The organism is Chthoniobacterales bacterium (assembly GCA_039930045.1).
Taxonomy (GTDB): Bacteria; Verrucomicrobiota; Verrucomicrobiia; order Chthoniobacterales; family DASVRZ01; genus DASVRZ01.
In genome coordinates this window covers 115,344-230,686 of record JBDSQB010000003.1, presented here as the reverse complement: position 1 = coordinate 230,686, position 115,343 = coordinate 115,344, and the positions used below count along the sequence as shown (strand labels likewise).

Here is a 115,343-nt window from a genome sequence, read left to right as displayed (position 1 = left end):
ATTTCGGCGGCAGCATGACCAATTTTCTTTCCCCGCTGAAAGGTTGGAAATCCTGGGCATGGGCCGTTTTTTGGAGCGGCCTGGCGGTGCTGCTAACCTATCTTTTCTGGGGCCAAGTCTTTCGCTCCACTCCCTTCATGCTATTTTTCGCGGCGGTCGCGATCACTGCCTCCCGCAGCGGAGTGTGGCCGGGAATGCTCGTCGCCGCGACTGGCGTGACGGTGGTGTTATCGCATCCGGGAACCGATTTTGGCCGGTTGTGGCTGCCCTCGATCAGCATGCTTTTCAATGCCGGGATCATTGTCTTTCTCAGCTCGGCCGTGCGCCGTGGATTGGAGGCAGGACAGGAAGCCGAGGCGTTTCGGGCGAGCATTGGCGATGCGGTGGCAGATTTTTTATGGTCGTGCAGTCCCGATGGACAGCCGCTGTATATCAACGACCGGTTGGCATCGTTTGCCGGGATCACTATTAAGGAAACATTCGATGAAGGTTGGAGAAAATATGTCCACCCCGACGACATTGCCGAACTCACGCCCCACTTCAAACGTCTGAGTGCGACCGGTCAGAAATTCACCTGGTCATTGCGTTTTCGGAGAAAGGCCCAGTTCTACCGCTGGTTCCAATGCCGCGCGGTCTCCATCAAAAACAAGGAAGGCAAAATCGTCCGCTGGATGGGCACAGGCACCGATATTCACGAGCAATATCTCGCGGAGCAGCAGCGCGAGGAAGCCCTCAAGCGCGAGAAAGAGGCTCGCATCGAGGCGGAAAATGCCAACCGAATGAAAGACGAATTTCTGGCCATGATTTCCCATGAATTGCGGACGCCGCTCAACGCGGTTTTTGGCTGGCTCACTCTTCTAAAAGATCCCGTTACCACACCGGAGGAAATGCAGGAGGGGCTGGAAATCATCGACCGCAACGCGCACGCGCAAGGCCAGCTCATCAACGATTTGCTCGATATGAGCGGGATGATCCAGGGCAAGATTCGACTGGAACTCGAATCCATCGATTTGTCGAAAATCGTCGGCATGGCCATCGAATCGGCCCTGCCCACCGCGTTGACCAAGGGAATTGCCCTCGACGAGAAGATTGAGCCCAATCTGGGTCAGGTCCGCGGCGATCCCGCCCGGCTCCAGCAAGTCGTCTGGAACCTGCTAACCAATGCACTCAAATTCACCCCGAAAGGTGGTGGCGTGAAAGTCAGTCTGACTCGCTCCAGTTCCTCGGTGGAACTGACGGTGACCGACACGGGCGAGGGGATCGCCCCCGACTTTCTCGCTTACGTCTTTGATCGTTTTCGCCAGGGCAATACCACAGGCACCCGCACCCACGGCGGCCTCGGCCTCGGCTTGGCCATTACCCGCCAGCTCGTGGAATTGCATGGCGGCACGATACGAGCCGAGAGCTCGGGACTGGGCCACGGCGCGACTTTTCGAGTGCTCCTGCCCCTCGCGGAAACTCTGGCCGCCCCGGGTGTTAGTTCGCCTTGAAGCTGGCGCGGATTTGCTGCGCGACCAATTCATGCGCCTCATTCGGACGATTGCAGAGGACGGCGGCGACGACTTTTTCGCCTTGCAGACAACTGAGGGTGAATTGCTTTTTGCTGTATTCGCCCTCTAGTTTGGTGCGAACGATGGGTTTGGAAAAGTCGCCGAGAAAACGCAGTTTGAGGTCGAAGAAATCCAATCCAAACTCCGGTAGATATTCAAATTTCTGGCGCTTCCGTCCGGTGATGTTTGCCCCTGCAGTCTGGCCTTGGAGTTCGGCGCAACTCGCATAATCCCAGCGACGCACGCTGCCGAAAATGCGATCTGGGAAGAGCGCGACCGGACCCGCCGCGTAGATGCCTTTTTCGTCTGTCTCGAGGTATTCGTTGACCGGGCAGCCGTTCGGGCTGCTCAGCGGTGTGCCGGTAACGAGTCGCAAATCCGGCTCGCTGCCGAGCGCGACGACGGCCATTCCCGCGGCGAAACGCGTGCCGCTTTTGAGCTGCACGTTTTTCAGGACAGTCTTGCCTTCGAAGCCGTTGAGATTTTCTTCGAGAGTCAGTTTGATCCCGTGGGCGAGGGCGTATTCGTTGAGGAATTGGCCGGTCGGCGCATCCACCAGACCATCGAGGAGAAACTTGTCGCCGGTAAGCAGAATGACGTTGTGATTGCTCGATTTCAGCGCCGCGGCGTAGTGCAAACCAGCCAGGCCAGAGCCAATGACGACGCAGCCTTTTTCGTGACTGGAAATTTCCCGAATCGCCCCCAAGTCATGCGCGGTCCGTGGGTAAATGATGTTGCCGAGGTTAAACCCCGCGATCTGTGGACGCCGAGGGCGCGATCCGGTGGCGATGAGGGCTTTTTTGAACTCGATCGTTTGGCCGGTATTCAGCACAGCGAGGCGGCGTTCGATGTTGAACTGCGTCACCAGCGTGCTCGGGCGGTAATCGATTTTGTTCTCCTGAAACCAGCCATCCGGGGCCACGGTGATGCTGGCGGGATTGGTAAGGCCTTCCTTAAACCATTGTTTGTCAAGAACGGGGAGGCGATGCGGCGGAAGATGGTCGTCACCCACGAGGAGAACACTTCCCTTGTGATCGTATTGACGGAGGGCTTGGCAGGCATGGAAGGCGGTGAGGCCGGCTCCGACAAAAAGGTAATCGCGGTGGATCATTGGAGGAAGCTAAATGGCCCGCACGAAAAGTGGCGAGTAAATTCCGACACGAGCGGAAAGCCGTGGCTAGTAACCGTCCTTTTGCACCGGGCGGCGCAGGCCGAGAGTGAGATACGGATCGGGAGAAAATTGGTAGCCGAGCAGGGGCGGCGCGGGCTCGATGAACTTCTGGAGCGTGAGGTATTTGAATTGTGAACCCATGCTCTCGGGGTGGGTGAGGGTCTGCAATTCCTTCAGACGCTGCGCGGTGGCCTCGCTCAACTGCCCCGCCAGGGATTCGGCTTCGATGGCGGAGAATTCACTCTGACCCACGCCCACGAGGAAATGATTCTGGTCCGCAAAACCGGTGACTTCCATTTCACCCTCCAGAGCGACTTCGGCAATGCTGGTGAAGTCCACGTGGGCCGTGATGTCGGTCTCGCCCAGCTTCTCAAAGGGATTGTAATGCCGCTCGTGCTTACGATAGCACGTGAGTGTTCCCTCAGTCCGCTCGGGGGAATAAAATTGCCGCCGTGGATAGCCGTAATCGATGACCATGATGTAGCCGCAGCGCAAGGCGCGGGCAGCGTCTTCCATCCAGGTCATGGCGCGGAGATTCACCTCGGTCCGGTATTGGTCTGGCAAGGCTGTGGGCAGTTTGGTGAGGTATTTGGCGAGGATCTGAGTCGAGGGCTCGGCTGTGGTGAAATGGAAGTTGCCGCTGTCGTAGTCCACGTAATTTTCCACCCATTCATTCTGGATCAGGGAAACGAGATGCACCGGCATGGCGTCGAGGAGTTCGTTGCAAAAATACACGCCAAAGATCGAGCCGTCGCCCAGCGCGTCGATCTCCTCCGCCCAGCCTGTGCGTTGTTTGCCGAAACGGGCCAGACGTTTTTTTTGCTCATTGGCCAGCACCGGCGAGGGCTCGATGATCCAGTAGCGCAAGGCTTGAAAAAAATCCGGGAACAATATCCCCGCCGTCTCCAGGATGTCGCTTGCGAGCTGGCCGCGATCCGCCGCCTGCTCGACAATCGTAAACTCGTCCGGACTGCCCAGGCGCGTCCACATTTCGTGAAACTGGCGCGTGAGCAATTCCCCAAAAGTCCGACCCACACTCACACTGGTATAGAAGTCGCCCAACCGCCCGATCGTGGCCTGGCCAGACGAATAGTAGCCCCACTCTGGATGATAAAGCGCCTGCTGCATAAACCACCGGAACGTGACGGGACCATGCCGCAAAATCTGGTCGCGAAAATGTCGCGTCAATGCTTCCGTGGGGGACATCACGGGCTAAATTTGGAGTTGGAGTCGCTGCATGACAAGTGCAAATCCGAGTCGCAAACATCGGAAAATGTTTTTGCGATCAGTTTGGCATCTGACATACCATGAGCGAATGCTGCCCAAGGAAAAGTTTCGCCTCTTGCCTGAGATCGTGGAGTTTGAGCGTCTTCTCAACAAACCCAATTCCGATTCGACTGGTTTTTCTGGTTTCTTTAACTCCGGGGGGATCGTTCTCACCCGCGTTCCAGCCCGGCTCGACATCATGGGCGGCATCGCCGATTACTCGGGCGCCAACGTCTGCGAGGGAGTGCTTGGCAGTGGAATTGTCATCGCGCTCCAACCCCGCACCGACCGCACTTTGCGCATTCGCACCGTGCAGGCCGGACGCAAGGCGCTGCCGGTCGAGACGCGCATTCCCCTCGAATATTTTGAGGAAGGCGACCAGCTCGGCAGCTACGCCCAGGTGCGTGAACTGGCCCGTGCCAACCCACTTTCCTCGTGGGCAGCCTATATTGGCGGCAGCATTTTTACCCTGCTAAAAGAGGAAGGCATCCGGCTTTCCTACGGATTTAGCCTGCTCCTTCTGAGCAACGTCCCAATGAATGTCGGCATCGGCAGCTCGGCTGCGACCGAGATCGCCGTGTTGAGCTGCCTGCGCGCCTATCTAGCATTGCCCATCAGTGAAACGCGGCTCGCCCGTCTCGGCCAGCTCGCCGAAAACCAAGTTGTCGGCGCGCCTTGCGGCATCATGGATCAGATCGCCGTCACCAGCGGACGGGCTGGAAATCTTACCCACATTCTTTGCCGGCCGGGCCAGGTCCAGGGCACGGTGAAAATCCCCGAGGGCACGGGCTTTGTCGGGATTAATTCCATGGTCAAACACTCCGTCGGCGGCAGTGCTTACGGCGACGTCCGCATCGGAGCGTTCATGGGGCGAAAAATCATTAATTCCGAGCGGAGTCGCATGGGAATGGAGCCGATTCTTTACCTCAGTGAGATCACCAGCGAAGAACTGGAGCGCGACTATCGCCAGCACTTGCCCGAGACCATGCGCGGGTCCGAATTTCTCAAGAAATATCAAACTCACGATGACCCGGTGACCACTGTCCAGCCAGACGCGGATTACCGGATTCTCGGGCCAACGACGCATCCGATTCAAGAAAACGAGCGCGTGCTGGCCTTCATGGCCGCGCTCCAGGACGGCGGCGAGTCGGGTTGCATTCGAGCCGGCGAGCAGATGTTTGCCGCGCACGAGAGCTACCAAAGCAACTGCCATCTTTCTGTCGATGAAGTGGATTTCCTCGTCGAAGCCGTTCGCCGACGCGGGACTTCCAGTGGACTCTACGGAGCGAAAATCACCGGCGGAGGCTCGGGTGGCGCGGTTGCTATTTTCGGAACCAAGGACGCGCTCGCCGCCGAGATTCCGGCCATCGCCAGCGAATACCAGCGGCGCATCGGCCTGTATCCGGATATTTTCGAGGGCACTTCGCCCGGCGCAGCCGAATTCGGTGCGATGCACTACGAATTCAGCTCCCACGGCTGGCAGCGGCTCTAAGTCCAATGACCCCCGGCGAACAAATCACCAAGGCGAGCCGGTCGAATCTTGCGCTGGCCTTCTTGTCTTTGCCGGAGCAGAAACGCCGCGACATCAGTAATTTCTACGCCTTCTGCCGGATCGTCGATGATCTGGCGGATGAACCGGGGATGCCCGTTGCGGAGCGTCAGGCGCAGCTCGATCTCTGGCGCTCGGCCATTCTCGAAACGACCCCGGGCGAACACCCGCTCGCGTCCGACATTCGACTCACACTCGACCGTCACCCAGCCATCGACCGCAGTTTGCTCGGCGAGATTATTTCCGGCATGGAGATGGATCTTCGCGGCACGCGCTACGAGACGCTGGCCGACTTGCAATTGTATTGCTACCGGGTCGCTGGAGCGGTCGGATTGGTCAGCATCGAGATGTTTGGCTACCAGAATCCTTCGGCTCGCGACCACGCCCGTGCGCTTGGCGAAGCACTGCAGCTCACCAATATCCTGCGCGATGTCGCCGACGATTATCGCAATGGCCAGCGCATTTACCTGCCTCTCGAACTGCTGCGCGAACACGGCTACAGCGAGGATGATCTCCGTGCCGAGCGCCACAACGACGCCTTTCTGCGCCTCATGCAAACTCTCGCCGCCGTCGCGGAAAAAGATTACGCCGCCTCCGATGCCGCCATCGCGCCCGAGGACCGGCGCAACCTCCGGCCCGGTCTCATCATGGGCGACATCTACCACCGCGTGCTTCGGAAAATGGAGCGAAACAAATTTCGAGTATTTTCCACGCATTACCGTCTGACTCACATGGAAAAGCTCCTGCACGTCCTTCGCCGGATGTGTTTCCCCTAAGTTTTTCCTAACAAACACACCTCAAACGCTGTCACAAACGAATACACATTATGAATAAATTCACCACCCTCGCCGTAACCCTCGCCCTCGGCTCCTCCAGTTTGCTCACTTCCTGCGAATCCGCCGCTGGCACCGGAGCCCTCGTCGGCGCGGGCATCGGTGGAATCATCGGGCACAATACCAATAACGGAGGCGGCACCCGCACCGCAGTCGGAGCTGGACTCGGAGCACTGGCCGGAGCTCTCGCAGGAGCCGCCTACGACGAGCATAAACGCGAGAAATATGCCCGCGAGGACGGCTATTATCGCGACGGCGAAGTCCGTGGTTACGAACGCCGCGAGCGCAGCTATCCCTACGGCGAACCCACCCGATATGCGGGCTACGTCCGCAGCCCGTATCGTCCGTATAACATCATCGACGTCCGCGGCATTCCGAGCGGTGCGCTGGTGGTCGATCCCTCGGTGGATCGTCCGTTCCGCAATCCGTGATTCGTATCTAAACTCCACTCTAAAATTCCGAAGCCGCGTTTGAAAGAACGCGGCTTCTTTTTTTGGTGGGAGAATTTTTTCTGAACGGGACAAAATCACTTGCCGACACATGCGTTGATCCGTTACCTGTTTGGCCATGAGCTATATTGAACGATGAGTTCTTTGCCCACGAGATAGTAGGCTCACTTGTTACACACCCCCATGATGAAGCGAGCCACCCACCTCTATTTGCTGATAGGATTTCTGGTGGCGCTCCTTCTCCTCAGCGGAGTGGCTTTGGTTAACTGGCGGCACATCGCCGACATGCAGGATTCGGCGGAATGGGTGCGCCACACGGAGAAAGTGCGCGAGGCCATTCACCAGTTGCAGATCGAGATGCAGGAAGTGGAAACCGGGATGCGCGGGTTTGTCATCACTGGCGACGAGACATTTCTCGAACCCTATGAAAAAGCGCGGGGCCAGATCTCCGGCCAGTATCGGCTGCTGCGCGAACTCACGCGTGACAACCCGGCCCAGCAGAAACATTGCGCGATGATCGAGCCCACTTTGTTTATGCGGGTGGCGGCGGCAGAGACAGCGGTGACGCTGCGCAAAATGAACAATTTCGAGTCGGCCCGCGATGAGGTGGCGACCGGTCCGGGGAACGGACTCATGAGGCAAATCTATAACGTGATGGAACAGATGGATCACGAGGAGGAGGTGTTGCTGGTGAAGCGTTCGGCCACTGCGCAGGAGGCCACTGACCGGGCGCGGCATCTGATGCTGACCGGCACAGGGTTGAGTTTCATTCTTCTCATTGCCGTCTCCGCCGTGGTGGTGCGCGAAAACCGGATGCGCCAGCGCTCGGAGCTGGCCCTGAAGGCGAGCCATGCGGAGTTGGAGTCGAGTGTGCGGGCGAACCGGTTGATCATGAAGCATTCGCTCGACGTCATCTGCACCGTGGACAAGAACGGGAAATTTATCTTTGTCAGCGAGGCTGCCGAGCGTCTCTGGGGCTACAAACCGCAGGAAATGGCCGGGCGCAGTTACAGCGATTTCGTTCACCCGGAGGACCGGGAGAAAACAAGGGCCATGGCGTCGGAAATCATGGCCGGAAAGCCCGTGCAGGATTTTGAAAACCGCTATACGCGCAAAGATGGCAGCCTGATTTCTGTGGTCTGGTCGGCCACTTGGTCAAATGAGGATCACACGATGTTTTGCGTGGCCCGCGACCTCACCGCCCGCAAGGAATCGGAGGCCGCCATCGCACAACTCAATGAGGAACTCATTCACCGTGCCACGCAACTCGAGGAGACCAATAAGGAACTTGAGGCTTTTTCCTACTCGGTCTCGCACGACTTGCGTTCGCCTCTGCGTGGCATCGACGGCTTCAGCCAGGCGCTGGAGGAAGATTACGCGGCCACTTTCGACGATGAGGGCCGCGGTTATCTCGCCCGCATCCGCGGGGCGGCCCGACGCATGGGCGAATTGATCGACGATCTCCTAAAGCTCTCGCAAATCACCCGGGCCGGCATGTATCCGGGCCGGGTGGATCTCACTCACCTCGCCGAAACGATCCGCGACGACTGGCAGCGCCGCGAGCCGGATCGCCAGGTGCAATGGGATATTTCTCCGGGCATGGTGGTGGAGGGCGACCTGCAACTCCTCCGTGTGGCCTTGGAAAATCTCATCGGCAACGCTTGGAAATTCACCAGCAAACAGCCCGCAGCTCGCATCGAATGCGGCTCGGAGCTGCACGATGGACGCCGGGTCTATTACGTCCGCGACAACGGAGCCGGGTTTGACATGACTTACGCAAAGAAGCTCTTCGGAGCCTTTCAGCGGCTGCATTCGCTGGCCGAGTTTGAGGGGACTGGCATAGGACTTGCAACAGTTCAGCGGATCATGCACCGACACAGCGGACGCGTCTGGGCCGAGGGTGCCGTCGGCCAGGGGGCCACCTTTTATTTCTGCCTATAAATAACGCCTATGAATGAGAAAGACATCCTGCTGGTCGAGGACAACCCCGACGACGAACAACTGGCGGTCCGCGCCCTCAAACGCAACAACATCGTGAATGAAATCATCGTTGTTCGCGACGGCCAGGAGGCATTGGAATATCTTCTCGACGAGAATATTCCGCTGCCGGCCTTGGTCCTTCTCGATCTGAAACTACCCAAGGTGAGTGGACTCGAAGTCCTCCAAAAGCTGCGCAGCGTCGAGCGCACGCAAATCCTGCCGGTGGTCGTGCTCACGACGTCGAAGGAGGAGCAGGATTTGCTGGGCAGCTATCGTTTTGGCTGCAACAGCTACATTCGCAAGCCGGTCGATTTTATTCAATTCACCGAGGCCATGCGTAACTTAAAAATCTACTGGTTGATGCTCAACGAACCTCCACCCATGAACCGGGGCCACCAATGAGTCGGCCCCTGAATGTGTTGCTGGTGGAGGATGTGGAGGACGACGCCCTCCTGGTGCGCCGTGCGTTGCGGGCCGGTGGTTTCGAGCCGGAAATCCAGCGCGTGGAGACGAGAGAGGCGATGACCCAGGCGCTGACGAAAAAAAACTGGGACGTGGTGATCAGCGATTTTTCGATGCCGAAATTCAGCGGCCCGGAAGCGTTGGAAGTCCTCCGGGAAACGGCGCTGGACGTGCCGTTCATCGTCGTCTCCGGAACCATTGGTGAGGACATTGCCGTGTCGATGATGAAAAACGGCGTGCAGGATTACATGGTCAAAGGCCAGCTCGCGCGCCTGACGCCCGCAGTGGAGCGGGAATTAAAAGAGGCGGAGTTGCGTCGGCAAAAACGGCAGGCCGAGAGCGAATTGCACGAGAGGGAGTTGTTGTTCCGAAGCGCGTTTGATTCGTCCGCTTTGGGGATGTCGCTAGTCGGTAAAAATGGGCGTTTTCTCCAGGTCAACCAGAAGCTTTGCCAGATTACCGGCTACAATGAGGCGGAACTTTTGGAGCGGAGTTTCATTGATATCACGCACCCCGACGACCAGGAGGCGAGTTGGAAGGCATTCAACGACGGATTAGCCGCTCGAAGTTCTGGTCTGCACATAGAAAAACGCTACCTGCATAAAAGTGGCCGCGTCGTCTGGATCGCTCTCGCTGCCGCCGTGGTGCCGGATGATCAAACGTATCCCCTTTATTTTATCATTCAGGTTCAGGACATTACCGAACGAAAAGAGGCGGAAAGGAAGATCAGTGAACAGGCGGCGCTCCTCGAGCACGCGCGCGACGCAATCCTCGTGATGGATATGAATCAGCAGATTGTTTATTGGAACAAGGGTGCGGAGCGGCTCTACGGCTGGTCTGCCGAGGAGGCCCTGGGCAAGCGGGCCGGGGAACTCTTTGCCAGTGATAACTCCCCAAGTCACGAGACGAGCCAGCGACGGATGTTGGAGACCGGAGAATGGACAGGCGAGCTTCAGCAGAGAACGAAGAACGGACGCGAAATCATTGTGGAGAGCCGGCGCACGCTGATGCGTGACGAAAAGGACCAGGGCAAATCCATTCTCATCATCAACACCGACATCTCTGAGCGAAAGCGGGTTGCGCTGGCCTTGGCCGAGAGCGAGGAACGTTTCCGGCAGCTCGCCGAACAGAGCAGCGACGGCTTCTGGTTTGTGCAACGCGAGCCGGAGCGCATCCTCTACGTCAGCCCGGCGATCGAGCGTCTGTGGGGTGTTGCAGCGGAGAAAATTTACGAGAATGCCAGCGTGTGGTGGTCAGCGATTCACGTCGAGGATCAGGCGCGCGCCCGGGAGGCGTTTGCCGCCTGCCTGAAAGGAAACGCCGCACGATTCGAGTCGGAATTTCGTGTCGTCCGGCCCGATGGGAGCATCGGCTGGGTGCATAGCAGCGGCACGCCGATACGCGATGCCGCCGGCGACATTCTCCGAATCGGCGGGCTCTGTCGCGACATCACAGAACGCAAGGAAACGGAGGGACAGATGCTGCGCGCGCAACGCATGGAAAGCATCGGCACGCTCGCTGGCGGAGTTGCGCACGACTTAAACAACGCGCTGGCACCGATCCTGATGGTTTGTGAATTAATGCAAACTCGCTACCCAGATTCGACCGACATGATCGACACGATCGAAGCTAGCGCACAACGCGGAGCCGACATGGTGAAGCAGTTGCTCACATTCGCGAAAGGCATCGACGGCAAGCGTCTGCTCATTCAGCCCGAGCAATTGCTGGAGGAAATCGCAAAATTCGTCAGCACCACATTTCCAAAAAACATCGTCCTCAAGACCGACTTCGCCGAAAAACTGCAACCCGTCACTGGCGACGCGACTCAGTTGCATCAGGTTCTGCTCAATCTCTGCGTTAACGCCCGCGACTCCATGCCCGATGGCGGCACCCTTACCATTCGTGCTGAAACCGTGGAAGTCGATACGCTCTACGCGCAAGCCGTGCCCGAGGCCAAACCCGGCAGCTACACCGTGTGGCGCATTCAAGACACCGGCACCGGCATTCCACCGGACGTGCTGGACAGAATTTTTGAGCCATTTTTTAGCACCAAAGGCCCGGACAAAGGCACCGGTCTCGGCCTTTCAACGACCATCGGCATCGTCCAGAGCCATGGCGGATTTGTGCGGGTTTATTCCATCGTGGGCACGGGAACGACCTTCGCCGTTTACCTGCCTGTCTCACGCGATGCCGATGAGACGTCCGAAACTCCAACGAAAAACAACTACCGCGACTTCCATGGCAACAACCAGACGATCCTCGTCGTGGACGATGATGTCGGGGTGCGTGAATGTCTGCGAGCGGTGCTGACCGCGCTCCAATTTAAAGTGGTCTGCGCGAGCGATGGCACTGCCGCCCTGCTACTCATTACGGAGTGCTGGACGGAACTTTGCGGAGTGATCACCGACCTGCACATGCCGGGGATGGACGGGCTAGCCTTTGTGCGTTTGCTGCGCGAGAAACTTCCGCAGGCAAACGTTCTCGTCACTAGCGGACGCCTCGACGACGACGCGATCCGGGAGTTTCATAGCCTCGGCGTCAAAGCCATGCTGGACAAGCCGTTCACTCACGCAAAACTGGTGGAGAAACTGAAGGCGACCTTCATGGTTTGACTACATCAACCGCGCACATTCAGGTGCGATAAAGCTTCTCCTGAATGCTATCTAACTCGACCGCAGGCCGATTATGCAGCCGCGTTTCTTTTTGCCTCCCAGCGGGCTTTCATCGCTGCGGAGATTTTGGCTTTGGCTTCAGGAGTCATGCCGCCTTTTTTGCGGGTCTTTGCTTTTTTTACCGGCTCGCTTTTAGGTGCGATGGCAGCCTTCGCCTTCCGACCGCCTGTTTTTCTCCGTTTGGTTTTTGTTGGAGTGATTGCTTCCACAGTTCCATCGACCAGCTTGCTGAGCTTGGCTTGGAGAAGATCGATTTGTTTGCGGAGATGGAGAACTTCCTCGATTTTTTCGACAGAATGATTCCAGAAGGATGATGATGTAGATTTGGCCATAGAAGCCAATTAATAACTACAGTTCGACTTGGGGACAACAATAAATACCACATCGCACCAAACTATTATCCAGTAGTTCAGCTTTCTGTTTGCCGTAGCGTTGGGCCGGTGCATAATAGACGCCTTCGTTTGATGTGGGAGTAGTTGCAAAAGCTACCTTCTTGAAACGGACAGGACGCGCAGTTAGCTCAGCGGTAGAGCGGCTCGTTTACACCGAGTTGGTCGGGGGTTCGATCCCCTCACTGCGCATTTTTCCCTAAGTCGGATGGGAGTGAAACGGTTGGAAGAGCCGCGCAGTTTTTCTGAATGAAATCCGCCACGGGAGGTCTAACTTCCTATATGAAACTACCATTGCTTCCAAAACTCTTGCTGGCGGGAGCGCTCTTGACGCTTTTCTCGTCAGCGGCACACGCAGACTCCAAACATGGCAGCAGCCACCGTCGGCCCGACCGGTTTGACGTCCACGTTTCCAATGACAGCGACCGCAATCGCAACATCCGCAATGAGCGCATCGCCGACTATCAACGCGCCCAGTCATCGCGCCGCGACTACCATCGGGGTGATCGGCGCTACTACGGCGGCGGGGGTTACTATCGCGGCGGCTACTACGGCTACGCTCCATATTATTACAGCTATCCCCGGACTTCGGTCGCCATCGGAGTCGGCACCGGTTACTACGACACCGAATATATCGGCACCTATCGCAGTGACGATGACCGCCCAATCTATCGTGGCCGCCAAATCTCTGAGAGCACCAGTTCTTCACTGGAAATCTCTGTGCAGCGAAAACTGGCCAAGCTGGGTTACTACTCCGGTGAAATTGATGGAGACATCGGCCCTGCGACACGACGTGCGATTACGCGTTTTCAGCGCGATAACGATCTGGCACAGACTGGACGGATCGACCGCAATCTCGTTAGTGCGCTCGGCGTTTCCTAACTAAATCAAGGATCGTAAGCAAGATTGGGTGAGAGCCAGCGCTCCACCCAATCTTTTTTTTGCCCTTTGCGCTCGGCGTAATCCGCGACTTGGTCGTCTTCGATTTTGCCCACGGCGAAATACTTGGCCTCCGGATGCGAAAAGTAGAGTCCGCTCACTGCGGCGCCGGGGTGCATCGCCATGCTTTCGGTGAGAATAACCCCCGCATTTTTAGGTGCCTGCAATAACTCAAACAAAGTCGTCTTCTCCGTGTGATCGGGGCAGGCGGGATAGCCCGGAGCCGGACGAATGCCTTGGTATTTTTCGCGAATGAGATCCTCGCTGGTCAGGTTCTCCGTCTTTCCAAAACCCCAATCGCGTCTCGCTTGCGCGTGGAGATATTCGGCAAACGCCTCCGCCAGACGATCGGCCAGAGCCTTGACTATGATCGCGTTGTAGTCGTCGAGCTCGGCCTTGTAGATGTCGGCAACTTCATCCGCGCCATGAATGGAAACGCCAAAGCCTCCGATGTAGTCCACTCCGTTTGGCGCGACGTAATCGGCCAGAGAATGATTTTTCTGACCTGCCGGCTTCTGCATTTGCTGACGCAGACAATGCAAGGTCGCCAAAGTTTCCAGTCGAGTTTCATCCGTATGGAGCACGATGTCCTCGCCGGTCGAGTTCGCGGGCCAGAAGCCGTAAACGGCACGCGCGGTGAAAAGTTTCTCCTTCACAATCCGCTTTAGAAGCTTCTGCGCGTCGGCGAAAAGCGTCTTGCATTCCTCGCCCACCACCGGGTCGTCGAAGATCGCCGGGTAACGCCCGCGCAATTCCCACGTGTGGAAAAATGGCGACCAATCGATGAACGGCACGAGGTCTTCCAGCGAGATCAGCCCATCGTGATGATGCGGCACGCCACAATCGCATCGTCCTCCTTCCGGCAAAAACTGCGGGTCGGTGCTCAGCACGCGCAGCCCGAGAAACGCTGGCTTCGGCGGCACATAATTTTTCCAGTCGAGTTCCAGTCGATTCTGTTTTGCCTGCGGCCAAGTGAGCGACTTGCGGTCCTTGCTCTTGTTCGCGTGCTCGCTGCGCAGCGTCTGATATTCGGCCAGCACGTTGGTTTTGTAAGCCGCCGATTGCTGGTCGTTGAGCAGACTGCTGACCACGCCGACCGCGCGAGAAGCGTCTAAAACATGGATCACGTTTCCTGGATAATGAGCCGCGATTTTCACCGCCGTGTGCGCCTTGCTCGTCGTCGCGCCACCGATCAAAAGCGGCTGCGTAAACCCCTGGCGCTGCATCTCTTGCGCGACATGAATCATCTCGTCCAGCGACGGCGTGATCAATCCGCTCAAGCCCACAATGTCCGCCCCGATCTCCTTCGCCTTTGCCAAAATCTGGTCGCAGGGCACCATCACGCCCATGTCGATCACCTCGTAATTGTTACAAGCCAGCACGACTCCGACGATGTTTTTGCCAATGTCGTGGACATCGCCCTTGACCGTGGCCATGAGCACTTTTCCTTGGGCGCGATCGCCCGGACGCTTCTCGGCTTCCATAAACGGCAGCAAATACGCCACGGCTTTTTTCATCACGCGGGCCGATTTCATTATTTGCGGGAGAAACATTTTCCCGGCTCCGAAGAGGTCGCCGACGATGCTCATTCCGGCCATGAGCGGACCTTCAATGATATGCAGCGGACGCTCGTATTTCCCGCGCGCCTCCTCCACATCGGCGTCGATAAATTCCACGATTCCCTTCACCAGCGCGTGACTCAGCCGGTCCTCGACGGGGCCGTTGCGCCATTCGCTGACCACCGCCTCTACCTTGCCCTTGGCCTTCACCGTTTCGGCAAAATTGACCAGCCGCTCGGTCGCATCGGGGCGGCGATTCAGGATCACGTCCTCGACGAGTTCCAGCAAATCGGCGGGAATGTCGCTGTAAACTTCCAGCATCCCGGCGTTGACGATTCCCATGTCGAGTCCGGCTCGAATCGCGTGGTAGAGAAACGCTGAATGCATCGCCTCGCGCACCGGATTGTTGCCGCGAAACGAGAACGAAATATTGGAAATGCCGCCGCTGATTCGCGCGTGGGGAAGGTTCGCCTTGATCCACCGACAGGTCTCAATGAAATCGACCGCGTAATTGTTGTGCTCCTCCAGCCCGGTCGCGACCGTTAGAATGTTTGGGTCAAAAATGATGTCTTCGGGCGGGAATCCGACCTTGTCCACGAGTAGCCTGTAACTTCGCTCACAAATTTCGATCTTCCGCGCAAACGAGTCCGCCTGACCCTGTTCGTCAAAGGCCATCACGACGGTCGCCGCCCCGTATCGGCGAATCAGACGAGCTGATTGGAGGAACTTTTCCTCGCCCTCTTTTAGCGAGATCGAGTTAACGATTCCCTTGCCCTGAATGCACTTCAACCCGGCCTCAATCACGCTCCATTTCGACGAATCGACCATCACCGGCACGCGCGCGATCTCGGGCTCGGTCATGATGTAATTGAGAAACTTCGTCATCGCCGCCGCGCCATCGAGCATCCCTTCGTCCATGTTGACGTCGATAATCTGCGCACCGTTTTCGACTTGATGACGCGCCACCGCGACGGCGTCTTCGTATTTCTCGTTGAGGATGAGTTTGGCAAACTTCGGGGAACCCGTGACGTTGGCGCGCTCGCCGATGTTCACGAAATTGGTCGAGCCATCAATGGTCAATGCGTCGATGCCGGACAAACGAAGTGGGCGAGGGGACTCTTCTCTCGGGAGCGCACGCGTCTCGCGTGCAGTCTCCGGCGTCTCGCCGGAGACATTTTCAGAGCTTCCCGGCGAGACGCCGGCAAGAACACGCGAGACGCGTGCGCTCCCGGGGATTTGCCTCGGAGCGATGCCCTTCACCGCAGTCGCGATTTTTTCGATATGCGGTGGAGTCGTCCCGCAGCAGCCGCCCACTATATTATAGAGGCCGGTGCGACCCCACTCGGCGAGTTGTGGCGCAAGGGATTCTGGCGTCTCGGGAAAGCCCGTCGGCAGCAATGGGTTCGGCAGGCCGGCATTCGGATAAACGCTCACATAAATCGGCGCCACGGCAGCCAATTCCTCAATCAGCGGCCTCATCTCCTCGGGTCCGAGCGCACAATTCATCCCGACGCTCAGCAGCGGCACGTGGGAAATCGAGTTCCAAAACGCCTCGACCGTCTGCCCCGTGACCCCACGCGTGCCGCCTTTTTGGATGAAGGTCACCGACGCCATCAGCGGGATCGCATTTTCCGCGTGCTTCGTGGTTCCAAACGGAACCGGACTTAGCCCTCGCTCATCCAAGATCTGCTGGATCGCAAAAAACGCCGCCTTGGCGTTCAACGTGTCGAAAATCGTTTCCACCAGCAGGATGTCCACGCCGCCATCGAGTAGCGCGCGAGTCTGCTCGCCATACGCGGCCACGAGTTCATCCCAATTCGTGCCGCGCGCCGAGGCGTCGTTCACGTCCGTCGAAATGGAACTCGTCTTCGTCGTCGGCCCGAGCGCGCCTGCCACAAAACACAGGCGACCGGGTTGCGCGGCCATCACAGCATCGGCGGCGCGGCGGGCGCATTGGGCACCGGCAAACGCCAGTTCGTAAGCCAGCGATTCCATTCCATAATCGGCCAGCGAAATGAACTGCCCGTTAAAGGTATTCGTCTCCGCGATGTCCGCTCCGGCCTCGAAATAACGCCGGTGAATCTCCTCAATGATCTGCGGCTGGGTGAGGTTGAGCAGCTCGTTGTTGCCTTTGACGAAGCGAATTTCCTTCCCATGTTGGTCCTTGCCAACCCAATTCTTAAACCGCTCGCCGCGAAATTGCTCCTCGGTCAGCCCGTATTGCTGAATGGTCGTCCCCATCGCGCCATCGATGATGACGACACGTTCTTGGAGAAGGTGGGCGAGTGGATGCATGGCGGAAATATGGACGATTTCATCGCGATTTCAAACAACGAATTAACGTATCATGATTCGATGATGCGTAGCGTTTCGGCGAAGTTGCGTTCGAGGGTGAAGCGACTTCCATGCGACTGGCGGATCGCTGTGTTTTGATCTGGCAGCCAGCGTTTTAAGGCGGCGGCCAAGGCGGAAACGTCGCCGGGAGACGTGACGGCAGTTCCATCCGACTCTGGATCGAGGATTTCGGAAACGCCGTTCGCGGTGGTCGTGATGATTGGCAATCCGGCGGCCAATGCTTCCAAAGTCGCATTGGAAAACGGATCATAAATCGTCGGCAAAATGAACGCGTCCGCTGCGTGCAGCACGTCGGCAACTTGATCGGTAGGCCCGAGAAAACGGACTTGCGGCGCGTGGAAACTTTCCGCGTGTCCTTTTCCGCTCACTAATAGAATGCAGCCCGCTTCACGCGCCGCAGCGATGGCGAAACGCAGGCCTTTGCGTTCCCAGCCCGAGCCGACGAAGACGGCGACGCGATCATTCGGCTGCAACTCGAATCGTTTCCGCAACGCTTCCCGACACTCCGACGGCACGGCCCATTTCAGCGGATCGATGCCGTTGCGGACGACTTCCACTCGAATGGAACTCCCGTAGTTTTCGGCGATTTCGCGGCGGACCATTTCGGAGTTTGCGATCACACAACGAGCGCCGGTGATGCTTTCTTTTTCCAGTCGCAGAAGTGCGCGATGCTTTGGATTGAACGCAAACGTGAGTCGGCGCAGAGGCGACTCAAACTCCGCCCGGCGCTTCAGCCAGGCCGCGTGCACGCCATCGCCGGCGCGGTAAAAGTCGCATTGCGAGACGCGTTCCAGGCTGAAAAGCACGTCGCATTTTTCCTTCGGACGCAGCGCGGCGAGTTGATCGGAGAAGGCGCGCGGCGATTTCCCCGCGACTCGAATCATTTCTCCAAACGCCCAATCCTGCCACTCGGGCGAGCAAAAAAAGACCGTCTCGTGTCCCGCCGCGAGCGCCGCCTGGGCGAAGCCGCGCAGGTAACTTTCCGCTCCGCCCGCCGGTGAATAGCCGCGACGGACGAGTCCTATGCGCATGGCAAAATGGAGCGGGGCTTGCTTAGGGTCACGTTTGACCTTAGAAAATGCGCGGGCTCCGACCAGCCCAAAAACAGGTAGATGCCCGATTTTCAGCCAAAAAACGTTTTTTACGCCACGAGCGCGCGGCTGGGCGGGGTCGGTCTGGACACCGTGGCGCTGGAAAGTGTCGCCGGTTTGTATGAGGCTGGCGTGCTCGGGAAGGCGCTCGCTTACGAAAACCGCCAGATGCGTGTGCCGGCCGACAAAATCCAGACGATGCGCGGCGCGCCAGTGAAATTGCTCTCGGGTCTGCGGCGCGACTATTACTATGGCGCGAAGAAACATTACGCCGACTGGGTGGCGAGCCGGACGCTGGCACGAGGGGAGTTTGATGCGTTTCACGGCTGGTCGGGCGACGCATTGCGGACGTTGCGCGTGGCGAAGGGGAGGGGAGTGCCATCGTTATTGGAGATTCCGACCTGGCATCGCAACAAGGGAAAAATCAAACCCGCCATTACCAAATCCGAGCGCGAACGCGACCGGGCCGCCTGGCCGCAAAGCTGGTTGAATCAGTTACTCATCACCCGCCAACACGTCATGGAGGAATACGAATTGGCCGACCTGATCCTCGTTTTATCCGAAAAAGCCGCCGAGACGTTTCTGGTCCAGGGCGTGCCGGAGGAGAAACTTTTTCGCTTCTCGCGCGGGGTCGATCCGGTGCGATTCGCGCCGCCCGAGCAGCGTCCGGAAAAGCTGCGCTTCCTCTTTGTCGGCGCACTGATCCAGCGGAAAGGCGTCCACGTTTTGCTGGAAGCTTGGAAAAAACTCGCGCTGCCGAACGCCGAACTCGTCCTCGTCGGCTCGCTCCATGCCGAGATCGAACCCTATCTCCAGCAGTTCAAAACGGACTCCGTGCGGCTCGCAGGATTCGCCGGCAGCGTGGAAGAAAGCTACCGCTCGGCGCACATCCACGTCTTCCCGTCCGAATGCGAGGGCAGCGCCAAAGTCACCTACGAAGCCGCCGCCTGCGGGCTGGCGCAAATCACCACGCGCGAGTCGGGCGATGTCGTGATCGACGGCTTGAATGGCCTCATCATTCCTCCAAACAACGTCGATGCGCTCGTCGCCGCGATGGGAAAACTGGCTGCCGACCCCGATCTCGTCGCCCGCATGGGAGCCGCCGGGCGCGAGCGCATTTTGGAGAATTTCACCTGGCGCCACTTCCGCCAGCGGCTTCTGGAAGCCCATCGCGTGGCCTGGCAGCGCGTCCACGGATGAAATCCATCGTCGCCATTCAGCTCAAGCGGATCGGGGATTTGATCCTCACGCTTCCTGCTTTGGAGGCACTCCGAAAAGCCTATCCGGCAGCGCGTATTTCACTCGTCATCGACGGCGACACCGCTGGACTCGCCCCCGCAATTCGCTGCGTGGACGAGGTGCTGGTTTACAAAAAGAACGCGCTCAACCTGCGGACTTTCAGTGCGCTGATCTTCGCCCGGCACGATGCCGCGCTCGATTTCACGGGGACAGATCGCTCGGCCTTGCTCACGTTGCTGACGCAGGCGACGAGGCGAGTTGCATTCCAATGGGCGGAGAAAAACGCTTTTCGCTCCCGTTCTTATACGCGATTCATCGACTCGCCGGTGCGCGACCAGCATACGGTCGATCATTATCTGGACCTCCTCGCTGGCGTCGATGTCGCTCCGGCTCCAGCGGAGTTGCATCTCGATCTGCCCGATTCCGCCCGGAGTCATGTCCTGGATTCAAGTTACATCGTTATTCACGCCGGAGCTGCGCGGGCGGAGAAATACTGGCAACCCGAGAGATGGGCGGCGGTGATCGATTATTGCCAGAATGAAATGAAACTCCCTTGTGTTTTGATTGGTGGCCGCTCGGAAATGGAGCAGCAGGCGATCCGCGAGATTCGCGAAAAAACTGAGTCGAGTTTCATCGATATGTCCGGGAAATTGAGCCTGCTCGAATCTGCGGCGCTAATCGCAGATGCCCAGCTTTTCATCGGCATCGACTCGGGCCCGAGTCATCTCGCCGCCGCTGCGCAGACGCCGCAGATCACGCTTTTCGGTTCGACCAACCCGTTTCACTGGCGGGCGCGCCATGCGAAGTCCATCGTATTGCAGGGCGGAAAGCCGAATCCGCTCACGATATTCGACTCCCATTCGACTCCGGGGGACCTCAATGCCTTATCGACGCAGGAAGTGATTCATGCGATAAATCTCCTCCTGCCAATTCCCTAAAAATAGCATGTCCGACCTCAAGAAACCGAAGGCCAAGAAACCGAAGCCCACTTTTGCCCAGACCCTCCGCTCCAGCGCGAAACCCGTTCGCCAGCTTCTGCCTTATCTGCGGCCTTATCGCGGACGCTTCATACTCGGTTTGCTCCTCGGCGCGGCGTTTGGTGTGGTCAATGGCCTCCTGCCCTTGGTCATGCGCGAAGTGATGACAATCGTGCCGGGCGGTAAGGGGCAAAAATCTGAAATGGTTGCGTCGGCCACTATTGCGCCACCGAAAGATAAACTTCCGAAAGGAAGCACGCTCTATGAAAAGGCCCGCACGGCCATGGTCAACAAATACGAAAAACTCAAGGTTAAGGACACTACCGGCCCGAAGATTGATTCGGCCCTGACTCTTTGCGCCGCCATCCCCTTCATTATGATTCTGCGGGGTCTGCTCTCGTATTTCTCCTCGTATTTTATGGCGTGGGTCAGTCTTCGCGTTCTCTCGGATTTGCGCGACGACGTTTACAAACACGTCATGAAACAATCGCTGGATTTCTTTCACAAAAACAAAAGTGGCGATCTCATTTCGCGTGTTTACAACGATCCGCGCATGGCGCAGATGGCGCTCTCGACGATCAGCAGCGACCTCGTGACGCAGCCTATCGCCATCCTCATGGCCGTGTCTGTGCTGGTCTTCATCGACTGGAAATTCACACTCATCAGCTTGTGTTTGTTCCCGCTTTGTCTGTTGCCGGTGTTGCATTACGGTCGGCGGGTGCGAAAGGGTGGTGGCACCGAGGAGGACAGCGCATCGGGCATGATGGTGATCCTGCAAGAGTCGTTTGCCGGCATCCGGGTGATCAAGTCGCTCGCTCGTGAACGACATCAAATCGAAAAATTCGCCGAAAGTAATCTCGAGCAATTTCATCAATCCTTCAGAATCCGCCAAACAGTCGAAGCGGTTGGCCCGATGGTCGAGTCTGTCTCGGCTATTGGTGCAGGCGTAACGATTTTTTACGTTTGGTATTCCGGCATTTCAGTGGCGACCTTCATCTCGATGCTGATGGGGCTTTTCCTGCTCTACGATCCGATGAAAAAGCTCAGCCGCATCCACGTCACGATGCAGCGCACCTTTGGCGCAACGGCGAAAATCTTCGACATTCTCGACTCCAAACCTCTCGTTCTTGATCGGCCTAATGCAGTCGCCATCAGCCATGCCAAGGGTCATTTGAGTTTTAATGATATTACGTTTGCCTATCGCAAGGACCGTAATGCTGTGGTCGATATCCAGTTTGATTTCGAGGCGGGGAAATACTACGCCTTGGTCGGCGAGAGCGGCGCGGGGAAGAGCACGATGATGGCTCTGATCCTTCGCTTTTACGAGCCGAACTCGGGTTTCATTCAACTCGACGGCCGCGACATTCGCGACATCACGCAGACGTCGTTGCGCGAGCAAATCGGCGTCGTCACGCAGGAGACATTTCTCTTCCACGACACCATCGCTAACAACATCCGCTACGGACGCTTCGAGGCCACGGACGAGGAAGTCATTCAGGCGGCGAAACTGGCGCACGCGGATGAGTTCATCATCGAGCAGCCCAATGGCTACCAGACCGTCATCGGCGACAAAGGCTGCATGATTTCCGGTGGCCAGCAGCAACGCCTCGCCATCGCCCGCGCCCTGCTGAAAAACGCCCCGATTCTCCTCCTCGACGAGGCCACGTCCGCGCTCGATTCCGAGTCCGAGCTGGCCATTCAGTCCGCGCTCGAATTGCTCGCCTCGGGCCGCACCGTTATCGCTATCGCGCACCGGCTTTCCACGATTTTGAAAGCCGACAAAATTATCGTCATGAAAGACGGACGCATCGCCGAAGTCGGTAGCCACGAGGAATTGCTCACCGAATCCACCATCTATCGCCGCCTCTACAACATTCAGTTCCGCAACAGCGACATGCCCGCCGATCTGGAGATGGCGAGCTGAGTCCGATTCCAATCTCGCATACGCAACGGGTTCATCAGGGAGAGATCAAACATCCCTTCCGCGATCGGACTTGGCTGCGGTTAGGCAGACAGGGCGGCCAGAAAGAATTTCCGGGTTACTGACCGCGTAGTTCTACAAAGTGCCGATGCTGCGGACCTTGCTCTCCCAGCGAGTCAGCAAATGGATGACGACATTGGTACCGAAGCGGAAAGAGTTTGCCAGTTTGTCGGGCTCCATGCCCCGAAAATAGTCGCCGCGATGATTCCAGAGGGTGATATTCAAGGCTACGTAGCGGTAGCCTTTATCGCGCCGGGTATCGACCTGCCAGCGAGAATCCATTCCGATTTGCCACATGTCGCCATAGTCGTTAGCGGTGTAAAGCACGGCGATCTCGCCATTGTATTTCAAGGCATAAACCGGCTCCTGATAGCCGTTGATGCCTGGCGGAACCGAGATGATTTCCTTGTAATAGCCCTTCGTAAAAATATCGTGATCCCTCGGCAGCGGCTCGAATTGCTTATCCAGATCGGGGATGACACGCTTCATTTCGCGGCGAAAGGCGATGTCGAAACGAGAACGCTGCCCAGGCAGGGAACTATCGCCCCACACGCACCCTCCGAGGCGTATGTAGCGCTGGAGATTCTCCACTTCCTTGTCCGTGAGCACGAAATCGCGATGGCCGGTAAAGAAGATGAAAGGCGGTTTGACGGTGAAAATCTTATCGCTGGCGAGATCGATGGCCTCGGGGTCGGGCGTGGCGTCGATCTTGTCCTGCGACTGTGTTTTCATGACGTAGAGCAGATTGGGAAGGCTGCCGCCGTAAATTCTGGTGCCGTCTCTCCAGACGGTCGAGGCCCAGTCGCCGCCGCTGTATTTCGCAACGTAAGCGGTGAATTTGAATTTCCGGTTCTTCAACGATCCGCCGCCTCCACCGCTGGCACCTTGGGACCAGCCGCCGGTAAAGGATGCAATCGCGGCCTTGGCTTCCTTGCTCAAGGCAGACGCATTCGCAGGCGAGGGCATGCTGGGGGCGACAGTCTCGATAGAGGTGATCGTGTTTGAGCGGGACGGGGCCATCGTCATCGTGGTCGGCATGGAAAAACTCGTGGCCGCCGAGGTAGCGGTAGTGATCGCCGTCAAACCAGCGGGAGCCGCTGCTGTTTGCGTGGGAGTCACATTGAATTGTGGCTTCGTCTGCTGTGGTTGCGCAGGCGGTGCGGGCGGGGCTGGATTCGGATCGGACGAGACAAATTGCCCGGCCTCGCTCGCGATCATGTCGGGTTCGTCCTTGATGTTGTCGAAAATAGCCTTGCCTCCGAAGAAGATCACCAGCAGCAGGTGAAACAGCAAAGAGGCGACGAAAAACTGCGATTTGCTGAGACGATACCAGAATTCTCGAAGCGCGTTATTTTGGGTGATGGCAGCCATGGGGGAAGATACTAGAAGTGGTGTAGCACGAAGGAAGAGCTTTTTCAGCAGTTTTTTTAGCTCTGTCTGTGATACGTCCGCTGCGGCTGCTTTCTTAGAAAAATATTTTCAACCAGCCCGGGTGCCGCCGCTGCGTTGCTGGAGATATTGCAGAAAGACTTCCTTCACCTGTGGATTCCGCTCGTTCTTCAACAACGCCTCCAGACGCGCCGGATCGGCGTGCAACCGGATCAGAGCCTGCGCCAGTTGCAGCCTCTCGGGGCCATCCTTGTCCTTGAGCAAATCGATCAGCGCAGGCACCGCCTCCGCTCGATGAATCTTTGCCAGCGCGAGGGCGGCGGCGGTCTTTTTGTGAATCTCATCCGAGTCCAGTGCATTCAAATAGAAGTCGGTTTGCGACGGATCGGCCAGGTCGAGCACCGCGTTGAGAATTTGCATCCGCGCATAATCATCCGGGTCGGCCACCACTCGAAACAACTGGCTCGTCACCGCCGGGTCTTTCGATTTCGCCAGCGCTGCTGCCGCCTCCGCGCGCACTTTCCAATAACCGTCGCGCAGACGGATCATCAGCAATTTCTTCGCGTCCGGCGCATTCAACTTCGCCAGGGCATGAACCGCCTCCGCGCGCACCTCGTCATTTTCATCCTCAGCCAGACCCTTCAACGCCGATAGTCCATCGGGCTCCCGCAACACACCCAGTAGGTAGGCCGTCTGCTGGCGAACCTGGGGCAGGCGACTTTGAGCCTGTTCGAGGAGAATAAACCTTCCGCCGCCCGCCGCATCGAGCCGGGCCTGGGTCTTGAGCACATCCTCGCGAGCCTGTGGATTCCCATTCCCGAGCAAAAGAATCAGCCGGTCCTCCAGCAGAACGATCTTGTTCGGGTCCTTTTCCAGTCCCCGGTTCACATCCTTCAGAGCCTGTTCGTAGTCGGCCGTCTTCAACATCTCCATCACCCGATAATGTGCCTCCGACGAAGGTGGCCTTTCGCAGCTCGTGGTCGTAAATACAAGAGATACGATCAATAAACGTGCGATTCTGGAGGACATGCCGGTAAAATTTAACCCTCGCTCCGGCAGACGACAATGACTCTTTCGCCCGCCCTGCGTTGACTTTCCCCGTCATCAACCCTAAATCAACTTCGTGAAAAATTTCACAACTCCACGCGCCCGCATCTCCGCCGCTTCCCGCGCCGGCCTCAAGCAAACCTTCGAGCTGATCAACCCGCATCTCTACACGGTCGATCAGCGCATCAAAGAGCAGGCCAAAGCCTTCGACCCCGCCATCGAGGGCTACGTCTCCTACGCGCTCGACAACGGCGGCAAACACCTGCGCCCCGCCCTCGCCATTCTTGCTGGGGGAGCCACCGGAAAAATCACCTCCGCCCACATCGATCTCGCCATTATTTTGGAACTCATCCACATGGCCACACTCGTCCACGACGACATCATCGACGGCGCGGACCGGCGGCGCGACCAACCCACGCCCAACGCCAAATGGGGCAACACCATCAGCGTTCTCCTCGGCGACTGCCTCTTCTCGCACGCGCTCAAACTCGCCACGAATTTCTCCAACACCGAGATCAGCCGCCGCATCGCCGACGCCGCAACCGAAGTCTGCTCGGGTGAAATCATCCAGACCCAGCGCCGCTTCGACCTCAAACTCAGCACCGCCGATTACTTCCGCATCATCGAAATGAAAACCGGCGCGCTCTTTGCCGCCGCCGCCGAACTCGGGGCCTTCATCAGCGAGGCCAGCCCCGCCAGCATCTCTGCGCTCAAGCAATACGGCATGAAAATCGGCACCGCCTACCAGGTCTATGACGACCTCCTCGACATCGTCGGAAACGAAAAGGAAGCCGGCAAAACCCTCGGCACCGACCTCCGCAAGGGCAAGCTCACGCTCCCGCTTCTCTACCTGCTGCAATCCACCCGTGGACAAGAAAACGAGCACCTCAGCACCCAGCTTCTGCGTGGCGAGGACGCCGACATCGACTCCATCATCGAGGCCGTTTACCGGCACGGCGCGCTCAAAGCCGCCGCCAAAGTCGCCCAGCGCATGGTCCGCGAGGCCAATGATGGACTCTCCGTCGTTCCTGAAAACCGCTACACCAGCGGGCTGAAAAGCGTCGGCAACTACGTCGATGAAATTATCGCCCCTTACGCGGAGTAAAATCGCCCTTACTCGGGCCGCCAGCCCTGCCGCAGAGCGGCCATCGACTCGCGGCTGATCCTCTGTGTTTGCTTCGTGGTTTCCCGGCTTTCAATGATCGATGCCTTTGCCCTGCGGATCACTTTTTGAGAATCAGCAATCATGCGAGCCGTGTCTTCCACAACGGAATCCTTGCCAGATATGTAGGGCGACTTCTCCATTACTGTTAGTGAACCTGATAAACAAACGCGCACAGTGGCCAGCCGGATGTATCAGGCCACTGTGGCGGCCCTGCACACGCGTCTGAGAGACAGGCTCTCTCCACAGAGGCTGGTGGTTGCAAGGCCCGGTGTCCTCTATTATAAGAGGGGCTTGCGCATGAAAATTCCCGCCTGCATTTTTGCGGCTTTCCTCACGTCGTCCAGCGTTTACGCTCAGGATGCCAGCGGCACGAAAAGCCTTTTCGACCTCGTGCGAACCGGCGGCTGGGTCATGATTCCCCTCGCGGCCGCCTCTATTTTAACCGTCACCCTCGTGCTGGTTTACCTCATCACCTTGCGGCGCGGGGCGGTCGTCAGCCGCGAATACATGGAAACCGCCGCCGCCCTTCTGCGGAAACGCGATTACCTCGGTCTGCTCGCCGTCTCGAATCGTCACAATGAAGCCATCGCCCGCATCGCCGGTCGGATGCTCGATTTTACCAACAACCACCCCACCGCGTCGCTGGAAGCCATCCGCGAAGTCGCGGAGACCGAGGGCGGACGCGTCGCCAATTCGTTGAGCCATCGCATCACTTATCTGGCCGACGTCGGGACTTTGGCTCCCATGCTGGGCCTGCTCGGCACCGTATCGGGCATCATTCAATCCTTCGGCGAACTAGGCAAAAAAGCGGGCGACGCCAGCCAGCCGATTCTCCTCGCGCAAGGCGTCGGGCAGGCGCTCGTGACCACCGCCGCCGGCATTCTCATCGGCATCGTGGCGATGACGTTTTATGCGTTCTTCCGGGGCAAGGTGCAAAATCTCATCTCCGATCTGGAGGGGGCCTCGACGCATTTGCTGACTCTTTTTGCGATCAGTTTCGACAAGAAAAGCCGCGAGACTGCGACCAGCCGCCGCTCGGTGCTGGACGACGACGAGTACTAAGATTTCGTTGGAACTCGCATGAATTTCCGCAGAACCCAGACGCTGCCCACGCCGACGTTTCAATTGGCACCGATGATCGATGTCCTGCTCGTGGTTCTTTGTTTTTTCATCCTTACGTGGAATTCCGCGCTGCACGAAAACGAACTGGATGTCCGCGTTCCCTCGGCCAAAAGCGCCAAGGAAGCGCAGCCGTATCTGGGCCAGGTCGTCATAAATATCCGCGGCGACGGCACGTTTGTAATGAATAAGAACCCGCTGAATCGCGACGAATTGCTCGCCCGCCTCAAGAAACTCTCCGGCCTGTATCCCGACCAGGCGGTGATCGTTCGTGGCGACGAAAAGGTGGAATACAAATACATCGCGACTGTCCTCGATATCTGCCGTGGTGCGGACATTTGGAATGTGGCTTTCGCGACGGCCAGCGAGAAGAAATAGAATGAGACGCCGTATTTTAGCCGTCGTGGTCCTCGGCACCTCCCCATTATTCGCCCAAGACCCGACTCCCGAGGTGCGCCAGGCCATTCCCTTGAGAACGCCGCCGCGCGCACAGCCGGTCAATCCCGCAGATGCCACTGAAACTCCCGTGGAAGTGCGTCGCGCCGAGCCGCTGAACCAGCCGACTCCCATTCCATTGGATGCGGGTCCGGCGGTGCTCGGGGCCAACTCGAATGCCTATCCCAAGGCGACTCCGAATCTGATCGTGCCGCCCAAGCCGATGTCGGCCCGTGAGGACGATCAAACTCCGGCCACGCCGCCCACGGTCGAGACGAATCAAGGCCGCGAAATCCGCATCGCGCCGTCGAATGGAGCCGGAGTCGGCAGCGCGGCGGCGGATTTATTGGAAGTCGCGAACGGCTTTTACTCACGGAAACTTTACGATCTGGCGGTGCCGGAGTACGAGAAATATCTCTCGAACTACCCCGGCGCACCGGGTCGTCAGTCGGCCATTTTCCGTCTCGGCGAATGCTATCGCGCCTTGGGAAATCCCGGAGTCGCCGTGGGTTATTACCAGAAATTGCTGACCGAGTTTGCCAGCGGAGAATTCCTCGGGGCCGCGTCGTATCGGCTGGCGGAAATTTATTACGGGCAGAAGCGTTTCGACGAGGCGATCACGCTCTATCGCAAGGCTGCCGCCAATGCGAAGAACGCCGATCTGACCCTTTCTGCCCGCTATTTCGAGGCGCGCGGGTTGGAGGAAACCGGTCGCCGCGCCGAGGCCCGGCTCGTTTTTCAGGACATCATTTCGATCAAGGAGCGGAATCCTTATAAAACTGCTGCCCGGCTCGCGCTCGCCCGTTACGCCGAGGAGACCGGCGCGAAGGAGGAGGCTCTTGGGCATTATGCGCAACTCGCCAATGAAACCGAGCGCAACGAATTGCGCGGCGAGGCATTGATTCATGCGGGCAGCCTTTCCGGCGCGCTCGGGAAACTGCCGCAGGCCAAGGCGTATTTTCAGAAAGCGATCGACGCGCCGGGCACGGGCAACTGGCGTCCGCTCGCGCGGCTGGGTTTGATGAAACTCAGCTACGACGCCGGCGATTACGCGGGTGCGGTGAGCATGTATGAATCCGGCGCCGCTAACCAGGGCGGGGTCGCTCCGGCGGATGTGATGATTCTCGCAGCAAACGCCTACCGGCAACTCAACCGCAACTCGGATGCGTCGGCGCTTTACGAGCAAGTCATCACCGGTTACCCCGATACGCCGGAGTCGCGCGAGGCGGGTTATCAGCGTTTGCTTGCGCTCGCCTCGGCGAACGATGCGGGGGTCATCACGGCGATCAACGATTATCTCAGCCAGAATCCGTCGGGCGAGCGTCCGGACAAGGCGCGCTTGTTGAAAGCGGAATATTTTTACAAAAACAAACGCTACCCCGAGGCGGCGAAGGTTTATCAGGATGTCGGAAAAATCCTCACCGACCGCAAACTCCAGGCCGAGTGCCTTTATCGGGCCGGCTGGTGCTATTCGCAGGCAAACGACTGGCCGAAAACCATCGACGCGATGGGTGAGTTCATCGAGGCATTTCCCCAGCACGAAAACGCCCCGAAAGCGCTGGTGCAACGCGGTTTCGCCTCGCTCAAGTTGCGGGCTTACACCGATGCGCTGCGCGATTTCGACAAGCTGATCCAGAACTACCCGAAGGCTCCCGAGCGTGAATTGGCCCTGACTCAAAAGGCGCTCGCCGAAGGTCAGCAGGATGACAACGTCGCCATGGCCGCCACCTTCCGTCAGCTTCTCAAGGAATATCCCAAGACCGAGTCGAAGGCGCAGGCCAGCTACTATATTGGCTGGGCGACTTTCGAGGCAAAAAACTTCGCCGACGCCATCGATCCACTAACCACGGCCCGCGATCTCGATCCGAAAAGTTACTTCGACGACGCCAGCGTTCGCATCATTCTCGCCAACTATTATCTGGAAAAACTCGAACCGCTTTCCCGCGAGATCGACTTCTACAAAGCGAAGGACGGCAAGCGCGGACTCCCCGGGGAAATCTATAGCTGGCTGGGCACGAAGTATTATCACGACGGCAATTTCGCCAAGGCCGCCCGCTATTTGGAACTCCACATTGCCAACATTCCGGGCGATCCCGACACGGAGATTTACTACCTTCTCGGCGACGCAGCCCGCCAGCAGCAGGACTGGGACAAGGCTCGCAAAAACCTCGATCTTTACCTCACCAAAGCCGACGGACCCGCCCTCAAGGCGCGCGGCCTGATCGCTTATTCCAAGCTCGAGCTCACCCAGAAAAACTTCGCTGCCGCCCGCACCCGTTGCAGCGACGCGCTCAATCTCCAGCCCGAGGGACGCCTCAATGCCGAGGGCCGAATGCAGGCCGGCGACATCGATTTCGCCGAGGGAAAATTCGAGAACGCCGCGAAAAACTACCTCAGCATCAGCGTGCTTTACGAGGACGCCGAACTGACTCCGCTCGCGCTGGAAAAAGCCGCTCTCTCTTACAGCAAATCGGGCAACACCGCCGAATCGCAGAAGGCGAATCTCGAGCTAAAAGACCGCTACCCCGACTACAAGCCGACTCTGGCGAAGCTAAAATAAGGTAGAACAAGCTTCCAGCTTGTGTCCTCGCTCTCGTTCCCAAACTCCGTTTGGGAACGCCTTGTCCCCGAAACTCCGTTTCCGTCTGGAGACATGGCTACGGAAACAGCCCGCGGTCGATCTTCGCTTTCGCGACGCGTTCGACTCCGATTGCCATCGCCGCCATGCGCTGGGTGATTTTCTGCTCGCGCGCCCGCTTCGTTACCTGCACGAAAGCGCCCTCTAGAATGCGAAACAACTTGTCCATCACCTCCGTCTCGTTCCAGAAAAACTGCTGGAGCCCCTGCACCCATTCGAAGTAGGAAACGATCACGCCGCCCGCGTTGCAAAGAATGTCCGGGATCACAAAAATCTCGGGCCGCTCCGCCAGCACCAAGTCCGCTTCGGGAGTCGTCGGGCCATTCGCCGCCTCGGCCAAAATCCGACAGCGAAGTCGCGGTGCATTCTCGCCGGTAATCACGCTGCTGACCGCCGCCGGAATCAACACATCGCACTCCAACTCCAGCATCACCGCCGGGTCCATCGCATCGGCCCCGGTGAAGCCGCGCAAGTCGCCCTTCGCCGCCACATGCGCATCCGCCGCCAGAATATCGATGCCATCCGCCTTGTGAAACGCCGCATAGGCATCGCTGATCCCGATCACTTTCATGCCCGCCTTCAAGGCCAGGGATTGAGCCGCCACCGCGCCCACATTGCCATAACCCTGCACCACCACCGTGCGATCCTGCGGCTCGAGTTTGAGCATATTCAGGGCGCGCTCCACCAGATACGCCACACCGCGCCCGGTCGATTCGCGGCGGCCCGACGTTCCGCCTATCGACACCGGTTTGCCCGTCACGATCTCCGGCACCGCGTGGCCCACATGCACCGAATACGTGTCCATAAACCACGCCATCACCTGCTCATTCGTCCCCATGTCGGGCCCAATAATGTCCGTGTGCGGCCCCACAAACGACGTCATCTCCTGCATGTAACGCCGCGAGAGCGCCTCGAGTTCCCTCACACTCAACTGCCTCGGGTCCACCGCCACGCCGCCCTTCGCGCCGCCATAGGGCAGGCCCGTCAACGCGCATTTCCAGCTCATCCACATCGAGAGCGCGGCCACCTCGCCGAGCGTCACCGACGGATGAAACCGCACGCCGCCCTTCGTGGGCCCGAGCGAGAGATGATGCTGACAGCGATACCCCTCAAACACCTCCGTGCGCCCGTCGTCCATATGAATCGGCAGGGTCACAATCAGACTCCGCTTCGGGTAAATCATCCGCGCCCGCGCCTCCGCGTCGAGATTCAGAAAATCGGCAATGATGCGAAACTGCTCCGCCGCCATGTCAAACGTGGGGTCTTGATAGATGTTTTTCATAAATCTTTCGGATGCCTCGCCGCGAAACCCTTCACCCCCTCCGTCACACGCACCGCCTCGCGCCAGCCGGGGCCGATGTTTTCATGGTCCGTCGTATCGAAACGCGCGTCGCCGATCACCAGAAACACATGACCCGGCCGCACAAACACCGTGATCCATTTCCCCGGCCCCGGCTCGCCGTATTCCAGGTAATCCCCCGACGCCCGCGCCTCCTCCAGCAGCCCGGCCCCATGCAACACATACGACACCGACCCCGAGCAATCGTAGCCATCGTCCTCCCACTCGCCGTGGCCGCCTGCGGGTTTGTAAGGTTTGCCCACGATCCGATTGGCCGCATCCACCGCCCGCTTCACCGCCTCCGGCGCGTCATCGATGAGCAGCGTCGCCTGACCTGTGACCACCGTCACCCGGGGCGTCAGAAACGTCTCCGCGAGCGCCGAACCAATCAAGATGATCGCCAAAAAACCACCAGCGAGTTGGAGGGGAATCATCATGCCTGCCGCCAATAGAACGCAATCCACGCCAGCCCGCATGGATTTTTGTTCCGGATGTGGCATCGGCAACTCATCAGGTGTTGCTCCTTCCAGTCTCGATTCGCAAATTAGTCACATGAGTTTTTTGTAGTTCGGCACGCAATGTCAGTGACACACTGACCATAATCAATGATTGCGCTCACGTTTCAAAAGCCCCACCGCTCGATAAAAGAACTGCCGCCTATCGAGTTAAACGACTTCGCGCTTATAACTGGCGTCAATGGCGCTGGCAAAAGTCACCTATTGGAAGCGATCGAAAAAGGGCTGGTACAAGTTGCTGGCATAAATGCAGTTGAGGGCATCAAGCGGTACGATTGGACGAATCTCACTGTGAAACTTGATGAAGTGGGCGATCCGCTGGAAACCCGCAAACGGAAGGAGCAAGCAATTGCGGCAGGCCAAAAAGCCATCGAGGAATTGCGCCAGGCGCTGGTCCGCTGGTTTACTACTCATGCTGTGAAGACGGGTCAAGATTTAGCAGATTGCGACTGGCTGCTTTTAGCCGACGATGCGGCAATAACAGACATTATCATTCGTGATAAGTCGGCTACATTTTCTCAAAGCCACATTGCGAAAGTAGTCGAAGGATTTGTCAAACTCCGCGACCAAATTCCATCGGATTTATCTAAAAAACTGAAACAATTCGGCGAGTTTGCCTCGGAGTTGATTCAACGCGCGAAAGAAAAAGAGTGTTCACTGTTGAAACTCGATGCAACTGATCTGCGAGGTTGTGTCCCACTTTCATGGGCGCAGGCGCCTCTCTTGGATTTTCGTTTTGCTGAGTTGTTTACGGCTTACCACGCGACCTTTGAACGCAATCGCATAAATCGCTACTACGCGGAGCATGAAGGGAATACTGATTTGCCATGGCTTGACGAAGAGGCGTTCGTTCGCCGCTACGGTCCTAAGCCATGGGATCTCGCCAACAGGGTTCTGGAGAAAGCCAGCCTTCGTTACAAATTCAATCAACCTACCGCCAGTTTGGAGGAGGGTTCCAAATTTACTCTTCGCCTAACGGATCGTTCTGACCCTCAGATCGAACTCAAAGTCGCCGACCTTTCTTCAGGCGAACGAATTCTGTTATCCATTACCCTACTGCTTTATCAGGTCACCACGAATCAGCAACTGGCAGCTCTGCCGCAAATGCTGGTATTGGACGAAGTAGATGCCCCCCTGCACCCGAGCTTTACCAAATTGTTGTTGGAGGTATTGAAGGATACATTGGTGGATCAATATGGCCTCAAAATCCTGCTAACAACTCACTCTCCCAGCACGGTCGCTCTCGCACCGGAAAACTCGCTATATGAGTTAGATCGTCACCCGCGACATCTCAAACCCGTAACACGAGCGCATGCAGTGCAAGTGCTAACTTCTGGCTTTGTCACAGTAATGCCTACGAGTAGGGTTGTTGTTGTCGAATCCAGCTTTGACTCGCTTTGTCACGCAGAATTATGTGAAAGCATAACTGGAGCTGGGTTTCTTGCCTCCACTCCACCTCTGAGTTTTCTCCAAGCATCAAAAGAAGGCGATGACGGTTCAAACGGTGGAGTCGCGCAAGTTAATAACTGGGCTCCAAAGCTCGATTCATTGTTCCAAGAAATAGGATTTCGTGGACTTATCGACCGCGATGAGAGTCGAAGTTCGGTTGGTGTAGTCAAAGTCCTAAACCGCTACAGCATCGAAAACTATCTCTTAGATCCTCTAACGATTGCCGCACTTTTTATCAAGGACGGCGTCGTAAGTGGATTCAACAATTGTTCTATTACTGATATGAACTTCCACAGGATCACATCACTCAACCAAGAGTCACTGCAGCATTTGGCCAACGATGTTGTCGCTTGGCTGGAAAAAGATCATGCGATTCTCGTTGCACAGCACCCAGGCCGTTTTGACGTAAAATATTTATTCGGTCCTACGTTGAGTCTTCCGGTTTGGGTTCGCGACTTCCGTGGTCACGACCTAAAAACAATCTGCAAACAAACGCTCAACCCGATGTGCGATAAGATGAAGCGCCCAATAATTCTTCCGGCACGAGATTCCCTTGCTCGTGTGCTAGAGATGCAAACCAAGTGCCTTCCCTCGATCATTCCTGAAGACCTTCGCGATATCTATACCGCTCTTAAGTCCTGACTTAGGAAGCGGATTGGAAATTTGTAGGTAAGTTTGCAAGGCTGCACAACAGTTTTCGGTTTTTTGCAACGGCACTAGCAGCCCTGCACAGAGCCTCGCAGATTTTTGCAATGAGGTTTGCAGGAGTGCGCGGAGCCTTGTGAGTTTTTGCAACGAGGTTTGCAGCGCTGCACGACGGTTTGTGAGTTTTTGCAAGGCACTTGGCAGGACTGCGCGGGGCATTACGGGTTTTTGCAATGGACTTGGCGGCAGAGTGGATCGTCAAAGCCGGTTCCGACGCTGCGCAAACGCGCAGGTGTATTAAGTAGAACAAATTAGCTTGTCACTGCCATGAAAACCGTTCATATCCGACTCGGATGCTGCGGGCATGAAGTCCGGCTGGCACCGCAAACTTAAACCTACAGGAGAAAAATTAGTTATGATGAATCTCAGTCGTGTGTTTGAAAACCAGTTCGATAAACCGCAGATCAGCTCCGAGGAGTTGCGGAGTTTTGCGGAGGATCATATCGGGAAACTCACCGGGCGGGCGCCTTACGCGGCGATGCTGGCGGCGACGGAGGCGGTGTTTGGGCCATTCGACGACGCGCTCTCGGCTCGCGCGGCCACCATCGGTTCGCAGATGGGCCAGACGATGACGAAGAATGAGGTGGTGCAGCTTTTCCGGACGAAGATCCGCCAGCGGCGCGGGCGGGTGGTGGATGTCTTGAGCGAGACGAGCGCGGAGTATCTGGAGATTTTCCCGCAGGGGCTGTCGTATTACACGCGGGCCACGATGCAGACGCTGAAGACGCGGCTGGATTATCTGGTGGAGAAATTAACGAAGTATCAGGCGCAACTCGGCGCGCCGTTGCTGGCGGAATTTGTGGCGTTGCAGGCGAGTTTCAACGAGGCGCGCAGCAGTCAGGTGGAGGAAAAAGGCGGGGTGAGCCAGGCGCGGGGCACGGTGAAGACGACGCGGACGGCGCTGGAGCTGCAATTGACGGATAATCTGCTGACGCTGGCCAAGGAATACAAAGGCCAGCCGGAGAAGGCAGCGGAGTTTTTCGATCAATCGAAGCTGGAAGACCCGACGCAGAGCCAGGCCACGGACGCCACGCCGCCGCCGGTGTAGGGGAAATGACTAAATCCTAATGACTATGAGGGTGCGCAGCGGTGTCCCGAGACCCGTTAGGGTCAGCCTATTTATAGCCAATCGAGTTTCAGTCGAATCAGGTCCGTAGGACCGGCATCGCTCCCGACAGCGATGCCGCACCTCCGGCGCTCACACCGTTTTCTCGAGCGTTCTTCTATAGATATTTGGCTCCGACGGAGCCTTTCACGGCGATTCGGAGTAAGTGGATCACAGACTTTCGCTACGCCCTCTTCGTCATTTGCCTGCGGCGATCTCGTCGGACCGGCAATTTCCGGTAAAGCGAAAAATACATTGGCCACTTTGGACGCAGGATGAGGTCGATTCGACGAGAGCCGCTTGAAACGCTGATTCGACTCTAACTCGCGTCTTCCTCGTCCGTGTCCTCGTCCTTGGGCAGCTCCGGCTGTGGCTCCAAGAGTTTCCGCTCGATAAACGCCAGCAACTCCGACTTCCCCGCGCGCGTCTCCGCCGAACTCACAAACGTCTCCGGCAGCGTCTCGCTCAGGCCGATGAGATGATTCTGAAACGCCTCAATGTTCCGCTGCAGCGCCATCTTTTTCATCTTGTCCGACTTCGTGAACACCAGCGCAAAGCGGATGTCGTTGTCGATCAGCCACTGCACAAACTCCAGGTCGATCTGCTGCGGATCGAGCCGCGAATCGATCAGCACCAGCACGCAGCGCAACGTCCCGCGGTCGCCGATGTAGCTGGCCACCATCTTCTGAAACTGCTGAGGGTCCTTCTTGATCGTCTTCGCATAGCCGTAGCCGGGCAGATCCACCATCGTCCAGGCGTCGTTGATCTTAAAAAAATTGATCATCCGCGTGTGCCCCGGCGTGGCGGAGACTTTCGCGAGGTTGGCCTGCCCCGTCAGCATGTTCAGGAGCGACGATTTGCCCACATTCGAGCGGCCAATGAAGGCAAACTCCGGCAGTTTCTCCGGCGGACACGAGTCGAGTGTGAGCGCACTGGTGACGAACTGCGCGGTTTTGATTTTCATTGGGGAGGAGAGGCGAATCTACCAGGCCACCGTGCTGCGCTTCGGCGGCTCCACCTTCTTCTTGCGCGGCTTCTTCTTGCGGCCCGGAGCGGGCTGCTTCTTGACTGGCGCCACCGGCTCCTCTTCCTCCTGGGGCGTCTCCAACTCCGGTCGGGCCACTTTCGCCAGCTCCTCGTAATCGACCTTGATCTGGTCGAGTTGCTGGTCGGTTAATTCCTCGATGTCTAGCAGCGCATTGTGTGCGGAGCTGGCGCGGATCAATTCATCGAGCTTCAAATGCATCGCCTCGCTGTCGCGGTTCTGGGTGTTTTGAATCAGAAACACCATTAGAAACGTGATGATCGTCGTGCTGGTATTGATCACCAACTGCCAGGTGTCGCTAAACTTAAAGACCGGCCCGAGCACCGCCCAGAGCAGAATGATCAGGACAGCGGCGCCAAAGACCCAGGGCTTGCCCGATTGCTTGGAAGCAGAGCGGGCGAAACGGCAGAATAAATCGTTTTTCTCAGTCATGGCCGGGATATTTAAACAGAGCGCGCGGGATTTCCACATAATTCTCCCACCCTCGTAGTCTCTACCCGCAATACGGGCCCCAGCGCCCCGTGTCACGAGGGATTTTACCGTCCAGCCAGAATGGTTCGGGTGTGTGCACTAAAGGGGTTGTCATCCGGCGGAGTTTTCATTAAGCCTTACCACTCCAAAAAATTACCCACTCTTATATGTCACTCAATCTTCCCGTTCTCTCTCGCGCTGCCAATATTGCCCGTGGTCTGGCCATCGATGCCGTGCACAAGTCCAGTTCCGGTCACCTCGGGCTGCCGCTCGGCGCGGCGGAGGTGGGCGCGGTGCTTTTCGGCGAGGTGCTGAATTTTTATCCGGCCGATCCGCATTGGTTGAACCGCGATCGCTTCGTGCTTTCGGCGGGCCACGGCAGCATGTTTCTCTACTCCTGGCTGCATCTGGCGGGCTATGATTTGAGCATCCAGGACGTGGCAGACTTCCGCGTGCTCGACAGCAAGACGCCGGGACATCCGGAGTTTGGCCACACGGTGGGCGTGGAATGCACGACGGGTCCGCTCGGCCAGGGCGTGGGCAATGCGGTGGGCATGGCGGTGTCGGCGAAGATGGCTGCGGCGCGGTTCAACACCGCCGAGCACGCCATTTTCGATCATAAAATCGTGGCGCTGGCGGGCGATGGCTGCCTCCAGGAAGGCGTGGCGGCAGAGGCGTCGTCTTTCGCGGGGCACTTCAAACTCGATAATCTGATTCTGATTTATGATTCGAACGATGTGACGCTCGATGCGATGGCCTCGGCTTCGCAGAGCGAGGACACGGCGAAGCGTTACGAGGCCTACGGCTTCGACGTGCAGATCGTGGACGGGCACGACATGGAGGCGTTTCTGGTGGCGTTTGAAAAGGCGCGGGTGGCCAATGGCAAGCCGCATTTCATCATTGTCCGCACGCTCATCGCGCAGGGCATTCCCGAAGTGGCGGGCACGGCCAAGGGCCACGGCGAAGGTGGCGCGAAATTTGCCGATGCCGCCCGCAAGGGACTCGATCTTCCAGCGGAACATTTCTACGTCGATCCGGTCGTCACGGAGTTTTTCGCGGCCCGTCAGGCGGTGCAAAAGGAAAAATACGACGCCTGGCAGAAGCTGTTTCTCGCCTGGGAAAAGACCAATCCCGCGCTCTCGGCCCTGCTCGACAGCGGGATAACGAAGTCCATTCCAGCCAATCTGATCGACAAGATTCCTGCGTTCAAGCCGGACTCCAAAGTGGCCACGCGCAAGGCGGGCAGCGATGTGCTGCAGCCGCTCGCGGAGGTGTTGCCGCTGCTGGTGGGCGGAAGCGCGGATCTTTACGGTTCGACTTTGAATTATATCGACAGCAGCAAGGATTTCACCCCGGGCAACTACGGCGGACGCAACATCCGTTTCGGCATCCGCGAGCACGGCATGACGTCGATCATGAATGGCATCGCCTATCACGGCATTTTCCGCCCCTCGGGTGCGACGTTCCTGGTGTTCGCCGATTATTGCCGGGCTGCCATTCGACTCGCGGCGCTCTCGCACCTGCCGACGCTCTACATTTTCACCCACGACTCGGTCGGCGTCGGCGAGGACGGCCCGACGCACGAACCCGTGGAGACGGTCAGTTCCCTGCGAGTGATCCCAAATCTGGACGTGATTCGTCCGGCGGACCCGGAGGAAACAGCGGGTGCTTTTGCCGCTGCGCTAACCCGCACCGACGGGCCGACTTTGCTTTCGCTCTCGCGTCAGGCCGTGCCGATGTTGAACGACATTTCGGTGGAAGATCGCCGCGCTGGTGTGGAGAAGGGCGCTTACATTGCCATTCCCGAAAAGGGCGAGCTGACCACCATTCTTCTCGGTGCCGGCAGCGAGGTGCAATACGCGGTGGAAGCCGCCAAGCAACTCGGCGACGGCGTCCGCGTGGTGTCCGTGCCGTGCTTCGAGCGCTTTGATCGCCAGAGCGACGAATACCGCGAATCGGTGCTGCCCAAGGCCATTCGCCGCCGTGTCGCCATAGAAGCCGGAGTCTCCGATCTGTGGTTCAAATACGTGGGTCTCGACGGCAAGGTCGTTGGTATCGACCGCTTCGGTCTGAGCGCTCCCGGCGCGCAGGTTTTCAAGGTCCTCGGCATCACCACCGAGAACCTGGTGAAGACCGTGCAGAGCTTGGAATAATCTCGAGCGACTGTGCATCGTTTCCCTTTACCGGGGTGACGAATGCTGCTACACCCAGTGTCGTGAACGAAGACACCCCAGACAGCGTTGACATCCAGCAAGTGGAGCAAGGGCTCCGCACGCTCACGCACGACTGGCGAAACGTCCTGAATGGCATCAATCTGCGCATCAGCTCGGCGAAATATGCCGAGACGGATGCGGAGTGGGAATCCGATCTGGAGGAGGCGCATCAGTTGATCGTCGCCGCCACCGCCCAGCTCGGCGCTCTCAGTCGTAGAATCGCCACGCCGACCGTGACGGCGATCCCGTATCCGGTGGATTTTTTCCTGGAGGATCTGGCCGGCTACCTCTCCCAGCATCTGGGCGAGAATGCACTCAAACTCGAATGGGAAAAAAGTGCCGCATCGGGAAAAGTGGTGTTGGATTTCGGTCTCATTGCACAGGCCGTGAGTGAATTGATCGAGAACAGCCTGCGCCGCCTGTCGGCCGATGCGAAACTTTCGATTGCCGCGCGCGAGGCTGGGGGATTTCTCGCCCTCTGCTGGAGCGAAAGATACGAGGGTGACTCCGATCCAGAAACGTGGGGACGCCAGCCTTTTTCCAGCAGCGAGCGCGGTCGCATGGGACTGGGACTTTACTTTGCCCGCCGCGTGCTGGCCGCTCATGGTGGCGACATTCAGTTTGAGCAAAATGCATTGAATGGAATGCTCCAGACGACCGTCTGCATCCCGATGAAACTCCCATGAACACGCCCGCTGCCACCTTGGGAAAGATCGTTGTCATCGACGACGACCGGCCCGTGCTGATGACGCTCGACGGGTTGCTCACACGCAAGGGTTACGTCGTCCATCTCGCCAACACCGCCGCCTCCGGACGCAGTCTGGTCGAGCGCGAAAAGCCCGATGTTGTGCTGCTCGATCTGGGTTTGCCCGACGGCGACGGCATGGAGTTGCTCCGCGAAATGAAGCTCACGTGGCCCGATCTCCAGATCATTATTTTGACGGGCCAGGACTCGCTCCATAACGCCATCGAATGCATCAAGCTGGGAGCCTTCCATTTCATCAGCAAGCCGTATGCGCCGGAGGAGGTGATCAGTCTGCTCGGACGGGCCCTCGAAGCGCACAACATGCAGGAGGAAACGGCTCATCTGCGCGAGGAAACGCTGGAGCTGAAAAAGAAATTGAAGCGTGCAGAGGCGTATTTCTCCCCAAAGGCGCGCAGCCGGAAGATGCAGGAAATTTACGACCTCGTCCGCCGGCTCGCGTCGAGTGATGCCAGCGTGCTGATTCTGGGCGAGAGCGGCGTCGGCAAGGAAGTCCTGGCGAATCACATTCATCAATCGAGCCGCCGGGCTTCCGGTCCGCTGGTGAAACTAAATTGCGCGGCGTTCCCGGCGAACATGATCGAGGCCGAGTTGTTTGGTTATGTAAAAGGCGCGTTCACCGGAGCCGTCGCCGATTTCCCGGGCATGATTCAGGAGTCCGCAGGTGGCACGCTTTTCCTCGATGAGCTGGCCGAGATGCCGCCCGAACTCCAGACGCGGCTGCTGCGCGTCTTGCAGGAGCGCGAGTATCGTCCGCTCGGCAGCACGAAGACGAAACCGGTCGATTTCCGGCTGATCGCGGCGACGAACCGGGCCATCGAGGAGGCGCTGGAAAGCGGTCGTCTGCGCGAGGATCTTTATTATCGGCTGAATACGTTCCAACTCGAGTTGCCGCCGTTGCGGGAGCGCCGCGAGGACATTCCGACGCTGGCCAATCTTTTCGTGGAAACTTTTGCCGGGCAAATGGGCAAGGACGGCATGGCGCTCACGGCGAATGCGCTGGAAAAAATCACCGCCTTCCACTGGCCGGGGAATGTGCGCCAGCTCCGCAACGCCATTGAATACGCCGTCGTTCTGGCGGAGGGACACACGATTGAGGAGGCGCATCTGCCGGCGGAAATCCGGCTGCCCGCTGGCTTGCAAACCCGACGCAAGGCGACGACATCGAGCGTGCAAAGTCTGGTGGAAAGCGAAAAGCAGACCATCATCCGCGCCCTGGCCGCGACGCAGGGAAATAAGAAGAAAGCCGCCGAGATGCTCGGGATTTATCGCCCGACTCTTTACCAGAAAATCAAGCGACTCGAGATCGAGTACTAACTGGCGGCGCTAGGAAGAGAGATCGATCTCTTCCAGACGGCGCGTGATCGTTTTCAAAACCTGGAGCCGCGCGCTCCATTTGTAATTGCCGGGAACGACGACCCACGGGGCGTTGCGGGTGGAGGTTTTTTCAAAACAATCCTGCGCTGCCTCGTTGTGCTCGTTCCATTTGTGGCGGTTGCGCCAGTCTTCGTCGCTGATTTTCCAATGCTTGTAAGGATCGGCCTCGCGGCGTTTGAAACGCTCCAGTTGCTCGTCCTTGCTGATGTGGATGTAGAACTTGAAAATGATCGCGCCATCGTCGGTCAGAGTGCGCTCAAACTCGTTAATCTCCCTCGGCGCGCGCTTCCATTCCTCCTCTTTGGCGAAGCCTTCCACGCGCTCGACGAGGAGGCGTCCATACCACGAGCGGTCGAAGATCGCGATCTGGCCGTATTGCGGAAGTTTGTTCCAGAAACGCCACATGTAATGGTGCTGATATTCCTCGGAAGTGGGTTTGATGACCGAGTAAACGCGATACATGCGCGGGTCGAGTTTCTCCGTAATGCGCTTGATCGAGCCACCTTTTCCCGCCGCATCGGGGCCCTCAAAAACCATGATGACCGAGCGTTTGGTCTTGCTCAGGCGCAACTGCAAGTTGAGCAGGGAAAGTTGATGCTCCTTCAGCTTGCGCTTGTAAGTCTCCGTATCGATGACTTCTTTTTGGTCCAGATCATCGAGGATGATTCGTTTGACGGAACTCGCGGAGACGGATGGCATGGCTTCGTTCTAGAGATTTTTTAGCGAAGGACAAGAGCTTCTTCGGCCAGCATCACCGGGATGCCGTTTTCAATGGGAAAAAGGACCGCGCCGTCCTCGCGGAGAAGTCCAGTTTGAATCGAATCTGAGCGAGGCTCGCCGGAAGTTTTCCGAATCTCCCCGGCAACGATGCGCCGATTGCAGTCGGAAATTTCCTCCGGCGTCGCCTCGCGGACGAGTTGCATCGTTATCGGACAGCGCAAAATCTGGATCAATCGTGCGCGTTCCATCGGAGGCGAGTTTAGTATTTAGGGAAACTCGGATCGACCTGATCGGTCCACGTCACGAGACCGTCGGTGAGATTCAGAAGTTTCCCGAAACCCGCGTCCTGCAACGTGTGGAAAGCGGTCACGCTGCGGTTGCCGATTTTGCAATGCACCACGATTTCGTCCGCCGAATCAAGCTCGCTCATGCGCGATGGAAGCTGGTTGAGTGGAATCAAAGTCGCCCCTGGCAAATGGCAGATGTCCCATTCGTATTTCTCGCGCACATCGAGGAGGACGACCTTGTCGCCACGGTCGAGGCGTTCCTTGAGTTCCTTCGCGGAAATGGATGGCACATCGGCGTCTTCCTCAAGCTTGGCGGCGGCTTGCGGCACACCACAAAACATCTCGTAATCAATCGGCTCGGTGACGGTCGGATGCTCGCCACAGACCGGACACTTCGGGTCGCGGCGCAATTTGAATTCGCGAAACTTCATCGTCAGCGCGTCGAAATTAATCAATCGGCCCATTAGCGTTTCGCCGATGCCCATGATCAACTTCACGGCTTCGATCGCCTGCATGACGCCGATGATGCCAGGCAAAATCCCCAAAACGCCACCTTCGGCGCAGCTTGGGACCATTCCGGGCGGCGGCGGCTCGGGAAACATGCAGCGATAGCAGGGGCCGCCGAGATGCGGCGCGAAAACAGTGCATTGGCCGTCGAAACGAAAGATCGACCCATAGACGTTGGGTTTTTTCAGGAAAACGCAAACGTCGTTGGAGAGATAACGAGTCGGGAAATTATCGGTCCCGTCGATCACGATGTCGTAGGGCGCGACGATCTCCATGGCGTTCTCCGAGCGGAACATCGTGTCGTGCATAACGACCTGGACATTAGGATTCACGTCGCGAATGCGGTCGCGGGCGGAGAGGATTTTTTTGCGGCCGACATCCTTTGTTCCGTGCAAAATCTGTCGCTGCAAATTGGAAAAATCCACGGTGTCGAAGTCAACGAGGCCGATTGTTCCAATGCCCGCCGCAGCGAGATAGAGCGCAATGGGCGAACCGAGTCCGCCCGCACCGATGATGAGAATTTTAGCGGCCTTGAGCTTTTTCTGACCTTCGAGCGTCACTTCCGGCATGATGAGGTGCCGGGAATAACGGGCGATCTCATCGTTGCTAAACTGGATTTTCTCCAGCCGGTCGGGACTAATAATACTCATAAATGGACGCCAATTCTAAGCGACTCGACTCGTTTTGCAAATCGGCGCGGCGCTAGTCGTTCAGATCGACCTGAAAGAAATCCAGAAAGACCTGGCGATACACCGGCTTCTTCATTTCCGGCAGCCAGACCAATTGAAATTCCGGCGGCCAGATCCAGCGCAGCTTTTGAAATTCCGGATGCCGCACCTCGACTTTCGGCGAGCAGCCCGGCTGGGCATGGAGCAAAAAATAATGCTGTTCCTGTCCGTCGAAGCCCCAGTTTTTGCGCTTCCTCATAAACTCGTAGCGATACGGCCCGCGCATTTCGCCGACCTCATAAGCATCGGACTCGAGTCCGATTTCCTCCCAAATTTCGCGCCGCAGGGCCTGCTCGAGGCTTTCCCCGGCATCGACGCCGCCTTGGGGAAACTGCCACGCGCCGGAATAGTCGCGCCGTTCGCCCACGAGGATCTGACCGTCCTCACGCTGGAGAATTGCCGCTACATTTGGGCGGTATTTGATGCTATTCATGGGAGTTTTTATGTCACTGCCTACCTTCAAAGTGCACGCCTGGGGACGGCGGCTGATGATATTCGCGACCGTTTTTATCGCCGTTTATTGCTTTAAACTCTGGCAGCCACGGCGGCAAATCGAACTTCACCAGAAAAATCTCCTCACGGCGCTGGAAGATAGAAATTGGAGTCGAATCAAAGGCAAGCTCGCGGCCAATTACTCAGATCGCTTCGGGCACAATCGCGAAACGGCCTTGAACGATCTGCGCGAGGTGCTGCGGCAGTTTTTCGCCGTAACAATTCACACGCAGGGGAGTCAGATGGTTCTCATGTCGGAAACGGCGACGATTACCACCAATCTCACGCTTTCCGGCACCGGAACCGGAGCGACGGAATGGATCACCAGCGAGGTGAATCGACTGCCCACACCCTGGGTTTTTACTTGGCGAAAACAGAGCCGACTTCCATGGGATTGGCAGTTGGAGAAGGTCGATAACGCCAGTGTGAATGTGCCCAATCGCGATGCAGGTTTCTAAGCGATGTCCGTTCAAGAAATTCTGAGCCTGCTCGGTGCTGCCTTTGCCGCCGGTGTCATCAATGCCGTCGCCGGTGGCGGCACGATGATCACTTTTCCGGTGCTGCTCCTTTTTGGGACGCCCGCCATTGTCGCCAATGCCACCAGCACGCTCGCGCTCGTGATCGGCACGGCGGGGAGCATTTTTGGCTACCGCAGACACATCGACGAGATCAAGCCCTGGCTCGCGCGTCTCGTTCCCGTGAGTCTCGTGGGCGGCGGGGTCGGCAGTGTGCTTTTACTGCACACCAGCGATACGACTTTCACTCGAATCGTGCCGTTTTTGCTGCTCTTTGCGACGTTACTTTTTCTGGCGCAAAGCCTTTTCAAAGCCGTGGCTACTCAACAAATAAGGGACCAGCCAACGCATCATATCGCGCCGAAATTTCTGATCTTCTCCATCGTGGCGCAATTTGCCGTGGCGATATACGGCGGCTATTTCGGCGCGGGCATCGGCATTCTCATGCTGGCTTCGCTCGGATTTTTAGGGCTGTCCCATATTCATGAGATGAATGCCCTGAAAAACGTTCTCGGGTCTTTGATTAACGTGGTTGCTGCCATCATTTTCATCTGCGGCGGCCTGATAGACTGGCCCAAGGCTGGCGTGATGACCATCGGAGCGCTGGCGGGTTATCTTTTTGGCTCCACATATTCACAGAAACTCCCCCACGTCTGGGTCCGCCGAATCATCAGTGCAGTCGGCTTGGGTATCACAGGCTATCTCTTCTTTAGGCAATTGAAATAGTCAGCCTGAACAAAAGAAGACAGTCGCAGATAGAGTTCGTAGGACGAGCAGGAGTTTAGATCATGCAAGCGATTATCTGAGTTGGGTCAATAATTAAACGAATCCTCAACTCTTGAATAGTCGTCGGGCAATGACTCTAAACCTTCCAAAGAGGTTTTGTTACAGCTTTAAACCACTCAAATCGGTTTATTCAGAACTCCATTCTTAGTTTTGCGACGGAATACTCTCAGAATCGCGATTGCGTCGAAGACTTTAGGCTTCCTAATTTCCAGCATCTAGGAAAGTTCCCTCAATGCTGAAATGGCTAACTTTCTGCTCCAAAAATCAGTTCTTTGCAGAGGGAGTTTGAGAGTCTATCAATGGCCCGTGAAAAAATCCCGGCGAGTTACCAATGTGGTTCAACGGGAGAGGTTCATAAAATAAATTGAGTTATTTTAGCTACGTCTGGCGTTATGGCACAGAAACTGGTGTGATGCTCGACGATCCTTCCCAGAGTTCTCCCCACTTCATCGCAACTCGAACATTTCAAAAATATGGAAGCAGATCTTACTTATCAAAATCAGGGGGCGTTGTTGAAAACTTCACTCGTTGACGCCTCGGGTATTTTCGGACGCCCAATGGTCGGAATTAACCATCGTCGTAAAACCCGCCGCATCGACCCGCGGATTCAAGAACATCTCGTCGCCCTGACGCTGGTGATCGATTCCGTCGTCATCTTGGCGGCGATGATCGGAGCCTATTTTCTCAGGTTCCATTCTCCGCTTCGCCACTTGGGCATCCAAGGTGAGATGGCTTTTGGCCAATACATCAACTACTTCGCCTTCGGAACCTTCACCATGGTCCTGCTGCTGGCCCACTTGAAATTCTACGAGCGCAATCTGCTCCTGCGCTTCAAACATCTCGTCACTATTCTCGCCAAAGCCACCTGCTTTTGGACGGTCGGATTCCTCAGCGCCACGCTTCTCATCAATGCCCAGCCGCCGATCTCGCGGATGTATGGCCTGCTGGCCGGCGGAGTGATCTTTGGGGCCTTGTTTCTGTCGCACGCCCTCTTTCACCGCCTGATTCTGAAAACAGGCGTCGTGGAAAATCTCCGCCAGCGCATTCTCTTCGTGGGCTGGAATGAGCAAACCGCTAAAATTGTCGATTCCTTCGCGAACGCCCCGCACTCCGCCTACCATTTCGTCGGCTGCGTGACCGCCTCGCATGGCCGACATTGCGAGACCATGCCGGACGACGTTCCGACCTTGGGCAACGTGCAGCAGCTCTCCGGCCTTATTCATGAGCACATGGTGGACATGGTCATCATGTCCGACGTCGATTGCGTAAAAGACGAGATCGTCGGACTCGCGAACCTCTGCGAAAAAGAGCTGGTCCAATTCAAAATCATCCCATCGTATTTCCAGATTTTGGTCTCGGGCCTGCGGCTGGAGACCGTCAGCGGCATTCCCGTTCTCGGTGTTTCCCAACTGGCGCTCGACAAATTTGGCAACGCCATCTTCAAACGTGCACTCGACGTGGTCGGAGCCATCGTGGGTCTGATCCTCTCCGCTCCGCTAATCGCCATCTTTGGATTCCTGGTTTACCGCGAGTCGCCCGGCCCGATTTTCTACCGTCAAAAACGCTTGGGCCGCAACGGAGCGATCTTCGACATTCTCAAGATTCGCAGCATGCGCCTCGACGCGGAAGTCGGTCAAAAACCTGGCTGGAGCACAAAGAACGATCCACGCCGTCTCAAGATCGGCTCCTTCATGCGCCGCTGGAATATCGACGAAGTCCCGCAGTTCTGGAACGTGCTTGTGGGCGAAATGAGCTTGGTCGGGCCGCGCCCAGAGCGCCCAGAATTGATCCAGAATTTCAAGGAGGAGATTCCACATTACAACGCTCGCCACAGCGTCAAGCCCGGCATCACGGGCTGGGCTCAGGTGCTGGGGCTGCGCGGCGACACCGATTTGCGCGAGCGCATCAACTGCGATCTCTACTATTTGGAAAACTGGAACCCACTGTTCGATTTCCAGATCATGCTGAAGACGTTTATCAGCAACAAAAACGCGGCTTAAACCGGGTTGAGTTCCATTCGACTCTGACTCGACTCAGCGCGGCCTAATAATCGCGCTGCAGAAGATGTCCGGAGAGCGTGCGCAGGCGGTCGGCTTTTTGACCGAACGGCTCCAGGGCCGCCAACGAAAGATCCGTCAGTCGATGCGCTTCTTTGCGGGATTTGTCCAAGCCCAGAATCGCGGGATAGGTGGCTTTTTGGGCCGTGACGTCCTTGCCCGCGCTTTTGCCGAGTTTCTCGCTCGTTTGGGTCACATCGAGAATGTCGTCGATCACTTGGAAGGCGAGTCCGAGGTTTTCGGCAAACGTGGTGAGCGCGACTAATTCAGAGTCTGTGGCGTTCGCGCTAATGGCTCCCAGTCGGATGCTGCTCGTGAGGAGCGCGGCCGTCTTGGCCCCGTGAATGTAACGCAACTGAGCCACGGTATTTTTTTTTCCCTCGGCTTCCAGATCAGCGACCTGGCCGGCGATCAGGGCGCGACTCCCGCTGGCTTGGGCGAGTTCGCGGATTTGGTCCGCAATCGAATAGCGCCGCGTCGAGGCGGCTGCGGCCAAGACTTCAAAAGCCAGGGTGAGCAGCGCGTCACCCGCGAGAATGGCAATGGCTTCGCCGTAAACCTTGTGGTTCGTCGGTTTGCCACGGCGAAAATCATCGTTGTCCATCGCCGGGAGATCGTCGTGAATCAGCGAATAGGTGTGAACCATTTCCACGGCACAGGCGGCGGGCAAGGCGTTTTCGAGGCGACCGCCGCAAGCCTCAGCGGCGGCAATACAGAGGATCGGACGCAGCCGTTTTCCACCGGCAAAAATGCTGTAGCGCATGGCCTGATGAATCGTGGCTGGCTTGGTGCTGGAGGGCGGGAGATAGATTTTCAACGCGGCGTCCACGGCGCGCTGAGTGGATTGGAGGTAGGCAGAGAGCATGAAATTATTCGGTGAAACGCTGGGCGATGGGCATTCGCCGGCCCATGCCGAAAGCGGTGCTGGTAACTTTGAGACCGGGAGCGGCCTGGGCGCGCTTGTATTCGTTGAGATCGATCTTGCGAACAATCCAGCGCACGGTTTTTTCGTCGAACCCACGGGCGATAATGTCGCGGATGCCGAGCTTGCTTTCGACGTAGAGGGAAAGAATTTCATCGAGAATCTCATAAGGCGGGAGCGAGTCCTGATCCGTCTGATTGGCCCGCAACTCGGCGCTGGGAGCCTTCGAAATGGTGTTGCCGGGAATGATTTCCTGCTCGCGATTGATCCAGCGGGCGAGTTCGTAAACTTTCATTTTTGGCACATCGCTGATCACCGCCAGCCCACCGCACATGTCGCCGTAGAGCGTGCAATAACCGACAGCGAGTTCGCTTTTATTGCCCGTGCTGAGAACAAGATGGCCGAATTTATTGGAGAGCGCCATCAGGGTGACGCCGCGCAGGCGCGACTGGATGTTTTCCTCGGTCGTGTCCTCGGCAAGCCCTTCAAAAACAGACTGGAGTTGCAGTCGTATCGCCTCGAACTCCGTCTGGATCGGCAGCGTGAGACATTGGATGCCGAGGTTTTTGGCCAGAGCGTAGGCATCATCAAGACTGCCCTGGGAGGAAAACTGGCTGGGCATGGCGACGCCGGTGACATTTTCGGGCCCGAGCGCGGCCACCGCAATCGCGGCCACCACGGCGGAGTCGATCCCGCCGCTAAGGCCGAGGATCGCGGTATGGAAGCCGGTTTTTCTAAAATAATCGCGGACACCGAGAACGAGCGCGCCGTGAAGTTCTTCAGACTCGGATGGCGTCCGCGTAGGAAGGCTGGAAGCATCGGCGGAGACGACAGCGCATTGCTCCGCGAAGGCGGCGAAATGAGCGAGAACGTCTCCGCGATGATTGATCACCAGCGAGTTGCCGTCGAAAATGAGCTGGTCGTTTCCGGCCACGGCGTTGCAGTAATAAACCGGAATCCGGTGCTGCCGGGCGAGCGCGGAAATCATCTGCTGCCGGATGAGCGGCTTGCCAATCTGGAAAGGTGACGCGCTCAAATTTACGATCACACTGGCACCGGCGGCGATGAGTTTTTCGACCGGGTCCTGATCGTAGAGATTGCGACTGAGATATTCCTCGGTCCAGATGTCCTCGCAGATGGTGACGCCGATCTTGGCGTTGCCGAGGTTGAAAAGATTCAAGCCGGTGGACGGCTCGAAATAGCGGCTCTCGTCGAACACATCGTAAGTCGGCAGGAGCGTTTTGAAGAAACGATCCACGATTTTTCCCCGGCGGAGCAGGGCGGCGGCGTTGCGAAAGGGGCGGCCGGTGAGTTTTTCGTTGAACTCCAGATAGCCGACGAGCAGGGGAACGTCGCCGACGACTTTGGCGAGTTGATGGAGCGATTCGAGATTGAGCGGGACGAACTGCGATTTAAAAATCAGATCCTGCGGTGGATAGCCAGGAATCGCGAGTTCGGGTGTAATGACAAGCTGCGCACCATCGGCGACCAATTGTTCGTAGGCGGCGGTGATGAAGGCGGTATTGCCCGAAAAATCGCCCACTGTCGAATTCATCTGGACCAGTCCGATTTTCATGGGCGAGGGACGCTAGAAACGGCGTGGCGTGGGCTTCGGAGTGCGGGCCTTGAGCGTGTCGGCGTCCATGGATTGCTCCACGCTCGATCCCATGTGGCGGGCGGCCTGAATGATGCCTGCGGTGATGGCGGCGAAGACAATCGTAAAGACCAGCTTCTGGAGAAACGAAGATTCCATGAGCGCGGAGGCTACCAGAAGCCCCATTGCTTTGTGAACATGATATAGAGCCCGAGAAAAAGATTTGTCACCGCATGGACGAAGACGCAGGTGCCGAGGCTTTTCGTGAGGCAGGCCACTGCATTGTAAATCACCCCGGTGAGCAGGGCCGCATAGAAATCCTGACCAGGTAGCGCGTGGTTGCCGTAATGGGCGAGGCCAAATGCGATCACGGTGATCCAGAAGGCCCTGACGTCGTATTTGCCGAACGGCACTTTCTCAAACGACTCGCTAATCAGATAGCGCATGAGAAATCCGCGCCAGAAAATCTCCTCCAGAAATGGCACCACGACGACCAGCCGCAGAAAACGCAGGACGACCGTCACCCAGTAAGACGTCGAGCCGGGGGCAAACACATCCGGGTTAAATCCGTCTGTGCGCGGCGGTGCCCAATGGAAAAATTGAGGCGAGGTCCACATCGCAAAAACGAAAAAGCCGAGCGCAAATGTGACCGAAAGATATGCAATTCCGCGAAATTCCACCCGGCGTCGCACGTAAAGCAGCAGCGCCCCGCAAAGAATCGTCTGCAGCGGGTAGACAAGAAACGCGCCTTTCGCAAACCACGGATTCCCCGTCGCAGGCAGGATTTTTTCCACCATGGGAACGAGCGCGAGAAGGATCATGAAAACCACAAACGCCGCCGTGTAGGCGAAAATGGGCGACTGGCTGGCATTGCGCGTGCTTAGACTATTCATGGGTCGCGAATCCTACATTCCGGCTTCCAGATTGCAAAATGACTTTCCAACCCATGATTTCGACGCAGGCCGACTCCCGTTTTTGCAAGGGCGGAGCAAGCGCGCCGGCGGCCTGATTCGAGTTTAAGCGATATGTCGGGCACCACTCACATCAGCCAGGAGAGCCAGGGAAAAAAAGCCCGCCGCCGTGCCCAGGCCGCGAGCCTGATTCAGGACAACGAGAACTTTCTGAATACGATCCGACTCGACTCCAGCGTTCGCAGCCACGAGCGGACCTCGGTGCAATTAAGCTGGTCGCAACTGCAAAAGCTCGTCGATGATTTCGATCTCGGACGCATGATCCAGATGGATGTGCCGACGCAGACGCAATGCAACACGACCGATCCGTTTCGCACGGGGCAGGGGACGTTTCTCCTGCGCGCTCGACACGGCGAGGAATACATCGAGCGCGTGGAATATCTTCACGGCATGATCAACGACATGATCGAGCAGGGTTTCCCCGTGCCCGAGGTCATGCGCAAACGCAACGGCAAGACCTGGACTCTCTGGGGCGAGCGCCTGGTCGAGATTCATCGTTTCGTGCCGCACGACTTGGGCAGTCATCGCGACTGGCAGCGAATGAATTCCGCCGCGAGCATGCTGGGGGACTTGCATCGTTGTCTGGACCAAGCCTCGCGCCGGCGCACGCCTGTGCCACCGGAAATGCGCAACGACATCGGCCCCGCGCATTGCATGGGATTAATCGACGAGGGCTTCTACGTCATCGCCCAATACATCGGGCACGACCCAAATGCCAACGCGGCCCGGTCGGTGCTGACCCGAGCCCGCGAGGCTCTCGAACCGCTGGCGGAAAACTACGAACGCATGGTCGGCAACCTCCCTTGGCTCACCGTTCACGGCGATTATCATTTCTGGAATCTACTCTACAAAGCCGACCAGATCGCCGCCGTCGTGGACTACGACTTCATGCAGGAGCGCGAGCGCATTTTCGACATCGCGTATGCCATGCAGAGCGTCATCACGCACCTCACGCGGGTCCACGGCTCCGTGGTCGAGCTCGTTCCCAAACAAGCATGGCAAAACCTCCGCCTCTGGGTCGATCTCTACGACGAGACCACTCATTTGCCTCTCACTCGCGACGAACGGGAGCGCCTGCCCTCGGAAATCCTGCGCATCTTCCTCGTCAGCGTCGCCACCAGCGCCGGGCAGGAGAATCCCATTGAACTGCTGATGAAATGCGGCCAGGAGATCGATCTTTATCTCTGGCTTAGTCAGCAGAAAAACATGTTTATTTAAGCTCGCACCCCAATCATGGCCAAATCTCACTCCACCAGCATCGGCATCGACATCGGCACCCACTCCATCAAGGGGCTGGCCCTGCAACGCCGCGGCACCGACAGGGCCGTCGTTAACAAATTCGCCGTGCGCTCCTTCGGTGGCCCGTTGGAAAACAGCGACGAGCTGGTGCATCACCTCAAGCTCATTCTCGCGGAACTCGGCGGCCCAACCAAAGCCATCGGCGTCGCCACTTCCTCGCCCGACGCCTTTCTGAAAATCATCGACCAATATCCCACGCCGCCCGATTTGCTGCGCCGGGGATTGCTCATCAACGGCCTCAATTTGCTGAACCAGGACATCAGCGAAATGGTCGTGGACTGCGATCAAATTCTAAAAACCGACACCGCTACGCTCGACCCCAAGGCGCAGTTAAAATACCTCGTCTGCGGCATTCCACGGAGCCGAGTCACCATGCTCGACGAGGCATTTCGCAAGCTGCGCCTGAATGTCGGCCTTCTCCAACTCGCGCCCATTTCGCTACTGAACGCCTTTGAATACTGTCAGCCCGAGGTCTTCCAGAATGAGACCTTCATGCTGGTCGATATCGGCCACAGCCAGTCCACTGTGATGGTCGGCAGCCGCCGGGAATTATTGCTCGTGCGCTCGGTCGAATTTGGCGGAAAAATTCTCACTGAAGCGCTCACCAGAGGCGGCGGCATCGAGGCGCAATCGGCCATGCTTCTCTTCAATCAAGGCGACGCAGGCATGATCGAGATCGCCCACCAGGAACTCATCGCCATCGCCCGCGAACTCCGGAGTTCCATTGGATTCGTAGAGGGTCAGCGCGAAGAAGTGGTCAATAAAATTTACATTTCCGGCGGCCTCGCCAAGTCGGAGCAGGTGCTCCAGTTGTTGAGCGACGAGACGAATATTCCCTTCGAGCTGTGGGACCCGTTTGAAAACGTGGAAACAGCCATCGGCAAAAACCGCGTGGAAGCGTTTGACCTCGAAATGGGCAACCTCACCATCGCCTACGGAGCCGCCCTCGAAGCCATGTTTCCGGAGTAAAATATCATGCCCCTGCACATCAATCTCCTACACGAAGAACAGTCGAAGATCGTCGAGCGAAAACGCGATCCTCTCAAACTCGGCATCCTCGCACTCCTCATCGTGGCCGTTTGTTTCTACGGCTACTATCTGGTCAAATCCGCCAGCGTCGGCAAGATCACCGCGGAAAAAAACAATCTGGAAGCCGATCTCGCCAAGATCGCGCCCAAAGCCACCCAGGCCAAGGCCGACGAGACCACCTCCAGCCAGACTCTGGCCGCCACCTCGGCGGTGGAAAAACTCATCGATGACCGTTTCTACTGGGGCCCGCTTTTCAGCGAAATTGTCGCCGGGACCGGCCCGGAGATTCAAATCAGCGCATTTGATGGAGCCAATCGGACCAAGGAAAGCGTCACGCTGACCGTGGTCGGCGTCTCCGCAGGACGCGAACCGCGTGCGGTGGCCGAGCGATTCCGCCAAAGCATGGAAGATCGCCTGAGCAAAACCTACGGCACCGTCACCTCGCAATTTGCCTCCCTCGAAAACAGCGAAACGCCTCTCATCATCGGTGGAAAAAGCTTCGCCACGGCGAACTTCTCCATCGGATTCGAGATCACCCTCAAAACGAAATAATCATGGCCAAGTTCAACAAAGATCAGATCCAAAAAATGGTCCTGAGTGGCATTATGTTTGCCATTCTGCTCTACGGTTATTTCCAATTTCTGCTTGGGCCGCTCAACTCCCAAGAGAAGACCAACACGGCTGCGATTGCCGACTTGCAGACGAAACTGGAGGACTCCAGAAAGCAGATCAAGCTGGGTAAAAATGCCGTCGAGCGCGCCGCCACTTCCGTCGCCACTATGCAGACCATCGAGGGCATGATCCCGAAGGAGGCCGCCATCGCGTGGTTTCCGCCGCTGGTGAATCAGTTTTTTGCCAAGCGCGGCGTGCCGAAGGTAACACTGCAACTCCGCACCACCGAGGCAGTGCCCGGCGAGGGACTGGAGCGTTTCAAATACTTCCTGTGGGATGTTAGTTTTCCGCCCTCGTCGTTTGTCACCGTGATGACCGCGCTCTCGGAGTTTGAAAATGAAATGCCGCTGCTCTCCGTTCGCTCCATCAAAGTGGACGCAAATCCCGGCGCACCCGAGGACCAGCGGATCGTCTGTGAATTTAGAACTTTGCTGAAATGAAAACGACTTTCCCTGCTATCTGTCTGCTGGCTTTGGTGACTGTGGCGGGCGCCCAAGAAGTGCCTCCGCCGAAGCCCAGCGCGCCTGTGGTTTCTGAGCCCGCCCACGTCTTTCCCGCTGCTGCCACACCTGCGGCTACTCCGGTGGTCAACCAATACCGCGCCCACACCAAGTCCACGTTTGTGCCGCCGGAAAAAGGCCGCAACCCATTCTGGCCGATTGGATTCACACCGCGTGCCAAAACGGCGGTGAACGAGGAGCAACTCCTCCGCATTCCCATCGAGCAGTACAAGGTGACTTCCATTATTTTGGACACACCGAGCATCGCGGTGATCAACGGCAAGGACTACACGCGCGGCCAGTTTCTGCCTCTGGCGACAACGACCGGAACAGTGAAACTCCTCATCACTAACATCGAGGACGGCGTCGTCACCGTGCAATACAAAGCCCTGGTCGGAAAAATCCCGATCAGCCGCAAATAGCTAGCCAACCCGGCTGCCGTAGAGCTGACTGTTTTCAGTCAAATCTTTGAGCACCGTGCTGAGATAGACCGGCTCTGGATGCAGGTCACGATACTTCGTGATTTCCGCGCGATTGATGACCCTAAAACCGTAGCGCTCAAACATCTTCGTGCCCCGCCGGTTGTGGAAGGTCGTCATCTGACCATAAACCTGTTTCTCACCGCACTTGGTGAGATAGGTTAGATAGGCATCCATAAGCGCGCGAGTCGTGGGAACGCTGTGCGCCTCGGCTAGCAGATTGATATGGAAGTGCGGAATGTTGCGCGGTGCCGCGGGCACTTCGCGCCAGCCATTGCAAAGAATCCAGTGGACGAATTTCTTGGAGGTTGCGCTGTAACGCGGATAACGCAGGAGCCCGCGCGTGACGAGGCTGATGTTCTGAAAAAAACTGTGAAACTGCTGGCGTTTCGGTTGGCGCGAACCGAGCAGATAACCCTTTAACTCGCCATCAACCAGAATGACGAACGACGACTCCGGCTCGTGGTCGAGATAATATTGCGTGAGGTAATCGGCGAACAACTCGCGATCCTCAAAAATCGGATCAATCGGGTTGCCTAGAAATCCCGTTTCACAACAAAGCCGGCGCACTTCGGCGCGGTCGGAAGGTTGATAGGGGCGAATCAAAAACTGGCGGTCATCTAACATGGGAGAGAGGCAATTTACCGGACGCGGTCAGGCTGCGCAATGCACGATTGGTAAATGCCGAGCAGCTTGCGGAAAACGGAGTTCCAATCGTATCTGGCCCGCACCTGCTGCGAGGCGAGCGCGCCGATTTCCCGCAGGTCTTCGCGGCAGGTTTGCCGGATCGCCGCTGCTAGACTTTCCGGTGAATTTTCCGCCGCCCAATGGCGCTGGTTCGAGAAAATAATCCGGTCCATGTAGCTGCCGCGAATGCCGACGACGGGAGTTCCGCACGACTGGCTTTCCAGCGTGACGAGCCCGAAAGTTTCCTGCACGCCGGGATGAACGAACAGATCGGCCTCGCGGTAAATTTTGGCGAGATCCATGGAGTCGCCGCAATACGGCAGCCAGGTAACGGCATTCGTCGAAATGGAGAGCCGCAGCAAACTGTCGCGCGTCGTGCCCTCGCCGAGAACGAGCAAATGATAGGAGTTAGGGTGTTCTCTGGTGAGAAGTTCGAAGGCGGAGAAGAGCGTCTTCACGTTCTTCTCTGGAGCGAGACGCCCGACGTAGAGCAGCAGTTTTGCCTGAGCGGGAATCTGATGTTTCTCCCGAAAATCCGGCTGGCGCGGACCGGGTTGGAAGACGCTCGTGTTTACTCCAAGTTCGACGAGCGCGGTGTTGCTGACGCCCCAATCGACTAACAATTGCCTGAGACCCGCCGAGGGGACGAGCGTGTGGGCAAACTTGTTGTAGAGATGACTTACATAGCGCTCGGCGGCCTCCATCAGCGCGTCGCCGGCGGTGTGGCCGAGATATTTTTCCACACTGCGCAGATAGGCTTCGGGAAAATGGGAATGATAGAACGCCACGACTGGAATGCGCAGCGCATCGCCGGTCGCGAGAGATTTCCAAGCGACTTGATACGGGTCGCCGCTCTCGATGATGTCGGGCCGTTCGAGTTCGATCACGCTCTCGACGGCTCCCAGATTGAGCAACATGCGATAGCGTGAGGTCTTTGAAATGAGCGGCGATTTGATCGTGTAAATCCGCCGCTGCGGCTCGACGATGCGCTCGGTGCGTTCCCCTGGAATGATGAGGATGTGCTCGCAGTCGGATCGTTCCCGGCGCAGGTAATCGACCTTTTCCTGCACGTAACGCTTCACCCCGCCGCTGACCGGCGAATAAAACTGGGTGAGGTCGCAGATTTTCAAAATCGGCGAGCCGCGTTATTCCTGATCAGCGAGGAATTTCTCGACTTCGATGGCGGCGGCGCAACCCTGGCCAGCGGCCGTGATCGCCTGCCGGTAAACTGTGTCCGCCACGTCCCCGGCGGCGAAAACACCGGGAACGGCGGTCGCGGTTCCCTTTGTTTGCAGGAGATAACCAGCGTCGTCCGTGGGCAGTTTGCCGAGGAAAGGCTTCGTGTTCGGATTGTGCCCAATGGCGACGAAAACACAGGCGACTTCCAGTTCACTCTCCACATTCGTGACCGTGTCGCGGACTTTCAGCGCGCGCATTTCGCCCTGATCGTCGGTCAGATACTCCAGCGGAACGGTGTTCCAGACGGGCTGGACTTTTTCATTCGCCAGCACGCGGTCGGCCATGATTTTCGAGGCGCGCAAGGCATCGCGGCGATGCACCAGGTAAACTTTGGAGGCGAAGCGCGTGAGGAAAATCGCTTCTTCCGCCGCCGAATCACCGCCGCCAATGACCGCCACGGGGACGTTGCGATAAAAGGCTCCATCGCAGGTCGCGCACGAAGTTAATCCGTGGCCGACCAGCTTGGTTTCTCCGGGCAGACCGAGCCATTTCGCGGACGCTCCGCTGGCGATGATGAGCGTTTTCGTTTCCACCCATTCGTCGTCGATTTTCACCCTGTGCGGCGTCGCATGGCCATCACCCGGCTCAAAATCCGTCACCAGCGTATACTCAAATCGCGCGCCGAATTTCCCCGCTTGCGCCTTCATGTTCATGATCAGTTGCGGACCGTCGATGCCCTCGGGGAAACCAGGAAAATTCTCCACCAGCGTCGTCGTCGTGAGCTGTCCCCCGGGTTCCTTGCCCTCAAGGACGAGTGGCGAAAGATTGGCGCGGGCGGTGTAGATGGCGGCGGTGAGACCGGCGCAACCGGTTCCAACAATGATGACATTTTCCATGAAGTTTTTAAGGCAGGAGTGAGGACGGGGAATAAAGCACCGCCCTAGAAAAAAGCGAATTGCGGCTTGCCCTGCGGCACGCAGCCAATGAGACTCCGTCCATGATCGTTACGACCGCAGAACTCTTCAAACTCGCTTACGGCAAATATGCCATCGGTGCCTACAACATTAACAACGCCGAGCAAACCATGGGCCTCTTCAAAGGCTGCGTGGAATCTCAATCGCCCTTCATCATCCAGCTTTCCAAAGGCGCTCGCAATTACACCGACAAACGCATGATCGAGGGCATCATTCGCGCAGCAGAAGAGATTTTTCCCGAGGCGATCTATGCGGTGCATCTCGATCACGGCGACGAGGCGACTTGTTACGACTGCATCGATTCCGGCTTCTATTCGTCCGTCATGATCGACGCCTCGCATGAGGACTTTGAGGAAAACATCGCCATCACTAAGCGCGTCGTTGACCGCGCCCATGCCAAGGGCCTCAGCGTCGAAGCCGAACTCGGCAAACTCGGCGGCGTCGAGGAAGACATCGTCGTCGATGAGGGCCACGCCTGCCTCACGAACCCCGATGAAGTCGTCGAGTTCATCCAGCGCTCCGGCTGCGACTCGCTCGCCGCCGCCATCGGCACCAGCCACGGCGCTTATAAATTCAAGGGCCACCAATCGCTCCACTTCAACGTCATCGAAGCCATTCGCGACAAAGTCGCCGCCGCCGGCCTGCCTCCGACTCCCATCGTCATGCACGGCAGTTCCTGCGTTCCTCACGACGAAGTCATCCGCATCAACGCCGCCGGGGGCAAACTCGATCCTTCCGCCGTCGGCGTGGACGAAAATGAATACCTCCCCGCCGCCAAGCTCGGCGTCACCAAGGTCAACATCGACACCGACGGACGCCTCGTCTGGACCCGCGTGCACCGCGAATTCTTCCGCGACAAACCCGAAGAATTTGACTTCCGCCCTCCCGGCAAAATCTTCATCGAGGAATATCGCAAATTTATCGTCAGCCGTGGCGAGAAGCTCGGCTCCGCTGGCCGCATCCCCGAGATTCGCGCCGCGCTCGGAAAATAGGCGAGTTACAGTCGATTGGAACTCGAATGAAAGCCAAGACCGCCCCCACCGGACCGGACGTTTCCTAGACACATGAGCACACACGCATTCGAGGAACTCGATCTCGCCGTTCCGAATCTCAACACCGCCGAGGACGAGGCCAAGGCGGGCAAAATCCTTCAGAAACTGCGCGGCGTCGAAGGCGTCCGCATCATCGAACGCGGCATCTGGGTTTCCTTCCGCCCCGCCACCATCCATCACGACGCTATCATCGACGCCCTGCAAAAGGGCGGCTACAAAGCCAGCCTCTTCCAGGACTCCGAGACCGGCGAAATGGGTTCGACCTCGGTCTAACTCGACTCATTTACCGAGGTAGCTCCAGACCAGCGCAGCGGTTGCGCGGGAAATTTTCCAATGGAGCAGGAAATCAATCGCTGCAAACTCGTAAACGAGCACCGTCAGCCAGAAGACGCTCTGGAAACTCACCTTGGCCGTTTTATGTCGGCTAAATTGCTGTCCGAGAAACGCTCCGGGCCAGCCGCCCATCGAGCTTAAAAGGTGCAGCGTCGCCTCTGGTATTCGCCAGTCGCCCGACTTGGCCCGTCCCTTGTCGAGCAGGTAAGTTAGAAAAGTGATCCCCGAAAGCGCCACTGCCAGAATGGCCGCGAGGTCGCGGTGGAAATCGAGTCGATACACCGCCCAAACCGGCGCAAACAGCAGGATGAGGAGAAATCCCACCGTATCGGGATGCAGTCGATGCGCCCGGCTCGAACGTGGTTCCGGCACCTCCGCGACGCGATTGCCGAGGGGAAACGCATTCTTCGCGCAGACTCTTCCCAGCTCATCCACGCCCAGCGTAAACCGAACCAGATCGCCCGGCTTTGGTCGCAGATAACCCCGCGCCAGGTCGTTTCTATGCAGAAACACCCGCCTCGATTCGAGAAGCAGATACCCGAAGCTTTTCCCCGGCACCCATTCGATTAACCGAGCCGTCTCCAATTCCGACATGGGCCATATTTCATCAGAAACCTCTCTGGAAACCAGACGAAAAAACTCCGTGTTCCCGCAAGCGAACGCCGCCAAAAAATTGACATCCCGTTCGTCCAGTCCATAAGACTTCCATGGGATTTGACCAATATCACGAGCCGCCGTCGGAATTGTCCGAGGAAACCCGCACTTTTGCCCGCATGTTAGTCTCGCTCACCGAAGAGGCGGAGGCCATCGGCTGGTATGAACAGCGGATGTCGCTGGAGAAAGACAAGACCGCCAAGGCCATCATGGCCAACGCGCAGAAGGAGGAGTTCAAACACTTCGGGATGGATCTGGAATTTCTCCTGCGCAAGAAACCTCTCTGGCGCGAAGTCTTGCAGGGCATCCTCTTTAAGGACGGCGACATCGTCGCACTCGGCGAGGAAGCCGAGGAAAAGGCCGACTGAGTCGGATCAAACTCGAGAGTTCTCCGACCCGAAGCCGCGGCTCAAAGCCTCGAAAGCACTGCCTGCGCGATCAATTGATGACCCGCTTCCGAGGGGTGAACGCCATCGGGCAGCCAATGAGCGGCAGGGCTGTGGCAACATTCGGCGGCAAACAATCCATCGAGAGGCACATAGACGCTGGCATATTTCGCAGCCAGTTCGCGGATGCCATGAATCTTCGGGTCCAAGTCCACTCTCCACGCGCGCCGGTCCTCGGGGACGGGCAATAGAAACGGCTCCAGAATCACGATTCGCGCGCCGATTTCAGAACGGACCCGCTCCAGAATGCGCTGAAAGCTCGCCTGAAACTCCGCGATCTCGGAAACCACCCCGCTGTCGAACTTCCGCCACACATCGTTGATGCCAGCCAAAATAAATACCACCGACGGCTGGAGCGAGAGGCAATCCGCGTCGAGCCGCTGTTCGATGTCGTAAATTCTGTTGCCGGAATTCCCCCGATTGCGAATCCACCCTTCGTGGGGCGGCTGGCGCATGGCCAGTTGCCTGGCAATCTCATTCACATAGCCGCCGCCCAGACTGTCCGGGCCGTCCGATTGCCTGTCACGGCCACAATCTGTGATGCTGTCACCGATAAAGAGCAAAGTGTCGTCAGATTGGAGAGGCATAAGAAGGGGATGGCTGAAGTTGGTGAGACCAGTGCGATGGAACTCAAATGAACTCCTGTAGATTAGACAGCGAGGAAATGAGAGGAAGTCTTTTCGCAACGTGTGCCGCAGATGCCGTCATGCGCGGAGCCGGTTCGCTGCATCGGCAATGCTCTTCTCCTCGTTACCAAGTTGCACTTGGTAATGCCAGTGTCCCGGTAGCTTGGCTCCTACGGGAAAGACAAACACAGTCCGCGACAACACCGGCTACCGCTTTATCCCCTCAAAGGCAGTGCAACTGCACCGACAAGTGAGTTCCCAAGTGCAACTTGGGAACGAGGAAACCTTAACTTGACACTTTTCATAGGGGTTAGGCCACGGTGTCATACGCTTCAATGTGTTTCTTCCACCAACCAGCCTCAAATCTAAAAATGACCATGCCAAGTGTTGATAGAATAATCGGATTAAATAAAGTTACACGTGCGAAAATAAGGTTAGGTTTCAATCCCAATTTATGAGAAAGAACGGCAGCAACTGCTCCAAAAGGTGCTTCTCTCTGAGCAAAGGCTTCATCCCAAGCTGCATCGTAAGCAGCGATTGCTTCTACAGGATAATTCCCAACTTCCTCATTGGTAAAACACTCCAAAACATGTGAGCGAATCCTTCCGCTTTGTGCCGACTCAAACAGATTCGTAACGGCATGTAATTGGACTGAGACTATTGAAAGAGTAAATTCGTATGCTGCTTTTTTGCTACTTACGAACGAAGCAAACTGTTGGTCAAACACACATAGCTCTTGGCATATTGAAGGCCAGTCAGCTTCTCCACGTTGGCAAACGTGTAAGCTAAATTCTACGGCTGCTTCAAGCTCACCTTTTTTAGGTTTCATTAAAATTTTGAGGATGTCGAGTGGCCTAACAGGTTATAGACGGAAAATTTCATCTGCAACGAAGAGCTTACCACCTTCCGACGGATGCGACTTCCATTCTCTCCTTACGCAACGGTCCCGTCAGTGGGCAGACCGAGGCGGGTGCGGAGGGGGGCGTTGTTCGGGTCGGTGTGAGGGCGCTCGGCATCGATGGCTAGTTGCAGTTTGCGGCGGCGACGGCCCACCTGGGCGCAACTTTCCTCGAACGTCAGCCGTCCATCGCTAGCGGCTTTGCGCGCTCCGCTTTGACGCGTCTGCACTCCACCATAACTCCCCAAGTCGGCCTCCAACTGGTCGATTTTTGACTGGTCGAAGCCCGGCAAAGTGTCCTGCGGCTCGACCGGTTGGCCGTCATCGTCCTTCGTGCGCAGCAGGGTGAAGACCGCCGCGCCGGCCTGGGTGATTTGCGGCCGGGTCTTGAGCGGTTTGCCCACGTAATAGGCGGTAAGACGCGCCGGATTGGCCTCTTCATACTTTCCCTTGGCCCGGCTTTGCACGTTGCGAATGGCGGCGATGGCCGTCTTGGCATCTGTGTTTTCGCCACCGGTGATGCTGTTGAGGGCGGCGCGTTTGGAGGTGGTGTTGGCCCCGTCCTGACGGGCGTCGGCGACTTGCTTGAGGACCACGGCGAGGCTCGCCGGGGTAATCGGCACGGTATTATCGCGGTCGATGCAATGCTGGGCGAGTTTGGTGGTCAACGAAGCGTCGCCACTCATTTCGTCGATGGTGGCGCGAAAGATTTCCTCATCGGAGGTCAATTGTTTCAGCAACCGGGTACTCAGCACGCCGCGGGCCTTGCGTTTTTTGGGTTCGGGAGCGGGGTCGGAAGGAGAAGCAGGATCAGTCATGTGCGGAGAATGCAGCATGGCAGCTGCGTTGAACAGGATTTTTTGAAAGATTGACCAATAAAGACCAATCGCCGCCGGGAGCGAGCGCTGCGGATAGCCATGGGCTCCGTAGGAGTCGCCTATCTATAGAAAATGCGACGGGAGAAAAGCCGGAGCGCCGTAGGTGCGGCATCGGTAAGCGTCGTCAATGGCCCATGCCGGTCCTACGGACCTGAATGCATTGGAACTCGACTGGCTATAGATAGGCCGACCCTACGGGTCTGGGCTGGAATGGCAGGCGGTCATGGTAGCTGGATCGCCTGACGCTCAGATTTAGAAAAATGCCGCCTGTCGTTGGCCATTTGCTGACGATGTATAGGCATCTACTGGCCAATTTTATGAAGCTGACGCCAGTATTTAGTAATCTGACGTTAAGATTTAGCGCTCTGCCTATAAGTTTTAGCCGCCTGACGCCAAGTTTTAGCGATCTGACGTTAAGTTTTAGTGGTCTGACTCCAATATTTAGCGGTCTGACGCTAAGTTTTGGCTGTCTGAGTCCAGGTTTTACCAATCTAACTACTAGTTTTAACGCTCTGACTTCCTTATTTATCGCTCTGCCAAGACTTCTTTTCGCGCAGCGGAGGCTTCTTCAACCCATTATTCGAGTTCAGAAATGGAAGTCGCCTGAAACTCAGGCGGCGGCTGACTGGCCCAGGCCAAAGCCTTCGTGGGCGAGGTTGGCGGCTTCGACGATTTTCGCTTCGTCGAGGATGACGGAGATTTTGATTTCGCTGGTGGAGATCATCTGGATGTTGATGCCGCCTTTGCTGAGGGTCTCGAACAATTTCGCCGCAACGCCGGAATGATTCCGCATCCCGATTCCGACGACGCTAAGCTTGGCGATGCCATCGACGGCGGTGAATCCCTTGGCGCCGACCTCTGCGACGAGCGGGCGCAGGGTGGTTTCGATCTTCGGCAGTTCGTCTTTGTGGACGGTGAATGAAATATCGGTCGCGCCGGAGCTGGAGACGTTTTGGACGATCATATCGACGTTGATCGTGGCGTCGGCAATCGCGGTGAAGAGCCGCGCGGCGACTCCGGGATGATCGGGCACGCCGGTGATGGTGATTTTGGCTTGATTGCGATCGACGCTGACGCCGCGGATGACGACATTTTCCATGCTCATAGTTTCTTCTTTCACGAGGGTGCCGGGGTTGTTGTTGAAGCTGCTGCGAACTTCGAAGAGGACGCCGAATTTTTTCGCGAATTCGACACTGCGCGATTGCATGACCTTGCTGCCCGTGGAGGCCATTTCGAGCATTTCGTCGTAGCTGATCTCGGGGATCTTTTTCGCGGTCGGGACAATGCGCGGATCGGCGGTATAAACGCCATCCACATCGGTAAAAATCTGGCAAAGGTCGGCCTTGGTCGCCGCCGCGAGTGCGATGGCGGTGAGATCGGAGCCGCCACGGCCCAGCGTGGTGATGAGTCGTTCCGCCGTTTCGCCCTGAAAGCCGGCGACGATGCAGATGTGGCCCGAATCAAGATATTGATGCAACTGACGCGGGGTGATGTTGGAAATCTTGGCCTTGGTATGCACGCCATCGGTCGTGATGCCAGCCTGCGCACCGGTCAGGGAAATGGCCTTACCGCCGAGAGCGTTGATCGCCATGGCGGTGAGCGCGATGGTGGTCTGCTCGCCGGTCGCGAGGAGGACATCCATCTCGCGCTCAGTGGGCGAAGTGGAAACGTCGCGGGCGAGTTTGATGAGATTGTCGGTGACGCCAGACATCGCGGAGACGACGACGACGACTTGATGGCCCTCGCGTTGGGTGGCGAGGACGCGCTGGGCGACGTTGCGGATGCGTTCAGTGGTGCCGACGGATGTGCCGCCGAATTTTTGGACTATGAGACTCACGGGGACGTGGAGATTGCACCAATCGCGGAGTATTTCCAGTGCAAACTGGCGTCAGGGCGTCGTCACCGGCCTCGAATGTAACATTTTCGCGACCTTGGCCAATTCCGGGGGTTATCTGGCTGAGAAATTGCTAAAGCAAGGGGACTTCACGCTGCGATATATGGTTAGGACAAGCTCCACACATTTGAATACGACTCCACTTTCCACAGATGTGGCCCGCATTAGTTTAGAAAAGAAATCGGACCGCTCGGCCGCGAAGGCGTTGAAGGAGGCGTATCGGCTCCACACGTCGGACAAATACACCCGGCAGGCAACGAGGCGTTATCTGCGCTGAAAGTCGGAAAGTCGCTGGGGCAAAGGAGTTTGCAACGGAGCCACAGGTTGTGTGTTGACTTGCTGACCCGGCTCTTTGCACACTGTTTCGTATGGAAATGAAACGGATCGGGGAGCTGTTGCAGGCTTTTCGCAAAAAGCGACTTCTCGTCATTGGCGATGTGATGCTCGACGAGTTTATCTGGGGGAAAGTGAGCCGCATTTCGCCCGAGGCACCCGTTCCCGTGGTGGAGGTGAGCGGCGAATCGGCCTATCCCGGCGGCGCGGCGAATGTGGCCCGCAATCTCAAGGAATTTTGCGACGAGGCCCACGTAATGGGCATCATCGGCACGGACCGGCATGGCGCGCAGCTTCGCCAGCTTATGCTCGAGTTGGGGCTCGACCTGCGTTGTTTGTTTGAGGACGCGGACTACAAAACCATTGTCAAAACCCGGATCGTGGCCCGTCAGCAGCAATTGGTGCGGGTGGATCGCGAGCAACTGACGGCACCCGCTTCCGGACAAATGGAGCACGCGTTAAGTTGCCTGGAGAAGATTTTACCCGAGGTGGATGCGGTGATTTTCGAGGATTACGCGAAGGGATTGCTGGGGCAGGAATTTGTCACCCGCGCGACGGCATTGATCGTGGACGCGGGGAAAATCGTCACCGCCGATCCGAATCCGAAAAACCCATTGCACTGGAACTCGCTGACGGCGATCAAGCCGAACCGCTCCGAGGCGTTTCGCTGCGCCGGCATCGAGGAAAACGATCCCGACTTCGATTTCACTGCGTCGTCGCGCCTTTCCGAAGTGAGCCGAAAGTTGCTCGAAAAATGGCACACGCAGCATCTGCTCATCACGCTGGGTGAGAATGGCATGGTTCTCTTCGAGCGCGACGCGGAGCCGTATCACATCCCGACCCGCGCGCAGGAAGTGTATGATGTCTCGGGGGCAGGGGACACGGCGATTGCGCTCTTTACCCTCGCGCTGGCCTCCGGTGCGACCGCCCGTGAGGCGGCGGAAATTTCCAATCACGCCAGCAGCGTCGTCGTCGGCAAACTCGGCACCGCCACACTCACGCCCGCTGAATTGCTCGCCAGCTTCGAGCGTCATTCTCCTTGAATCCCATGAACCCTGACATCCCCTCACTGCGTAAAAAACGCATCCCCCCGCCACTCTTTAAGTACAATCTTCGCGCTGATCCCCCCAAACGCCCCGACTTCGATACAGCGAAGCCCGCCATCTTTCTGGATCGCGACGGCACTCTCATGGAGGAGGTCGGTTATTGCACCAAGGCAAAGCACGTCCGGGTGTTTTCCAATGCTTCCAACAGCCTGCACCGGCTGCGCAAAGATGGTTATCTGACCATCATCATCACGAATCAATCCGGCATCGGCCGTGGCTTGATTCTTGAGGAGGACTACCAGAAAGTTCACAACGAATTTCTTCTTCAGGTCGGCCCAGAACTGGTCGATTGGACGTATTTTTGCCCGGATCATCCAGACCGGCCCACGCCGCGCCGCAAGCCCTGCATCGGGATGATCGAGGAGGCCGTGCGCGACTTCCATATCGATCTAACTCGCTCGTGGATGATCGGCGACAAGGCGAGCGACATCGAGTGTGGCAAGGCGGCGGGCTTGAAGACGATCCTCGTCGCGACGGGTTACGGTGCAGACCAGGAATGCCAGCCCGATTACCGAGTGCGCGACGTCGCAGCGGCCGTCGATTGGATCGTGGTGAAATGAACATTGTCGGAATCATCCCAGCGCGATGGAACTCGACTCGTTTCCCCGGCAAACCGCTCGCCTTGATCGCGGGAAAACCGCTCGTGCAGCGAGTCTGGGAGCAATGCGCCAAGGCAAAAGAACTCGACCGGTTGATTATTGCCACCGACGACGAGCGAATTGCTGACGCGGCTGCTGATTTCGGAGCTGAGGTGGCCATGACGCGCCCCGATCATCCCAGCGGCAGCGACCGTCTGGCGGAAGTGGCGCAAGGTCTCGAAGCGGAGGCCGTTCTCAACATCCAAGGCGACGAACCGCTGATTGACCCGGATTTGATCGACCGACTGGCCGCCACATTACGATGCAACTCGACTCTGGAAATGGTCACCGCTGCGACGGTTAGCGCCGACCCGGCGGCGTTGGATAACCCGAATGTCGTCAAAGTCGTCCTCGCGCAGAATGGCGACGCGCTCTATTTCTCGCGCAGCCGCATCCCGTATCAGCGCGATCTGGGTGCAAGTCCGGTCGTTTACCGGCATCAAGGCATCTACGGTTATCGGCGCGATTTTCTCCTGCAATTCGTCCGTTGGCCGCAATCCACCCTCGAAAAAACCGAGCAGCTTGAGCAGCTTCGTGCCCTCGAAAACGGTGCGCGCATCCGGGTTTTGATCACGGAACACGAAGCACAGGGCGTCGATTCGCCCGAAGACGTGGCCATCGTCGAGCGCGCCTTGGGTTGGAGCAGATAAATCCGGGGAATGGCTTGAACTTGCCGGTGCGATAGCGCATTTAAGGTGCTGCTTTTATGAAATATATCTTCGTTACCGGCGGTGTGGTCAGTTCTTTGGGGAAGGGTTTGGCGGCGGCATCGCTTGGCACATTGCTGGAGCATCGCGGGCTCAAAGTGTCTCTCCAAAAATTCGATCCCTACCTCAACGTCGATCCCGGAACGATGAATCCTTTCCAGCATGGCGAGGTCTATGTGCTGGATGACGGCGCCGAGACCGACCTCGACTTGGGGCACTACGAGCGTTTCACCAATACTGTTCTCACTCGCGCCAACAACGTCACCAGCGGCCAGGTTTACGAGACCGTCCTAGGCAAGGAACGCCGGGGCGATTACCTCGGCAAAACCGTCCAGGTCATCCCGCACATCACCGACGAAATCAAGGCCCGCATCTACCGGCTCGCCGCGGTCCAGCCGTGCGACGTAATCATCACGGAAATCGGCGGCACGACGGGCGACATCGAGGGGCTGCCCTTTCTCGAGGCGATCCGGCAGTTTGCACTCGAAGTCGGCCCGCAAAACGTCGTTTTCATGCACGTCACCCTCGTGCCTTACATTAAGGCGGCGGGCGAATTGAAGACCAAACCGAGCCAGCAAAGCATCGCCAAATTGCGCGAAATCGGCATTCAACCGCAAGTCCTCCTCTGCCGCACAGAACTCCCTCTCGGCGACGACGTTCGCGAGAAACTGGCCCTTTTCTGCAACGTTCCGCGCAAGGCCGTCATCGAAGTGCGCGACGTGGATCACTCGATTTACGAACTCCCGCTCATGCTTCAGCAGGAGAAACTGGACGAGACGGTTTGCCAGTTGCTCGACCTGCAAACGCCGCCTGCGGAAATGGCCGACTGGAAGAAATTTGTCCAGCGCGTGATCTATCCTCGCAAGCGAGTCAAAGTCGCCATCGTCGGCAAATACATCGACTTGCAGGACGCCTATAAATCCATTTACGAGTCGCTCACCATTGCCGCCGCCAGCCAGGATTGTGGTGTCGATCTGCTCAAAGTCGATGCCGAGGACATCGAGTCCGATGGCGCCGACGAAATCCTCAGCGGCGTCGCCGGCGTCATCATTCCCGGTGGCTTTGGCGACCGCGGTGTCGAGGGCAAAATCCAGGCCACTCGCTTTGCCCGCGAGAATCATTTGCCGTATCTCGGCCTCTGTCTCGGAATGCAGGTCGCCACGATCGAGTTTGCGCGCAACGTCGTCGGACTTGAGGACGCCAACAGCACCGAGTTCGACAAAGATTGCAAAAATCCGGTCATTTGCTTGCTGGAAGAACAGAAGGACGTCACTGACAAAGGCGGCTCCATGCGACTCGGCACCTGGCCCACGGAAATCGCACCCGGCACGCTCGCCGAGAAGGTTTATGGGACGAACAAAATCTTCGAGCGCCATCGGCATCGCTACGAGTTTAACATGCATTACCGCGAACAACTGCTGGCCAAGGGCTACGTCATTTCCGGCACATCGCCCGACGGCGATCTCGTGGAAATGATGGAACTCCCGAGCGAGGATTTCTTTATCGCCTGCCAGTATCACCCCGAGTTCCGCAGCAAACCGACCTCGCCGCATCCGCTTTTCAAAGGCTTCCTGCGCGCCGTCCTCGCTCACGGAATGGAATAAATTTCCTCCGTCAGATACGACTCAAAGTCGCATGTAAAAACGGCTCTTCGGAGCCGTTTTTTTGTGTCGCCATTCTCAAGGAGAAATGGAGCGGGCGAAGAGATTCGAACTCTCGACGTCTTCCTTGGCAAGGAAGTGCTCTACCACTGAGCTACGCCCGCTTTTTTTGAAGCAGAGCAGGACTATGAACCAAAACAAAAGCGGCGCAAGCATGTTTTTTGGCAAAATGACTTTGCTTGAAAGCGACTTGGTGTGAAGTCTTGCAGCATGATACGGATCGAGGGGCTCACCCGCAATTATGGCCGGCTGGAGGCGGTGCGCGGGATCGATCTGGACATTCCGCAGGGGGAATTTTTCGCCTTTCTCGGCCCCAACGCCGCGGGCAAAACCACCACGATCAAGATGCTCGCCGGTCTGCTCAAACCGACTGCGGGCCGTGCCATCGTCGGCGGCTTCGATATGCAAATCGATCCCGCCGAGGCGAAAAAAGTCATCGCTTACGTGCCCGATTTTCCATTTCTCTACGACAAGCTGACTCCGGTCGAATTCATGCGTTTCGTTGGCGAGCTTTTCCTGATGGATCGCGCGTCGATTCGCGAAAAAACCGAGGCCCTTTTCGAGCAGTTTCATCTCAATGAGCACCGCGATCAGCTCATCGAAAATCTCAGCCACGGCACCCGCCAGCGCGTCGTAATTTCCTCCGCGCTGCTGCACGATCCGAAGGTGATCATCATCGACGAACCGATGGTCGGGCTCGATCCGCGCCACGCCGCCATCGTGAAGCAGGAACTCAAAAAACGCTCCGCTGCTGGCACGACGATTTTTCTTTCGACGCATCAACTCAGTGTCGCCGAGGAAGTCGCGGACCGCGTCGCGATCATCAATCACGGCCAGGTCATCGCGCTGGGCACCGTTGACGAATTGAAGGGACTTGGCACCGAAAAAGGCGCGCTGGAAAAAGTGTTTCTCGAACTGGTCGGAGATTGAAATGAAACTCCTCCTTTTCTTTTTCCTAACCATCACCGCCGTGCGAGCCATCGACTTGGTTTTGCCCACGGAAAACGACGCCATCTATCGCGGCGGCGGAGCGGACTTCTATCAATATGTGCAGCGCAACTTCGAGGGCGCGATCTCCTATCCGTGGCAGGGCGGCCAATACGGTTTTGTGCGCGATCCCGTGCGGACAAGCGACGGGCTCCTCTTCAAACGGATGCACGAAGGCGTGGACATCAAGCCGCTGCACCGCGACGGAAAAGGCGTCCCTCTGGACTTGGTTAGAACCGTTGCCGATGGCGTGGTGATGTATGTTAACGAGCGCCCCGGCGCTTCTAACTATGGCCGCTATATTGTTATCAAACACGACTGGGACGGCTGTCCGTATTTCTCGCTCTACGCCCATCTCAACCGCGCCGATGTAAAAGCTGGCGACCACGTGCGCCAAGGGCAAACGATTGGATTGTTAGGTTTCACCGGCGATGGGATCGACATCGTTCGCGCCCACGTTCATTTCGAGATCAATCTCTTTCTAACCAACAACTTCGACGCCTGGCATTCGGCCAATTTTAGAGGCGAGCCCAACCCGCATGGAGTTTACAATGGAATGAATCTCACCGGCATCGACGTCGGAAATTTCCTAACCAAATCGCATCAGGACAAGACGCTCACCATCCCGGCGTTTCTGGCCAAAGAAGACGTTTTTTATCGTGTGAAAGTGCCAGCGCCCGGACCCGTGGAACTGGCGCGACGCTATCCGTGGATGGCACAAGGCTTTCGTTCGGGACAGGCGGCGGAGATCTCGTTTCTGCGCTCGGGTCTGCCCGTGAAAATCACCAGCGTGGAGCAGCAGATAGGAGTTCCATTCGTATCTTGGGCGCGGCCCGCTGGCGCACCGGTCGGGCTCTATACCAAAGGCTATCTGCAAGGCTCTGGGAAAACCCTGCGACTCACAGCGGAGGGCATGAAGTATCTGGCGCTATTCGGAGAAAAATGATCGCGGACGAATACGAAAAACTACAGGAAGCCGTCCTCAGTTTTATCCAGAAAGGCGAGGGGACTTTTGAGGAACTGGCGCTGGCGATTCATGCGTTTCAGTTTCGAAAAAATGCGCCGTATCAGCGATTCTGCCGTCTGCGTGGAGTGGATGAAGCACTGGCTGACTGGACGCAAATTCCCGCTGTGCCGCAGCAGGCTTTCAAGTCCTCGCGACTCACCACTTTTCCAATGGAAATGGCCGTGCGCGAGTTCCGCACTAGCGGAACGACGGGCGAAGGTTTTGGCAGCCATTATTTTCGCGATCTAACACTTTATGACGCTGCCATCGAGGCGGGTTGGAGCGCATTGAAAGTGGATCACCTCACGAAGCTCGTGCTAACACCATCGCCAGAGGAAGCGCCCCATTCGTCCCTCAGTCATATGATGGGGCGTCTGGCTCAAAATGAGTCGAGTTGCTTTTATATGCGCTGCGGAATCCTGGAGGAAAAACGGCTGCGCAACGACATCGGCAGCGAGCCCGTTCTCTTGTTAGGAACCGCGCTCGCCTTCTTTAATCTCATGGAGAAAGCTAACATGGCACTAACATTGCCAGCGGTCAGTCACATTCTGGAAACGGGCGGCTACAAAGGAAGTGGACGCAGCTTGTCGAAGGAGGATTTTTACGGGCAACTGTCGGAGTTTTTTGGAGTCGAGTTAGATTCCATTCTCAACGAATACGGCATGACCGAGCTTTCCTCGCAGTTTTACACACACGGGCTGGGGCGTCCGCATCTTTCAGGTCCGTGGATTCGCGAGCGCGTGGTGCATCCGCTCACCGGTCGCGAAGTCGCGGTGGGTGAAACGGGGATTCTGCAACTCTTCGACTTGGCGAATATCGGCTCGGTACTAGCGATTCAGACGGAGGATCTGGCTGTGCGGCAGGAGTCGGGTTTCATTCTACTCGGGCGCGATCCGGCTGCGCTGGCGCGGGGCTGTTCCCGCAGCGCGGACGATCAACTGAACCGATGACGGCGTGCGAAAGAGTGGCGTGGCTCGTGCCTGTGGTGGCCCGGTTTCCTGAGATGGGAGCCTTCGGAGACAAGGCTGCGTTATTGGAACTGATCCGACTGGAACTCGGATCGGAGGACGCACTGGAAACGGGAGCCGTTCTGCCGCCGCGCCGGCTGCTGCACATCATCAGCGCAAACACCGCGATGGCTGGGATGCAATCGCTCGTCCGCGGCCTGATTCTGGGCAGCCTGAACTGGTGCAAAACGCCGGGTGCCGGGCTGCCGCGTTTTGAGGAATTTGTGAAGGCACTGCCAGAGCCGTTGCGGATGCTGGTGAAGGTTTCGCCGACGTTGCTGCCGCACTGGCTGGAAATGGCGGATGCGGTGGTTGTTTTCGGCAGCGACGCGACAGTGGAGAAGTTTCGCAACGAAACGAAACCCGGCCAGATTTTTGCGGGTTATGGCAACCGCTGGAGCGGCGCGGTCATTTTTTCAGATGATGATTTTTCCAGTATTCCTTCGCTGGTTCGCGACGTCTGCCTTTACGATCAAATGGGCTGCCTCTCCGCGCAGATCGTCTGGCTCCATGACTCCATCGACGTTGAGGAATATGGAACTCGGCTGACAGCGGAGTTGGGGCGTTATGGGCAGGGAAATCCCACGGCGGCCTTGAGCTTCGAGGACGCGGCGAGCGTGGCGCGCTGGCGCTTGTCGGCGGAGTGGCAGACGGTCGAGCACGAGGGAAATCGCGTCTGGCTGAGCACGGACGATCCCGTCTGGGGCGTGCAACTCAGTCGGCAAAAAACGCCGCCGCTGAGCTGCCTGCACCGGCATGTAAGTTTGCAGATTTTTTCGGATGTCCCCGATCTGGGAGAACTAGCTTCAAGTGTGAGCACGCTGGGTTTCTGGCCCTTTTCCTCGAAGAATAGAATCCAACTGAAATCCTCAGGTGCGTCGCGGCTGTGCGCGGTCGGCGACATGCAATTTCCCCAGCCGACATGGCAGCAGGATGGGTTTCCGGCACTGGGCCGATTAGTGCGGCGTCAGGGTGCTGGATGAGAAAGTCACACGTTTTTCCTTTGCAGTGACGCGCTTTCTCTCTTGATTAGGCGGCTATGGCCAAGGAAGAAGCAATTAAGACAGACGGTATGGTAACGGACGTTCTACCCGGGACGATGTTCCGCGTGGATCTGCCCAACGGGGTGAATGTCCTGGCGCATATCAGCGGCAAAATGCGGAAACATTTCATCCGCATCGTTCCCGGCGACAAAGTGGAAGTCGAGATGTCGCCCTACGATTTGACGAAGGCCCGCATCGTTTTTCGAGCAAAGTAAATCCGGGTGCGCAATCATGTGCGTATCGTTGAAAGAAATTGACAGTCGAAGCTTGCCAACGGCAGCCGACGCGGCTTAGTTTCATACTAAACCAAGTTAAAAGGAGCTAATTTTATGTCCAACAATCCAATCAACGAACCCATCCTCGATCCTGAAGCCACCGCCGAGGCCAAAAGCAAATTTGAAACTGGCAAAGATCACGCTGCCGCCGCTGCAAACGAATTGAAGTCGGCTGCCGGTGTGCTCAAGCAAGCCGCAACTGAAAAAGCGGGCGAACTCAAGGAAGCTGCCACAGCGAAAGCGACTGAGTTGAAGGAGACGGCCACTGCCAAGGCGCAGGAATTCAAACAAACCGCGACCGCAAAAGCCGGCGAGATTCGCGAAAAAGCAACCGAGAAATGGACGGAGGCTCGCGAGAAAACCCGCACCTTCCAAGAGGACAGCGAGGAATACATTCGCGCGAATCCGACAAAATCTGTGCTCAGCGCGCTGGCGGCCGGTTTCGTTCTCGGCCTCGTTCTCCGCAAGTAAGACAACTCGCAAACACACTGCGACATGGCCCCGAATTCTGGTATGCCGGGCGAGTTTGCACACCGTCAGCCTGGGTTGATCGAGTCGCTTCAATTGATCCTTCGCGCGATTACGGAATACGCGTCGGTTCGATTTGAATTGGCCGGGCTGGAGTCCAAGGCAGCCTCCCAAAAAGTGGTCGCCGCACTGATCGCTGTTGCAGTGGCGCTGATGTGTCTGTCGTCCGGGTTTCTCTATTTGAGTTTGAGCCTGATCTACGTGCTGGCCGTCAAAGCTGGCTGGGGCTGGGGTTTGGCGTTGCTCGCCAGTGGCGTTGCAATGCTGCTGATCACCGTTGGCGGATTGCTTTTTGCGAAAAAATCTCTCACCGGCGCTTGGTTCCCCGCGACTATCGCTGAATTGAAGAAAGACTCCCAATGGCTGAAGCAGAGCACTACAACCACCGTTTAAAACAACTCTCCGATCGTGCCGCCGCATCGCGCCACAGTCTGGCCCATGCGGGACGCAGCCTGGCAGCGTCGGCGAATGTCAGCCGCCGCCTACAGACTTCGATTCGTGGCAATCTGACCACGTGGCTGGGTTCCGCAGCGTTGGTTGGACTGGTACTGGCCAAGCTGCCAGCGCGGAAGAAAAAAATTTACATCAAAGCGGGTGCCAGCAAAGGCACCAAAGCCGAAGCAGAATCTGCGGGAAAGGCGAAAGGCGGGCTCGCCATTGCGTTGTTAGGCTTGGTTTTCCAGGCAGTCCGCCCGCATTTGCAGAAGCTGATTACCGAACAGATTCGTGCGCAAATCGAGAAACGCAGGGCGAGCCAAAGAGTCGCTGCGACGGGTGTTTCTCCGGCCATCGTGCCTTAGCCGGATCGGAAAACGAGAGGGGTTTTCTTTTCCGCCCGCTAAATCTCTGATAGATTGACGGCATGTCTGCCGCGCCCTTCGTTCATCTTCATCAACACACCGAATATTCGCTGCTCGACGGCTCGATTCGGATCGAAGACCTGATGAAGCAGGCGAAGGAATTGAACATGCCCGCAGTGGCCATCACAGACCACGGCAATATGTATGGCGTCGTCGAATTTGTCCAAACTGCCAAAAAATACGGCATCAAGCCTATCGTGGGCTGCGAGGTTTACATGGCCGCGGGATCGATGCTCGACAAACAGGCCGCCACGGCTCGCGCCGAAACCTATCACTTCACCCTCCTGGCAAAGGACAACACCGGCTACCACAATCTTCTCAAACTCGTCTCAGCCGCGCACATCGATGGCTTCTACTACAAGCCGCGCATCGACAAGGAACTCCTCGCCAAACACAGCGAGGGCTTGATCGGCTTGAGCGGCTGCCTTAAAGGCGAGATCAACCAGGCGCTCATCGCCGAAAATCCGGCCAAGGCACGGCAGTCGGTTCAGGAGTTCATCGGTATTTTTGGGAAGGAGAATTTCTACATCGAATTGCAGGATCACGGCATCGAGGCGCAAGCCAAATGCAACCCGATCCTGAAGCAGTTTGCAGCCGAGTTTGATCTTCCTCTGGTCGCTACGAACGACGTCCATTTTCTCACCCGCGCCCAGCACGAGGCGCATGACGTGATGATTTGCATCGGCACCCAGTCGATGGTGCAGGACGAGAAACGGATGCACTATTCGCCCGAGCTTTACTTTAAGAGCGGCGACGAAATGGCCGCGCTTTTTGCCGACACGCCGGAGGCGATCAGCAACACGCTGGCCATTGCCGAGCGCTGCAACGTCACCCTCGACACCAGCACGAAATATCCCGCCTACAAGTGCCCCGATGGCATGACCGCCGAGGAAACCATGCGCAAGATTTGCTGGGAAGGCTTCGAGGATCGTTACGGCAAAAACGCCGCTCCCGAGCTGCGTGAGCGCCTCGAATATGAGCTAACCATTTTGGTCAAAACCGGTTTTATCGACTACTTTCTCATCACTTGGGATTTCATTCATTACGCCAAGCAAAACGGCATTCCCGTGGGACCCGGACGCGGCTCGGCTGCGGGCGCGATGGTCGCCTACGTCATGAAAATCACCGATATTGACCCGATTCGATTCGGACTCCTCTTCGAGCGATTCATGAACCCGGAGCGCGTCAGCCCGCCCGACATCGATATCGATTTCTGCCAGCAGCGGCGCGGGGAAGTCATCGAATACGTCCGCAACAAATATGGCCATCGCGCCGTTTCCCAGATCATTACCTTCGGCACGATGGGAGCGAAATCTGTCGTGCGCGATGTCGGTCGCGTCCTTGGTTACAGCTACGGCGACGGCGACCGGATTGCGAAAATGATCCCGCTGGACTTGGGGATGACTCTAAAAAAAGCCGCTGAAAAAAATCCCGATCTCAAAAAAGCCATCGAGACCGAGCCCGCCACCGCGCAGCTCTGGGAATACGCCACCACGCTCGAGGGCCTCTCGCGCAACACCGGCGTTCACGCGGCAGGAGTCGTCATTAGCGACCGCGATTTGTCCGATTACATCCCGCTTTCCAAGAGCAGCGACGGCGAAATCGTCAGTCAATACGCCATGGGTCCGCTGACCGATCTCGGCTTGTTAAAAATGGATTTTCTCGGCCTGAAAACGCTCACGATCATTCGTGACGCCGAGGACCTCATCCGCCAGAGCGACGACAGCTTCCGCATCGCCAACATCCCGCTCGACGACCAGCCGACTTTCGATCTCCTCAACCGCGCGGAAATCATCGGCATCTTCCAGTTGGACGGCGGCATGGCGTCGTGGTGCCGCTCATTCGACTTCCAGACGATTGACGACATTTACGCGCTCAGTGCGCTCTACCGGCCTGGCCCAATGGAGTTCATTCCCGACTATGTGAAGCGGAAAAAAGGGCAGACAAAAATCAAATACGCCCACCCGCTTTTGCAGCAAGTCTGCGGCGACACCTACGGCATCATGATCTACCAGGAACAGGTCATGCAGGCCGCTCGCGTGATGGCTGGCTACACCCTTGGCGGTGCCGATAATCTCCGGCGCGCTATGGGCAAAAAGGACGTCGAGAAAATGGCCAAGGAGCGCAAACTCTTCGTCGCCGGTTGCGCTGAGCATCACAACGTCGATTCCAAACTTGCCGACGAAATCTTCGACTTGCTCGAGAAATTTGCCGGCTACGGATTCAACAAATCCCACGCCGCCGCTTACGGCTGGATCAGCTATCAGACGGCGTATCTGAAAGCGAATCACCCGCTCGAATTCATGTCCGCGTTGCTCAGCAACGAAGTCAACAATACCGACAAAATCTCCATTTTCGTCGCCGAATGCCAGCGGATGAAGATCACCATTTTGCCGCCTGACTTAAATAGCAGTCTGCTCAAATTCCGCCCCTCCACCTTTGAGGGAAAACCGGCCATTCGCTTCGGACTCGCCGCCATCAAAAACGTCGGAGAAGCCGCCATGGAAGCCGCCATCGCTGAACGCGAAAAAGAGGGGAGTTACAAATCACTGGAGGATTTTTGCAGTCGCATCGACTCGAAGTCCGCTAATCGGCGCGTCATCGAAAGTCTTATCCGCTGCGGTGCTTTCGATTTTACAAAAATTGACCGCGCCGTCCTCTTCGCCAGCGTCGAATCGACTCTCGCCTCCGCGGCCTCTGCTCATCGCGACAAAGCCTCGGGCCAGGTCTCGCTCTTCGACATGTTTTCGTCCGCTCCGGCTCCGACGACTTTGGCCGAAATGCCGCACGTCGAACCTTGGAGCCAGGCCGAACGTCTTTCTGCCGAAAAGGAACTTCTCGGTTTCTACGTCACTGGCCATCCGCTCGATTCCTGGCGCGAGACGCTCGAAAATGGCGGCTATGTCACCACGGCTTTGATGCGCGAAATGGAGGACAAATCCATCATCGAAGCCGCCGGAATGCTGACCAGCGTCGAGAAGCGTTTCACCAAAAAAGAGAACAAACCCTACGCCATCTGCCAGATGGAAGATCTCACCGGGCAGGCCGAAATCATGGTCTGGCCCGAGACGTTTTCCAAATCCGGCCAGCTCCTTGAAGTCGGAAAAGTCCTCGTGATTACGGCCAAACTCGACAAGCGGGAGGAAAAGCCGCGGCTCGTCGCCAGCGAATTCAAAGTCATCAAAGAAACCAAGGGGAGTTCCATTCGACTCACCATGCAGCACGAACTTCTCGAAGTGGAAGAACTCGCCCGCCTCCGCGAAACGCTCCATCGCTACCCCGGAAAGACGCCTGTGATCCTGAATTTCCAGTTCGGCACGGGCGAGCGCGTGGTCATGCGCACCGGCACGAAATACCACGTTCAGGACAGCGAGGAACTTCGCCTCGCGCTCAACGGCTGGCTGATCTAGTTCGCGGTCGCGTCTTTATTCACCCGAGGCTTGAGCAATCTTTCCGAGCCCCTATGGTCTCAGGGAAATGTCCGAAAATAAACGCACCGTCATCGTTGGGGCCGGCCCTGCTGGACTCACTTCTGCTGCCGAACTGATCGAAAATGGCGTGCTCGTCCTCGTCCTCGACAAGGACCCGCATTATGTCGGCGGCATCGCCCGCACAGTCGAGTACCATGGTTATCGGTTCGATATTGGCGGTCATCGGTTTTTCTCCAAAAGCAATGAGATCACGCAATGGTGGAAAAAGCGGCTGGGGGATCAATTCATCAGCGTCCGCCGCATGTCGCGCATCTTCTACAACGGCGTCTATTTCGACTATCCTCTGAAAGCCGCCAATGCACTTTTCGGGCTCGGCGTGTGGACCTCGTTCCTGTGTGGCTTGAGTTACATCAAGTCGCGGATCTTTCCGATCACACCCGAGAAATCGTTTCAGGATTGGGTGAGCAATCGCTTTGGGAAGAAACTCTTCAACATCTTCTTCAAGACCTACACCGAGAAAGTCTGGGGCATGCCTTGCTCCGAAATCAGCGCCGATTGGGCGGCGCAACGCATCAAGGGTTTGTCTCTTTTCAGCGCGGTGATGAACGCGCTCTTTCCCAAAAAACAGGGAACCGGAGGCGAGGTCATCAAGACGCTGATCGACACCTTTGAATACCCCAAGCTGGGTCCGGGAATGATGTGGGAGAAGACTCGCGACGACATTCTGCGGCTCGGCGGCGAGATTTTGATGGCTCAGGAAGTGACGAAAATCAACCGGGTCGGAGATACCGTGGTCTCCGTCACTTCTCAGGGTCCGGGCGGAGTTACATCCGAATGGGCGGGGGAGAATTTCATCATCTCGATGCCGTTGCGCGACACCGTTCTGGCCTTCGATCCGCCTCTCAGTGAAGCGGCCCAAGCGGCAGCGAAGCGTCTGACCTACCGCGATTTCCTCACCGTCGCGCTCATGCTCAAGCGGACGGAACTTTTCCCCGACAACTGGATCTACGTCCACGATCCCGGTGTGAAACTGGGCCGCATCCAGAATTTCAACAACTGGAGCATGGACCTCGTCGCCGACAAATCGACGACTTGCCTCGGACTCGAATATTTCTGCTTCGAAGGCGACGACGTCTGGACGCAAAGTGATGCGAGTTTGATCGCCCTCGGCAAACGCGAACTCGTCCAGCTCGGCCTCGCCCGTGCCGACGACTTCCTCGACGGCTGCGTCGTCCGCATGGAAAAATCTTACCCGGTCTATGGCCCTGGCTATAACGAGGACGTCCGCATCATCCGCGAGGAACTCACCCAGCTCACCAACATCCAGCCCGTCGGTCGCAATGGAATGCACAAATACAACAACCAGGATCACTCCATGATGACTGCCATACTCGCGGCGAAAAACATCACCAGCGGCGGCCATTTCAACATCTGGAAAGTGAACACCGACGCCGAATACCACGAGGAAGGCAACGCCGACGAGCCCGACAAAACCGGCCGCCTCGTTCCCGAGAAACTGTAGCGGCGACTTTCTGTTATCTGAAGGTGGCCACCAGGCTCCGGTTCCTCGTGACGGTAAAAGTGTAGCGCGCACGCCGGCTCACGATCCGGCTGCCTTCCTTCCAGGCGACAAATTTCTTATGCGCCCTCGGTCTGGCCACCACCGTCAGGCGTCGGCCCGCCGCATAGCTCCCGGCTCCCGAGATGGTTCCCTTGTAGGAGGGAGCGGCCCGCAGGGAGATGGCAAACAGGCCATTCCCCGAGATCAGCATCGTCGCCCCACCGCTGATCGCGTCGGTGGAAACAGAGACGCTTCCCGCGTAGGCGATCCCCACGGTCGGCGTGAAAGTCACCGTGACATCCTGCGAGGCACCCGCCGCGATCGTTCCATTAAAATTCCCCGAGAAACCCGACGGATATTGGATCGAATACACCGATAAATCCAGGTTGCCCGTGTTTGCGATGGTCAACGTGGCCGACTTGCTGCTGCCGACGAGCACACTCCCGAAATTCAGGTCGCCGCTGAGCGAGAGCACGCTGCCGGTGGAGGTCACGTAGGTGTAATCGCCGTCCGTTTCGATCGTAATCATGGTGGGTGCAATTGCAGCAGTCACCGCCTCCCAGCCGAAACCATTCCAGGTTTGCAACGTCCCGGCACCGAGGAGATTGATCAGGTCGTTCGCAGTAGCGTAAGTGCCGAGGATGGTCAGGAAATTATTCGGAGCCAGCCGCAGATTGGAGAAACTGAAGGTCGCGCCACTGTCGAAGACCAGGCTGTTGCGCGTGGTGCCTTGCGGCGAACCGACCTGGACGGTGGTCGCCGTCACGTTGCCAAAAACATAAAGAATATTCGCATCGGCTCCGTCATATCTGCCGACGTAGATGGATTTGCCATCGGCGGTGACGTTCGCGCTACCACTTGCGAGATTGACCACATTACGGGTCGTCGTCTCGCCGATGATCCAGTCGTCCTTCGAGATGAAATTGAGACCGTCGATCCGGCGGTTGGCGTTGCCCACATCGAGCGTGGTCATGGAGCTGACCGTGCCGCTATAGGCTTTGCCTTGGGAGGAGTTTTTGTTAGAAGCACCGATCAGGAAATGGTCGCCGTCGAGGCTCGCGGCAGTGCCAAACTGATCAGTGAACGCGCCGTCGCTGGCAGTCAGCTTGAGGTTCTCTGTCACATTAACAACTGCGGAATCCAAGTTGAGGAACAGATAGGCTGCGCCCTGACCGATGTTGGAACCCACTTGGGCGTTATTAGCCCCAACCAAGCCGATGCTCCCGGATACGCTTCCTGAAATGCCAAAAAAATTCCCCGTCGTGCCATCGGAGGCGGTTAGTTTGACACTCTCGTAGATGGTGTTGATCGCGGTATCCAGATTACGGAAGACGTAGGCCGCACCCTGGGAGTTGTTTTTCCCAGTCGCCCCGACTAGGCCGATGCTCCCGGATAGGCTTACGTTATAGCCAAGGCCATCAGAGGTCAGACCGTCGGAGGCAATCAGTTTCACATTCTGGTAAACAGCGTTCACCGCAGTATCCAGATTGCGGAAGACGTAAGCCGCGCCGTGGTTGTCGTTATTTCCGCCAGCCCCGACCAGACCGATATTACCGGACAGACTTACGGAAAAACCAAAGAGATCATCGGCTCCGCCATCGAGGGCAGTCAGCTTCACATTTTGGTAAACATTGTCGCTGGCGGTATCCAAATTGCGAAACACATAGGCCGAACCTTGATCGGTGTTAGTGCCGATGTCGTCCGCGACAGCTCCGATCAAGCCGATGCTACCCCACAGACTTGCCGCATAGCCGAACCCATCGCCAGCTACGCCATCGCTGGCGGTCAGCTTCACATTCTGGTGGATATTACCGGTCGCGGTACCCAAATTGCGGAACACGTAGGCCGAACCTCGACTGCTCTCATCCCCCCTGGCCGCGATCAAGCCGATGCTGCCGGACCTGCTTACGGAATAGCCAAAGATATCCAAGGCCTCGCCATCGGAGGCAGTCAGCGTCGCACTCTGCGTCACAGTGCCAGTCGCGCCATCCAGATTGTTAAAGACATAGGCAGAACCCGGCGAGGGGTTGTAAACCCCCACCAAACCGCCACTCCCCGACTCACTCACGGCATAGCCGAAAAGGTCGTTGGGTGCGCCATCCGAGGCCACCAACCCGGCGGCATAGATGGAGAGGGGAGCGGCCCAAGTGGATAAAAGGACCGCGCAGGTGAGGATGTGACGTGTTTTCATAGAATTCAGAAAAAACGGGCAGCGGTGGACAACAAATAAGAGGCACATCTGCTTTGTCCGCCGCTTCCCTACCCGTGAAGCGGCCAGCAAAACCGCGCCTTTTATAGGGAACGGCCTGTGGGCAGGCAACCTTTTTATACAGCAGGCGTCTTACAAATGGGGCGTCCAATGGGTCGTCCATCGCCCCGGACCCTTCTCCGGGTGCTTTTCTGAGGGCAGAAATCGGGCCGGACGGATCTCCGGGCGGTTTTCTGGGGGTGAAAATGGGTGCGGACGTTTCCCCGGAGGCATTTTCGCTGACAGAAATGGGAGCGGAGGATTCTCCGAAGGCTTTTCGGGCTCAGGAAAACCGTGGGGAAATCCTGCGGTAAATCGCGGCGTGGATTCCAAATATCCCGAAAAAGACGATTTGTTACACTTTGTTGCCATTTTTGGCTTGCGAGACGGGTGCGGAATCGTGTCTTTTGCCGACACGCCCTGCCATGCAGGCCGGGTGGTTTATTGGAAGACTGAAAACTATGCCTACTTACGCACCTGCCAACTCCGACGAAGACCGCCACTCCACGCTGCAGAAAATCGTGAAAACCTCCGGGGAAGCCATCGTAGAAGCGTCTCTGCTTCCGGCGGCCACCCGCGCTAAAATCGTCACTTTTCTGACGACTTATACGCCAGTGATCCATGTTCTTAGCGACAAAATGGCGGATCGCGCCCAGGAGGTGAGCGAGAAAGACAAGGCGCAAGCCCTCCTCGAGACTTATGTGCGCGATTTTTACATTGTGCTGAAACGGCGCGCAACGCGGCTGCAGCAGAATGTGGCCGTGCTGGTGCATTACGGATTGCCCCAAAGCGGCGATGTGCCTGCGGTCCGTAGTGCGTCGGATGTGGTCGATGCGGCTACGAAAATCGTCAATGGCGAGACGGCGGCGGTGGCGGCGGGTTTCGGCCCCATGTCGAACCCCACGGCGGCGGAAGTGGCGGCAGTGCTGGCAAGTTTTGTAAAAGAGTCGGGCGAGGTGGTGCCGGCGGATTCGGCCGTGCGCGAGGCGGAAAAAGCAGCGGCCGACCTGCGCCCGATGGCGGATGAGTTGATCGACGACGCGAAGAGCGATCTGAGCCATGCGCTCCGCAAGGAGTCGGGTCCGGCTCAGCGTCGCGTGCTGCGTCTGTTTGGCTTTAAGTTTACCCCGAACCCCGGCGAGACACCCGAGTCCGATCCGACTCCCACGCCGATCCCGTAAGGGTGTTGGCCGGCAGTGGATGCAAGGTCGAAAACTACATTCGCACCGCGCAGCGTTGACACCTTGCGCCCCAATCGGCATATCACGGGGGCGTTTCAGCCAAAACGCGCGCAACAGGGATATTTATGGAAAACAGCCACGCAGAGCCGTCCGATTTCACCACCATCGGGTTTGAAAAAATCCGCACCGACCTTCGATTTCTAGTCGAATGCTTCCGCGAGGTTCTCGTCGGTTTGGGCGACACCGAACTCGCCAAATGCGTTCCCTGGCTGGAGGACTCGGAGATTCACGAGCCGTTTCCGAAGCGCATGGCGCAGGTCTATTCCATCGCCTTTCAGTTGCTGAACATCGTTGAGGAAAACACGTCGTCGCAGATTCGCCGGTTGCGCGAATCGGAACTCGGCGCAGCCAGCGAACCTGGCTTGTGGGCGGCGGAACTCCAGCGTTTGCAGCGGTTGGGAACCAGCGGTGCGGACCTCGCCGGAATCCTGAGAGAAGTGGAAGTCGAACCTGTCCTGACCGCGCACCCGACGGAGGCGAAACGCTCCACGGTGCTGGAGCAGCTTCGCGAATTGTATCAGCTCATGCTATCTCGCGAAAACAGCATGTGGACGCCGCGCGAACTCCAGAAAATCCGCGAGGACTGCAAGGCGACTCTCGAGCGTCTCTGGCGGACGGGCGAGATCCCGCGCCAGAAGCCGGAGGTCGCCGATGAGCGGCGCAATGTGATGCATTACCTCCACGAGGTTTTTCCCAAAGTCGTTCCGCGCTTGGATCGGAATCTGGAACTTTCCTGGGCTGAGTTTGGGTTCGATCCCGCTCTGTTGGAAGGCGAGGGGACGTTGCCTGCGCTGCGATTTGGCACATGGGTCGGCGGCGACCGCGATGGCCATCCCTTCGTCACGGCGGAGGTTACGCGCGAGACATTGCTCGACTTGCGGCGCAATGCCTTGACGGTGATCGACAGCCAACTCGAACGCACGGCGCACGAGCTGGGGCTCTCTCAATACGTCTATCCGGCTCCAGGGTTTCTCATGGAGGCGATCCAGGCTTTGGCCAAGGAAGTCGGGCCGGCTGTGGCAGAACCGATTTTCCGCCATTATCCCGATGAACCGTGGCGCCAATTTGTGCGGCTGATGCAGAATAAAATCCCGCTGGAGCGTTCGGTCGTTGATGACGCCCGCCTGAGCGCCGACGACCAGAATCGCTACCGGTTTCCGCAGCAGTTGCGGGCCGATCTGCGGATTCTTTACGGTTCGCTTCTAGAGGTGGGTGCGATTCGACTGGCCAAGATCGAGGTGCGTCCGATCATGCGGACGCTGGAGGTTTTTGGCTTCCATTCGGCGGTTCTCGATATTCGCCAAAACAGCGCGTTTCACGAGGCGGCGCTCTCGCAAATGATGTCGAAGGCCGGGCTGCCGGGTCACGAATTCATTGCGTGGAATGAAGCCCAGCGGCTGGAGTTTTTGAACAAGGAACTGAAGAGTCCGCGCCCGTTTCTTTTGCCCGGTGTGAAGGCTGGTACCGAGGCCGACGCGCTGCTCGATTGCTATCGCGTGTTGGCCGATCATCGCTCACGGTTCGGAGCCGATGGTCTGGGCGCGCTAATCGTGAGCATGACTCGCAGCGTCTCCGATTTGCTGATGATTTATCTTTTCTGCCGCGAGGCCGGATTAGTTGAAAATTCCCCCGAAGGTTTGGCGTGTCTGCTCGCAGTCGTGCCGCTTTTCGAGACCACTGAAGATCTGGAAAAAAGCCCGGGGATCATCCGCGAATTTCTCGATCACGATGTAACTCGCCGCAGCCTGCACCGGCAACATGCCTTGCGCCCGTCGCGTCATCCGCTGCCCGTCCAGCAGGTGATGGTCGGCTACAGCGACAGCAACAAGGAAGGCGGCATTCTGGCCAGTCAATGGGCGCTGCAAATGGCGCAGGAATCCATGACCGCCATCGGTACGGAACTGGGCTGCCGGATTCGGTTTTTCCACGGGCGCGGTGGCACGATCAGCCGGGGCGCGGGACCCACGCATCGCTTCCTCGATGCGCTGCCGACAAACACACTTAATGGCGACATCCGCCTGACTGAGCAGGGCGAAACCATTGCCCAGAAATACGCCAACCTCGGCACGGCGACCTACAATTTGGAGTTGCTTCTCGCCGGCGTTACCGGGGTCACGGCCCGACAGGCGCGAGTCGGCGAGGTAAAACGTCCGCTTAAAAGCGTGGTCAATCGCCTCTCCAACATCAGCCGCGACACGTATCAAGCCTTCCTCAAGCTGCCGGAATTCATGGATTTCTACAGCCAGGCGACGCCGATCGACGCGCTGGAACGCAGCAGCATTGGTTCGCGCCCGAGTCGTCGCACCGGCCAGCGCAAACTGAGCGACTTGCGCGCCATTCCGTGGGTTTTTTCCTGGAACCAGTCGCGTTATTATCTGCCCGGCTGGTTCGGAGTCGGCTCGGCTTTGGCAGTTGTCGAAAAGGAGGACGAGGAGAATTTTATCTGGCTGTCGAAGGAGCAAAAAAACTGGCCGTTTCTTCGTTTCACTCTCACGAATGTCGAGACGAATCTCGCCAGCGCCGATCTTCCGCTCATGGAAAAATACGCCTCCCTGGTCCCCGACACGGCGATGCGCGACAAGGTTTTTGGCATCATCCGGGATGAATTTCTCCTCACGCAAACGATGATCGAGAAAGTCCTCGGCTCAGAGCTGACCGGACGCCGCCCGCGTTTTTTCAAGACGCTGGCCGTGCGCGCCCACGCCTTGCAGATGCTGCACGAGCAGCAAATCGTGCTGCTTCGAGACTGGCGCAAGCTGCGTTCCTCCGGGGACACATCGGAGTCCGACGCATTGCTGCCCGACGTGATGCTCTCGATCAACGCCATTGCGGCCGGCCTACGGACGACTGGTTAGGCGCACAGTTGCGTCTAGTTCCTGAGAAATAACGTGCATCCTTTTGAGGTCGCGCGCGCGACTTCATGGGTAGCATGAACATTCTACCCCCCGGTTCCTTCCGCCGTCGTTGTCTTCATTGGAGTTTCATTTTAATGGCGGTGCTGGCGGGCGGCTGCTCGTCGAAAGGCCCGCTGAAAGCTCCGCTCCCGTCTGTCGCACACGTTGGCGAACCGTCGTTTCAGGAAAATATCGGCGCGACTCTCAGCGGCGGTTTTCTGACGGGAAATCGCATCGAGACATTGGAAAATGGCAACCAGATTTTCCCCGCCATGCTAGCCGCGATTCATAGCGCGAAGCGGAGTGTGAACTTCGAGACCTTCGTTTATTACGGCGACGAAACGGGCCGTATTTTCACCGACGCGCTGATCGAGCGAGCCCGTGCCGGTGTCCCGGTGCGAGTGATCATCGACGCGGTCGGCGGCAACAAATCCCTCAGATATCGCCGCGAAATGAAGGCCGCCGGAGTCGATGTCCAAGTCTATCATCCGCTGATCTGGATCGATCCGTTTCGCGCAAATCATCGCACGCATCGCAAGCTGTTGATCGTCGATGGGCGCGTCGGTTTCATCGGTGGCGTCGGCATTGGCGACGAGTGGCAGGGCAATGCGGAAAAGCCCGAGCACTGGCACGATCTGCACTACCGGTTGCAAGGCCCGGTCGTAACGCAATTGCAGTCGGCGTTCCTAGACAACTGGCTCAAAGTCGCCCGTGAACTGGTGCAGGGTCCGGCCTATTTTCCAGAGCTGAAATCTGCAGGGCCGATGATGGCGACGGCATTTTCCAGTTCGCCGATTCGGTCGCGCTATTCCTCGGAATTGATGTATCACCTTAGCCTTGCGAGTGCGCGGCAAACCGTGTGCATCGAGAACCCGTATTTCCTTCCCGACAAAGTCCTCATGCAGGCTTTGTGCGATGCCGCGCAGCGCGGCGTGAAGGTTCAGGTCATTTTGCCCGGCAAACACAACGACCAGAAAAACGTCCGCCGTGCCTCGCGGAAACGCTTCCCTCGTTTGTTGCGTGCCGGAGTCCGCCTTTACGAGTATGAGCCGACCATGAATCACACCAAACTCCTGGTCGTGGACGGCCTGTTTGTCTCCATCGGCTCGACGAACTTGGACCCGAGATCGTTGCGCATCAACGACGAGGCCAATGTGAACATCATCGACCGCGCCTTCGCCCGTTCGCAGGAGCAAATCTTCCAGCGCGACCTGAGGAAAAGCCGCGAGGTGAGAGTGAATGCCGCCGGTCATCTCACGGAGGCTCCTCTGCAACTCGCGACAACTCCGGTGGAGAGCCAATTATAGTTTGATGGGGAGTTAGAACTTGCCCTCGGCGGTATTTACCCCGCCGGTGGTTGAGCCCAGCACGGGGGTGACCGGCTCTGGCTTCAATTGGTAAACCGGCGTGAAGACATTCTGGACCGCCATGTAGCGATAGAGCTTGAACAGGCCCCAGCCGCAGAAAACGAGGACGAGTCCGATGGGAATGAAGATGAGTGCGCGAGGCATCTCCCGCTCCTGAATGATGACGATGGGCTTGCGGTCCACGCGGAGTCGCTCCAGTAAGAGGTCGATCACCTTTGGCATTCCGCGAGACGGACCATCCTCGTTGAAATCGTCGATCTCGCTCGCGAGTTGCTCCAGCCGGCCTCCGGCGGCAACCCGTTTGTAGGCGCCATCGGTGAGGCTGATGGCGATTTTATCGGAGCCGCGATTGAAGAGGACCAGCAAGCCAATCGGCTCTTTGATCCAGGCGTCGCGCAGTTTGTTGGCGGTGGCGGTTTCCTGTCCTTTTTCCGTCTGCGACAAGGCCACGATGTAAGTCGAAATCTTGTTCCTGGCGTATTCCTCCTTCAATTTTTGGGAGAGAAAAGTCCGCGTCTTCGGATCGAAAATATCGTCCTCGTCGGACACACGATTGTTCGGTTTGCTCGGGAGACTGATCGTCTCCGCGCTGGCCAGCAGCGGAAGCAGGGCGAGAAGGAGAATGAGCCAACGTTTCAAAACAAATCCTCCTGCGTTTTCGCCTCATGGCCAAGCTGCACGGCAGTCTTCAACTCCGGCGCTTCCGCAGGGTAACCCGTGGAGCAATAGATTTTCAGATGCCGTCTGACTTCTTGCAGGATGCCGATCGTGCCGCGATAGAAATGTTCGTGGTGAAAATCGGGCAGGGCGGCATTCAGAATGACCTGCAACTTGTCCTCGGGCAGGGCTTTTTCCAGTCCGTAGCCGGTGGTGAGCAGAACGGTGCGCGAGGCGGAATCAAAGAAGAGGACCACGGAAAAGTTTCGCTCCATGCGAGTCTCCATCGGACTGAAATGACAGCGGTTCACCAGCCAGAACAGATACTCGCGCGGCTTGAAGGAAGGGTGGACTTCCATGCTCATCACAGAGAGATAGAGGCCGGGAAAAAAGCGCTCGGCTTCGATGAGTTTTTTCTCCAGCAGATTCTGCTCAGACCCGGTGTAAAGCCCGCTGTAATCGGTCAGCGAGCGGAAGTTTTTCGGGACGGTGCCAAATTTTTTATCGAGTGTTGCGAGGGTAAACCCGCAGTCTGGACAAGCCTCCACGGCTCCCTGGAGGACGGTGAGACAAGAGGGGCAGCGCATGGTTCGGGCTAAAGTATTCGGGGCGCGGGCTGTTTACAAGACGCGGCATTTCATTTAGGGAAACTGCTTTCTGACACATCCCCACCTCGCTTGACCATGAAAAAGAATCTATCCGTCGGTCTCATCGGCTACAACTTCATGGGCAAGGCCCACTCCAATGCGTGGCGGCAGGCAGGGCGCTTTTTTGATCTGCCTGCCGGCATTCGGATGAAGACGATTTGCGGCCGATCCGCCGGGCGCGTACAGGAGGCGGCAATGCAACTCGGATGGGAAAACGCCGGCACGGACTGGCGCGAAGTCATCGCCGATCCGGAGATAGACATCGTGGACATTACGACGCCTAATGATACCCACGCCGAGATCGCCATCGCGGCGGCGGCTGCGGGAAAAGCGGTCCTTTGCGAGAAGCCGCTCGGGATGGATCTCGCCCAATGCGAGGCCATGGTCGAGGCTGTGGAAAAAGCGGGGGTCGTTAACATGGTCTGCCACAATTACCGGCGCATCCCGGCCATTGCGCTGGCGCGGAAAATGATCAGCGAAGGTGCCATCGGCGACCGCATTTACCATTTCCGGGCGCGATATGCCCAGGACTGGATCGCCGATCCGCAGTTTCCCATGGTTTGGCGGCTGCAATCCCAGATCGCTGGTTCCGGCGCGCACGGAGACATCGATGCCCACATTATCGACTTGGGGCGTTATCTGGTGGGCGAACTCGCCGAGGTCTGCGGCCTAATGGAAAACTTCATCAAAAAGCGTCCGCTAGAGGCGGGTTTTGGAGCCGGGTTGCAGGCGACTGCGGGTCAGGAAATGGGCGAGGTGACTGTCGATGACGCCGTCTCATGGATCGGAAAATTCAAAAACGGAGCCATCGCAAACCTGGAGGCGACGCGTTTTGCCTATGGCCGAAAAAATCACATCACATTGGAAGTCAACGGCAGCGGCGGCTCGCTCGCGTTTAACTTTGAAGACATGAACCGGCTGCAATATTACAACGCTCGCGACCCCGAGGGAACCCGTGGATTCCGCGATATTCTCGTCACCGAGAGCACGCATCCCTATGCCGGAGCCTGGTGGCCGCCGGGTCACATCATTGGCTACGAGCACACGTTCACGAATACGTTTGCGGACTTCATTTCCGCTGTCGTCGCTGGCGAAAGCGTGCAGCCGACTTTCCGCGATGGCTTGGAAAATGAGCGCGTCCTTTCCGCAATTTCGCAAAGTGCCTCCGAGAAACGGTGGGTGAGCCTGTGAGAATCCATCTGCTGCGCCACGCTGATGCGGAGGACTTTGCAACCTCGGATGCCGCCCGAGTTCTCACGGCGAAAGGACGCGAACAAGCAGCGCGAGTCGGGGAATTTCTCGTGCGCACCCGGCAGCCGATCGACCTCATTCTTACCAGCCATTATCTGCGGGCTGCGGAGACCGCGCGGATCGTCTCGGAAAAACTCGACCAGGAATCACCCGTGGAAGATCGCCGTCTCGGCTGCGGATTATCCCCGCAGACGGGGCTCAGCATCATTCAGGAATACAGCAGTTTTAACGATGTTCTCTTGGTTGGCCACCAGCCCGATCTAGGGATGCTCGCGGCATTTTTGCTTACGCGGGATCGCTCATTCGAGCTGGAATTCCACAAAGCCTCACTCATGTCGATCACCATGCTGCAGCCTGCGGCCGGCGCTGGTGTGTTGGAGAGCTATGTGAACGTGAGTCAGATGTAACTCACGCGTCGGTCGTCCGAAAAACGTCCGTGAGCGTGTGCTCGATCTGATTGATGTCGAACGGCTTCACCAAATGCGCCGCAAATCCGGCATCTCGGCTGCGCCGCACATCCTCCTCGCTACCATGACCGCTGACCACGATGCCACGGATTGGCGCGTGTTTTTGCAACTCCTGCAAGAGATCGCAGCCGTCGCCGTCGGGTAATTCCAAGTCGCAAATCACCGCCTCGATGGCGTGCTCGCGGACCATTTCCAACGCCTGATGATAATTTAATGCCACCCAGACCTCGTGGCCGTGCCGCTGGAGGAGTCGTTGCATGACAGTCGCCGTGCTTTCATGATCCTCGACGACGAGCAGGCGACGCGGAATGAGTTCCCGGTTGGTGCCGGGGAGAATCCGGGTTCGCGGAACGGATGAGTCGGGCGCGGGTAAAATGGATTGGCTGGAGGTGCTTGGAACTGTCTGGAGAGAGTCAGGCATAAACGTGCGCGAGTAAGGTGATCCGATTGAGCGAATAACGAATAATACGCCCGATGTGGATGTAAGGAGTTTGTTGGACGGAATAATTTTCTAACAGCCTCCGACTTCTGCAAGTGACGATCTGCCGACACGCAGAATATTTTGAGTCGAGTTAGATTCCCATGTTAGAGAGCGTGGTCGCCAGTCGGCCCACGATGCTGGTCATCTTCGGATGCGACGTCTCAAATTCCTGTACCGAGGCTCGCAGCTCATCGAGGGCGGCTTCCACGACTTCTGGCTGATTCTCAGAACGCGTCACTTCCTCGGCCGTCGCATCGGTGGAACGCGCGATGCGCAGCGCCTGCTCGTCGTGCGTTTGCGAGAGCAGGGAAACTTCCGCCTCCAGCTCGGCCAGCAACTGCGCCAGCTCGGCCTTGGTGTCGCTCGGGATGTTTTCCGCGCTCTGGAGTTTGGACTGAATGGCCGCAATCTGGTCTTTGATCATGCCGCAGTCTAAGTCCATCGACGGGACTTTGGAAACCACATCCTGCGTAGAAACAAAGATGAACTTTGCTTGACGCCGTTAATGTCGTTGATTATTAGCCTCCTAATCATGCCTCATCTGCTCCTTCAAGAACTGCCTCGCTACGAGTGTTTGCTGGCGGCTTCGGAAAAATATCCCACGCTGAATCCGTCTTCGGCGGAGGCGTTCCTGAACTTGCTCAGGACCGGCGACCTCGTCTTCGAGGCCGAAGGTTTGTATCTCAGCCAGTTTGGGGTGAGTCAGGGTCGGTTCACGATTCTCATGCTGCTCAACCGCATGTGCGAGGAGTCCGTTTCTCCAGCGGAACTGGCCGAAAAATCCTGCGTCACCCGCGCCACGATCTCGGGTTTGCTCGACACGATGGAACGCGATGGACTCGTCACGCGCACGACCTCGGCCTCGGATCGACGCGCCGTGGAAGTCGAGCTCACTGCGGAAGGCCAGGCACTGGTTGATGCGATTTTGCCCGGCTACTTCGCCCGTGTGGAGGAAATGATCAGCCCCTTGGATGCCGCCGAGCGTAAAACTTTCGTCACTTTACTTCAGAAAATTCAATCCGCCTTTGTCGAACCAATCCACTCCTAATCTTATGTTCAAACGCTTCGTTATCGTCATCGTCCTGTTCGTCCTCTTTGTCGGCGCACTGGTTTATCATCAAGTCGCCAAGATTAAAGGGCAGATGGCTCAGGTCTTCATTCCTCCCCCCGATACCGTCACGACCGTTATCGCCAGCGAGGAGGAATGGTCGCCGGTCTTGAGCGCGGTGGGTTCTCTAAAACCCGTCAAAGGCGTGGAAGTCAGCACCGACTTGAGCGGTATCGTTTCGCAGATCGGCTTTGAATCCGGCAAACCGGTGAAACAAGGCGACTTGCTCGTGCAACTCGACATCACGCAGGAGGAAGCCGCCTTGCGTTCGGCTCAGGCTCGCGCCGATCTGGCGAATCTGAACAAGACCCGTTTCCAAGATTTGCTCTCGAAAAACTCCGCCTCGAAGTCCGATCTGGATAATGCGGTCGCGGAGTTTCGCCAGGCGCAGGCCGCTGTCGATGAACAGAAAGCACTCATCAATCGCAAGACGATTCGCGCTCCCTTCGACGGCTCGGCGGGCATTCGCAAAGTCAACGTGGGCCAGTTCGTCAACCCCGGCACTCCGCTGGTCGATGTCACCGCGCTAGACCCGATCTACGTGAATTTCTCGCTGCCGCAGCAATACGTTTCCGCGCTCACACCGGGCCACGATGTCGAGGTAAAGATCGAGGGCGTCAACACAGAGTCCTATCAAGGTCAGATCACCGCGCTCAACTCCATCGTCGATGCCGCCACGCGCAACATCGAAGTCCAGGCCACCTTGAAAAACCCTGAGGGAAAACTGATTCCCGGGATGTTTGCCAAGGTGAATGTGAAGATGCAGGAAACCACAAAAGTCGTCGCTATTCCCGCGTCGTCGATCAGCTATGCGCCGTATGGCGACTCGGTTTATGTCGCCATCAATGGCAAAACGATGGATGGCAAAGACGGCAAAATCGTTCGCATCCAGCCGGTGAAACTCGGCATTAGCCGCGGCGATCAAGTCTCCGTGATTTCTGGTTTGAAAACGGGCGACGAAGTCATCACCTCGGGCGTCTTCAAGCTGCGTCCCGGCGGCGCGGTGATGGTGAATAATTCCACCGTCCCGAGCAACAACCCGGCTCCGACTCCCTCGGACACTTGAGTTTCAGTCGTATCAAAAAAGGAACGCGACTTATGAAATTCACCGATCTTTTCGTCAAACGCCCGGTCATCGCGATCGTGCTGAACCTGATCATTCTCCTGGCCGGTTTCCAGGCGATCAAGCTGCTCAACATCCGGCAATATCCGCGCAGTGACAGTGCTGTCGTCACCGTTTCCACGGCTTACATCGGTGCAAATGCGGACCTCGTTCGCGGGTTCATCACGACGCCACTGGAGCGCGTCATTTCCAGCGCCGACGGCATTGATTACATCGAGTCGGCCAGTTCGCAGGGACTCAGCGCGATCACGGTTCACCTCAAGTTGAACTTCGACACCAACGCCGCGCTCACGCAAATCCAGAGCAAGGTCAACCAGGTTAGAAACGACCTGCCGCCCGAGGCCGAAAGCCCCATCATCAATGTCGAAACGAGCGACGGACGTTTCGCTTCGATGTATCTCAGTTTCTTCTCGAAAGACTACGATCAAAATCAGATCACCGACTATCTAACTCGCGTCGTTCAACCGAAGATTGCCGCCATTAAGGGCGTGCAGCGCGCCGACATATTAGGAGCCCGCACCTTCGCGATGCGCATCTGGTTGAAGACCGACCAAATGGCGGCGCTGAACATCACACCCGTCGAGGTTAGCAAAGCCTTGCAGGCGAACAATTATCTCTCCGCCATCGGCGCGACCAAAGGCTCGATGATCGCTGTGAATCTCGTCGCCAATACCAACCTCAACAACAAAGCCGAGTTTGAGCAGCTCGTCATTCGTCAGGAAAACGGCGCCATCGTTCGTCTCAAAGACATCGCCGAAGTCGTTCTCGGCGCGGAAGATTACACCACCGACGTGCGGTTTGGCGGCCAGACCGCGACTTTCATGGGTATCTGGGTTTTGCCCACGGCCAATTCCATCGACGTCATCAAGGATGTTAGAAAAATCCTCCCCGACATCGAGGCGGCGCTGCCTTATGGAATGAAAGTCGGCATTGGTTACGACGGCACGGAATACATCAACGACGCGTTGCATGAAGTCTTCAAGACGCTCAGCGAAACGCTCTTCATCGTCATCGTCGTCATCTTCCTTTTCCTCGGTTCGATTCGGTCCGTCATCATCCCGATTGTCGCCATTCCGATCTCACTCATCGGCGCGGTTTTCCTAATGTTTCTTTTCGGTTTCACGATCAACTTGCTCACTATTCTAGCCATCGTGCTTGCAGTCGGCTTGGTCGTCGATGACGCCATCGTTGTTGTGGAAAACGTCGAGCGCCATTTGCAGGCGGGCATGACTCCTTTCAACGCCGCCATCCTCAGCGCGCGCGAACTCTTCGGTCCGATCATCGCCATGACGATCACCCTCGCCGCTGTCTATGCGCCGATCGGCATTCAGGGCGGACTCACCGGAACGCTCTTCCGCGAATTCGCTTTCACTCTGGCTGGAGCGGTTGTCGTTTCCGGCGTCGTCGCGCTTACGTTGTCGCCCATGATGTCCTCCGTCATGCTGCGCGAAGGCGATTCGCATAAAGGTTTCGCTGGTTGGGTGAACAAGCGGTTCGACTCCGTTCGCCGCACTTATTTGCGCTGGCTCGATGGCACGTTGAAATACCGGCCCGTTACGCTTTTCGTCTGGATCGCGTTCTCCATTCTCATCATCCCACTCTGGATGTTTTCACTGGAAGAACTAGCTCCCACTGAGGATCAGGGCGTGGTCTTCGGCATCGTGCAAGCCGCTCCTAACTCGACCATCGAGCAGACGACGCTCTACACGGAGCTGGCTAACAAGCTGTTTCTCTCGTTTCCAGAAGCGGCCACAACATTCCAGATTACGAACCCGACAGGCGGCTTTTCCGGCATGATTACCAAGCCCTTCAAGGAACGCACCAAGACGACCAAGGAACTCGCCGGTGAAGCTTTCTTCGCGGGTTCCACCATTCCCGGCATTCGTCTGATTGCCACCACACCCGAACCTCTTCCCGGCGGTAGTGATTTTCCGGTCGATTTCGTCATTGCTTCGACCGCCGAACCCAAGGAACTCCTGGAGTTTGCCAACAAGCTCGTGCAGGCCGCGTTTGAGAGTCACATCTTCATCTTTGCCGACACGGATTTGAAATATGATCAGCCTCAAACGGAAATCGTTTTCGACCGCGATAAAGTCGCCTCACTCGGGCTCAATCTACAACAAGTCGGAGCCGACCTCGGCACCATGTTAGGTGGCAACTACGTGAACCGCTTTTCCATTCAAGGCCGGAGTTACAAAGTTATCCCGCAGATCAAGCGCACCGAGCGGCTGAATGCCGATCAACTGAAAGATCTCTACGTTAGCGGCCCCGGCGGCAAGCTCGTGCAGGTTTCCACCTTTGCCACCACCCGCACCACCACCGAACCGCGCGCCTTGAACCGCTTCCAGCAGCTCAACTCCGCCAAGATACAGGGAGTGCTCCCACCCGGCATTACGCCCGACATGGCCCTCAAAGTCCTCGAAGCCAAAGCCGCCGAGATACTGCCGAAAAACTACGTCATCGACTACGCGGGTTCATCGCGCCAGTTGCGCAAGGAGGCAAACACCTTCGTTTACACTCTCATCCTCGCCGTCATCCTCATCTTCTTGGTTTTGGCCGTGCAGTTTAACAACTTCACCGACCCGATTATTATCTTACTCGGCTCGGTGCCGCTCGCCGTCGCCGGTGCGCTGCTCTTCTCGCATCTCGGCTTCACCACGATCAACATCTACAGCAAAGTCGGCCTCATCACCCTGGTCGGACTTGTCTCGAAAAACGGCATCCTCATCGTCGAATTCGCCAACAAGCTGCAAGAGGAGGGGATGGATAAACTCCGCGCCGCCATCGAAGCCGCCGGCACCCGTCTCCGCCCGATCCTCATGACCTCCGTCGCCACCGTCGTCGGACACTTCCCGCTCGTTCTTGCCCGCGGCCCTGGAGCTGGTGCACGCAACAGCATCGGTATCATGTTAGTCAGCGGCATGATCATCGGGACATTGTTTACTCTCTTCGTGGTGCCTGCCATCTACGTTGTGCTAGCCAAAGACCACACCCACGACCGAGAACGCAACGCCGCCTCCAAAGGAAAATCCATCATCCCAGGCACCCCCAATCCCGTGTTGGCCTAGAAACATCGCAGACTCTTTTGTCCGGGAGCGTGTGCGTTCTGACATAAACCATAGCGTCGGCATCTGCTTTCCACCGATGGAGTTTGGGCCAAGTTCAAACAGACAGATCCTAATTCAATGCAGCAAACACAATGGTCCAATAATGGCTCGGTGATCTGGCTGACCGGACTGTCCGCATCGGGTAAATCGACCTTGGCCCACGCACTGCAACGCATATTGTCCCAGCGTAAGATGCATGCCTACGTGCTCGACGGAGACAACATCAGGTGTGGATTGAGTTCGGACCTCGACTTCTCGCCCGAGGGCCGCGTAGAGAACATTCGCAGGGTGTCCGAGATGGCGGCGTTGATGGCGGATGCGGGCGTTATTACGATTGTCGCTCTCATCTCTCCGTATCGAATCGATCGCGGGCGAGCTAGGAAGATCATTACTGACAGCGGCAGTCGGTTCATTGAGATTTACGTTAATGCTCCTCTGAGTGTGTGCGAGGAGCGCGATCCCAAGAATCTCTACAAAAAAGCCCGTGCCGGTGAGATCCAGCAGTTCACAGGGATAGACGCCCCGTATGAGGAGCCGGAGAATTGTGAGCTGATCCTCCACACTAACATTGAGACGATTGAGGAATCCATTTCCCGCATTATCGCGGGATACTTCCCATAAATGACCGACGACACCAAACGGCTTTCGCATCGCCAAATGCGCTGTGGTTTGACTAGACTTTCGCGATGATCCTTTCTCATCGGAAACGATTTGTTTTCTTACTCCCATGGAAGACAGCGAGCCAGTCGGCTACGGTGCGTTTGGCGTCTTACAACGAGAGCCCCTACGCCGCTTTTTTTTATTTTAATCCTTACCTTAATCGTCTGGCCAACCAGCACATTACCCGCGTGGAATTTGCCAGTCTGCCGGAAAGCGCACTGGGTTATCCGATTACGGCGTTCGTGCGCAACCCCTACGACCGGGTCTATTCGGGATTTCGCCAGTTACAAAAAGACATTCGTGCGCAACCCGCCATGACTTTTCCCGAACCGTGGATTCGCGATTTGGTGATGAAACAAATAGGGGAAAATTTTCTGCAACTGCAAAGGGCCAACTTCCAGTTTGATCGCTGGCTAAATAGCGTGACAGAGGAGCAGATTTTCGAACTGGGACGGAACACCAGTTTTCTGCTGCATCCCGCGCATTACTGGACGCACATCGCCGGTCGGCAAGCCGTGGATTTCATCGGCAAGGTGGAAAACTTCGAGGACGACTTCCAAACCTTTCTAACCAAAAACGAGCTGACGGATGTGCCGAAACTAAATGCTAATGTCGAGGAACTGGAGACTGGCGGCCATGTTTCCGCATACCGCTATGTAGATCGGATGAATGCGCGTTCGATTGAGAAGATCAACCGACTGTTTGCCGCCGACTTCGAGTTGTTTGGATATACGATGTTAGATCCCGCCGATCATGACGACGCGATAAAAAAAACCTTGCCAAAAACAAAGCGGGATGCAGTTGAATTTTCAGGCGAACGGCTGGTGAGAAGCCTGCCGCCGGGTTTGCGGGTTAGTACGGAGCATTTGCATCGCTATTCGACTGCCCTGCCGCTCTGCTCGGGTCGTCGGGTGCTCGATATAGCCAGCGGCGACGGCTATGGCAGTGCGCTGCTGGCAGGGGAGGCCATGCAGGTCACCGGGGTGGATATTTCGCCGGAAACCGTGGTTCGGGCCCGGGAACTTTATGAACGTCCCAATCTGACTTTTCTCGAAGGCAGAGCGACTGCGATTCCTCTTCCCGACGCCTCGGTGGACGTGGTGGTTAGCTTTGAGACGATTGAGCATTTACTGGATCACGAGAGCTTTCTCCATGAGATCCGCCGGGTGCTGGCGAAGGATGGTTTGTTACTAATGTCCACGCCCGACAAGTCGGAATATTCTGATCGTGCCGGACTGAAAAATCCGCATCACTTGCGGGAGCTAACTCGGTCGGAGTTTCATGATTTACTGAAAGATCATTTTCAAAATGTGTGCATGGCAGGTCAGCGTTACGTGGCAGGTTCGTGGCTGGAAAGTAGTGCTGCTCCAGAGGGTTCAAGCAGAGGTGTTTTAACTGCGGATTATGACTCGATGCCTTTCACGTTAGGACCAGGTGAGGCGGTTTTTTGCCTGGCGCTTTGTTCAAATGGACCATTGCCGCCTTTGCAGTTAGGCATGTGTCTGCCACCGCGCAAAACGCTCGACGGCTGGCTGGAAGCCATTGAAATCATTCCCTCCCCGGAGGCTTTGCTGAAACTGATTCCACACACAGAGGTGAGGAATCAATTCTCGGAAAAAACAGAACAGGATTTGGTGGTTGCGCTGGCTTCGTTACAAAAAGAAAAAGCCAGGGCGGAGAAGTGGAAAACCAAAGCCCAGAAACGCGATCTAACTAAGCCGGAACAGAAAAAGGGACTGATCCGAGGGGGATGGGAAAAATGGATTTCTAGGTGGCGGCTCTAGCTAGTTGTTCGTGCAATCGGGCGGCACCGGCGGAGAGCGTAAGCAGCGACCGCGTCTCAATGCGGGCTTTTTTTCCGAGAGCATTGGCAGCCTCACGGTTTTCAACCACCCAGCGTAGATGGGCGGCGGCTTGTTCCAAGTCGGGGTCCGCCCAACGGCCCTGGCTCGGGTAATTGGGTTGCGCATCTTGCCCGACTTCGATGAGTCCGAGGCTATCCACGAGCAGACTGTTGCCGGAATTCATGAAATCGAGGTTGCCGGAATAGTTGGTGGCGATGACGGGTTTTCCCAGCAGCATGGCTTCGGCGAGGCTGAGGCCAAAGCCTTCGCTGCGATGCAGGGAAATGTAGGCGTCCGCAAGGTCGAGGAGGGCATAGGAGCGTTCACGGGTCATCACCTCGTCGATGAGGATGACATTGTTTTCGCTGGCGGCTTGGCGGAGTTTTTCGAGTCCGAGCGGGTCGCTACTGCCATGGGAAACTTTGATAACGAGTCGAGGGCCGGTATTTTTCTTGGGAAAGGCGAGCCGAAAAGCGTGAATGAGGCCCAACGGATTTTTGCGACCCAGTGAGCTGCTAATGTCGAACATGAAGAGGAAGAGAAACTCCTTCTCGGCGAATCCGAAATCGCTGCGGCGAAGTGGGGTAAATGGAGAGAGATTTACACTTGGCAGAACAAAATGGGTGTTGGCGACTCCGGCGCGTTCGAGGGTGTCTTTGATAAACCGGGTGGGTGCCCAAATTTCGTCGAGCCAGTTAGGCTGCGCCAGCCAGGGCCACGGGAGATTGGGGAGTTCCCAAGAAACGACTCCAATACGACGAATGCCGGGGGCGCGATGCAATCCGGCACGTTCGTAAGCGGTTTCGTAAAAAGAGTTGGGGGTGAGTTGGATGATGCTGGTGGGGTAAATCTCGAGGCCGAGATAGGCGCGACGATCGAGCAAGGAGGGTTTTTCTCGAACAGGAATATCGCGGCAACTGACGGCATAACCCGCAAAACGGGCGAGGCGAACTGTCTGGTTGGTGACTTCGCCCAGGCCGGAGGGATAACAGAAGTGGCCGAGGACGTTGATGCCGCGAGAATCAGGTTGGATGGGCTCCGATTTGTCGAGAAAATGGCTCGCGGCGGCACTCTGCCATCGAACGGCTTCGGAGAGGAACGCGGAAAGGGGCGGAGCGGTGATTTTCTGAGCATCGATCCATTGCAGAAACGCGGTTGCGCCGACGGATTGAAGGGCTTGGGGGTAAAGCTTTTGCCAGTCGGCCTGGATGAGGTAGGTGAAAACGAGGCGCTCGACAGGATGAGCGGCAGTTTCCTGCTGAAACGCGGCGATCTCCAATTCGGTAAAGGCGTAATGCTTCTGGCTAGCGGTTTCAAGCCAGCGATGGAAGGGTTTGTCGGCGACATCGAGCAAGGCGAGGGGATATTTTTCCCATAACGCGGGGGTGCGCAGGTAAACACCGAGGACGCGCTGATTGGCCGGGACGGGTTTGACTTTGGGAAAGAATTCGGCATTCCGTTGCTTTAGCCATTTACGAATGGAACCAGGAAAAATGTGGAGCGATCTGCCGAGGCGCACCCAAGGATGCCGGACGAGTTGACGCTGTTGTTTTTCGTCCTTTTTCCGTTCTGATCGTAGTTTTTTAACCACCTCCTGCAACTTGGCATCCGCTTTTTTAGAGACGGACTTTTGGCTCACATTAGGCGGATTGATGGCGGTATGACGGGGCAGTTTTTTTCCTGCATGCGCCACGATGACTTCGTGGTAGAGCCGTTCGTAGCCATCGGCCATGTGTTGCACGTCGAAGACAGTCGTGGCGCGTTCCCGTGACGAGGCACCCAGGCGATGGCGGAGTTCCGGGTCGCGAGCCAGCACCTGCGCAATTTCGACAAGCGCGGCGGTGTCACCCTCGGGAGCGAGGAAACCTTCCACGTTTGGACGCACCATGTCGGGTATGCCGCCGATGTGAAAAGCCGCCACGGGCAATCCGCAGGCCAGAGCTTCCAGAACGGCGAGCGGAGCGGTGTCGGCGATCGATGGATGGAGAAAAAAATCGAGCGCACCGAGATGTTCGCGGAGACTTTCATCGGTGGCTGGGGCAATATCGCGAATCCACGGTTCACCTGTGGCCTGCGTGGAGCCGAGGTTGAGATAGATCAATTCTGGATATTCCAAACGCAAGGCATCGAGCACGACGCGGGCATGGGGACCACCTTTCCAAGGATGCGCCAGCACACCGGAGCGCGCCAGACTGCCGACGATGAGCGCATCGGCGGGCAGACCCAGCTTTGCGCGCATTTCGAGCCGATCCGTGGGGTGAAAGACTTTCGTATGGATGCCATTGGGGATTTTGTAAATCGGATGCTCTGAAAGCAGGCTGCGTTTCAGGTTACCTACCATCCAATCCGATGCGCCGACGATCCAGAGGCGGCTGTTGTCGGCGATGAGTTTTTTATCGCGCCAAAGAGCGGCGGTGTTGTCGAAAGGAAGCGGTGGACCCGGCAAAGTGAGGTCGGGGCATTCTCCGCAACCGATTTGCCAGCGACGGCAGGAGAGCGCGTGCGAGCAGTAACCGGTTAGCGGCTGCATGTCGTGGATCGACCAGACGAGCGGACGACTCTGCGACAGCGCGATCAGCGAAAATGGGTTAAAATACCCACCCTGTATATTGTGCAGATGGATCAATTCCGCCTCGCACACCGCCGGATGTTCGGGCAGACGATGGCTCCCTAGGTATTCGTAGTCCGGCCAACCTTCGGCCCGCAAGCGCTCGCGACGGGCCACATCCGCTTGTCGAGGGAACAAAATTGCAGTGGAATCTGGCACGATCTTGCGACCCACGAGCATCTCGCTGCGATGGCCCGCTTTTCTCTGAGTAACAAGAAGGTCGTTGGCCAGTCGTTCCACTCCACCGTGATGATCGTAGGCATTGAGATGAACGATGGAGAGTGGTGTTTTTACTCCCGAAAGCAATCGTAGGGATAGAGCGGTTTCTGGAGTTTGAATCCATTGGCCCTCAGTTGAATAATGGCGACAGAGGCAATCGACATCTAGCAATGCCTGTTTTTTTTCCTCCAAGACCAGGCGATGGAAAAAATTGTAATCAAAATCGTAATGCGGCAATCCGGCATGGAAGCGCTCCGACTGGAAAATCTCGCCCGCAATTACCGCCGCGCCCATCCCGTGCCCCCCCACGTTTTGCATTCCGTTTCCTGGTACACAGGTGACGGGTTTTCCTTCTGCATTCCAATCCCAGGCAATCGGGTCGGCTACGTAACGTCCAAGATACAACGCCGACGCGCTAACGACATCGTCTCGCACCCATTTTTCAAGTCGCGAATAGACATCCACCGGAGGCAAAACGTCGTCCTCCAAGGTAAAAACAAGGCGAGTCGTGATCTTCTCAGCAAATCGGGCATAAATTCGCGAGCAGACATCTCGCACAGCGTCACTGTGGTGGGGGCGATGCCGATCCGCCAACCCGGCGGGGGCAAAATTCACAACCTCGAAATCGGGCTTCGGGTAATCGCAAGCGGCCAGCCATTCGCGCACTGTTTTTTGAAAGGCGGAGTCCTGCGAAGTCGTCAGAATCCGCAAACGGATTTCCGAGTGAGAGAAAGTTTGCTGTTCCAGAAAACGCGCCGTCATCGGCCATGCCCAGGCACGCCCAGAAAGAGACAGACACAAGGTCGCAGCAGGTAATACAGGTTGCTGGCTTGCTGGCGACACCCCGAATGCCTATAAATTTCTGCATTCACCATGTCAAGCCCACTTCCCTCTGCCGCCAATCCCGAGTTTGCCGGAGCCCAAGTCTTGGTTACGGGCGCGGGCGGTTTTATTGGAAGCCACCTTTGCGAATCACTCGTTCGCGCGGGCGCAAATGTTAGGGCGCTGATTCGTTATTCGTCTCACGGCAGCATCGGAAACCTGGCTTTTTTACCGCCCGATATTCTCTCGCAAATCGAAATTGTCGCCGGAAATATCGAGGACTCGGAATCCTTGCAACGGATGTTTGAAAACTGCACCGCTGTCTTCCATCTTGCGGCTCTCATAGGCATTCCTTACTCCTATCACGCGCCCCGAAGTTATTTGCGTTCTAACATAGAAGGCACTTTCAACGTCCTCGAAGCCGCCCGCCGTGCCCAGATTCAGAGGCTCGTTATCACCAGCACCTCGGAAGTTTATGGCTCGGCGCAACGCGTGCCAATTGACGAAACGCACCCATTGCAAGGCCAGTCGCCCTATTCCGCCTCGAAAATCGCCGCCGAGAAGCTCACCGAAAGTTACGTTTGCTCCTTCGGCCTACCCGCCGTCACGGTTCGTCCTTTTAACACTTACGGGCCTCGCCAATCAGCGCGGGCGATCATTCCCAGCATTATTTCTCAAGCGTTGCACAGCCCGGAAATTCGCTTGGGAAATCTGACCACCACCCGCGATCTCACTTTCGTCACCGACACTTGCGACGGGTTGCTCCGGGCGGGGCTCGTGCCCGACATCGATGGGTTGATTTGCAACCTCGGCGTCGGTAAACGCATCGCCATCGGCGATCTGGCGAAACTCATCCTCGAACGCATGAACCTCGAAAAACCCATTGTCCTTTCCTCTGATCGCCTGCGCCCTGAAGGCAGCGAAGTTTTGGATTTGGAATCCGACAACCGCCTTGCCCGCGAACGTCTTGCCTGGACTCCGCAAATCAGCCTCAGTGACGGAATCGACCGCGTGATTTCTTTTCTTCGCACTCAACCCGCGCTCGCCGACGCGAGTCGCTACGCTGTCTAAACCCATGCAAGCTCTCCTGCTCGCCGGCGGCAAAGGCACCCGGCTCCTGCCCTACACGACGATCATTCCAAAGCCGCTCATGCCGATTGGCGATATGCCAGTGATGGAACTCCTCGTGCGCCAGCTTCGCGCCAGCGGAGTTACAGAGATATTAGTCGCTATCGGCCATCTAGGCTCGCTGATCGAGGCTTTTTTCCAAGACGGGACCGCTTTCGGAGTTTCCATTCGCTATCTACGCGAAAATCAGCCGCTTGGCACCGCAGGTCCACTGACTACTGCCCTGCCCGAATTGGGTGAAGATTTCCTGGTGCTGAACGGCGATTTGCTGACTACGCTCAACTTCGCAAAATTGCTCCAAGCCCATCGGGAGACGCAGGCCGACGCCACGGTTTCCGTCTTTCCGCGCGAAATGAAATCCGAGTTCGGAGTCATTGAGCAGGACAACACCGGGCTGCTCATCGGTTACCACGAAAAACCCGTGCAAACCTTCGTCGTGAGCATGGGTTGCTACGCCTTTCGACGCACCGCCCTCCTGCCGCATCTCAAGCCCGGCGAGCCGCTCGACATGCCCGCGCTCATTTTGCGCCTGCACGACGCGGGAGCGAACGTCCGCTGCCATTCCCAAGCCTGTCGTTGGCTCGATATCGGCCGTCCCGAAGATCACCTGTTGGCGAACGAATGGTTCGCGGAATACCGCCACGAATTTCTCCCTTTAGAAACGTGAAACGAGCCGTGGTGACCGGTGGCAGTGGCTTTCTGGGGCGGAAACTCCAGGCCCAACTGCGCAACGAAGGCTTCTCCGTGACAAGCATTGGGCGCACCGAACTTGGCGACGCCACCCAGCCAGTCAATTGGAAGACACACTTAGTCGATTCGCAGCCCACAGTCATTTTTCATCTCATGGGCACTTTTCATGCACCCGATGAAGCTGCTTTCGACGCGGCTCATTGGCATCCGACCCTGGCTCTTATGCAAGCCTTGACCGATCTGGCGTGGAACGACATCCCGCTTTTTCTGCTTGGCAGCGTGGCGGAATACGGACTCGTCCCAAATGAACGACAACCTATATCAGAGGCAGAAATTGCCCAACCCGTCAGCGCCTACGGTCGGAGCAAACTTCGCGTCACAGAGATGGCTCGCCACTCCCAGTTACGAGTCACTGTCGTCCGGCTTTTCAACGTTTTCGCCGCCGACATGTCCATTCGACTCATGCCTGGTGCCGTGCTCGCACAATTGGGAAACGAAGTCATCCGCACCGGCCCGCTCGACCGAATTCGAGATTTCCTCCACGCCGACATCGCCATGCAAGTCCTCGCCCGACTCGCCCAAACAGATGGCAACGAAAAAATCATCAACCTCTGCAGCGGCCACGGCTGGAACCTGCGGGAAATCGTCGAGATCCTCGCGCAGGGAAAGCATCCCATTATCGAAACCCCTTCCGCTTCTGCGTCCGACGTTCGTTGCTGCATCGGCAATAACGACCGTCTGGCCAGCCTCATCGGCTATCGTCCCGCCATCCCCACCGCCGAGGATTTTACCCGCCTGCTGTTCCTGTGAAATCCCTCCAATCCGCCTAAGCTTCCCGATCCGGTTATGGTGGCAGTCTGAAGGGTATGGAAGTGAACTGCGTTGCCTTCCTCCGGCTTTTCTGCTCTACCAACCAAGAATGAAATATCCCCCCTTTGAACTAAAATTCCTATTCTTCAGCATGGCAGCGTTGGTTATGGCTTCCCTCCAAGCCTCTGGAGAGCCAGCCCATTCGCTCACAGTCGGCGAGGGATTTGTGAACCCGCTGGGTTTCCACGATTGCAAGCCGGTCTTCTCGTGGCAATTGCCGGACGGTGTCAAAAAACAAACGGCTTACCATATCGAGGCGAGAGCAGGGGACAAAACTTGGGATAGTGGGTGGGTGAACTCCGACCAATCGTCGTTTGTTCCCTACGGCGGAGCCCCGTTGAACTCGCGCCAGCAAGTCGAATGGAGGGTGAGTTTTCGCGACGAAAATGGCCATGAGTCCAGCCAGAGCGAGTTCGCTCATTTCGAGATGGGATTGCTTTCTGCGCTGGATTGGAAAGCCCACTGGATTCGGCCCGTGGATATGCCACAAGTGCCCCAAGTGGAATGCAAAGTGGCCAGGGCTATTTATCGCTCCAAGGCACATCCCGAACTAGCTCGGGATGTTACCGATATAGTCCAGAAGCAACCGGGCGCGTTTACCGTTGGCAATGAGACGTTGGGCAGCGATCCCGCTCCCCATGAAGTGAAGGAACTAAGACTGAACTACACGATCAATGGTGAGGAAAGAGCCGGCGTTTACGATGAGAAAAAAGTGGTGTCCCTGCTACCTGTCCAGCACGTGGCCGAGTCAGTCGGCGTGCTGCGCCGGAGTTTTCCCGTAAACAAGGCCGTGGCGCGGGCGCGAGTCTATGTGACGGCGCGCGGGTTGTTTGAACTCGAACTCAATGGCGAGAAAGTCGGTAGTGACCACTTTGCCAATGGCTGGACGTCTTATGCCAAGCGTCTCGATACCCTGACTTACGATGTCACCCGTCAACTACGCCAAGGAGACAACACGATCCAGGCTCTGCTCGGCAAGGGCTGGTATGCGGGGCGCATTGGCTACGATAGCCGCAAGCCCAATGGACGTTACGGAGAAATACCCGAGTTGTTGCTGCAGTTGGAAGTGACGTATCAGGATGGCTCCAGCGACATCATTCCCTCGGATGAAAAATGGGAAGGCAGCCATGCCGGCCCCATCGTGTCGTCCAGCCTTTATGATGGCGAAGACTACGATGCGCGGAAAGTGATCACGGATTGGAAACCTGTCGTGACGGAAGCCGATCTCGGCAAGGAACAGCTCACCCCGAAGCCCTTTGCGCCTGTGCGGGAGAAGGAAACACTCGCCGTGCAGGCCATCACGGAGCCGGTGCCGGGTCACTTCATTTTTGATCTTGGCCAGAACATGGTCGGCTGGGCACGCATCAAACTTCCGGTGGCAAAGGATCAAACAATCCAGATTCGCTTTGCGGAAATGCTTCTGGCCGACGGCACGCCTTACACCGCCAACTATCGGAGCGCCAAATCCACAGACTCCTACACCGCAGCTACGAACGGCATCATCGAATGGCAGCCGCACTTCACCTTCCATGGCTTCCGTTACGTGGAACTCTCCGGTCTCCCTGCCGGCGTCCACCCGCAAAAGGATTGGGTGACTGGCGTTGTGCTCCATTCTGATCTAACTCGAATTGGAAAATTTGAATCCTCCCACGCCAAGCTCAACCAGTTGCAAAGCAACATCACTTGGGGCTGGCGGGGAAACTCGCTCGACATCCCCACCGATTGTCCGCAGCGCGACGAGCGTCTCGGCTGGACCGGCGATGCCCAGGCGTTTTGTCCCACCGCGATGCTAAACTACGACTGCCTCGCCTTTTTCAAGAGCTGGCTCGGATCCCTGCGCGACGATCAGTTGCCCGACGGCCGGATTCCCGATGTGGTGCCCGAGATCGTCGGCTCCACGGGCAGCCCCGGCTGGATGGAGGCGGCCACGATTATTCCCTGGGAAGTGTACGTGCGCACAGGCGATTGGCGGGTGCTGGCCGACAACTTCGACATGATGGAAAAACTCGTCGGTTGGTATCGCAAGGAATCCGTTAATGGCATCACCGATAAGATCCAAGGATATGGCGACTGGCTTCAGCCTTATACGGAAAACATGAAAGGCGACACGCCCTTCGCATTTCTCGGAACCGCTTTTTATGCACACGATGCGCAGATACTGGCCGACGCCGCCCGTGTGCTGAAACGCGACGCCGACGCCACTCGCTATGCCGAGGAAGCGGCCGCTGTGAGGCAGGCGTTTCAAAAGCAGTATTTCGATGCCGAGGGCAAATTGCAGAATGCTCCCGAGACCCAGACCGCCTATGTGCTGGCGCTTGCCTTCAACTTGGTTCCTGCCGAAGCCAGGGAAAAAGCAGGTGCCAACCTCGCCCGTCTCGTGGGCGAAGCGGGAGATCATTTGCGCACGGGCTTTTTGGGCACTCCTTACCTCGCCAAGGTCTTGGACGACACAGGGCATGGCGACCTCGCCTATAAGCTGTTGTTTCAGGAAACGTACCCGTCGTGGTTCTATCCCATCAACCAAGGGGCAACGACCATGTGGGAGCGCTGGAACAGCTATACCAAAGATAAGGGCTTCGGCCCCGTGAGCATGAATTCCTTCAACCACTACGCCTACGGAGCCATCGGCCAATGGATGATGGAACGCGTCGCCGGTCTAACGGTCGATCCCGCAAATCCGGGCTTCAAACACTTTTTCGTCCGGCCTCTCATTGGAATGCAACTCGACTCAGCCCGCGCCGAACTCGACACACCCTACGGCAAAGCCTCCAGCGCCTGGACGAAGAAAAGCGGCAAAGTCGCCATGGACATCGTCGTTCCGCCCAACACCACCGCCACCATCGCATTCCCTGGTAATCGAGCGCCCGAGACTGTCGCGGCTGGAACTTACCACTACGAAGAAGACCTCAAATAACATTCGTGCCTAAGTCCCGCGCCCTCCAGACAAAGGCGAGAACCCCCGCATCTAGTCGTCATGGACATGGCACTCCCGGCCACGTGCTGGTCTAGTTGTGCGGGGCGGTTAATGCCGGTCCCATGGACCTGATTCGACCGCAACTCGAATGGCTATAGATAGGCCGACCTAATGGGGCAATGTCGGGCACATCCTCTTGGATGCGGAACTTAGAGGGCGTCGCAAAAGTCACTTTGGCTTCCGCTCGATGGGTAGGGACGAGCGGCCCGCTCGTCTGCACCGTGCGGTCCAAGGACATGCGAGGCCGCATGTCCCTACCTGTTGCGGAAATTTTTAGACGCCCTCTTAGGACCAGACGACGGCGGGAGACGATTTCAAGGTATGGATTTTGCCACAAAACTTGAGACGGCGGATGTCGCGTTGGGAGCCAAGTTAGCCTCCCGTCGCGATGAACCTGCGATAAAAGCGGCAGGCGAGGCGAGCCAGATCGGGGATCAGGGTCCGCTCTATGCCATCTCCACCGCATTATTGCTCTGGGGAATCTGCACGAGGAATCGGCGGTTGAGCGAAACCGGAGTGACGCTGCTCGCAGCGGTGGCGGCTGCGGATGCGGGCGAAAGCCTCACAAAACGACTGGTGAAACGCACCCGCCCCCATGTCTTGCTGGACGAGGGCCGCTACGAAAGTGAAGAGGGGGGCTCACCGCAGAAGCCGGAACAATCATTTCCGTCGGGTCACATGGCGGGCAGCGTGGCATTTGGCCGCGCCTTGTCGCGCAGCTATCCGGGTGCGGGCGCGGCTTGCGGGGTGGCATCGCTCGCGATGGGCTGGAGCCGGGTGGCGAAAGGCGCGCACTGGCCGCTCGACGTGGCGGCGGGAATGGTCGTGGGACTCGTGGCCGAAGTGGTGACGACTAGTCTGCTACGCGGGACGAACCTGCTGGCACCAGCGAAACGCACCACCTTCGTTGAAAAGCTTCAGGAGAAATTCTCGCGGTGGTGGTGATCGGGCCGTTTCTCAGCCTGCGCAACGATATAAACTTGTAGCGGCGGTCGATGACCGCCGAAAACTTCTTTGGTTCTGGAAGAGACTTCCTAGATCAAAGAAATGATTTCTTAGGTTAACGAAGCGACATCTTAGGTTAACGAAGCGACATCTTAGGTTAAAGAAGAGACTTCTTTGGTTAAAGAAGAGACTTCCTGGGTTAAAGAAGAGACTTCTTTGGTTAATGAAGCGACATCTTGGGTTAACGAAGCGACATCTTGGGTTAAGGAAGAGACATCTTGGGTTAACGAAGCGACTTCTTGGGTTAAGGAAGAGACTTCTTGGGTTATGGAAGAGACTTCTTGGGTTATGGAAGCGACTTCTTGGGTTATGGAAGCGACTTCTCTGGGTAAGGGAAAGACTTCCCTAGGTCAGAAACAGTTTCGCCGGCTCAATTCAGGCCAACTCGACAAGAATGCCCGCACTCCATCAGGAAAGTTCGACAACGCGGGCTTTTCCTCTACAAACAGTTGCAACTCATGGCTGACGGCGCTTCCCCCATCGACACGTTCATTGCCTATTGGTCCGCCGCCGAGGCGTCAGAACGGGCCAATGCACAGCCGTTCCTGATCGGTCTGGCCGACTTGCTCGACGTGCCTCGACCCGACAACTCACACGCGGGCGGCTATTCATTCGAGTTCCCCGTTCGCATTCCCACCGGACCGGGCACTTATTCCGATGGGCGGATCGATCTTTATCGGCGCGGCTGCTTTGTCTTGGAGGCCAAGCAATTCTTCGCTCCAAAAGCTGAGCAGACTGACCTAGATCTCGTTGCCATTGCTTCCGGTGCCGCCGTTGCCAAAAAGAAAACCGGCCCCATCCGTGGCAGCGACGCCTGGGACGACGCCATGATTCGCGCCCGTGGACAAGCCGAACGCTACGCCCGTGCCTTGCCCGCCGAGGAACCCGCCCCGCCCTTTCTGCTCATCGTCGATGTGGGGCACAGCATCGAAGTTTACGCCGACTTTACCCAAGCGGGGAAAAGCTACCTGCCCTTTCCCGACCCGCGCACCTTTCGCCTGCGGTTGGAGGATCTGGGCGATGAGAAAGTCCGCGCCCGCCTGCGTGGCATCTGGCTGGAACCGCTCGCGCTCGATCCCTCGAAAGTCAGCGCCGAAGTCACCCGCGAGATTGCCGGTTATCTGGCCGTGCTGGCGTCTTCGCTGGAAAAAGCCGGGCACGCGCCGCGCATCGTCGCCGAATTTCTCACCCGCTGCCTCTTTTGCATGTTTGCCGAGGACGTGGGGCTTTTGCCCAAGGATAGCTTTCGCGGATTGCTCGAAAGCCTGCGCTCATCGCCGGAGGGATTCGTTCCCAAGCTTCGCCAGCTCTTCGCCGAGATGCAGACGGGCACGGATTTCTCCGTCATTCTCAATAAGAAGCTGCTCCGCTTTAACGGCGGCCTCTTTGCAGACGCCAGCGTGCTTCCGGTGGATGGCACCCAGCTTGGCATTCTCATCCAGGCAGCGGGCAAACAATGGAAAGACGTCGAGCCGGCCATCTTCGGCACCTTGCTCGAGCGTGCGCTCAACCCCGAGGAACGCCATCAACTCGGTGCCCACTACACGCCGCGCGCCTACGTCGAGCGGCTGGTTCTGCCCACCGTCGTCGAACCGCTGCGAGCCGAGTGGGACGCGATTCGTGCGGCGGCTCTCGTCCATGCCCAACGCGGCGAACTCGCCAAGGCGCGAGCTGAGATTACCGGGTTTCATAACCGACTCTGCGAAGTCACCGTGCTCGACCCGGCCTGCGGATCGGGAAACTTCCTCTACGTCGCCCTCGAACATCTGAAACGTCTGGAAGGTGAAGTCCTCGATGTCGCCGCCGGTTTCGGCGAAAACCTCCTCCTCGATCTCGCCACCCACAGCGTCGATCCGCATCAATTCCTCGGAATCGAACTCAACCCCCGCGCCGCCTCGCTTGCCGAGCTGGTCCTCTGGATCGGCTACCTGCAATGGCACTTCCGCACGAGGGGCCAATCGTTGCCCGCCGAGCCCGTCCTCAAGAAATTTCGCAACATCCAATGCCGCGACGCCGTTCTCGCATGGGATGGCGACCCCCAGCCCGCGCGTGACGAGCAGGGCGAAGTGATCACAGTCTGGGACCGGCGGAGCCAAAAAACCGACTTCGTCACCGGACGCCCCGTTCCCGACGAATCAAAACGCCTCCCCCTTCTCACCTATCCAAATGCCCGGCCGGCTGGTTGGCCTAAGACGGATTACGTCGTCGGCAATCCGCCTTTCATTGGAAACAAACGGATGCGCGATGCTCTCGGCAGCGGCTACACTGAGGCGTTACGTACAGCGTATCCGAGCGTCCCGGAAACTGCGGATTTCGTTATGTATTGGTGGGAGAAAGCAGCGACGCTCACCGAAAGCGACGCGCTCCGCAGGTTCGGGTTCATCACCACGAACAGCCTTCGGATGATTTTCAATCGGGGAGTGGTGCACTCACATCTCAAGAAGCTATCACTAATCTTCGCAATTCCTGATCATCCGTGGGTGGACACCGCAGAGGGTGCCGCTGTCCGGATTGCGATGACGGTGGGTGCCGCGGGTGAGCTCACCGGCGAACTGCGTACGGTCACCGTCGAGGAGCCGCTTGAAGACGGTTCGGCCAAGGTAGCCTTTGCTGCGATAATTGGACGCATTGCGGCTGATCTCAAGCTTAGTGACAGCGGCCAAGCTGCAATGGCACTCAAAGCAAATAAAGGTATGGCATTCACCGGGATGTACCCGCTTGGGCAAGGGTTTGTCTTACTACCGGAAGAAGTCTCGGCTGCTTGTGGAACCGATGCGGAAGCGGCGACGGTGGTTAAGCCGTTCGTCATCGCTAGAGACCTCGCGCAAGTGTCGCGGAAAGCACGGGTTATCGACTTCTATCCTTTCGAGCAGGAAGACGTGCGCCGCCGATTCCCAAGTCTTTTCCAATGGGTTCTCACGAGAGTAAAGCCTGAGCGAGACGTTAACCCGGTGGAAGAGCGCCGACGTAACTGGTGGCTATTCACCCGACCTATACCCGCGCTTAGGGGTGCAGTCTCCAGCCTGAATAGATATATTGCAGTTCCACGGACGGCTAAGTGGTTCACTTTTCAATTCGTATCAGCAGAGACTCGCCCGGACACCTCAGTTGTCGCGATTGTGACGGACGACGCGTGGATTCTTGGCGTCCTGTCGTCACGAATTCATCTAGCTTGGGCAGTAAGCATGGCTGGCAGATTAGGAGTCGGAAACGACACTCGTTATCAGCATCAGGAAACCTTTAACCCCTTCCCCTTTCCCGCAGCTGACGAAGAGACGAAAGCCCGCATCCGGTCATTAGGCGAGGAATTGGACGCGCACCGCAAACGTGTCCAGACGCAACACCCCGGCCTCTCGCTCACCGCGATGTATAACGTCCTCGAAGCCCTCCGCGCCGGAAGGGCCCTCACCGCCAAGGAACAAATCATTCACGACCAGGGCCTCGTCTCTATCCTCCGCCAACTCCACGACGAACTCGATGCCGCCGTCGCCGCCGCCTACGGTTGGCCTGCCAATCTACTCGACGCCGAAATCCTCACCCGCCTCGTCGCTCTCAACGCCGAACGCGCCGCCGAGGAAGCCGACGGCCAAATCCGCTGGCTCCGCCCCGAATACCAGGCACCCAAAGGCGCCACCACGCAAACCGGCCTGGCCATCACCACCGCCGCCGTTGCCACCGCCAAAACCAAGGTCGGCAAAACCCCGTGGCCCAAACCCTTGGCCGAACGCGTGCAAGCCGTCGAACGCGCCCTGCAACTCGCCGCCGCCCCCGTCACCGCCGCCCAACTCTCCAAACACTTCCTCCGCGCCAAACCCGAAGACCTTGCTGAAATCTTGGAAACCCTCGCCACTCTAGGTCGTGCGCATCGAACTGGAGAGAAGTTTTCATTTTAAAAACTATGCCAACATCACCAATATCCTCACAGATGAAACGAATTCACGAGTCGCTACTAACATCTCGAGTTGCGATCGAATCAGTGTTTTACGAGGCGCTTTATCATGCGCTTTCAAAAAGCGAACCCTTACAAGCCAAGCGGCCCGGTGAAGTGAAGACACTCATAAACTTTTTTCTGCAACTGCCGACGATGCAGGAAACCCTCAATGCAGTCTTGAGTCGCCACCATATAAGCGCCGAGCTGAAAGGAGTATTCTGCCATAAAGCAGGAGCGTCTGGGCCGGTAGTTGACTTTGATATACCAACTACAGGTCCTGGATGCGAGTTATGTGACTTACTCGTGCTGGTAACATACGAAGGGGACGACGGCGAATTAGCATTAGGCAATGCGTGTTTTCTCCAAGCTAAGGTGGAGCGTTCCGATTTATCTTCCGGCGTTTCGACAATGCGCCAGCGGAAGCTTTATGAAGAAGCACCGACTTTTCGATTTAGAAATTCAGGAAACTATTCGCTTCCGAACTTTTCCGATAGCACGAGCGGACACCGCACGATGCCTGGGGCAAAAAGCAAGGGGTTCTGCTATTGGGCGTTCATGGATGGACACCCAATGCCAAACTGGATGCTAAATACATCTACCGTCACAGAACCCTTGAATGTCGATGCTCCAAAGAAGGATTTATCATTTGGGGGCGCAATGTTTGACCTCATGACCGGCCAGTTTGGGATTAAAGTTGATCCAGTTAGCTCTACAGAGTTCGCGTGGAATAGAATTGTCCATGATGTGGTGTTGCGAGCAATGAGTGAGGCGTTGAGATGCTCAAGCGGTATAATTGCTGTGAAAGATGTTCCTCGGATTGCCCGAGAGGGGAGGGCTCTTCTGAGAGAAGCACTACATGCTGAACTAGCGCTCGTTTCCAATCCGTTTGTGAGTTTGGCAGATGCGTTTAATAGCCCGCAGCTCAAAGAGAGTGCCGCATCATACGTTAAGGAGAAAAACAAGATTTCAAAAGAACGACTCGAAAAGATTCTGCTGCACGAAGATGATGAAGGAGGTGAGCCACCGGACGAAAAGCAACGGGAGTTCCCCGCAGACGGAAACGGGGGCGGGTCATTTATTCACATCAACCTCAAGGTCGCGGAAGGTCCAACGAGAACTGTTCCGAATGGACGTAAGATAACTTTATAAATTTTTTCTTTTCCACCATGCTCTGGACCCCAACCCAACAATTTCACCCTTGGCCTTTTGACAAAGAGGCTGAACTTGAAACGACCATCGCCGAGGTAAAGACGGCGCTTTTTGGTGAGAGTCGCATCTATCTCGAAGTGAAGAAGCTGATTGGCGAGCGGGGCAAGACCCAGAACATTCCCGACGCCTATTTGCTCGACCTCTCCAGCCCCCGCAAGCCTGTGCTCTATCTGGTGGAAGTGGAATTGGCGCGGCACGATCCACTCCGGCACATTGCCCAACAGCTCTTAAACTTCTCCCTTTCCTTCAAAAGCTCGCCGCAAAAGATGAAAGGCATCCTGCGCGAAAGCTTGCAGAAGAACCTGGAAGCCTTGGCGCGATGCGAGGCTTATGCGACGGCGAATGGGTTTAGCAATATCGACTATCTGCTGGAGCAAATGATTTACCCCGACAATGCGTTTAACGCGTTGGTTATCATCGATGAGCTGGAAGAGGAGTTGGAAAGCATTGTGCGCAGTTCGTTGCGTTTTCCTGTTGAGACATTGGAAGTAGTGCGGTTCCGTTCGGCCACCGGGGAGGCGATCTATCAGTTTGAGCCGTTCCTCTATGATCTCAGCAAGCAAAGCGTGACGGTGGCGGCGGAAAGTGGGAATACTCCTGCGATTGACCCCGCGGAGATCGATACCGTGGTGGTGTCTGCCAGAGAGGATGGATTCAAGGAGACCTTCCTGGGCGAAGATCGCTGGTATGCCATCCGCATTCATTCCAGCATGATTCCCAAGCTCCGTTATCTGGCGACGTATCAAATCGCTCCCGTATCGGCGATCACCTACATCGCGGAGATCGCATCGATTGAGCCTTGGAAAGATTCTGGAAAGTATGTGCTTAACTTCAAAGAGCCTGCGAAGAAGATAGGCCCATTGCCTTTGGTTTCGGGCGGAAAGGTAAGTGCGCCACAAGCACCGCGTTACACGTCTTCAGCCCGGCTCACCAAGGCGAAGACTTTGGATGATGTGTTTTAGCCTCTCGCAGACGGCGACAGAGACAACAGGTGGAGTTTCTTAGTATTTCAAAAACGTCGTCACGGGGACGCCGGGGAGTTGTTCGTGGCCGTTGAGGGCGGTGAGTTCGATGAGGAAGATGGCTTCGACGACGATGCCGCCGAGTTGGGCGACGAGTTTGCAGGCCGCACCCGCGGTGCCGCCGGTGGCGAGGAGGTCGTCGATGAGGGCGACGCGTTCGCCGGGCAGAATGGCGTCGTCGTGCATCTCGATGACGTTGCTCCCGTACTCC

At 57.1% G+C, this 115,343-nt stretch carries 99 protein-coding genes and 2 tRNA genes (1 of these 101 only partly in view); 65 read left to right on the top strand and 36 right to left on the bottom strand.

What is annotated here, in order from left to right; translation table 11 throughout:
• The first annotated feature begins 14 nt into the window (after positions 1-14).
• The gene (locus tag ABIT76_04105; protein ID MEO7932324.1) at positions 15-1,490 is read left to right on the top strand and encodes an ATP-binding protein; all 1,476 of its coding nucleotides are present in this window, start codon (positions 15-17) and stop codon (positions 1,488-1,490) included.
• Here ABIT76_04105 and ABIT76_04100 read toward each other — a convergent pair.
• Together ABIT76_04100 and ABIT76_04095 are read right to left on the bottom strand one after the other, a co-directional pair.
• Positions 1,477-2,661 (bottom strand): FAD/NAD(P)-binding oxidoreductase, encoded by a 1,185-nt coding sequence (locus ABIT76_04100; GenBank protein ID MEO7932323.1) that lies wholly within the window; start codon positions 2,659-2,661, stop codon positions 1,477-1,479. The two genes, ABIT76_04105 and ABIT76_04100, sit on opposite strands and share 14 nt — an antisense overlap.
• A 66-nt stretch (positions 2,662-2,727) precedes the next feature.
• Positions 2,728-3,927 carry an SAM-dependent methyltransferase gene (locus tag ABIT76_04095; GenBank protein ID MEO7932322.1) on the bottom strand — a complete coding sequence of 400 codons (1,200 nt, stop codon included), beginning with the start codon at positions 3,925-3,927 and terminating at the stop codon, positions 2,728-2,730.
• 136 nt (positions 3,928-4,063) lie between these two features.
• On the opposite strand from ABIT76_04095, the gene ABIT76_04090 reads away from it, so the two are divergent.
• The 6 genes from ABIT76_04090 to ABIT76_04065 all read left to right on the top strand — a co-directional run bounded on the left by ABIT76_04090 (position 4,064) and on the right by ABIT76_04065 (position 11,872).
• A complete protein-coding gene (locus ABIT76_04090) occupies positions 4,064-5,479 on the top strand; it encodes a GHMP kinase (GenBank protein ID MEO7932321.1) in 1,416 nt (471 codons plus the stop codon).
• Between the two features lie 5 nt (positions 5,480-5,484).
• Positions 5,485-6,312, top strand: a complete 828-nt coding sequence (locus tag ABIT76_04085; GenBank protein ID MEO7932320.1) for a squalene/phytoene synthase family protein — start codon at positions 5,485-5,487, stop codon at positions 6,310-6,312.
• 50 nt (positions 6,313-6,362) lie between these two features.
• Positions 6,363-6,800, top strand: a complete 438-nt coding sequence (locus ABIT76_04080; GenBank protein MEO7932319.1) for a hypothetical protein — start codon at positions 6,363-6,365, stop codon at positions 6,798-6,800.
• Between the two features lie 201 nt (positions 6,801-7,001).
• On the top strand, positions 7,002-8,759 hold the full coding sequence (locus ABIT76_04075; GenBank protein MEO7932318.1) for a CHASE3 domain-containing protein: 1,758 nt from the start codon (positions 7,002-7,004) through the stop codon (positions 8,757-8,759).
• Between the two features lie 9 nt (positions 8,760-8,768).
• Entirely contained in the window at positions 8,769-9,200 is a 432-nt protein-coding gene (locus ABIT76_04070; protein ID MEO7932317.1) for a response regulator, read from the top strand.
• Positions 9,197-11,872: a PAS domain S-box protein gene (locus ABIT76_04065; protein MEO7932316.1), complete on the top strand. Its 2,676-nt coding sequence runs from the start codon at positions 9,197-9,199 to the stop codon at positions 11,870-11,872. The genes ABIT76_04070 and ABIT76_04065 overlap by 4 nt, the downstream gene beginning before the upstream one ends.
• 71 nt (positions 11,873-11,943) lie before the next feature.
• On the opposite strand, the gene ABIT76_04060 is transcribed toward ABIT76_04065, so the two are convergent.
• Positions 11,944-12,264 carry a hypothetical protein gene (locus ABIT76_04060; protein ID MEO7932315.1) on the bottom strand — a complete coding sequence of 107 codons (321 nt, stop codon included), beginning with the start codon at positions 12,262-12,264 and terminating at the stop codon, positions 11,944-11,946.
• Positions 12,265-12,441: 177 nt separating this feature from the next.
• Here ABIT76_04060 and ABIT76_04055 point away from each other — a divergent pair.
• Positions 12,442-12,513 (top strand) — tRNA-Val (locus tag ABIT76_04055).
• 90 nt (positions 12,514-12,603) lie between these two features.
• Complete coding sequence (locus ABIT76_04050; protein ID MEO7932314.1) at positions 12,604-13,203, top strand: peptidoglycan-binding domain-containing protein; 600 nt, start codon at positions 12,604-12,606, stop codon at positions 13,201-13,203.
• Between the two features lie 5 nt (positions 13,204-13,208).
• Here the strand turns inward: ABIT76_04050 and metH are convergent, their stop codons facing one another.
• A complete protein-coding gene (gene metH, locus ABIT76_04045) occupies positions 13,209-17,114 on the bottom strand; it encodes a methionine synthase (GenBank protein MEO7932313.1) in 3,906 nt (1,301 codons plus the stop codon).
• A 50-nt stretch (positions 17,115-17,164) separates the two neighbouring features.
• Positions 17,165-18,205 (bottom strand): glycosyltransferase family 4 protein, encoded by a 1,041-nt coding sequence (locus ABIT76_04040; GenBank protein ID MEO7932312.1) that lies wholly within the window; start codon positions 18,203-18,205, stop codon positions 17,165-17,167.
• 81 nt (positions 18,206-18,286) lie between these two features.
• Between ABIT76_04040 and ABIT76_04035 the strand changes: the two genes are divergently transcribed.
• Genes ABIT76_04035 through ABIT76_04025 form a run of 3 tightly spaced genes read left to right on the top strand, consistent with a single transcriptional unit; the run spans position 18,287 to position 22,405 of the window.
• Positions 18,287-19,465 (top strand): glycosyltransferase family 4 protein, encoded by a 1,179-nt coding sequence (locus tag ABIT76_04035; GenBank protein ID MEO7932311.1) that lies wholly within the window; start codon positions 18,287-18,289, stop codon positions 19,463-19,465.
• Positions 19,462-20,442: a glycosyltransferase family 9 protein gene (locus ABIT76_04030; protein ID MEO7932310.1), complete on the top strand. Its 981-nt coding sequence runs from the start codon at positions 19,462-19,464 to the stop codon at positions 20,440-20,442. The genes ABIT76_04035 and ABIT76_04030 overlap by 4 nt, the downstream gene beginning before the upstream one ends.
• Positions 20,443-20,449: 7 nt before the next feature.
• Positions 20,450-22,405 (top strand): ABC transporter ATP-binding protein, encoded by a 1,956-nt coding sequence (locus ABIT76_04025; GenBank protein MEO7932309.1) that lies wholly within the window; start codon positions 20,450-20,452, stop codon positions 22,403-22,405.
• 132 nt (positions 22,406-22,537) lie between these two features.
• On the opposite strand, the gene ABIT76_04020 is transcribed toward ABIT76_04025, so the two are convergent.
• Positions 22,538-23,833, bottom strand: a complete 1,296-nt coding sequence (locus tag ABIT76_04020; protein ID MEO7932308.1) for a DUF4159 domain-containing protein — start codon at positions 23,831-23,833, stop codon at positions 22,538-22,540.
• 108 nt (positions 23,834-23,941) lie between these two features.
• Complete coding sequence (locus ABIT76_04015; GenBank protein ID MEO7932307.1) at positions 23,942-24,880, bottom strand: HEAT repeat domain-containing protein; 939 nt, start codon at positions 24,878-24,880, stop codon at positions 23,942-23,944.
• Between the two features lie 94 nt (positions 24,881-24,974).
• Here ABIT76_04015 and ABIT76_04010 point away from each other — a divergent pair, with 94 nt between their 5' ends.
• The gene (locus tag ABIT76_04010) at positions 24,975-26,003 is read left to right on the top strand and encodes a polyprenyl synthetase family protein (GenBank protein ID MEO7932306.1); all 1,029 of its coding nucleotides are present in this window, start codon (positions 24,975-24,977) and stop codon (positions 26,001-26,003) included.
• Positions 26,004-26,011: 8 nt separating this feature from the next.
• Here the strand turns inward: ABIT76_04010 and ABIT76_04005 are convergent, their stop codons facing one another.
• Positions 26,012-26,203 (bottom strand): hypothetical protein, encoded by a 192-nt coding sequence (locus ABIT76_04005; protein ID MEO7932305.1) that lies wholly within the window; start codon positions 26,201-26,203, stop codon positions 26,012-26,014.
• 157 nt (positions 26,204-26,360) lie between these two features.
• Here ABIT76_04005 and ABIT76_04000 point away from each other — a divergent pair, with 157 nt between their 5' ends.
• From ABIT76_04000 to ABIT76_03990, 3 genes are read left to right on the top strand one after another with little or no spacing between them, the layout of a single operon-like run.
• Positions 26,361-27,125 (top strand): MotA/TolQ/ExbB proton channel family protein, encoded by a 765-nt coding sequence (locus tag ABIT76_04000; GenBank protein ID MEO7932304.1) that lies wholly within the window; start codon positions 26,361-26,363, stop codon positions 27,123-27,125.
• Between the two features lie 18 nt (positions 27,126-27,143).
• Entirely contained in the window at positions 27,144-27,560 is a 417-nt protein-coding gene (locus tag ABIT76_03995; protein ID MEO7932303.1) for a biopolymer transporter ExbD, read from the top strand.
• A 1-nt stretch (position 27,561) separates the two neighbouring features.
• On the top strand, positions 27,562-30,177 hold the full coding sequence (locus tag ABIT76_03990; GenBank protein MEO7932302.1) for a tetratricopeptide repeat protein: 2,616 nt from the start codon (positions 27,562-27,564) through the stop codon (positions 30,175-30,177).
• Positions 30,178-30,274: 97 nt separating this feature from the next.
• Here the strand turns inward: ABIT76_03990 and ABIT76_03985 are convergent, their stop codons facing one another.
• Together ABIT76_03985 and ABIT76_03980 are read right to left on the bottom strand one after the other, a co-directional pair.
• Positions 30,275-31,537, bottom strand: a complete 1,263-nt coding sequence (locus ABIT76_03985; GenBank protein ID MEO7932301.1) for a Glu/Leu/Phe/Val dehydrogenase — start codon at positions 31,535-31,537, stop codon at positions 30,275-30,277.
• Positions 31,534-32,031 carry a peptidoglycan endopeptidase gene (locus tag ABIT76_03980; protein ID MEO7932300.1) on the bottom strand — a complete coding sequence of 166 codons (498 nt, stop codon included), beginning with the start codon at positions 32,029-32,031 and terminating at the stop codon, positions 31,534-31,536. Before ABIT76_03980 ends, ABIT76_03985 begins: the two co-directional genes overlap by 4 nt.
• 168 nt (positions 32,032-32,199) lie before the next feature.
• On the opposite strand from ABIT76_03980, the gene ABIT76_03975 reads away from it, so the two are divergent.
• Together ABIT76_03975 and ABIT76_03970 are read left to right on the top strand one after the other, a co-directional pair.
• A complete protein-coding gene (locus ABIT76_03975; GenBank protein ID MEO7932299.1) occupies positions 32,200-34,200 on the top strand; it encodes an AAA family ATPase in 2,001 nt (666 codons plus the stop codon).
• A 418-nt stretch (positions 34,201-34,618) separates the two neighbouring features.
• On the top strand, positions 34,619-35,311 hold the full coding sequence (locus ABIT76_03970; GenBank protein ID MEO7932298.1) for a hypothetical protein: 693 nt from the start codon (positions 34,619-34,621) through the stop codon (positions 35,309-35,311).
• 376 nt (positions 35,312-35,687) lie between these two features.
• On the opposite strand, the gene yihA is transcribed toward ABIT76_03970, so the two are convergent.
• Together yihA and ABIT76_03960 are read right to left on the bottom strand one after the other, a co-directional pair.
• Entirely contained in the window at positions 35,688-36,332 is a 645-nt protein-coding gene (yihA, locus tag ABIT76_03965) for a ribosome biogenesis GTP-binding protein YihA/YsxC (protein MEO7932297.1), read from the bottom strand.
• An 18-nt stretch (positions 36,333-36,350) separates the two neighbouring features.
• Positions 36,351-36,845 carry a low affinity iron permease family protein gene (locus tag ABIT76_03960; GenBank protein MEO7932296.1) on the bottom strand — a complete coding sequence of 165 codons (495 nt, stop codon included), beginning with the start codon at positions 36,843-36,845 and terminating at the stop codon, positions 36,351-36,353.
• Positions 36,846-37,051: 206 nt separating this feature from the next.
• Between ABIT76_03960 and tkt the strand changes: the two genes are divergently transcribed.
• From tkt to ABIT76_03945, 3 genes are all read left to right on the top strand, one after another.
• The gene (gene tkt / locus ABIT76_03955; protein MEO7932295.1) at positions 37,052-39,037 is read left to right on the top strand and encodes a transketolase; all 1,986 of its coding nucleotides are present in this window, start codon (positions 37,052-37,054) and stop codon (positions 39,035-39,037) included.
• Between the two features lie 62 nt (positions 39,038-39,099).
• Positions 39,100-39,783, top strand: coding sequence for an ATP-binding protein (locus tag ABIT76_03950; protein ID MEO7932294.1), 684 nt, complete (start codon positions 39,100-39,102; stop codon positions 39,781-39,783).
• Complete coding sequence (locus ABIT76_03945; protein ID MEO7932293.1) at positions 39,780-41,177, top strand: sigma-54 dependent transcriptional regulator; 1,398 nt, start codon at positions 39,780-39,782, stop codon at positions 41,175-41,177. Before ABIT76_03950 ends, ABIT76_03945 begins: the two co-directional genes overlap by 4 nt.
• 9 nt (positions 41,178-41,186) lie before the next feature.
• On the opposite strand, the gene ABIT76_03940 is transcribed toward ABIT76_03945, so the two are convergent.
• The 4 genes from ABIT76_03940 to ABIT76_03925 are packed head-to-tail and all read right to left on the bottom strand — an operon-like array spanning position 41,187 to position 43,912.
• Positions 41,187-41,936 carry a UDP-galactose-lipid carrier transferase gene (locus tag ABIT76_03940; GenBank protein ID MEO7932292.1) on the bottom strand — a complete coding sequence of 250 codons (750 nt, stop codon included), beginning with the start codon at positions 41,934-41,936 and terminating at the stop codon, positions 41,187-41,189.
• 20 nt (positions 41,937-41,956) lie between these two features.
• Positions 41,957-42,205, bottom strand: a complete 249-nt coding sequence (locus ABIT76_03935) for a hypothetical protein (GenBank protein ID MEO7932291.1) — start codon at positions 42,203-42,205, stop codon at positions 41,957-41,959.
• Between the two features lie 11 nt (positions 42,206-42,216).
• Complete coding sequence (moeB, locus tag ABIT76_03930) at positions 42,217-43,401, bottom strand: molybdopterin-synthase adenylyltransferase MoeB (GenBank protein ID MEO7932290.1); 1,185 nt, start codon at positions 43,399-43,401, stop codon at positions 42,217-42,219.
• Positions 43,402-43,453: 52 nt separating this feature from the next.
• On the bottom strand, positions 43,454-43,912 hold the full coding sequence (locus tag ABIT76_03925) for an NUDIX domain-containing protein (GenBank protein ID MEO7932289.1): 459 nt from the start codon (positions 43,910-43,912) through the stop codon (positions 43,454-43,456).
• Positions 43,913-43,922: 10 nt separating this feature from the next.
• On the opposite strand from ABIT76_03925, the gene ABIT76_03920 reads away from it, so the two are divergent.
• The 3 genes from ABIT76_03920 to ABIT76_03910 all read left to right on the top strand — a co-directional run bounded on the left by ABIT76_03920 (position 43,923) and on the right by ABIT76_03910 (position 47,272).
• Positions 43,923-44,429: a hypothetical protein gene (locus ABIT76_03920; GenBank protein ID MEO7932288.1), complete on the top strand. Its 507-nt coding sequence runs from the start codon at positions 43,923-43,925 to the stop codon at positions 44,427-44,429.
• Positions 44,430-44,432: 3 nt separating this feature from the next.
• Entirely contained in the window at positions 44,433-45,212 is a 780-nt protein-coding gene (locus ABIT76_03915; GenBank protein MEO7932287.1) for a sulfite exporter TauE/SafE family protein, read from the top strand.
• Positions 45,213-45,745: 533 nt separating this feature from the next.
• Positions 45,746-47,272, top strand: coding sequence for a sugar transferase (locus ABIT76_03910; protein ID MEO7932286.1), 1,527 nt, complete (start codon positions 45,746-45,748; stop codon positions 47,270-47,272).
• 43 nt (positions 47,273-47,315) lie between these two features.
• On the opposite strand, the gene ABIT76_03905 is transcribed toward ABIT76_03910, so the two are convergent.
• The 4 genes from ABIT76_03905 to ABIT76_03890 are packed head-to-tail and all read right to left on the bottom strand — an operon-like array spanning position 47,316 to position 50,738.
• Complete coding sequence (locus tag ABIT76_03905) at positions 47,316-48,194, bottom strand: polyprenyl synthetase family protein (protein ID MEO7932285.1); 879 nt, start codon at positions 48,192-48,194, stop codon at positions 47,316-47,318.
• Between the two features lie 4 nt (positions 48,195-48,198).
• The gene (locus ABIT76_03900) at positions 48,199-49,827 is read right to left on the bottom strand and encodes an NAD+ synthase (protein ID MEO7932284.1); all 1,629 of its coding nucleotides are present in this window, start codon (positions 49,825-49,827) and stop codon (positions 48,199-48,201) included.
• A gap of 12 nt (positions 49,828-49,839) precedes the next feature.
• Positions 49,840-50,004 carry a hypothetical protein gene (locus ABIT76_03895; GenBank protein ID MEO7932283.1) on the bottom strand — a complete coding sequence of 55 codons (165 nt, stop codon included), beginning with the start codon at positions 50,002-50,004 and terminating at the stop codon, positions 49,840-49,842.
• An 11-nt stretch (positions 50,005-50,015) separates the two neighbouring features.
• Positions 50,016-50,738, bottom strand: coding sequence for a CAAX prenyl protease-related protein (locus tag ABIT76_03890; GenBank protein ID MEO7932282.1), 723 nt, complete (start codon positions 50,736-50,738; stop codon positions 50,016-50,018).
• A gap of 132 nt (positions 50,739-50,870) precedes the next feature.
• Here ABIT76_03890 and ABIT76_03885 point away from each other — a divergent pair, with 132 nt between their 5' ends.
• From ABIT76_03885 to ABIT76_03865, 5 genes are read left to right on the top strand one after another with little or no spacing between them, the layout of a single operon-like run.
• A complete protein-coding gene (locus tag ABIT76_03885) occupies positions 50,871-52,034 on the top strand; it encodes a phosphotransferase (GenBank protein ID MEO7932281.1) in 1,164 nt (387 codons plus the stop codon).
• A 15-nt stretch (positions 52,035-52,049) separates the two neighbouring features.
• Positions 52,050-53,084: a pilus assembly protein PilM gene (pilM, locus tag ABIT76_03880; GenBank protein ID MEO7932280.1), complete on the top strand. Its 1,035-nt coding sequence runs from the start codon at positions 52,050-52,052 to the stop codon at positions 53,082-53,084.
• Positions 53,085-53,090: 6 nt separating this feature from the next.
• A complete protein-coding gene (locus ABIT76_03875; protein MEO7932279.1) occupies positions 53,091-53,696 on the top strand; it encodes a hypothetical protein in 606 nt (201 codons plus the stop codon).
• Between the two features lie 2 nt (positions 53,697-53,698).
• Positions 53,699-54,256 carry a hypothetical protein gene (locus ABIT76_03870; protein MEO7932278.1) on the top strand — a complete coding sequence of 186 codons (558 nt, stop codon included), beginning with the start codon at positions 53,699-53,701 and terminating at the stop codon, positions 54,254-54,256.
• Entirely contained in the window at positions 54,253-54,738 is a 486-nt protein-coding gene (locus tag ABIT76_03865; GenBank protein ID MEO7932277.1) for a hypothetical protein, read from the top strand. The genes ABIT76_03870 and ABIT76_03865 overlap by 4 nt, the downstream gene beginning before the upstream one ends.
• On the opposite strand, the gene ABIT76_03860 is transcribed toward ABIT76_03865, so the two are convergent.
• The 3 genes from ABIT76_03860 to trxB are packed head-to-tail and all read right to left on the bottom strand — an operon-like array spanning position 54,739 to position 57,557.
• On the bottom strand, positions 54,739-55,422 hold the full coding sequence (locus ABIT76_03860) for a GNAT family acetyltransferase (protein MEO7932276.1): 684 nt from the start codon (positions 55,420-55,422) through the stop codon (positions 54,739-54,741).
• A 14-nt stretch (positions 55,423-55,436) separates the two neighbouring features.
• A complete protein-coding gene (locus tag ABIT76_03855) occupies positions 55,437-56,612 on the bottom strand; it encodes a glycosyltransferase (GenBank protein MEO7932275.1) in 1,176 nt (391 codons plus the stop codon).
• Between the two features lie 15 nt (positions 56,613-56,627).
• Entirely contained in the window at positions 56,628-57,557 is a 930-nt protein-coding gene (gene trxB / locus ABIT76_03850) for a thioredoxin-disulfide reductase (GenBank protein MEO7932274.1), read from the bottom strand.
• Between the two features lie 101 nt (positions 57,558-57,658).
• Here trxB and ABIT76_03845 point away from each other — a divergent pair, with 101 nt between their 5' ends.
• Both ABIT76_03845 and ABIT76_03840 read left to right on the top strand, forming a co-directional pair.
• Positions 57,659-58,627, top strand: a complete 969-nt coding sequence (locus ABIT76_03845) for a ketose-bisphosphate aldolase (GenBank protein ID MEO7932273.1) — start codon at positions 57,659-57,661, stop codon at positions 58,625-58,627.
• A gap of 72 nt (positions 58,628-58,699) precedes the next feature.
• Positions 58,700-58,960, top strand: a complete 261-nt coding sequence (locus ABIT76_03840; GenBank protein MEO7932272.1) for a hypothetical protein — start codon at positions 58,700-58,702, stop codon at positions 58,958-58,960.
• 6 nt (positions 58,961-58,966) lie between these two features.
• Here ABIT76_03840 and ABIT76_03835 read toward each other — a convergent pair whose 3' ends face one another.
• Positions 58,967-59,614: a DUF1294 domain-containing protein gene (locus tag ABIT76_03835; protein MEO7932271.1), complete on the bottom strand. Its 648-nt coding sequence runs from the start codon at positions 59,612-59,614 to the stop codon at positions 58,967-58,969.
• Between the two features lie 113 nt (positions 59,615-59,727).
• Between ABIT76_03835 and ABIT76_03830 the strand changes: the two genes are divergently transcribed.
• Complete coding sequence (locus tag ABIT76_03830) at positions 59,728-60,042, top strand: hypothetical protein (protein ID MEO7932270.1); 315 nt, start codon at positions 59,728-59,730, stop codon at positions 60,040-60,042.
• A 41-nt stretch (positions 60,043-60,083) separates the two neighbouring features.
• Here the strand turns inward: ABIT76_03830 and ABIT76_03825 are convergent, their stop codons facing one another.
• The 4 genes from ABIT76_03825 to ABIT76_03810 all read right to left on the bottom strand — a co-directional run bounded on the left by ABIT76_03825 (position 60,084) and on the right by ABIT76_03810 (position 64,359).
• On the bottom strand, positions 60,084-60,707 hold the full coding sequence (locus tag ABIT76_03825; GenBank protein MEO7932269.1) for an SGNH/GDSL hydrolase family protein: 624 nt from the start codon (positions 60,705-60,707) through the stop codon (positions 60,084-60,086).
• Positions 60,708-61,056: 349 nt separating this feature from the next.
• Positions 61,057-61,575: a hypothetical protein gene (locus ABIT76_03820; protein MEO7932268.1), complete on the bottom strand. Its 519-nt coding sequence runs from the start codon at positions 61,573-61,575 to the stop codon at positions 61,057-61,059.
• 104 nt (positions 61,576-61,679) lie between these two features.
• Positions 61,680-62,462, bottom strand: coding sequence for a hypothetical protein (locus ABIT76_03815; GenBank protein ID MEO7932267.1), 783 nt, complete (start codon positions 62,460-62,462; stop codon positions 61,680-61,682).
• Positions 62,463-63,132: 670 nt separating this feature from the next.
• Positions 63,133-64,359 carry an aspartate kinase gene (locus tag ABIT76_03810; protein ID MEO7932266.1) on the bottom strand — a complete coding sequence of 409 codons (1,227 nt, stop codon included), beginning with the start codon at positions 64,357-64,359 and terminating at the stop codon, positions 63,133-63,135.
• On the opposite strand from ABIT76_03810, the gene ABIT76_03805 reads away from it, so the two are divergent.
• The 5 genes from ABIT76_03805 to ABIT76_03785 all read left to right on the top strand — a co-directional run bounded on the left by ABIT76_03805 (position 64,349) and on the right by ABIT76_03785 (position 68,804).
• Positions 64,349-64,693, top strand: a complete 345-nt coding sequence (locus tag ABIT76_03805) for a hypothetical protein (protein ID MEO7932265.1) — start codon at positions 64,349-64,351, stop codon at positions 64,691-64,693. The genes ABIT76_03810 and ABIT76_03805 overlap by 11 nt on opposite strands.
• A gap of 97 nt (positions 64,694-64,790) precedes the next feature.
• Positions 64,791-65,792: a PfkB family carbohydrate kinase gene (locus ABIT76_03800; GenBank protein MEO7932264.1), complete on the top strand. Its 1,002-nt coding sequence runs from the start codon at positions 64,791-64,793 to the stop codon at positions 65,790-65,792.
• A 5-nt stretch (positions 65,793-65,797) separates the two neighbouring features.
• Complete coding sequence (locus ABIT76_03795) at positions 65,798-66,415, top strand: HAD family hydrolase (GenBank protein MEO7932263.1); 618 nt, start codon at positions 65,798-65,800, stop codon at positions 66,413-66,415.
• Positions 66,412-67,143 (top strand): 3-deoxy-manno-octulosonate cytidylyltransferase, encoded by a 732-nt coding sequence (kdsB, locus tag ABIT76_03790; GenBank protein MEO7932262.1) that lies wholly within the window; start codon positions 66,412-66,414, stop codon positions 67,141-67,143. Before ABIT76_03795 ends, kdsB begins: the two co-directional genes overlap by 4 nt.
• Before the next feature lie 56 nt (positions 67,144-67,199).
• Complete coding sequence (locus ABIT76_03785) at positions 67,200-68,804, top strand: CTP synthase (GenBank protein MEO7932261.1); 1,605 nt, start codon at positions 67,200-67,202, stop codon at positions 68,802-68,804.
• Positions 68,805-68,890: 86 nt separating this feature from the next.
• Here ABIT76_03785 and ABIT76_03780 read toward each other — a convergent pair.
• Positions 68,891-68,965, bottom strand: a tRNA-Gly gene (locus ABIT76_03780).
• A 106-nt stretch (positions 68,966-69,071) separates the two neighbouring features.
• On the opposite strand from ABIT76_03780, the gene ABIT76_03775 reads away from it, so the two are divergent.
• The 10 genes from ABIT76_03775 (at position 69,072) to ABIT76_03730 (ending at position 79,520) form a co-directional block, all read left to right on the top strand.
• Positions 69,072-69,791: an ABC transporter ATP-binding protein gene (locus ABIT76_03775; protein MEO7932260.1), complete on the top strand. Its 720-nt coding sequence runs from the start codon at positions 69,072-69,074 to the stop codon at positions 69,789-69,791.
• 1 nt (position 69,792) lies between these two features.
• On the top strand, positions 69,793-70,794 hold the full coding sequence (locus tag ABIT76_03770; protein ID MEO7932259.1) for a M23 family metallopeptidase: 1,002 nt from the start codon (positions 69,793-69,795) through the stop codon (positions 70,792-70,794).
• A complete protein-coding gene (locus ABIT76_03765) occupies positions 70,791-71,804 on the top strand; it encodes an acyl-protein synthetase (protein MEO7932258.1) in 1,014 nt (337 codons plus the stop codon). Before ABIT76_03770 ends, ABIT76_03765 begins: the two co-directional genes overlap by 4 nt.
• On the top strand, positions 71,801-72,844 hold the full coding sequence (locus tag ABIT76_03760; GenBank protein MEO7932257.1) for an acyl-CoA reductase: 1,044 nt from the start codon (positions 71,801-71,803) through the stop codon (positions 72,842-72,844). Before ABIT76_03765 ends, ABIT76_03760 begins: the two co-directional genes overlap by 4 nt.
• Positions 72,845-72,900: 56 nt before the next feature.
• On the top strand, positions 72,901-73,119 hold the full coding sequence (gene infA / locus ABIT76_03755; GenBank protein MEO7932256.1) for a translation initiation factor IF-1: 219 nt from the start codon (positions 72,901-72,903) through the stop codon (positions 73,117-73,119).
• A 114-nt stretch (positions 73,120-73,233) separates the two neighbouring features.
• Complete coding sequence (locus ABIT76_03750; protein MEO7932255.1) at positions 73,234-73,650, top strand: hypothetical protein; 417 nt, start codon at positions 73,234-73,236, stop codon at positions 73,648-73,650.
• A 24-nt stretch (positions 73,651-73,674) separates the two neighbouring features.
• Positions 73,675-74,100, top strand: a complete 426-nt coding sequence (locus ABIT76_03745) for a phage holin family protein (protein ID MEO7932254.1) — start codon at positions 73,675-73,677, stop codon at positions 74,098-74,100.
• Positions 74,067-74,507, top strand: a complete 441-nt coding sequence (locus ABIT76_03740) for a hypothetical protein (GenBank protein MEO7932253.1) — start codon at positions 74,067-74,069, stop codon at positions 74,505-74,507. Before ABIT76_03745 ends, ABIT76_03740 begins: the two co-directional genes overlap by 34 nt.
• Positions 74,508-74,569: 62 nt before the next feature.
• Positions 74,570-77,977 carry a DNA polymerase III subunit alpha gene (gene dnaE / locus ABIT76_03735; GenBank protein MEO7932252.1) on the top strand — a complete coding sequence of 1,136 codons (3,408 nt, stop codon included), beginning with the start codon at positions 74,570-74,572 and terminating at the stop codon, positions 77,975-77,977.
• Between the two features lie 67 nt (positions 77,978-78,044).
• Positions 78,045-79,520, top strand: coding sequence for an NAD(P)/FAD-dependent oxidoreductase (locus ABIT76_03730; protein ID MEO7932251.1), 1,476 nt, complete (start codon positions 78,045-78,047; stop codon positions 79,518-79,520).
• A gap of 13 nt (positions 79,521-79,533) precedes the next feature.
• Here ABIT76_03730 and ABIT76_03725 read toward each other — a convergent pair whose 3' ends face one another.
• Positions 79,534-81,750 (bottom strand): choice-of-anchor D domain-containing protein, encoded by a 2,217-nt coding sequence (locus tag ABIT76_03725; protein MEO7932250.1) that lies wholly within the window; start codon positions 81,748-81,750, stop codon positions 79,534-79,536.
• A 518-nt stretch (positions 81,751-82,268) separates the two neighbouring features.
• Here ABIT76_03725 and ABIT76_03720 point away from each other — a divergent pair.
• The 3 genes from ABIT76_03720 to ABIT76_03710 all read left to right on the top strand — a co-directional run bounded on the left by ABIT76_03720 (position 82,269) and on the right by ABIT76_03710 (position 87,249).
• Complete coding sequence (locus ABIT76_03720; GenBank protein ID MEO7932249.1) at positions 82,269-82,988, top strand: hypothetical protein; 720 nt, start codon at positions 82,269-82,271, stop codon at positions 82,986-82,988.
• 125 nt (positions 82,989-83,113) lie between these two features.
• Positions 83,114-85,903: a phosphoenolpyruvate carboxylase gene (locus ABIT76_03715; GenBank protein ID MEO7932248.1), complete on the top strand. Its 2,790-nt coding sequence runs from the start codon at positions 83,114-83,116 to the stop codon at positions 85,901-85,903.
• A 74-nt stretch (positions 85,904-85,977) separates the two neighbouring features.
• Positions 85,978-87,249, top strand: coding sequence for a phospholipase D-like domain-containing protein (locus ABIT76_03710; protein MEO7932247.1), 1,272 nt, complete (start codon positions 85,978-85,980; stop codon positions 87,247-87,249).
• Between the two features lie 12 nt (positions 87,250-87,261).
• On the opposite strand, the gene ABIT76_03705 is transcribed toward ABIT76_03710, so the two are convergent.
• Both ABIT76_03705 and ABIT76_03700 read right to left on the bottom strand, forming a co-directional pair.
• Positions 87,262-87,948, bottom strand: coding sequence for a TPM domain-containing protein (locus ABIT76_03705; GenBank protein MEO7932246.1), 687 nt, complete (start codon positions 87,946-87,948; stop codon positions 87,262-87,264).
• Positions 87,945-88,553, bottom strand: coding sequence for a TPM domain-containing protein (locus ABIT76_03700; GenBank protein MEO7932245.1), 609 nt, complete (start codon positions 88,551-88,553; stop codon positions 87,945-87,947). The genes ABIT76_03705 and ABIT76_03700 overlap by 4 nt, the downstream gene beginning before the upstream one ends.
• A gap of 96 nt (positions 88,554-88,649) precedes the next feature.
• Here ABIT76_03700 and ABIT76_03695 point away from each other — a divergent pair, with 96 nt between their 5' ends.
• Positions 88,650-89,804: a Gfo/Idh/MocA family oxidoreductase gene (locus ABIT76_03695; GenBank protein ID MEO7932244.1), complete on the top strand. Its 1,155-nt coding sequence runs from the start codon at positions 88,650-88,652 to the stop codon at positions 89,802-89,804.
• Positions 89,801-90,271: a phosphohistidine phosphatase SixA gene (sixA, locus tag ABIT76_03690; protein MEO7932243.1), complete on the top strand. Its 471-nt coding sequence runs from the start codon at positions 89,801-89,803 to the stop codon at positions 90,269-90,271. The genes ABIT76_03695 and sixA overlap by 4 nt, the downstream gene beginning before the upstream one ends.
• Before the next feature lies 1 nt (position 90,272).
• On the opposite strand, the gene ABIT76_03685 is transcribed toward sixA, so the two are convergent.
• Both ABIT76_03685 and ABIT76_03680 read right to left on the bottom strand, forming a co-directional pair.
• The gene (locus tag ABIT76_03685) at positions 90,273-90,752 is read right to left on the bottom strand and encodes a response regulator (protein MEO7932242.1); all 480 of its coding nucleotides are present in this window, start codon (positions 90,750-90,752) and stop codon (positions 90,273-90,275) included.
• 151 nt (positions 90,753-90,903) lie between these two features.
• Positions 90,904-91,254 carry a DUF4404 family protein gene (locus ABIT76_03680; protein ID MEO7932241.1) on the bottom strand — a complete coding sequence of 117 codons (351 nt, stop codon included), beginning with the start codon at positions 91,252-91,254 and terminating at the stop codon, positions 90,904-90,906.
• A gap of 90 nt (positions 91,255-91,344) precedes the next feature.
• Between ABIT76_03680 and ABIT76_03675 the strand changes: the two genes are divergently transcribed.
• The 5 genes from ABIT76_03675 to ABIT76_03655 all read left to right on the top strand — a co-directional run bounded on the left by ABIT76_03675 (position 91,345) and on the right by ABIT76_03655 (position 98,594).
• A complete protein-coding gene (locus tag ABIT76_03675) occupies positions 91,345-91,860 on the top strand; it encodes a MarR family transcriptional regulator (GenBank protein ID MEO7932240.1) in 516 nt (171 codons plus the stop codon).
• A 4-nt stretch (positions 91,861-91,864) separates the two neighbouring features.
• Positions 91,865-92,986 (top strand): efflux RND transporter periplasmic adaptor subunit, encoded by a 1,122-nt coding sequence (locus ABIT76_03670; protein MEO7932239.1) that lies wholly within the window; start codon positions 91,865-91,867, stop codon positions 92,984-92,986.
• Positions 92,987-93,018: 32 nt separating this feature from the next.
• A complete protein-coding gene (locus ABIT76_03665; GenBank protein ID MEO7932238.1) occupies positions 93,019-96,111 on the top strand; it encodes an efflux RND transporter permease subunit in 3,093 nt (1,030 codons plus the stop codon).
• Between the two features lie 63 nt (positions 96,112-96,174).
• Complete coding sequence (cysC, locus tag ABIT76_03660) at positions 96,175-96,771, top strand: adenylyl-sulfate kinase (protein MEO7932237.1); 597 nt, start codon at positions 96,175-96,177, stop codon at positions 96,769-96,771.
• Between the two features lie 227 nt (positions 96,772-96,998).
• Positions 96,999-98,594 carry a class I SAM-dependent methyltransferase gene (locus ABIT76_03655; protein ID MEO7932236.1) on the top strand — a complete coding sequence of 532 codons (1,596 nt, stop codon included), beginning with the start codon at positions 96,999-97,001 and terminating at the stop codon, positions 98,592-98,594.
• Here ABIT76_03655 and ABIT76_03650 read toward each other — a convergent pair.
• Positions 98,578-102,243 (bottom strand): glycosyltransferase, encoded by a 3,666-nt coding sequence (locus ABIT76_03650; protein ID MEO7932235.1) that lies wholly within the window; start codon positions 102,241-102,243, stop codon positions 98,578-98,580. The two genes, ABIT76_03655 and ABIT76_03650, sit on opposite strands and share 17 nt — an antisense overlap.
• A gap of 111 nt (positions 102,244-102,354) precedes the next feature.
• On the opposite strand from ABIT76_03650, the gene ABIT76_03645 reads away from it, so the two are divergent.
• The 8 genes from ABIT76_03645 to ABIT76_03610 all read left to right on the top strand — a co-directional run bounded on the left by ABIT76_03645 (position 102,355) and on the right by ABIT76_03610 (position 115,072).
• On the top strand, positions 102,355-103,374 hold the full coding sequence (locus tag ABIT76_03645; protein MEO7932234.1) for an SDR family NAD(P)-dependent oxidoreductase: 1,020 nt from the start codon (positions 102,355-102,357) through the stop codon (positions 103,372-103,374).
• Positions 103,375-103,378: 4 nt separating this feature from the next.
• On the top strand, positions 103,379-104,098 hold the full coding sequence (locus ABIT76_03640) for a sugar phosphate nucleotidyltransferase (GenBank protein MEO7932233.1): 720 nt from the start codon (positions 103,379-103,381) through the stop codon (positions 104,096-104,098).
• Positions 104,095-104,931: an NAD(P)-dependent oxidoreductase gene (locus ABIT76_03635; GenBank protein ID MEO7932232.1), complete on the top strand. Its 837-nt coding sequence runs from the start codon at positions 104,095-104,097 to the stop codon at positions 104,929-104,931. The genes ABIT76_03640 and ABIT76_03635 overlap by 4 nt, the downstream gene beginning before the upstream one ends.
• 166 nt (positions 104,932-105,097) lie before the next feature.
• Positions 105,098-107,905 carry a family 78 glycoside hydrolase catalytic domain gene (locus tag ABIT76_03630; protein ID MEO7932231.1) on the top strand — a complete coding sequence of 936 codons (2,808 nt, stop codon included), beginning with the start codon at positions 105,098-105,100 and terminating at the stop codon, positions 107,903-107,905.
• 381 nt (positions 107,906-108,286) lie between these two features.
• A complete protein-coding gene (locus ABIT76_03625) occupies positions 108,287-108,910 on the top strand; it encodes a phosphatase PAP2 family protein (GenBank protein MEO7932230.1) in 624 nt (207 codons plus the stop codon).
• A gap of 518 nt (positions 108,911-109,428) precedes the next feature.
• Positions 109,429-112,863, top strand: coding sequence for a DNA methyltransferase (locus ABIT76_03620; GenBank protein ID MEO7932229.1), 3,435 nt, complete (start codon positions 109,429-109,431; stop codon positions 112,861-112,863).
• Positions 112,864-112,895: 32 nt separating this feature from the next.
• A complete protein-coding gene (locus ABIT76_03615; GenBank protein MEO7932228.1) occupies positions 112,896-114,050 on the top strand; it encodes a hypothetical protein in 1,155 nt (384 codons plus the stop codon).
• 17 nt (positions 114,051-114,067) lie between these two features.
• Positions 114,068-115,072, top strand: a complete 1,005-nt coding sequence (locus tag ABIT76_03610) for a hypothetical protein (GenBank protein ID MEO7932227.1) — start codon at positions 114,068-114,070, stop codon at positions 115,070-115,072.
• A 39-nt stretch (positions 115,073-115,111) separates the two neighbouring features.
• On the opposite strand, the gene ABIT76_03605 is transcribed toward ABIT76_03610, so the two are convergent.
• On the bottom strand, positions 115,112-115,343 hold the 3' portion of the coding sequence (locus ABIT76_03605) for an adenine phosphoribosyltransferase (GenBank protein MEO7932226.1). The gene runs 293 nt beyond the window's last position; only the last 232 of its 525 coding nucleotides appear in the window; its start codon lies beyond the right edge, outside the window; the stop codon is at positions 115,112-115,114.

Excerpts from the sequence above, each read along its gene's own strand:
- ABIT76_04080 (MEO7932319.1), top strand. The coding sequence starts at position 6,363 with ATGAATAAATTCACCACCCTCGCCGTAACCCTCGCCCTCGGCTCCTCC.
- ABIT76_04070 (MEO7932317.1), top strand. The coding sequence starts at position 8,769 with ATGAATGAGAAAGACATCCTGCTGGTCGAGGACAACCCCGACGACGAA.
- ABIT76_04100 (MEO7932323.1), bottom strand. The coding sequence starts at position 2,661 with ATGATCCACCGCGATTACCTTTTTGTCGGAGCCGGCCTCACCGCCTTC.
- ABIT76_03835 (MEO7932271.1), bottom strand. The coding sequence starts at position 59,614 with ATGTCGGAATTGGAGACGGCTCGGTTAATCGAATGGGTGCCGGGGAAA.
- ABIT76_03815 (MEO7932267.1), bottom strand. The coding sequence starts at position 62,462 with ATGACTGATCCTGCTTCTCCTTCCGACCCCGCTCCCGAACCCAAAAAA.
- ABIT76_03800 (MEO7932264.1), top strand. The coding sequence starts at position 64,791 with ATGAAACGGATCGGGGAGCTGTTGCAGGCTTTTCGCAAAAAGCGACTT.
- ABIT76_03865 (MEO7932277.1), top strand. The coding sequence starts at position 54,253 with ATGAAAACGACTTTCCCTGCTATCTGTCTGCTGGCTTTGGTGACTGTG.
- ABIT76_03995 (MEO7932303.1), top strand. The coding sequence starts at position 27,144 with ATGAATTTCCGCAGAACCCAGACGCTGCCCACGCCGACGTTTCAATTG.
- ABIT76_04030 (MEO7932310.1), top strand. The coding sequence starts at position 19,462 with ATGAAATCCATCGTCGCCATTCAGCTCAAGCGGATCGGGGATTTGATC.
- kdsB (MEO7932262.1), top strand. The coding sequence starts at position 66,412 with ATGAACATTGTCGGAATCATCCCAGCGCGATGGAACTCGACTCGTTTC.
- ABIT76_04050 (MEO7932314.1), top strand. The coding sequence starts at position 12,604 with ATGAAACTACCATTGCTTCCAAAACTCTTGCTGGCGGGAGCGCTCTTG.
- ABIT76_03870 (MEO7932278.1), top strand. The coding sequence starts at position 53,699 with ATGGCCAAGTTCAACAAAGATCAGATCCAAAAAATGGTCCTGAGTGGC.
- ABIT76_03610 (MEO7932227.1), top strand. The coding sequence starts at position 114,068 with ATGCTCTGGACCCCAACCCAACAATTTCACCCTTGGCCTTTTGACAAA.
- ABIT76_03985 (MEO7932301.1), bottom strand. The coding sequence starts at position 31,537 with ATGAAAAACATCTATCAAGACCCCACGTTTGACATGGCGGCGGAGCAG.
- ABIT76_03625 (MEO7932230.1), top strand. The coding sequence starts at position 108,287 with ATGGATTTTGCCACAAAACTTGAGACGGCGGATGTCGCGTTGGGAGCC.
- tkt (MEO7932295.1), top strand. The coding sequence starts at position 37,052 with ATGTCACTCAATCTTCCCGTTCTCTCTCGCGCTGCCAATATTGCCCGT.
- ABIT76_03670 (MEO7932239.1), top strand. The coding sequence starts at position 91,865 with ATGTTCAAACGCTTCGTTATCGTCATCGTCCTGTTCGTCCTCTTTGTC.
- ABIT76_03920 (MEO7932288.1), top strand. The coding sequence starts at position 43,923 with ATGTCACTGCCTACCTTCAAAGTGCACGCCTGGGGACGGCGGCTGATG.
- ABIT76_03740 (MEO7932253.1), top strand. The coding sequence starts at position 74,067 with ATGGCTGAAGCAGAGCACTACAACCACCGTTTAAAACAACTCTCCGAT.
- ABIT76_04095 (MEO7932322.1), bottom strand. The coding sequence starts at position 3,927 with ATGTCCCCCACGGAAGCATTGACGCGACATTTTCGCGACCAGATTTTG.
- ABIT76_03770 (MEO7932259.1), top strand. The coding sequence starts at position 69,793 with ATGAAACTCCTCCTTTTCTTTTTCCTAACCATCACCGCCGTGCGAGCC.
- ABIT76_03935 (MEO7932291.1), bottom strand. The coding sequence starts at position 42,205 with ATGGAACGCGCACGATTGATCCAGATTTTGCGCTGTCCGATAACGATG.
- ABIT76_03615 (MEO7932228.1), top strand. The coding sequence starts at position 112,896 with ATGAAACGAATTCACGAGTCGCTACTAACATCTCGAGTTGCGATCGAA.
- ABIT76_03620 (MEO7932229.1), top strand. The coding sequence starts at position 109,429 with ATGGCTGACGGCGCTTCCCCCATCGACACGTTCATTGCCTATTGGTCC.
- infA (MEO7932256.1), top strand. The coding sequence starts at position 72,901 with ATGGCCAAGGAAGAAGCAATTAAGACAGACGGTATGGTAACGGACGTT.
- ABIT76_03910 (MEO7932286.1), top strand. The coding sequence starts at position 45,746 with ATGGAAGCAGATCTTACTTATCAAAATCAGGGGGCGTTGTTGAAAACT.
- ABIT76_03860 (MEO7932276.1), bottom strand. The coding sequence starts at position 55,422 with ATGTTAGATGACCGCCAGTTTTTGATTCGCCCCTATCAACCTTCCGAC.
- ABIT76_04085 (MEO7932320.1), top strand. The coding sequence starts at position 5,485 with ATGACCCCCGGCGAACAAATCACCAAGGCGAGCCGGTCGAATCTTGCG.
- ABIT76_03820 (MEO7932268.1), bottom strand. The coding sequence starts at position 61,575 with ATGAAACCTAAAAAAGGTGAGCTTGAAGCAGCCGTAGAATTTAGCTTA.
- ABIT76_03990 (MEO7932302.1), top strand. The coding sequence starts at position 27,562 with ATGAGACGCCGTATTTTAGCCGTCGTGGTCCTCGGCACCTCCCCATTA.
- ABIT76_03650 (MEO7932235.1), bottom strand. The coding sequence starts at position 102,243 with ATGACGGCGCGTTTTCTGGAACAGCAAACTTTCTCTCACTCGGAAATC.
- ABIT76_04040 (MEO7932312.1), bottom strand. The coding sequence starts at position 18,205 with ATGCGCATAGGACTCGTCCGTCGCGGCTATTCACCGGCGGGCGGAGCG.
- ABIT76_04000 (MEO7932304.1), top strand. The coding sequence starts at position 26,361 with ATGAAAATTCCCGCCTGCATTTTTGCGGCTTTCCTCACGTCGTCCAGC.
- dnaE (MEO7932252.1), top strand. The coding sequence starts at position 74,570 with ATGTCTGCCGCGCCCTTCGTTCATCTTCATCAACACACCGAATATTCG.
- ABIT76_03665 (MEO7932238.1), top strand. The coding sequence starts at position 93,019 with ATGAAATTCACCGATCTTTTCGTCAAACGCCCGGTCATCGCGATCGTG.
- ABIT76_03725 (MEO7932250.1), bottom strand. The coding sequence starts at position 81,750 with ATGAAAACACGTCACATCCTCACCTGCGCGGTCCTTTTATCCACTTGG.
- trxB (MEO7932274.1), bottom strand. The coding sequence starts at position 57,557 with ATGGAAAATGTCATCATTGTTGGAACCGGTTGCGCCGGTCTCACCGCC.
- ABIT76_03975 (MEO7932299.1), top strand. The coding sequence starts at position 32,200 with ATGATTGCGCTCACGTTTCAAAAGCCCCACCGCTCGATAAAAGAACTG.
- ABIT76_03915 (MEO7932287.1), top strand. The coding sequence starts at position 44,433 with ATGTCCGTTCAAGAAATTCTGAGCCTGCTCGGTGCTGCCTTTGCCGCC.
- ABIT76_03745 (MEO7932254.1), top strand. The coding sequence starts at position 73,675 with ATGGCCCCGAATTCTGGTATGCCGGGCGAGTTTGCACACCGTCAGCCT.
- ABIT76_03825 (MEO7932269.1), bottom strand. The coding sequence starts at position 60,707 with ATGCCTCTCCAATCTGACGACACTTTGCTCTTTATCGGTGACAGCATC.
- ABIT76_03785 (MEO7932261.1), top strand. The coding sequence starts at position 67,200 with ATGAAATATATCTTCGTTACCGGCGGTGTGGTCAGTTCTTTGGGGAAG.
- ABIT76_03980 (MEO7932300.1), bottom strand. The coding sequence starts at position 32,031 with ATGATGATTCCCCTCCAACTCGCTGGTGGTTTTTTGGCGATCATCTTG.
- ABIT76_03675 (MEO7932240.1), top strand. The coding sequence starts at position 91,345 with ATGCCTCATCTGCTCCTTCAAGAACTGCCTCGCTACGAGTGTTTGCTG.
- ABIT76_03760 (MEO7932257.1), top strand. The coding sequence starts at position 71,801 with ATGACGGCGTGCGAAAGAGTGGCGTGGCTCGTGCCTGTGGTGGCCCGG.
- ABIT76_04075 (MEO7932318.1), top strand. The coding sequence starts at position 7,002 with ATGATGAAGCGAGCCACCCACCTCTATTTGCTGATAGGATTTCTGGTG.
- ABIT76_03940 (MEO7932292.1), bottom strand. The coding sequence starts at position 41,936 with ATGCCATCCGTCTCCGCGAGTTCCGTCAAACGAATCATCCTCGATGAT.
- ABIT76_03885 (MEO7932281.1), top strand. The coding sequence starts at position 50,871 with ATGTCGGGCACCACTCACATCAGCCAGGAGAGCCAGGGAAAAAAAGCC.
- ABIT76_04025 (MEO7932309.1), top strand. The coding sequence starts at position 20,450 with ATGTCCGACCTCAAGAAACCGAAGGCCAAGAAACCGAAGCCCACTTTT.
- ABIT76_03710 (MEO7932247.1), top strand. The coding sequence starts at position 85,978 with ATGAACATTCTACCCCCCGGTTCCTTCCGCCGTCGTTGTCTTCATTGG.
- ABIT76_04060 (MEO7932315.1), bottom strand. The coding sequence starts at position 12,264 with ATGGCCAAATCTACATCATCATCCTTCTGGAATCATTCTGTCGAAAAA.
- ABIT76_03960 (MEO7932296.1), bottom strand. The coding sequence starts at position 36,845 with ATGACTGAGAAAAACGATTTATTCTGCCGTTTCGCCCGCTCTGCTTCC.
- ABIT76_03905 (MEO7932285.1), bottom strand. The coding sequence starts at position 48,194 with ATGCTCTCTGCCTACCTCCAATCCACTCAGCGCGCCGTGGACGCCGCG.
- ABIT76_04105 (MEO7932324.1), top strand. The coding sequence starts at position 15 with ATGACCAATTTTCTTTCCCCGCTGAAAGGTTGGAAATCCTGGGCATGG.
- ABIT76_04005 (MEO7932305.1), bottom strand. The coding sequence starts at position 26,203 with ATGGAGAAGTCGCCCTACATATCTGGCAAGGATTCCGTTGTGGAAGAC.
- ABIT76_03715 (MEO7932248.1), top strand. The coding sequence starts at position 83,114 with ATGGAAAACAGCCACGCAGAGCCGTCCGATTTCACCACCATCGGGTTT.
- ABIT76_03640 (MEO7932233.1), top strand. The coding sequence starts at position 103,379 with ATGCAAGCTCTCCTGCTCGCCGGCGGCAAAGGCACCCGGCTCCTGCCC.
- ABIT76_03890 (MEO7932282.1), bottom strand. The coding sequence starts at position 50,738 with ATGAATAGTCTAAGCACGCGCAATGCCAGCCAGTCGCCCATTTTCGCC.
- ABIT76_03775 (MEO7932260.1), top strand. The coding sequence starts at position 69,072 with ATGATACGGATCGAGGGGCTCACCCGCAATTATGGCCGGCTGGAGGCG.
- moeB (MEO7932290.1), bottom strand. The coding sequence starts at position 43,401 with ATGAGTATTATTAGTCCCGACCGGCTGGAGAAAATCCAGTTTAGCAAC.
- metH (MEO7932313.1), bottom strand. The coding sequence starts at position 17,114 with ATGCATCCACTCGCCCACCTTCTCCAAGAACGTGTCGTCATCATCGAT.
- ABIT76_03680 (MEO7932241.1), bottom strand. The coding sequence starts at position 91,254 with ATGGACTTAGACTGCGGCATGATCAAAGACCAGATTGCGGCCATTCAG.
- ABIT76_03700 (MEO7932245.1), bottom strand. The coding sequence starts at position 88,553 with ATGCGCTGCCCCTCTTGTCTCACCGTCCTCCAGGGAGCCGTGGAGGCT.
- ABIT76_03875 (MEO7932279.1), top strand. The coding sequence starts at position 53,091 with ATGCCCCTGCACATCAATCTCCTACACGAAGAACAGTCGAAGATCGTC.
- ABIT76_03720 (MEO7932249.1), top strand. The coding sequence starts at position 82,269 with ATGCCTACTTACGCACCTGCCAACTCCGACGAAGACCGCCACTCCACG.
- ABIT76_03900 (MEO7932284.1), bottom strand. The coding sequence starts at position 49,827 with ATGAAAATCGGACTGGTCCAGATGAATTCGACAGTGGGCGATTTTTCG.
- ABIT76_03730 (MEO7932251.1), top strand. The coding sequence starts at position 78,045 with ATGTCCGAAAATAAACGCACCGTCATCGTTGGGGCCGGCCCTGCTGGA.
- yihA (MEO7932297.1), bottom strand. The coding sequence starts at position 36,332 with ATGAAAATCAAAACCGCGCAGTTCGTCACCAGTGCGCTCACACTCGAC.
- ABIT76_04015 (MEO7932307.1), bottom strand. The coding sequence starts at position 24,880 with ATGTCCTCCAGAATCGCACGTTTATTGATCGTATCTCTTGTATTTACG.
- ABIT76_03645 (MEO7932234.1), top strand. The coding sequence starts at position 102,355 with ATGTCAAGCCCACTTCCCTCTGCCGCCAATCCCGAGTTTGCCGGAGCC.
- ABIT76_03845 (MEO7932273.1), top strand. The coding sequence starts at position 57,659 with ATGATCGTTACGACCGCAGAACTCTTCAAACTCGCTTACGGCAAATAT.
- ABIT76_03765 (MEO7932258.1), top strand. The coding sequence starts at position 70,791 with ATGATCGCGGACGAATACGAAAAACTACAGGAAGCCGTCCTCAGTTTT.
- pilM (MEO7932280.1), top strand. The coding sequence starts at position 52,050 with ATGGCCAAATCTCACTCCACCAGCATCGGCATCGACATCGGCACCCAC.
- ABIT76_03805 (MEO7932265.1), top strand. The coding sequence starts at position 64,349 with ATGAGACTCACGGGGACGTGGAGATTGCACCAATCGCGGAGTATTTCC.
- ABIT76_03840 (MEO7932272.1), top strand. The coding sequence starts at position 58,700 with ATGAGCACACACGCATTCGAGGAACTCGATCTCGCCGTTCCGAATCTC.
- ABIT76_03695 (MEO7932244.1), top strand. The coding sequence starts at position 88,650 with ATGAAAAAGAATCTATCCGTCGGTCTCATCGGCTACAACTTCATGGGC.
- ABIT76_03630 (MEO7932231.1), top strand. The coding sequence starts at position 105,098 with ATGGCTTCCCTCCAAGCCTCTGGAGAGCCAGCCCATTCGCTCACAGTC.
- ABIT76_03925 (MEO7932289.1), bottom strand. The coding sequence starts at position 43,912 with ATGAATAGCATCAAATACCGCCCAAATGTAGCGGCAATTCTCCAGCGT.
- ABIT76_03685 (MEO7932242.1), bottom strand. The coding sequence starts at position 90,752 with ATGCCTGACTCTCTCCAGACAGTTCCAAGCACCTCCAGCCAATCCATT.
- ABIT76_03895 (MEO7932283.1), bottom strand. The coding sequence starts at position 50,004 with ATGGAATCTTCGTTTCTCCAGAAGCTGGTCTTTACGATTGTCTTCGCC.
- ABIT76_03750 (MEO7932255.1), top strand. The coding sequence starts at position 73,234 with ATGTCCAACAATCCAATCAACGAACCCATCCTCGATCCTGAAGCCACC.
- ABIT76_03795 (MEO7932263.1), top strand. The coding sequence starts at position 65,798 with ATGAACCCTGACATCCCCTCACTGCGTAAAAAACGCATCCCCCCGCCA.
- ABIT76_03830 (MEO7932270.1), top strand. The coding sequence starts at position 59,728 with ATGGGATTTGACCAATATCACGAGCCGCCGTCGGAATTGTCCGAGGAA.
- ABIT76_03945 (MEO7932293.1), top strand. The coding sequence starts at position 39,780 with ATGAACACGCCCGCTGCCACCTTGGGAAAGATCGTTGTCATCGACGAC.
- ABIT76_04020 (MEO7932308.1), bottom strand. The coding sequence starts at position 23,833 with ATGGCTGCCATCACCCAAAATAACGCGCTTCGAGAATTCTGGTATCGT.
- ABIT76_03970 (MEO7932298.1), top strand. The coding sequence starts at position 34,619 with ATGATGAATCTCAGTCGTGTGTTTGAAAACCAGTTCGATAAACCGCAG.
- ABIT76_04035 (MEO7932311.1), top strand. The coding sequence starts at position 18,287 with ATGCCCGATTTTCAGCCAAAAAACGTTTTTTACGCCACGAGCGCGCGG.
- ABIT76_04065 (MEO7932316.1), top strand. The coding sequence starts at position 9,197 with ATGAGTCGGCCCCTGAATGTGTTGCTGGTGGAGGATGTGGAGGACGAC.